Origin of the sequence: Flavobacterium sp. (genome assembly GCF_050696275.1) — a bacterium.
Classification (GTDB): Bacteria; Bacteroidota; Bacteroidia; order Flavobacteriales; family Flavobacteriaceae; genus Flavobacterium.
In genome coordinates this window covers 1-115,343 of sequence record NZ_JBOGUT010000007.1, presented here as the reverse complement: position 1 = coordinate 115,343, position 115,343 = coordinate 1, and the positions used below count along the sequence as shown (strand labels likewise).

Annotated in this window: 94 protein-coding genes and 1 tRNA gene (1 of these 95 running past the window's edge); 37 read left to right on the top strand and 58 right to left on the bottom strand. The window is 35.7% G+C overall.

From position 1 onward, the window contains the following. The 4 genes from ACRDEC_RS05900 to dprA form a co-directional block, all read right to left on the bottom strand. On the bottom strand, nucleotides 1-1,153 hold the 5' portion of the coding sequence (locus ACRDEC_RS05900; protein WP_431497406.1) for a PSP1 domain-containing protein. Its footprint begins 122 nt before the window's first position; only the first 1,153 of its 1,275 coding nucleotides appear in the window; its start codon is at nucleotides 1,151-1,153; the stop codon falls past the left edge of the window. A gap of 194 nt (nucleotides 1,154-1,347) precedes the next feature. After that, nucleotides 1,348-2,733 carry a rhodanese-related sulfurtransferase gene (locus ACRDEC_RS05895; protein WP_431497405.1) on the bottom strand — a complete coding sequence of 462 codons (1,386 nt, stop codon included), beginning with the start codon at nucleotides 2,731-2,733 and terminating at the stop codon, nucleotides 1,348-1,350. Between the two features lie 165 nt (nucleotides 2,734-2,898). Beyond that, nucleotides 2,899-3,195 (bottom strand): hypothetical protein, encoded by a 297-nt coding sequence (locus ACRDEC_RS05890; RefSeq protein WP_431497404.1) that lies wholly within the window; start codon nucleotides 3,193-3,195, stop codon nucleotides 2,899-2,901. 165 nt (nucleotides 3,196-3,360) lie between these two features. Then, nucleotides 3,361-4,461 carry a DNA-processing protein DprA gene (gene dprA / locus ACRDEC_RS05885; RefSeq protein WP_431497403.1) on the bottom strand — a complete coding sequence of 367 codons (1,101 nt, stop codon included), beginning with the start codon at nucleotides 4,459-4,461 and terminating at the stop codon, nucleotides 3,361-3,363. A 106-nt stretch (nucleotides 4,462-4,567) separates the two neighbouring features. On the opposite strand from dprA, the gene ACRDEC_RS05880 reads away from it, so the two are divergent. Together ACRDEC_RS05880 and ACRDEC_RS05875 are read left to right on the top strand one after the other, a co-directional pair. Next, complete coding sequence (locus tag ACRDEC_RS05880) at nucleotides 4,568-5,509, top strand: SPOR domain-containing protein (protein ID WP_431497402.1); 942 nt, start codon at nucleotides 4,568-4,570, stop codon at nucleotides 5,507-5,509. Nucleotides 5,510-5,591: 82 nt separating this feature from the next. After that, nucleotides 5,592-6,101 (top strand): acyl-CoA thioesterase, encoded by a 510-nt coding sequence (locus ACRDEC_RS05875; protein ID WP_431497401.1) that lies wholly within the window; start codon nucleotides 5,592-5,594, stop codon nucleotides 6,099-6,101. Between the two features lie 31 nt (nucleotides 6,102-6,132). On the opposite strand, the gene ACRDEC_RS05870 is transcribed toward ACRDEC_RS05875, so the two are convergent. The 13 genes from ACRDEC_RS05870 to atpB all read right to left on the bottom strand — a co-directional run bounded on the left by ACRDEC_RS05870 (nucleotide 6,133) and on the right by atpB (nucleotide 18,174). Then, nucleotides 6,133-7,344: a murein hydrolase activator EnvC family protein gene (locus ACRDEC_RS05870; RefSeq protein WP_431497400.1), complete on the bottom strand. Its 1,212-nt coding sequence runs from the start codon at nucleotides 7,342-7,344 to the stop codon at nucleotides 6,133-6,135. A 14-nt stretch (nucleotides 7,345-7,358) separates the two neighbouring features. After that, nucleotides 7,359-8,138, bottom strand: a complete 780-nt coding sequence (locus ACRDEC_RS05865) for a DUF4292 domain-containing protein (protein WP_431497399.1) — start codon at nucleotides 8,136-8,138, stop codon at nucleotides 7,359-7,361. 2 nt (nucleotides 8,139-8,140) lie between these two features. Next, nucleotides 8,141-9,478 carry a tetratricopeptide repeat protein gene (locus ACRDEC_RS05860; RefSeq protein WP_431497398.1) on the bottom strand — a complete coding sequence of 446 codons (1,338 nt, stop codon included), beginning with the start codon at nucleotides 9,476-9,478 and terminating at the stop codon, nucleotides 8,141-8,143. A 12-nt stretch (nucleotides 9,479-9,490) separates the two neighbouring features. Continuing rightward, nucleotides 9,491-10,501, bottom strand: a complete 1,011-nt coding sequence (locus ACRDEC_RS05855; protein ID WP_431497397.1) for a sugar phosphate nucleotidyltransferase — start codon at nucleotides 10,499-10,501, stop codon at nucleotides 9,491-9,493. 69 nt (nucleotides 10,502-10,570) lie between these two features. Further along, nucleotides 10,571-11,005: a dUTP diphosphatase gene (gene dut, locus ACRDEC_RS05850; RefSeq protein WP_431497396.1), complete on the bottom strand. Its 435-nt coding sequence runs from the start codon at nucleotides 11,003-11,005 to the stop codon at nucleotides 10,571-10,573. Nucleotides 11,006-11,104: 99 nt separating this feature from the next. Then, nucleotides 11,105-12,553 (bottom strand): lipopolysaccharide biosynthesis protein, encoded by a 1,449-nt coding sequence (locus ACRDEC_RS05845; protein ID WP_431497395.1) that lies wholly within the window; start codon nucleotides 12,551-12,553, stop codon nucleotides 11,105-11,107. Nucleotides 12,554-12,600: 47 nt separating this feature from the next. After that, a complete protein-coding gene (locus ACRDEC_RS05840) occupies nucleotides 12,601-13,005 on the bottom strand; it encodes a GNAT family N-acetyltransferase (protein ID WP_431497412.1) in 405 nt (134 codons plus the stop codon). A 121-nt stretch (nucleotides 13,006-13,126) separates the two neighbouring features. Next, nucleotides 13,127-13,987: an ATP synthase F1 subunit gamma gene (gene atpG, locus ACRDEC_RS05835; RefSeq protein WP_431497394.1), complete on the bottom strand. Its 861-nt coding sequence runs from the start codon at nucleotides 13,985-13,987 to the stop codon at nucleotides 13,127-13,129. A 70-nt stretch (nucleotides 13,988-14,057) separates the two neighbouring features. After that, on the bottom strand, nucleotides 14,058-15,635 hold the full coding sequence (gene atpA / locus ACRDEC_RS05830) for a F0F1 ATP synthase subunit alpha (protein ID WP_431497393.1): 1,578 nt from the start codon (nucleotides 15,633-15,635) through the stop codon (nucleotides 14,058-14,060). 14 nt (nucleotides 15,636-15,649) lie between these two features. Next, nucleotides 15,650-16,183 carry an ATP synthase F1 subunit delta gene (gene atpH, locus ACRDEC_RS05825; RefSeq protein WP_431497392.1) on the bottom strand — a complete coding sequence of 178 codons (534 nt, stop codon included), beginning with the start codon at nucleotides 16,181-16,183 and terminating at the stop codon, nucleotides 15,650-15,652. A 7-nt stretch (nucleotides 16,184-16,190) separates the two neighbouring features. Then, on the bottom strand, nucleotides 16,191-16,691 hold the full coding sequence (locus ACRDEC_RS05820; RefSeq protein WP_431497391.1) for a F0F1 ATP synthase subunit B: 501 nt from the start codon (nucleotides 16,689-16,691) through the stop codon (nucleotides 16,191-16,193). 78 nt (nucleotides 16,692-16,769) lie between these two features. Then, on the bottom strand, nucleotides 16,770-16,967 hold the full coding sequence (gene atpE, locus ACRDEC_RS05815; RefSeq protein WP_103724671.1) for an ATP synthase F0 subunit C: 198 nt from the start codon (nucleotides 16,965-16,967) through the stop codon (nucleotides 16,770-16,772). A gap of 37 nt (nucleotides 16,968-17,004) precedes the next feature. After that, entirely contained in the window at nucleotides 17,005-18,174 is a 1,170-nt protein-coding gene (gene atpB, locus ACRDEC_RS05810; protein WP_431497390.1) for a F0F1 ATP synthase subunit A, read from the bottom strand. A 271-nt stretch (nucleotides 18,175-18,445) separates the two neighbouring features. On the opposite strand from atpB, the gene ACRDEC_RS05805 reads away from it, so the two are divergent. Further along, nucleotides 18,446-19,813 (top strand): T9SS type A sorting domain-containing protein, encoded by a 1,368-nt coding sequence (locus ACRDEC_RS05805; RefSeq protein WP_431497389.1) that lies wholly within the window; start codon nucleotides 18,446-18,448, stop codon nucleotides 19,811-19,813. On the opposite strand, the gene ACRDEC_RS05800 is transcribed toward ACRDEC_RS05805, so the two are convergent. The 4 genes from ACRDEC_RS05800 to ACRDEC_RS05785 are packed head-to-tail and all read right to left on the bottom strand — an operon-like array spanning nucleotide 19,810 to nucleotide 23,417. Next, nucleotides 19,810-20,202, bottom strand: coding sequence for a hypothetical protein (locus ACRDEC_RS05800; RefSeq protein ID WP_431497388.1), 393 nt, complete (start codon nucleotides 20,200-20,202; stop codon nucleotides 19,810-19,812). The two genes, ACRDEC_RS05805 and ACRDEC_RS05800, sit on opposite strands and share 4 nt — an antisense overlap. A 1-nt stretch (nucleotide 20,203) precedes the next feature. Then, nucleotides 20,204-20,434, bottom strand: coding sequence for an AtpZ/AtpI family protein (locus ACRDEC_RS05795; RefSeq protein WP_431497387.1), 231 nt, complete (start codon nucleotides 20,432-20,434; stop codon nucleotides 20,204-20,206). Continuing rightward, a complete protein-coding gene (locus tag ACRDEC_RS05790) occupies nucleotides 20,421-20,810 on the bottom strand; it encodes a bactofilin family protein (protein WP_431497386.1) in 390 nt (129 codons plus the stop codon). The genes ACRDEC_RS05795 and ACRDEC_RS05790 overlap by 14 nt, the downstream gene beginning before the upstream one ends. Before the next feature lie 6 nt (nucleotides 20,811-20,816). Continuing rightward, nucleotides 20,817-23,417: a tetratricopeptide repeat protein gene (locus ACRDEC_RS05785; RefSeq protein ID WP_431497385.1), complete on the bottom strand. Its 2,601-nt coding sequence runs from the start codon at nucleotides 23,415-23,417 to the stop codon at nucleotides 20,817-20,819. 149 nt (nucleotides 23,418-23,566) lie between these two features. On the opposite strand from ACRDEC_RS05785, the gene ACRDEC_RS05780 reads away from it, so the two are divergent. After that, nucleotides 23,567-24,619 (top strand): 2Fe-2S iron-sulfur cluster-binding protein, encoded by a 1,053-nt coding sequence (locus ACRDEC_RS05780; RefSeq protein ID WP_431497384.1) that lies wholly within the window; start codon nucleotides 23,567-23,569, stop codon nucleotides 24,617-24,619. A 14-nt stretch (nucleotides 24,620-24,633) separates the two neighbouring features. On the opposite strand, the gene ACRDEC_RS05775 is transcribed toward ACRDEC_RS05780, so the two are convergent. Both ACRDEC_RS05775 and ACRDEC_RS05770 read right to left on the bottom strand, forming a co-directional pair. Beyond that, a complete protein-coding gene (locus tag ACRDEC_RS05775) occupies nucleotides 24,634-25,668 on the bottom strand; it encodes a glycosyltransferase family 9 protein (protein ID WP_431497383.1) in 1,035 nt (344 codons plus the stop codon). A gap of 13 nt (nucleotides 25,669-25,681) precedes the next feature. After that, the gene (locus tag ACRDEC_RS05770; protein ID WP_431497382.1) at nucleotides 25,682-26,287 is read right to left on the bottom strand and encodes a DUF4254 domain-containing protein; all 606 of its coding nucleotides are present in this window, start codon (nucleotides 26,285-26,287) and stop codon (nucleotides 25,682-25,684) included. 75 nt (nucleotides 26,288-26,362) lie between these two features. Between ACRDEC_RS05770 and upp the strand changes: the two genes are divergently transcribed. After that, nucleotides 26,363-27,016 (top strand): uracil phosphoribosyltransferase, encoded by a 654-nt coding sequence (gene upp / locus ACRDEC_RS05765; protein WP_431497381.1) that lies wholly within the window; start codon nucleotides 26,363-26,365, stop codon nucleotides 27,014-27,016. Here upp and ACRDEC_RS05760 read toward each other — a convergent pair. Continuing rightward, nucleotides 27,011-27,943: a DUF6427 family protein gene (locus ACRDEC_RS05760; RefSeq protein WP_431497380.1), complete on the bottom strand. Its 933-nt coding sequence runs from the start codon at nucleotides 27,941-27,943 to the stop codon at nucleotides 27,011-27,013. The two genes, upp and ACRDEC_RS05760, sit on opposite strands and share 6 nt — an antisense overlap. A gap of 46 nt (nucleotides 27,944-27,989) precedes the next feature. On the opposite strand from ACRDEC_RS05760, the gene ACRDEC_RS05755 reads away from it, so the two are divergent. Beyond that, nucleotides 27,990-28,220, top strand: a complete 231-nt coding sequence (locus ACRDEC_RS05755) for a DUF6341 family protein (RefSeq protein WP_431497379.1) — start codon at nucleotides 27,990-27,992, stop codon at nucleotides 28,218-28,220. Here the strand turns inward: ACRDEC_RS05755 and purD are convergent. Then, entirely contained in the window at nucleotides 28,212-29,486 is a 1,275-nt protein-coding gene (purD, locus tag ACRDEC_RS05750) for a phosphoribosylamine--glycine ligase (RefSeq protein ID WP_431497378.1), read from the bottom strand. The genes ACRDEC_RS05755 and purD overlap by 9 nt on opposite strands. Before the next feature lie 112 nt (nucleotides 29,487-29,598). On the opposite strand from purD, the gene ACRDEC_RS05745 reads away from it, so the two are divergent. Then, nucleotides 29,599-30,921 (top strand): phenylacetate--CoA ligase family protein, encoded by a 1,323-nt coding sequence (locus ACRDEC_RS05745; protein ID WP_431497377.1) that lies wholly within the window; start codon nucleotides 29,599-29,601, stop codon nucleotides 30,919-30,921. Here the strand turns inward: ACRDEC_RS05745 and ACRDEC_RS05740 are convergent. From ACRDEC_RS05740 to ACRDEC_RS05695, 10 genes are read right to left on the bottom strand one after another with little or no spacing between them, the layout of a single operon-like run. Next, the gene (locus tag ACRDEC_RS05740; protein WP_431497376.1) at nucleotides 30,918-31,670 is read right to left on the bottom strand and encodes a glycosyltransferase family 2 protein; all 753 of its coding nucleotides are present in this window, start codon (nucleotides 31,668-31,670) and stop codon (nucleotides 30,918-30,920) included. The genes ACRDEC_RS05745 and ACRDEC_RS05740 overlap by 4 nt on opposite strands. Then, nucleotides 31,670-33,028 (bottom strand): undecaprenyl-phosphate glucose phosphotransferase, encoded by a 1,359-nt coding sequence (locus ACRDEC_RS05735; protein ID WP_431497375.1) that lies wholly within the window; start codon nucleotides 33,026-33,028, stop codon nucleotides 31,670-31,672. Before ACRDEC_RS05735 ends, ACRDEC_RS05740 begins: the two co-directional genes overlap by 1 nt. A gap of 8 nt (nucleotides 33,029-33,036) precedes the next feature. Further along, nucleotides 33,037-34,020: a UDP-glucuronic acid decarboxylase family protein gene (locus tag ACRDEC_RS05730; RefSeq protein ID WP_431497374.1), complete on the bottom strand. Its 984-nt coding sequence runs from the start codon at nucleotides 34,018-34,020 to the stop codon at nucleotides 33,037-33,039. A 3-nt stretch (nucleotides 34,021-34,023) separates the two neighbouring features. Further along, nucleotides 34,024-34,863: a dTDP-4-dehydrorhamnose reductase gene (rfbD, locus tag ACRDEC_RS05725; RefSeq protein ID WP_431497373.1), complete on the bottom strand. Its 840-nt coding sequence runs from the start codon at nucleotides 34,861-34,863 to the stop codon at nucleotides 34,024-34,026. After that, complete coding sequence (gene rfbC, locus ACRDEC_RS05720) at nucleotides 34,857-35,408, bottom strand: dTDP-4-dehydrorhamnose 3,5-epimerase (protein ID WP_431497372.1); 552 nt, start codon at nucleotides 35,406-35,408, stop codon at nucleotides 34,857-34,859. The genes rfbD and rfbC overlap by 7 nt, the downstream gene beginning before the upstream one ends. A 9-nt stretch (nucleotides 35,409-35,417) precedes the next feature. Beyond that, on the bottom strand, nucleotides 35,418-37,103 hold the full coding sequence (locus tag ACRDEC_RS05715) for a DUF6909 family protein (protein ID WP_431497371.1): 1,686 nt from the start codon (nucleotides 37,101-37,103) through the stop codon (nucleotides 35,418-35,420). 42 nt (nucleotides 37,104-37,145) lie between these two features. Further along, nucleotides 37,146-38,033, bottom strand: coding sequence for a carboxypeptidase-like regulatory domain-containing protein (locus ACRDEC_RS05710; protein ID WP_431497370.1), 888 nt, complete (start codon nucleotides 38,031-38,033; stop codon nucleotides 37,146-37,148). Nucleotides 38,034-38,037: 4 nt separating this feature from the next. Beyond that, nucleotides 38,038-39,525, bottom strand: a complete 1,488-nt coding sequence (locus tag ACRDEC_RS05705) for a GH3 family domain-containing protein (protein WP_431497369.1) — start codon at nucleotides 39,523-39,525, stop codon at nucleotides 38,038-38,040. A gap of 6 nt (nucleotides 39,526-39,531) precedes the next feature. Beyond that, the gene (locus tag ACRDEC_RS05700) at nucleotides 39,532-39,882 is read right to left on the bottom strand and encodes an SdpI family protein (RefSeq protein WP_431497368.1); all 351 of its coding nucleotides are present in this window, start codon (nucleotides 39,880-39,882) and stop codon (nucleotides 39,532-39,534) included. A gap of 3 nt (nucleotides 39,883-39,885) precedes the next feature. Next, on the bottom strand, nucleotides 39,886-40,368 hold the full coding sequence (locus ACRDEC_RS05695; protein WP_431497367.1) for a peptidase: 483 nt from the start codon (nucleotides 40,366-40,368) through the stop codon (nucleotides 39,886-39,888). A 148-nt stretch (nucleotides 40,369-40,516) separates the two neighbouring features. Here ACRDEC_RS05695 and tatA point away from each other — a divergent pair, with 148 nt between their 5' ends. Further along, nucleotides 40,517-40,699, top strand: coding sequence for a twin-arginine translocase TatA/TatE family subunit (gene tatA / locus ACRDEC_RS05690; protein WP_431497366.1), 183 nt, complete (start codon nucleotides 40,517-40,519; stop codon nucleotides 40,697-40,699). Between the two features lie 58 nt (nucleotides 40,700-40,757). Here tatA and ACRDEC_RS05685 read toward each other — a convergent pair whose 3' ends face one another. From ACRDEC_RS05685 to rpiB, 3 genes are all read right to left on the bottom strand, one after another. Further along, nucleotides 40,758-42,881: a Tex family protein gene (locus ACRDEC_RS05685; RefSeq protein ID WP_431497365.1), complete on the bottom strand. Its 2,124-nt coding sequence runs from the start codon at nucleotides 42,879-42,881 to the stop codon at nucleotides 40,758-40,760. Between the two features lie 24 nt (nucleotides 42,882-42,905). Then, nucleotides 42,906-43,814, bottom strand: a complete 909-nt coding sequence (locus ACRDEC_RS05680; RefSeq protein ID WP_431497364.1) for a cation diffusion facilitator family transporter — start codon at nucleotides 43,812-43,814, stop codon at nucleotides 42,906-42,908. Between the two features lie 77 nt (nucleotides 43,815-43,891). Continuing rightward, complete coding sequence (gene rpiB / locus ACRDEC_RS05675) at nucleotides 43,892-44,323, bottom strand: ribose 5-phosphate isomerase B (protein WP_431497363.1); 432 nt, start codon at nucleotides 44,321-44,323, stop codon at nucleotides 43,892-43,894. 916 nt (nucleotides 44,324-45,239) lie between these two features. Between rpiB and rnr the strand changes: the two genes are divergently transcribed. Genes rnr through ACRDEC_RS05655 form a run of 4 tightly spaced genes read left to right on the top strand, consistent with a single transcriptional unit; the run spans nucleotide 45,240 to nucleotide 49,528 of the window. Next, nucleotides 45,240-47,420: a ribonuclease R gene (gene rnr, locus ACRDEC_RS05670; RefSeq protein ID WP_431497362.1), complete on the top strand. Its 2,181-nt coding sequence runs from the start codon at nucleotides 45,240-45,242 to the stop codon at nucleotides 47,418-47,420. 15 nt (nucleotides 47,421-47,435) lie between these two features. After that, nucleotides 47,436-48,107, top strand: a complete 672-nt coding sequence (locus ACRDEC_RS05665) for a head GIN domain-containing protein (protein WP_431497361.1) — start codon at nucleotides 47,436-47,438, stop codon at nucleotides 48,105-48,107. A 47-nt stretch (nucleotides 48,108-48,154) separates the two neighbouring features. Beyond that, nucleotides 48,155-48,841, top strand: coding sequence for a LysE family translocator (locus ACRDEC_RS05660; protein WP_431497360.1), 687 nt, complete (start codon nucleotides 48,155-48,157; stop codon nucleotides 48,839-48,841). Between the two features lie 21 nt (nucleotides 48,842-48,862). Beyond that, nucleotides 48,863-49,528, top strand: coding sequence for a hypothetical protein (locus tag ACRDEC_RS05655; protein WP_431497359.1), 666 nt, complete (start codon nucleotides 48,863-48,865; stop codon nucleotides 49,526-49,528). Between the two features lie 484 nt (nucleotides 49,529-50,012). On the opposite strand, the gene ACRDEC_RS05650 is transcribed toward ACRDEC_RS05655, so the two are convergent. Beyond that, a tRNA-Cys gene (locus ACRDEC_RS05650) sits at nucleotides 50,013-50,083 on the bottom strand. Between the two features lie 115 nt (nucleotides 50,084-50,198). Next, nucleotides 50,199-50,558 (bottom strand): dihydroneopterin aldolase, encoded by a 360-nt coding sequence (gene folB / locus ACRDEC_RS05645; protein ID WP_431497358.1) that lies wholly within the window; start codon nucleotides 50,556-50,558, stop codon nucleotides 50,199-50,201. A gap of 139 nt (nucleotides 50,559-50,697) precedes the next feature. Between folB and ACRDEC_RS05640 the strand changes: the two genes are divergently transcribed. Further along, nucleotides 50,698-52,791: a glutamine--tRNA ligase/YqeY domain fusion protein gene (locus ACRDEC_RS05640; protein WP_431497357.1), complete on the top strand. Its 2,094-nt coding sequence runs from the start codon at nucleotides 50,698-50,700 to the stop codon at nucleotides 52,789-52,791. Between the two features lie 469 nt (nucleotides 52,792-53,260). On the opposite strand, the gene ACRDEC_RS05635 is transcribed toward ACRDEC_RS05640, so the two are convergent. Further along, nucleotides 53,261-54,247 carry an SPFH domain-containing protein gene (locus tag ACRDEC_RS05635; protein ID WP_431497356.1) on the bottom strand — a complete coding sequence of 329 codons (987 nt, stop codon included), beginning with the start codon at nucleotides 54,245-54,247 and terminating at the stop codon, nucleotides 53,261-53,263. Nucleotides 54,248-54,356: 109 nt separating this feature from the next. On the opposite strand from ACRDEC_RS05635, the gene ACRDEC_RS05630 reads away from it, so the two are divergent. Both ACRDEC_RS05630 and ACRDEC_RS05625 read left to right on the top strand, forming a co-directional pair. Continuing rightward, on the top strand, nucleotides 54,357-55,010 hold the full coding sequence (locus ACRDEC_RS05630) for an outer membrane beta-barrel protein (RefSeq protein WP_431497355.1): 654 nt from the start codon (nucleotides 54,357-54,359) through the stop codon (nucleotides 55,008-55,010). Between the two features lie 74 nt (nucleotides 55,011-55,084). After that, nucleotides 55,085-55,594, top strand: coding sequence for a hypothetical protein (locus ACRDEC_RS05625; RefSeq protein WP_431497354.1), 510 nt, complete (start codon nucleotides 55,085-55,087; stop codon nucleotides 55,592-55,594). Between the two features lie 241 nt (nucleotides 55,595-55,835). Here the strand turns inward: ACRDEC_RS05625 and gltX are convergent, their stop codons facing one another. Next, a complete protein-coding gene (gene gltX / locus ACRDEC_RS05620) occupies nucleotides 55,836-57,341 on the bottom strand; it encodes a glutamate--tRNA ligase (protein ID WP_431497353.1) in 1,506 nt (501 codons plus the stop codon). 149 nt (nucleotides 57,342-57,490) lie between these two features. Between gltX and ACRDEC_RS05615 the strand changes: the two genes are divergently transcribed. The 6 genes from ACRDEC_RS05615 to ACRDEC_RS05590 all read left to right on the top strand — a co-directional run bounded on the left by ACRDEC_RS05615 (nucleotide 57,491) and on the right by ACRDEC_RS05590 (nucleotide 67,606). Then, complete coding sequence (locus tag ACRDEC_RS05615; protein WP_431497352.1) at nucleotides 57,491-60,811, top strand: DUF4175 family protein; 3,321 nt, start codon at nucleotides 57,491-57,493, stop codon at nucleotides 60,809-60,811. Further along, entirely contained in the window at nucleotides 60,798-61,217 is a 420-nt protein-coding gene (gene ybeY, locus ACRDEC_RS05610) for an rRNA maturation RNase YbeY (RefSeq protein ID WP_431497351.1), read from the top strand. The genes ACRDEC_RS05615 and ybeY overlap by 14 nt, the downstream gene beginning before the upstream one ends. A 144-nt stretch (nucleotides 61,218-61,361) precedes the next feature. Continuing rightward, nucleotides 61,362-63,233, top strand: coding sequence for a tRNA uridine-5-carboxymethylaminomethyl(34) synthesis enzyme MnmG (mnmG, locus tag ACRDEC_RS05605; protein ID WP_431497350.1), 1,872 nt, complete (start codon nucleotides 61,362-61,364; stop codon nucleotides 63,231-63,233). Between the two features lie 142 nt (nucleotides 63,234-63,375). Then, nucleotides 63,376-64,224, top strand: a complete 849-nt coding sequence (locus ACRDEC_RS05600; protein ID WP_431497349.1) for a class I SAM-dependent methyltransferase — start codon at nucleotides 63,376-63,378, stop codon at nucleotides 64,222-64,224. A 263-nt stretch (nucleotides 64,225-64,487) separates the two neighbouring features. Then, nucleotides 64,488-65,063 (top strand): OmpH family outer membrane protein, encoded by a 576-nt coding sequence (locus tag ACRDEC_RS05595; protein WP_431497348.1) that lies wholly within the window; start codon nucleotides 64,488-64,490, stop codon nucleotides 65,061-65,063. A 269-nt stretch (nucleotides 65,064-65,332) separates the two neighbouring features. Further along, the gene (locus ACRDEC_RS05590) at nucleotides 65,333-67,606 is read left to right on the top strand and encodes a helix-turn-helix domain-containing protein (RefSeq protein ID WP_431497347.1); all 2,274 of its coding nucleotides are present in this window, start codon (nucleotides 65,333-65,335) and stop codon (nucleotides 67,604-67,606) included. Here the strand turns inward: ACRDEC_RS05590 and ACRDEC_RS05585 are convergent. Together ACRDEC_RS05585 and ACRDEC_RS05580 are read right to left on the bottom strand one after the other, a co-directional pair. After that, nucleotides 67,603-67,986 (bottom strand): DoxX family protein, encoded by a 384-nt coding sequence (locus ACRDEC_RS05585; protein ID WP_431497346.1) that lies wholly within the window; start codon nucleotides 67,984-67,986, stop codon nucleotides 67,603-67,605. The two genes, ACRDEC_RS05590 and ACRDEC_RS05585, sit on opposite strands and share 4 nt — an antisense overlap. Before the next feature lie 4 nt (nucleotides 67,987-67,990). Beyond that, complete coding sequence (locus ACRDEC_RS05580; RefSeq protein ID WP_431497345.1) at nucleotides 67,991-69,139, bottom strand: ATP-binding protein; 1,149 nt, start codon at nucleotides 69,137-69,139, stop codon at nucleotides 67,991-67,993. 450 nt (nucleotides 69,140-69,589) lie between these two features. On the opposite strand from ACRDEC_RS05580, the gene ACRDEC_RS05575 reads away from it, so the two are divergent. The 9 genes from ACRDEC_RS05575 to ACRDEC_RS05535 all read left to right on the top strand — a co-directional run bounded on the left by ACRDEC_RS05575 (nucleotide 69,590) and on the right by ACRDEC_RS05535 (nucleotide 95,364). After that, on the top strand, nucleotides 69,590-70,030 hold the full coding sequence (locus tag ACRDEC_RS05575; protein ID WP_431497344.1) for a hypothetical protein: 441 nt from the start codon (nucleotides 69,590-69,592) through the stop codon (nucleotides 70,028-70,030). A 71-nt stretch (nucleotides 70,031-70,101) separates the two neighbouring features. Beyond that, entirely contained in the window at nucleotides 70,102-71,391 is a 1,290-nt protein-coding gene (locus tag ACRDEC_RS05570) for a hypothetical protein (protein WP_431497343.1), read from the top strand. A 140-nt stretch (nucleotides 71,392-71,531) separates the two neighbouring features. Further along, complete coding sequence (locus ACRDEC_RS05565) at nucleotides 71,532-72,962, top strand: gliding motility-associated C-terminal domain-containing protein (protein WP_431497342.1); 1,431 nt, start codon at nucleotides 71,532-71,534, stop codon at nucleotides 72,960-72,962. A 1-nt stretch (nucleotide 72,963) separates the two neighbouring features. Then, complete coding sequence (locus ACRDEC_RS05560; protein WP_431497341.1) at nucleotides 72,964-76,230, top strand: PorP/SprF family type IX secretion system membrane protein; 3,267 nt, start codon at nucleotides 72,964-72,966, stop codon at nucleotides 76,228-76,230. Nucleotides 76,231-76,524: 294 nt separating this feature from the next. After that, nucleotides 76,525-90,519: a T9SS type B sorting domain-containing protein gene (locus tag ACRDEC_RS05555; protein ID WP_431497340.1), complete on the top strand. Its 13,995-nt coding sequence runs from the start codon at nucleotides 76,525-76,527 to the stop codon at nucleotides 90,517-90,519. A 15-nt stretch (nucleotides 90,520-90,534) separates the two neighbouring features. Continuing rightward, nucleotides 90,535-91,521 (top strand): PorP/SprF family type IX secretion system membrane protein, encoded by a 987-nt coding sequence (locus tag ACRDEC_RS05550; protein WP_431497339.1) that lies wholly within the window; start codon nucleotides 90,535-90,537, stop codon nucleotides 91,519-91,521. A gap of 31 nt (nucleotides 91,522-91,552) precedes the next feature. Beyond that, on the top strand, nucleotides 91,553-92,740 hold the full coding sequence (locus tag ACRDEC_RS05545; RefSeq protein WP_431497338.1) for a phosphoglycerate kinase: 1,188 nt from the start codon (nucleotides 91,553-91,555) through the stop codon (nucleotides 92,738-92,740). 105 nt (nucleotides 92,741-92,845) lie between these two features. After that, entirely contained in the window at nucleotides 92,846-94,861 is a 2,016-nt protein-coding gene (locus tag ACRDEC_RS05540; protein WP_431497337.1) for a LysM peptidoglycan-binding domain-containing protein, read from the top strand. 56 nt (nucleotides 94,862-94,917) lie between these two features. Then, complete coding sequence (locus tag ACRDEC_RS05535; protein ID WP_431497336.1) at nucleotides 94,918-95,364, top strand: GNAT family N-acetyltransferase; 447 nt, start codon at nucleotides 94,918-94,920, stop codon at nucleotides 95,362-95,364. On the opposite strand, the gene ACRDEC_RS05530 is transcribed toward ACRDEC_RS05535, so the two are convergent. The 5 genes from ACRDEC_RS05530 to ACRDEC_RS05510 form a co-directional block, all read right to left on the bottom strand. Continuing rightward, nucleotides 95,361-96,179: an OmpA family protein gene (locus ACRDEC_RS05530; protein WP_431497335.1), complete on the bottom strand. Its 819-nt coding sequence runs from the start codon at nucleotides 96,177-96,179 to the stop codon at nucleotides 95,361-95,363. The genes ACRDEC_RS05535 and ACRDEC_RS05530 overlap by 4 nt on opposite strands. Further along, nucleotides 96,179-97,816, bottom strand: a complete 1,638-nt coding sequence (locus ACRDEC_RS05525; protein ID WP_431497334.1) for a S41 family peptidase — start codon at nucleotides 97,814-97,816, stop codon at nucleotides 96,179-96,181. The genes ACRDEC_RS05530 and ACRDEC_RS05525 overlap by 1 nt, the downstream gene beginning before the upstream one ends. Before the next feature lie 63 nt (nucleotides 97,817-97,879). Further along, nucleotides 97,880-98,629 carry a monofunctional biosynthetic peptidoglycan transglycosylase gene (gene mtgA, locus ACRDEC_RS05520; RefSeq protein WP_431497333.1) on the bottom strand — a complete coding sequence of 250 codons (750 nt, stop codon included), beginning with the start codon at nucleotides 98,627-98,629 and terminating at the stop codon, nucleotides 97,880-97,882. Continuing rightward, entirely contained in the window at nucleotides 98,629-99,741 is a 1,113-nt protein-coding gene (locus ACRDEC_RS05515; protein WP_431497332.1) for an NAD(P)/FAD-dependent oxidoreductase, read from the bottom strand. Before ACRDEC_RS05515 ends, mtgA begins: the two co-directional genes overlap by 1 nt. Continuing rightward, the gene (locus ACRDEC_RS05510; RefSeq protein ID WP_431497331.1) at nucleotides 99,738-100,883 is read right to left on the bottom strand and encodes a sensor histidine kinase; all 1,146 of its coding nucleotides are present in this window, start codon (nucleotides 100,881-100,883) and stop codon (nucleotides 99,738-99,740) included. Before ACRDEC_RS05510 ends, ACRDEC_RS05515 begins: the two co-directional genes overlap by 4 nt. A 269-nt stretch (nucleotides 100,884-101,152) precedes the next feature. Between ACRDEC_RS05510 and ACRDEC_RS05505 the strand changes: the two genes are divergently transcribed. The 3 genes from ACRDEC_RS05505 to aat all read left to right on the top strand — a co-directional run bounded on the left by ACRDEC_RS05505 (nucleotide 101,153) and on the right by aat (nucleotide 103,139). Next, complete coding sequence (locus ACRDEC_RS05505) at nucleotides 101,153-102,025, top strand: flavin reductase family protein (RefSeq protein ID WP_431497330.1); 873 nt, start codon at nucleotides 101,153-101,155, stop codon at nucleotides 102,023-102,025. Between the two features lie 7 nt (nucleotides 102,026-102,032). After that, nucleotides 102,033-102,404: a DUF3127 domain-containing protein gene (locus ACRDEC_RS05500; protein ID WP_431497329.1), complete on the top strand. Its 372-nt coding sequence runs from the start codon at nucleotides 102,033-102,035 to the stop codon at nucleotides 102,402-102,404. 99 nt (nucleotides 102,405-102,503) lie between these two features. After that, entirely contained in the window at nucleotides 102,504-103,139 is a 636-nt protein-coding gene (gene aat / locus ACRDEC_RS05495; RefSeq protein WP_431497328.1) for a leucyl/phenylalanyl-tRNA--protein transferase, read from the top strand. Here the strand turns inward: aat and ACRDEC_RS05490 are convergent, their stop codons facing one another. Both ACRDEC_RS05490 and ACRDEC_RS05485 read right to left on the bottom strand, forming a co-directional pair. Beyond that, entirely contained in the window at nucleotides 103,140-103,577 is a 438-nt protein-coding gene (locus ACRDEC_RS05490) for a hypothetical protein (RefSeq protein ID WP_431497327.1), read from the bottom strand. 36 nt (nucleotides 103,578-103,613) lie between these two features. After that, entirely contained in the window at nucleotides 103,614-104,168 is a 555-nt protein-coding gene (locus ACRDEC_RS05485; RefSeq protein ID WP_431497326.1) for a DNA-3-methyladenine glycosylase I, read from the bottom strand. A gap of 91 nt (nucleotides 104,169-104,259) precedes the next feature. On the opposite strand from ACRDEC_RS05485, the gene ACRDEC_RS05480 reads away from it, so the two are divergent. Then, nucleotides 104,260-104,898, top strand: a complete 639-nt coding sequence (locus tag ACRDEC_RS05480) for a thioredoxin family protein (protein ID WP_431497325.1) — start codon at nucleotides 104,260-104,262, stop codon at nucleotides 104,896-104,898. Here ACRDEC_RS05480 and truB read toward each other — a convergent pair. The 4 genes from truB to ACRDEC_RS05460 are packed head-to-tail and all read right to left on the bottom strand — an operon-like array spanning nucleotide 104,843 to nucleotide 107,520. Further along, the gene (gene truB / locus ACRDEC_RS05475) at nucleotides 104,843-105,553 is read right to left on the bottom strand and encodes a tRNA pseudouridine(55) synthase TruB (protein ID WP_431497324.1); all 711 of its coding nucleotides are present in this window, start codon (nucleotides 105,551-105,553) and stop codon (nucleotides 104,843-104,845) included. The two genes, ACRDEC_RS05480 and truB, sit on opposite strands and share 56 nt — an antisense overlap. 5 nt (nucleotides 105,554-105,558) lie before the next feature. Continuing rightward, nucleotides 105,559-106,368 carry an undecaprenyl-diphosphate phosphatase gene (locus tag ACRDEC_RS05470; protein ID WP_431497323.1) on the bottom strand — a complete coding sequence of 270 codons (810 nt, stop codon included), beginning with the start codon at nucleotides 106,366-106,368 and terminating at the stop codon, nucleotides 105,559-105,561. Between the two features lie 3 nt (nucleotides 106,369-106,371). Next, nucleotides 106,372-106,608 carry a DUF3098 domain-containing protein gene (locus tag ACRDEC_RS05465; RefSeq protein ID WP_431497322.1) on the bottom strand — a complete coding sequence of 79 codons (237 nt, stop codon included), beginning with the start codon at nucleotides 106,606-106,608 and terminating at the stop codon, nucleotides 106,372-106,374. A gap of 36 nt (nucleotides 106,609-106,644) precedes the next feature. Further along, nucleotides 106,645-107,520 carry a cell division protein FtsX gene (locus tag ACRDEC_RS05460; RefSeq protein WP_431497321.1) on the bottom strand — a complete coding sequence of 292 codons (876 nt, stop codon included), beginning with the start codon at nucleotides 107,518-107,520 and terminating at the stop codon, nucleotides 106,645-106,647. Nucleotides 107,521-107,683: 163 nt separating this feature from the next. On the opposite strand from ACRDEC_RS05460, the gene leuS reads away from it, so the two are divergent. Next, complete coding sequence (gene leuS, locus ACRDEC_RS05455) at nucleotides 107,684-110,512, top strand: leucine--tRNA ligase (RefSeq protein WP_431497320.1); 2,829 nt, start codon at nucleotides 107,684-107,686, stop codon at nucleotides 110,510-110,512. 201 nt (nucleotides 110,513-110,713) lie between these two features. Here the strand turns inward: leuS and ACRDEC_RS05450 are convergent, their stop codons facing one another. Beyond that, nucleotides 110,714-112,468: a hydrogenase maturation protein gene (locus tag ACRDEC_RS05450; RefSeq protein ID WP_431497319.1), complete on the bottom strand. Its 1,755-nt coding sequence runs from the start codon at nucleotides 112,466-112,468 to the stop codon at nucleotides 110,714-110,716. Between the two features lie 412 nt (nucleotides 112,469-112,880). Here ACRDEC_RS05450 and ACRDEC_RS05445 point away from each other — a divergent pair, with 412 nt between their 5' ends. Further along, nucleotides 112,881-113,558 (top strand): zinc metallopeptidase, encoded by a 678-nt coding sequence (locus ACRDEC_RS05445; RefSeq protein WP_431497318.1) that lies wholly within the window; start codon nucleotides 112,881-112,883, stop codon nucleotides 113,556-113,558. A gap of 61 nt (nucleotides 113,559-113,619) precedes the next feature. Here ACRDEC_RS05445 and ACRDEC_RS05440 read toward each other — a convergent pair whose 3' ends face one another. Further along, nucleotides 113,620-113,907 (bottom strand): hypothetical protein, encoded by a 288-nt coding sequence (locus ACRDEC_RS05440; protein WP_431497317.1) that lies wholly within the window; start codon nucleotides 113,905-113,907, stop codon nucleotides 113,620-113,622. Between the two features lie 8 nt (nucleotides 113,908-113,915). Then, nucleotides 113,916-114,386 (bottom strand): Lrp/AsnC family transcriptional regulator, encoded by a 471-nt coding sequence (locus tag ACRDEC_RS05435; protein WP_431497316.1) that lies wholly within the window; start codon nucleotides 114,384-114,386, stop codon nucleotides 113,916-113,918. 157 nt (nucleotides 114,387-114,543) lie between these two features. Between ACRDEC_RS05435 and ACRDEC_RS05430 the strand changes: the two genes are divergently transcribed. Further along, complete coding sequence (locus ACRDEC_RS05430; RefSeq protein WP_431497315.1) at nucleotides 114,544-115,155, top strand: tRNA (guanine-N1)-methyltransferase; 612 nt, start codon at nucleotides 114,544-114,546, stop codon at nucleotides 115,153-115,155. Nucleotides 115,156-115,343 lie beyond the last annotated feature (188 nt).

Below are 115,343 nucleotides of genomic sequence, written 5' to 3'. Positions count from 1 at the left end.
GAACCGGTGCTTGCCCCTGACCTTGCGGACGACGGTTTTTGTTTGGCTTGTTTTTTTTCTTTGGCTGGTCAAAACGGGTTAAACTGTCTTGTCCCATTGCATTTTGGAATGTTTTTTCAACCTCAGGTTTTTCAACTTCAATAGCAAAATCCTCAAGCGAAGCTACTTTCTTCTTTTGTTTATTCTGGTCTATGATTTCCTTGACCTCAGCTACTTTCAAAATATGCCATTGGGCAAAATTTCCAATATAAGCAAACCACATTAGGCCTTTAAAAATATCTATCTTCTGACAAATAGCATCGCCTTTATCAGTCGAAAGTTTGGTTTCCATATCCGGAATGTCCTTCAGCGCGTCCATGTAAGTATCCAACTCGTAGTTCAGACAGCATTTCAGTTTCCCGCATTGTCCGGCTAATTTTTGTGGATTTAAAGACAATTGCTGGTAACGGGCCGCTGAAGTATTTACACTTCTGAAATCTGTCAGCCAGGTAGAACAACACAATTCTCTTCCGCAAGAACCGATTCCTCCCAAACGGGCCGCTTCCTGACGGAAACCTACTTGCTTCATTTCAATTCTGGTACTGAAAGCACTGGCAAATTCCTTGATTAATTGTCTGAAATCGACTCTATCGTTTGCAGTATAATAAAACGTTGCTTTTGATCCGTCCCCTTGAAATTCGATGTCTGAAATTTTCATTTCCAGTTGAAGTCTTATGGCTATTTCACGTGCTCGGACTTTCATAGGATCTTCCTTATCGCGAGCCGTACTCCAGATATCGATGTCTTTTTGAGATGCTTTTCTGTATATTTTAAGAACCTCGCCTTCGTGATTAACCCCTTTTTTCTTCATTTGCACTTTAACCAATTCTCCGGTTAAAGTAACAATTCCAACATCATGTCCTGGAGAAGCTTCAGTAGCTACAATATCACCAATGCTCAGTGTTAGTTTTTCCGGGTTTCGGTAAAATTCTTTTCTTCCATTTTTAAAACGAACTTCAACACAGTCAAAAGGTGCCTGACCGCCCGGTAAACTCATGTTTGAAAGCCAATCGAAAACAGTTAATTTGTTGCAGCTATCGGTGCCGCAAGTCCCATTATTTTTACACCCCTTTGGCGCACCGCCATCGGAAGTTGAACAACTTGTACATGCCATAATTTGAATATATATTGGTCATTCCGAATTCGCATCGGAACTACTTTTAGTAATAACGTTTTGAGTGTAAAGATAGTATTTTTTAGTCGCAATGTTGCAAAGTCGGAAAGTTGTAAGCTTAATTTTATTCTAAAATAAAAAGCCCATTAAATCAAGGACTTAATAGGCTTTTAAAGTGTTTATCTTCCGATTTTTTATTCTGAAATCCTAAATAATTTATCCGATAATCGAACTCTGAACGGCAAACTTAAAGTGACTTTATCTCCTTTGACCGCAACCGAAGCCTGACTGCCATTTACAAACATTTCCTGAATAGTAATTTCCTGGTTTCCTGTTGTAGGTCCTGAAATAATTACTTTATCTCCCGGCTTAAGTTCATGGTTTTGAACCAAAAACTGGCCTACCTGCGATTTTACATAATAATGTTCTGCTTGGGCAATCAGTATTTTTTTGATTTTTATTTTCTGACGGATGGCGGTTGGCTTTCTTTTTTCGGAAACGCTTGTGTTTGGATCGGCTTTCGCCAAAGCAATTCCTGATAGTTCTCCCGAATGCTTGAATTTTAATTTGTCTGATTTTCCTTTTCTGAAAATCATGTTTCCGTTTTTGACGCCACGACGCAATTTAACTTGTTCCACTAAAGGCATATGAATGATTTCCTGACATTCGGAAGAACAGCAGTTATCCATTGCAGATTTACATTCGTCACATTGGATAAATAATAAATGGCACCCTTCATTTTCGCAATTCGTATGGTTATCGCAAGGCTTTCCGCACTGATGGCATTGTGACACAATATCGTCTGTAATTCTTTCGCCAAGGCGATGATCAAAAACGAAATTTTTACCAATAAATTTGCTCTCCAAACCTTCGTCTTTGATTTGTTTGGCATAATTGATAATTCCGCCTTCTAATTGAAAAACCTTTTTAAAACCCTGATGTTTAAAATACGCCGAAGCCTTTTCACAACGGATTCCTCCAGTGCAATACATCACTAGGTTTTTATCGTCTTTATGGTCTTTCAATTGTTCGTTGATGATAGGCAAACTTTCTCTGAAAGTCTCAACGTCGGGAGTAATGGCTCCTTTAAAATGCCCAATTTCACTTTCGTAGTGATTTCTGAAATCGACCACAATCGTATTTGGATCATCCAAAATCTGATTGAATTCCTTCGCCTTTAAGTGCACCCCAATATTAGTAACATCAAACGTTTCATCGTTCAATCCGTCAGCAACAATTTTGTCTCGGACTTTAACCGTTAATTTTAAAAATGAGTGGTCATCGTGTTCCACGGCTACATTCAAACGGATGTCTTTCATGAAATCATAGGCTTCCAACGTTTCTCGGAAAGCTTCAAAGTTTTCAGCCGGTACACTCATTTGGGCGTTTATTCCTTCTTTGGCTACATACGTTCGGCCAAGAGCATCGAGCTTATTCCATTCGATGAATAAATTATCGCGAAATTGTTGTGGGTTTTCAATTTTGGCATACGCATAGAAAGATAAAGTAAGTCTTTGTTTGCCGGCTTGATCAATAAGCTTGGCTCTTTCTTCTGCGCTTAAAGTGTTGTACAGTTGCATGCTATAAACGTTTAAGTGAGAATTATTTATTATAAACTCTAAATGGAAGAATTCGGTGCAAATTTAGAATTATATTTTAAAATATCAAATGCCCAATGGCAGGTCTTACTAATTTAAGAGTGATTCTGCTTTTCAAATCTATTAAATACTCCCAAAGTATCCCATTTAGCTTATCTGTTTCAAAATCTCCCTTTGTGAATGCAGAACATAGGGTTTAAATTTTTCATACCATTCTTTCCAGGCAACAGCACTCATTTCTCGCGCTAAATCTACTTCAAAATCGGCAAGTGTCTTATAGGGTGATTCAAAAATCAAACGATATCCATCTCCTGTAAAATCGGTTAAAATACGTCCTCCTGCCGGTTGTGTCATCAAACCAAGATCTACTGCTTCTTCAACTAGTGCTTTGGCTTCTTTAAATCGGCCAAATTGCAGATAAAATATTTCCCTTACAATATACATGACTTACAATTTAAGTTAAACAAAATTCAGAACAGCAAAGTTACGGATTAATGACTATATTTTATTTAAAACACTGAAAGTCAGCATTTATTTCATTATAATCCAATAGCACCAATTTGAAATTCGTGTTATCTGACATAGCAGATTCGTGTAAATTTATTCCTGTTATATTATTTCAAACATTTTTCCCGGCAAAGGTCTGATAGCGCCCTTCAATTCCATACTCAACAATAACGAAGACAATTTAAATATCGGCAAATCGCAGTGTAACGCAACGAGATCCATTTGTTCTTTTCCGTTTTTTTGAAGGAAATCGAAAACAAGCTGTTCATCTTCTTCCAACGTTACAAATAATTGTTTTTGAATTGGTCTTTCCTTATTTTCTATATCCCAATTGAGCATATAAATCAAATCGCCGGCACCTGTCAGCAAATGGGCTCGCTGACTTTTTATCAAGTCGTTGCATCCTTGGCTGTATTTGTCCGAAGTTCTGCCCGGAACAGCAAAAACATCGCGGTTGTAATCGTTGGCCATGTTGGCGGTAATAAGCGACCCTCCTTTATCAGCGCTTTCAATCACAATTGTTGCTTCAGAAATTCCGGCAACAATTCTGTTCCGTTTAATAAAATTTTCCCTGTCCGGATTGGATGTACTCCAAAAATCAGTCATAAAACCTCCGTTCTGCTCCATTTTGGACATGTATTTTTTATGCATTTTCGGATAAATCTGATTCAGTCCGTGTGCCAAAACACCAATAGTCTGTAAATTATTTTCCATGGCAACCTGATGGGCAGCTATATCTACCCCGTAGGCAAATCCGCTGACAATAACAGGATCGAGGGGTGCTAAATCTGAAATCAGTGTTTTACAGAAATCGATTCCGTAGGACGTGATTTGGCGGGTACCTACAATACTGATAATTCGTTTTTTCTTAAAATCGATATTCCCTGAAGTGAATACTAAAATAGGGCTGTCAATACAATGCTTTAACCGTTCCGGATAATTTTCTTCTTTAAAAAAAGAAATCTGGATATTATTTTCCTGAATAAATTGAAGTTCCTTTTCTGCTTGGACAAAAATGGTTTTGTCTTTCAAGCGCTTTACTAATATCTTACCAATCCCGTCAATAGCAGTCAGTTGATCTTCTTTTGCTTTAAAAATTGCTTCTGCCGAACCGCAATGGGTTAGTAATTTTTTGGCGATAATATCACCAACTCCTTCTACTTTCTGTAAGGCTAATAAATAATGTAACTCGTTTTCTGTCATGTAATTATAATTTTTTGGCGTATATTTATGCAAGTCAAAATCAAATTGTTAATAACATTTGTTGATAAAATTTTGATTGTGTCTTGTATTCTTTAATTTTGTTATTATGAATGTAGCACAGTATATCTCTCAGCTTTTGTATCGTTACCAATGTGTAACAGTTCCTGGTTTCGGGGCTTTTTTAACCGAAACAGTCACTACAAACATACAAGAAAGTAACCATACTTTTTATGCGCCGAAGAAAGAAATTTCTTTCAATTCTTATTTGAAAAACAACGATGGATTGTTGGCAAATCACATTGCTATAGCCGAAAAAATGAGCTATGATTCTGTTGTGAATGCTATTGAAAATGAAATTGTTTCATGGAAAACGCTATTACAGAATAAGGAAAATCTGGTGCTTAAAAACATTGGTGAATTCAGATTAAACAGTGAAAACAATTTAGTTTTCTCTCCTTCAAATCATTTGAATTACTTAACCGATTCTTTCGGTTTCGGTTCGTTTGTTTCTCCAGCTGTAAAACGAGAAGAATTTAAAAAACAAGTTGAAATTCTTGAAGAAAAAATTCCTATTCAATTTACACCTGAAAGAAGAATCAGTGCGAAATCATTCTTAAAATATGCGGCGGTTTTGGTTATGTCTGTAGGAGGTGCCGGTTTTGGTTATGCTACTTATATTTCACAGCAGGAGCAATCTGAAACAATATTGGTTCAGTCTGAAGTACAAAAAGAAGTTGAAAATAAAATTCAGGAAGCAACCTTTTTTATTGATAACCCTATTAATCCGGTGGTTATGAACGTAAAAGAAAACAGTACTTTACCTTTTCATATTGTAGCCGGTGCTTTCAGAAACGAAAGCAATGCAAAACAAATTTTCGACAAATTAAACGAACAAGGATTTAAAGCAAGGCTTTTGGCTAAAAACAAACACGGATTATATCCTGTTTTATACGGAAGTTTCGCCACCTATACCGAAGCACAATATAAAATGACTCAGATACAGCAAACAGTAAATCAGGATGCCTGGTTACTCATCGAAGAGTTGTAAAAATACTTTTTTGCCTTTCAAAATTTGAAAGGCATTTTTTTTAATATCACTTCCAATCCTTATATCTTTGTAAAAAAATCTCATGCAAGCAAAATTTCCTTCAGAATCATTAACTATTTTAACCGATATGGTTTTGCCCGGTGAAACCAACCCTTTAAACAACTTGTTTGGAGGCGAACTATTAGCTCGAATGGATCGCGCCGCTAGTATTGCTGCCAGACGCCATTCCCGTAGAATTACTGTTACGGCATCCGTAAATCACGTGGCTTTTAACAGAGCTATTCCATTGGGAAGTGTGGTTACGGTCGAAGCCAAAGTATCCCGAAGCTTTAAATCTTCAATGGAAATTTATATTGATGTTTGGGTGGAAGACAGGGAATCAGGAACACGAGCAAAAGCAAACGAAGCTATTTATACATTTGTAGCCGTTGATGACACAGGACGTCCCGTTGAAGTACCGGCAATACTGCCACAAACTGATGAAGAAAAGGAACGCTATGATGCTGCCTTACGAAGAAAACAACTAAGTTTAGTTCTTGCAGGTAAAATGAAGCCTGAAGAAGCAACAGAATTAAAAGCTTTATTTATATAAAAAAAGAGTTCGCCGTGGCGAACTCTTTTTTTTACATATTTATAATCCAGGATTGTGGATTTAGCTTTGTTGTATTCTGAAAAATCAGGAATTTTAAAATTGCCTTTCCTGTGAAGTTATTAAAATGGATTTCTCCTAAAACTTCTTTCGTGGATATTTTATCTCCTTTTTTAACGAACACTTTTTCTATATTGGAATAGGTTGTCGTATAATCTCCGTGGCGTATAATAATGGTTGCTGTCCCATTTGATGCCATTTGCACGTCACTTACTTCACCAGTAAATATCGAGCGGGCTTTTGCTCCTCTTTCTGAAGAAATTTCGATACCACTGCTTTCAATAATAATCGATGGTTCTAAAGGGTGTGGCTGCCTTCCGAATTTTTTTGTCAGCAATCCTTTTTCTACAGGCCAAGGCAAACGTCCTCTATTCGATTTAAAATCATTGGCTAATTCTTTTGCTTCAGGTGTAAGGACAAAGGTTGTTGTATTTGTTGTGTTACCCACTTTTTTATTCGCTGCAGCAATTGCTTCTCTAATCAATCGATCAATTTGTCTTTCTATTGCTTTAGATTCTTTTTGCTTTTTCTTAATCTCAGCAATAATCTTGTTTTTGTCTTTTTTTATCAGATTCAAAAGACGCTGTTGCTCTTTCTTTTCTTTTTCAAGTTCTTGTTTTTCCTTTTCACTTTCGGCAATAAGCTTAACTTTTTCCTGTTTTTGAACCTGAAGCTTTGTGTTAAATTGCTCTAATTGAAGCGTTTTTGCCTTTATTTCTTCTCCCTGCATTCTTCGGAAGTTTGAATACTGCTTCATGTATTGTGCTCTTTTGTACGCTTGCAAAAAGTTTTCGGAAGACAATAAAAACATCGCTTTACTTTGCTCCGAACGGCTTTTATATGATTTTACAATCATCTCCGCATAATCTTCTTTAAGCACTTCCATCTCTTTCTTCAGCCGGTTTACACTAACTTGATTAATATACATGCTGTTTCCCAATACTTTGGCTTGCTTTGCTGTTGTATTAATCAATTTTTGCTGCAGATTTATTTTGGCCATTTGCTGGACCACAACTGTTGCTGCTGATTTTTCTTTGCTTTTTTCTTTTTTAAGCTGCTGCTCTTGTTGTCTGATTTCTTCCTGCAGACGAGCTTTTTCGGCTTCTAATTTTCGTTGTCTGTCCTCTTCTTGTCCCCATGAGAGCGAAGTTGACAGTAATAAAAAACATAGGAAATATTTAAACATTCTTGCTATTTTGTCTAATTTATAATAATTTGTTCATAACCACTTGGAACGCTGTAGGGAAAAGATAATTCTTCGTTGAAAGCAGCGTTTTTATATGAAATGGCAATTGATGTTGTTTCGTTATTCTGAATTGCAAAAATAATGAGTTGCATTGGTAAAACACACTCGGAATAGTATTTATAATCGGAATAATTAGCCAGAAGTTTTCTTTCAGGCGATTGTTGTTTTATTTCCTGTCTTTTTAATGAAAATGAATTCGCATCGAAAACAAATGCTTTTGTAAAATTTCCTGTCGAAACTTCCTCTAATTTAGGTGCGTCTTCTTCCGTTACAACATTGTATTTCCCTTTGCTCAAATCATCCATTGCCTGTCCGACAAGCATACTTTGAACTTTGTTGAAATCCAAATCAGTTCCAAGCCAATTACTTAATGTTTTATAATCTCCTTCGAAGAATTTGCCGTTCATTTTTTCGTAATAACGAACCTGAGTTGGTGTAATCATAGCTTTTGCCATAGTAATCCCAAGCATTTTTAGACTAACCAGAATAATTTCATCTTTCTTAATTCGGATATCTGCCGAAAGTCCTAAAGACTGTTTCGGGTCTGTGTAATCTACATCTGCCTTGATATATGCCGTTTTAAAATCTCGTTTTAAGGCATAATGATTCTTTATGATATTAGAAACCGTTTCATTTGAAACTGTCGTTGTAACGGCTTCCGGAGCAATGGCTTTTTGTTTCGCTTTACAGGACAACACTAAAACCAATAATAGAATTGGAAGTATTCTACGCATTTTTATTTTTTACTTTTAAGATTATTGGCTTTTGCCAGATATTCGTTGCTTTTCTTTGAATTGCCCAAAGCTGTGGAAACTTCAGCTAACTGATTTAAAAAATCGATTTCCAATTCTTTGTTTTCTACTACATAATCGAGGCCTGATTCCAAAAGCTCGTTTGCTTTTTTAAAGTTTTTTAACTGGCCCGCTGCTTTTCCGGCGAAAAAATAGTACTCAGGTTGATTTGGGAAAGTGTCTACCAATTCGCTGGCGACCTTTAATATTCCTTCGTAATTATTTGTTTCTTCGTAAGATGCCAATAAAAAAATATTGGTTTCCAGGTCTGTATTGTTGCTTTTAAAGGATTTCTCCAGATTTTTAACAGCCAGATCCCAGCTTTTCTTTTTGTAATAAAATTTTCCAATTTCTTTGTGCACATCAAACTCGGAATCACTTTCAAAATAAGCCGTCACTTTGTTCAGTTGCGGTTCGAATGTTGGGTTTTTTAAAGCAAAAATCAGGAATTCATTATACATCCTGTATTTAATTTTCTTATCAATTTTTGATCCGTTAAATACTTTTTCAATGGATTTTACCGCTTCGTTTCCATTGTTTTCATTGATATGGTATTTAAAAAGGAAAACCTGTGCCCATTCAGATTCCGGAATGTTTTTTTCGAGTTTTTGAGCCACCTGAAACGCTTTGTCTTCCTGATTATTATCAGTATACATATAAATCAGCGAAATGTAATTCTCTTCGTTTTTAGGGGAACGTTCAATGGCTTTCTCCAATTCGGTTTTATTCGAAATATTGCTTTTTGTTTGTGAATTTATCTCGAGCCTGTAATTGTCCCGAAGTTCCGTTTTTCCAACAGTTTCATCCAATTCATTAATTAAAACCAATGCCTTGTCAAACTGTTGTGTATACATATAAAGAGAAGCCAAATCTTCTTTGTATTTTTTGTCAAAAGGAATGATTTTCTCTACGACAAGTAATGCTTCGTTGTAATTTTTTGTTTCATAATACACCTCGTACAAATCGATAAAATACCATTTGTTTTTTGTGTCTAATTGCGCTGCTTTTATATATGTTCTTTCTGCGTTAGCATAATCTTTCTGAAAGAAATAATTCTTACCCAATTCATGATAAATCACTGCGTTTTCCGGTTGCAGATTCAGGCATTTTTCTAATGAGATAATAGCCTTATCATAATTCTCCATGCCTTTTTGCATTAAGGATTCATAATAGGACTCCTGAAAATCATCATTGACCAAAGCTGCTTCTTCAGGTTGGGTTTGTGCCAATAGCGCCGTAGAAATGAAGAACATTCCAACAGCAAAGTTTTTTATTTTTGACACTTTTTTTCTCATTTATTCTAAAACGGAATAATCTCCAATACTAATACTGGTAAAAGCACCATCGAATGTGGCGTGATTCCCGATCATGGCATTGTCTAATTTGGCATTTCTTATGTGTGCGTGTGTTTGCACCAAACTATTCTTAATTGTACTCTCAACAACATGAGTACCTCTTCCCAGAGATACGTTGGGACCAACTACTGCGTTAATTAAAATCACATCATCCGCTATGAAGCAAGGAGGAATTATCGTTGAATTCTCAGATTTTAGATTTGCTGAAACCATATCGTGTCCATCTTGGTGTAAAAATCCTAACATTCTTGAATTGGTTTCAACCGTAACGTTTTTATTTCCGCAATCCATCCACTCATCAACTTTACCAGGCACAAATTTCATGCCTTTTTGTTTCATGTTTTCCAATCCGTCAGTTAATTGGTATTCTCCGCCTTTTACAACATTATTATCTAGCAGGTATTGCAGTTCAGAACGAAGTGCTTCTCCTGATTTAAAATAATAAATTCCGATAATTGCTAAATCGGACACAAACTCCTTTGGTTTTTCTACGAAGTCAACAATTTGGTTGTTTTCGTTTAACTGAACTACACCAAAAGCACTCGGATCTTCCACTTGTTTTACCCAAATCACACTGTCTGCTGTAGTATCTAACGTAAAATCAGCTCTAAAAAGTGTGTCTGCATAGGCAACTACAATTGGTCCGGTCATGCTTTCTTTGGCACACATGATAGCATGTGCGGTTCCCAAAGCTTCATTTTGATAATAAATAGTTCCTTTAGAGCCAAGTTTTTCAGCGATTGCTATTAAATCTTCTTCTACTTTTTTACCAAAATCCTTGTGGATAATAAAGGCAATTTCATCAATTTTCTGATTGATAACGCCTGCAATATCTTCGACCAAACGATGTACGATTGGCTTACCTGCAATAGGGATTAATGGTTTTGGAACTGTTAAGGTATGTGGGCGAAGACGTGAACCGCGTCCGGCCATTGGCACTATTATTTTCATTTGTTTTTTATAATTATAAAGATTGAAAAAGGTAAAATGATCTAATAAGTTATTACCTCTTTTTTACATTTACTTAACTCCGGTACTTCCAAAGCCTCCTTCACCTCGTGAAGTTTCTGAAAGCTCTTGCACTTCCTGCCATTCGGCGCGCTCATGTTTTGCAATAATCAACTGAGCTATACGCTCACCGTTTTCCACTACAAATGCTTCATTGGATAAATTTACTAAAATTACACCAATTTCTCCACGATAATCCGCATCGACTGTTCCCGGAGAATTTAACACCGTAATTCCTTTTTTGAAAGCCAGTCCGCTTCTTGGTCTGACCTGTGCTTCATAACCTATGGGCAATTCTATAAAAAGTCCTGTTTTTACTAATGCTCGCTCCAGTGGTTTTAATGTGATGGGTTCTGAAATATGGGCACGCAAATCCATTCCAGCCGAAGCTATGGTTTCGTAATTAGGTAACTCGTGCTGTGATTTATTGATAATTTTTATTGTCATTTTTATTGTTTTTAGCCCTGGTGGAAGCGGCATCCTTTTTCTGGCTTCTTTAGCCGGGAAAAGATATAGCGGACGACAGGAAATAGCTTCTCAAAAATATTAATTTCGTTTTAAAATTCGCTGGAATGTTTCTTTTTCATTCCGGTAAATGTAGTATCCAAATAAAACAATGGCAAGTATTCCGAAGATATAGCTTTTTCGGAATAACGGTACATAAAAGGAAAGGGCAGAAAGGACAACTGAAATGCCCAAATAGCTTGCAATCCTTTTTACGTCATAGGGGATTGGATATTTTTTTTGCCCGAGATAATACGAAATAAACATCATACTTCCATAAGCAAAAATTGTGGCAATTGCAGAGCCGTAATAACTCATAGTCGGTATAAGAAGGTAATTCAGTACTAAGGTAATAAGGGCGCCGATAATGGAAATATAAGCGCCAATTTTAGTTTTGTCGATTAATTTGTACCAAACGGATAAGTTCGTGTAAATTCCCAAAAAGAAATTAGCCAGAACAATTAACGGAACTACTTTCATGGCTTCCCAATAACTTGGATTTGGCACGAGGAAAATTTTTAATACATCGGCAAAAACAATAACTGACAGGGTGATAAACGAACCGAAAATCACAAAATATTTGGTCACTGTCGCATACGTTTGCTGGGCGTTTTCTTTATCAGCATGGCTGAAGAAAAAAGGTTCAATCCCTAAAGTATAAGCGGTTCTGAAAAGCACCATAAACAATCCTAATTTATAACAGGCTGAATAGGCGCCAATTTCCGATTTGCTGATATGACACCACTCGAGCAGGATTTTATCAAAATGCTCATTGATGGCAAAGGCAATTCCGGCTACCAAAATAGGCAGCGAATAGTGCATCATTCTTTTCCAGAGTGCCTTGTCAAAATGCCAGTTTATTTTGAAATAATTCGGCGAAAGCACTATAAAAGTCAGAAGGCTGGCGATTAGGTTCGAAACGAAAATATAACCTACTTCAAAATGTTCGAAATAGATCGTACTTAACGGATTGTTGCTTCCGATTTTAGGCAAGACCAATAAAAAGAATACATTAAACAACAAATTGATTCCGACATTTGCTATCTTGATGACTGCATAGCGCATAGGCCTTTTTTCAGCACGCATCTTTGAAAACGGAATAATAACTAAAGCATCCAATACTAAAATCCAGATGGTATAAGACACGTATTGTGTTTTGATTCCCAGCCAGCCAGAAATGGTTTCCCGGAACAACAACGAAGCAAACAGGAATCCGATAGAAGTCCAGAAGATGGAAATCGTAGAAGTCGAAATAACATCTTTCTTATTGGTTTCGATATTGTAAAACCTAAAAAAAGCTGTTTCCATTCCGTAAGACAAGATCACATTGAAGAAAACAAGCCAGGCAAAAACAATGGAAACCTCCCCAAATTCTCCTTTAGGCAACACATGAACATATAACGGGTTAAGTAAAAAACTTATCATTCGTGGCAAAACTGTTGCCAAACCATAGATTAGTGTTTGTTTGAAAAGGTTTTTGTATAAACTCAAAATGTTTTTTGGTTTTGTTTCTAAGCAAAAATAAGTATTTCTTTTGCTTATGTTAATCCTTCCTCATTTAAAATTTTCACGAAATGAAACCCTTTTGGCCCAAATCCCTGATTGTAATAAAAACGATGTGCTGCAAAATTTGTTGTAAAGGCATCCAAAACAATGTTTGTGCAACCTATTTCTTCGGCTTTATTGTCGATATAATCTGTGATTATTTTTCCGATTCCTTTAGATCTGTGATCCGGATGCACAATAAAATTATCCAATTCAATATATTTTCCGCACCATAGTTTTGTGGCAGTCCAATATCCTGAAATACCTACACAAGTCTCTTCTTCAAAAACAGCCACTTGCTTGTAATTGTGTGGAATCATTTCCTGAAGATACGATTGGTATTTCTCTAAACTAAGTTTTGGGTATAAATGCTGCATGGTCTCAATTTGAGCCAGCATTTCGTTTAGTGTAGTAAGTTCTCTGATTTCCAATTTATTTGAACTTTAATTATACTATAAAAATATAAAAAAAAGAGCTGGCAAAAATACCAGCTCTTAAATATCATCGAATAAAAAAATATTATCCTTTCAAAGCTTCAGCTCCACCAACAATCTCAAGGATTTCGTTAGTAATTGCTGCTTGACGTGCTTTGTTATACGTTAACTTCAATTGGTTTCTCAACTCTGTCGCGTTATCTGTTGCTTTGTGCATTGCAGTCATACGCGCACCGTGCTCTGAAGCAAATGAATCTCTGATTGATTTGTACAATTGTGTTTTTAATGATTTTGGAATCAATGTTAACACAATTTCTTCTTTTGACGGTTCAAAAATATAATCTCCAGTTGCAACCGGCTTGTCCGATTTTATTGGCGCCAATGGTAAGAATTGCTCTGCTCTGATAATTTGAGTAGCTGCGTTTTTAAATTGGTTGTACACCACTTCAATTCTGTCGTACTCGCCTGAAGTAAACTTTTGGGTTAAATCTTCAGCGATTCCGGCAACATTGTCAAAAGTCAAATTATCAAAGATAGCATTGTGATGTCCTTGAACATTGTGTGTTTTCTTTAGAGAATCATGTCCTTTTTTACCAATTGCAAAAATATCCACTTGAGCTCCCTGAAATCTGTCGGAAATAGTTTTAACTTCTTTAATTACATTTGAATTAAAAGCACCGCACAAACCTCTATTTGAAGTTATGGCAACGATTAATACTTTTTTCACTTCACGTTGTGTAGTGTAATCTCCTCCTACTTCTCCCTCAAGAGTTGCTGAAAGGTTTTGTAATAATTCCGTTAATTTTTCGGCATAAGGTCGCATAGCTGTAATTGCATCCTGTGCTTTTTTCAGCTTTGCAGCAGAAACCATTTTCATTGCCGATGTAATTTGCATCGTTGATGAAACGGAAGTAATTCTATTACGGATTTCCTTTAAATTTGCCATTTGTTATGAGTATTAAGAGGCAAGCATTAAGTACAAAGCATGACACTTTGTACTTAATACGTACTACTTTTTAGTTATATTTTGCAGAAACTTCTTTAGCTACTTTTTCAATAACATCAGTAATGTTATCATCTAATTTACCAGCTTTTAAAGCATCAAGTGTATCTCTGTGCTTGTTGTTCAAGAATTCTAAGAAATCTTTCTCAAATTCTTTTACTTTATTTACAGGAACGTTTCTCAATAAGTTTTTAGAACCTGCATAGATAATAGCTACTTGGTCTTCAACTGTAAAAGGAGAGTTCAAACCTTGTTTCAAGATTTCAACGTTTCTTCTACCTTTTTCGATTACGTTTAAAGTAACAGCATCCAAATCAGAACCAAATTTCGCGAAAGCTTCTAATTCCCGGAATTGTGCTTGGTCTAATTTTAAAGTACCAGATACTTTTTTCATTGATTTGATTTGTGCATTACCTCCAACACGAGATACAGAAATACCTACATTGATTGCAGGACGAACTCCTGAGTTGAACAAGTCAGACTCTAAGAAAATTTGTCCGTCTGTAATCGAAATTACGTTTGTTGGGATGTATGCAGAAACGTCACCTGCTTGTGTTTCGATAATTGGCAACGCTGTTAATGAACCACCACCTTTTACGATAGGACGTAAAGAATCCGGTAAATCATTCATGTTTTTAGCGATATCATCATCAGCAATTACTTTTGCCGCTCTTTCCAATAAACGAGAGTGTAAGTAGAAAACGTCTCCAGGATAAGCCTCACGTCCCGGTGGTCTTCTTAATAAAAGAGACACCTCACGATACGCTACCGCTTGTTTTGATAAATCATCATACACAATTAATGCAGGACGACCTGTATCACGGAAATATTCTCCGATTGCTGCACCAGCGAATGGAGCATATACTTGCATAGGAGCTGGATCAGAAGCATTAGCAGCAACGATAACTGTATAAGCCATTGCTCCTTTTTCTTCTAACGTTTTTGCAATTCCTGCTACCGTTGACGCTTTTTGTCCAATGGCAACATAGATACAAAATACTGGTTTTCCAGCATCATAAAATTCTTTTTGATTCAAAATAGTATCCAAACAAACTGTTGATTTACCAGTCTGACGGTCACCAATAACCAACTCACGTTGTCCACGACCTACCGGGATCATTGCATCTACTGCTTTGATACCTGTTTGTAATGGTTCTGTAACTGGTTGACGGAAAATAACTCCCGGTGCTTTACGCTCTAAAGGCATTTCGTATAAGTCTCCACCAATTGGTCCTTTTCCATCAATTGGAAAACCAAGTGTGTTTACTACACGCCCAACCATTTGCTCTCCAACTTTAAGAGATGCAATACGTTGTGTTCTTTTAGCAGTAGAGCCTTCTCTCAAACCTGTAGATGGTCCTAAAAGTACCACACCCACATTGTCTTCCTCAAGATTCAATACGATACCTTCCATACCGTTATCAAATTCTACTAACTCACCGTATTGAACATTTGAAAGCCCGTAAACACGAGCAATACCATCTCCAACTTGAAGTATCGTTCCTACTTCTTCTAGCGTAGCACCAGATTCAAAACCTGATAATTGCTTTTTTAATATTGCTGATATTTCAGCAGGTTTAATTTCCGCCATAATTATATAAATAACTAATTACTTAATTCTCTTTTTAAAACTTGCAATCTATTTGCAACTGAAGCATTGTATTGCTTGTCACCTATTCTTAAAATAAATCCTCCAATAATTGAAGCATCTACGATGTTTTCTATAGTCACTTTTTTGTTTGAAAACTCTTTGATTTTAGCCAATACTTTAGCTTCCAATTCCGGAGTGATTGCAATAGCTGTAGTCACTTTAGCAACTTCAATACCATTTGCTTCATCAAACAATTTATTGTATTCGATCGCAACAGATTCCAATATTTCGAATCTTTTGTTTTCTAACAATAAATGAAATAACCCTTTTGTTACATTATTTACAGAAGCGAAAACTTCTAATAATGCTCCTTCTTTAACTTCAACTTTAATGGTTGGGTTTTGAATAAATGCATCCAATTCCTGATTTCCTTTAATAGTAGTTGCAATCAAAGTCATGTCCTGGCTCACCTCATTAGCTGCGCTTTTTGAGTTGGCCATGTCTAAAATTGCTTTCGCATAGCGAATTGCTGCTCTTGTACTTGACATGATTGGTTTAGTTTAATTTTACATCACCTAACATTTTCTCAACTAATTTCATTTGAGATTCTTTGTTAGATAATTCATCTTTTAATAATTTTTCTGCAATTTCAAGTGACAATGAAGACACGTGAGATTTCAACTCAGCCATAGCTGCATTTTTTTCACTTTCGATAGAAGCTTTAGCTTGTTCGATCATTCTTAATCCTTGTGTTTGAGCTTCTTCTTTCGCATCAGCAATCATTTTTTCTTTGATTTCTCTAGCATCTTTAAGCAAGGTATCGCGCTCTAAACGTGCTTCCTGCAAAATACGTTCGTTGCTTGCTTGCAGGTTTTGCATTTCTTTCTTTGCATTTTCAGCAGAAAGCAATGCATTTTTGATTCCGTCTTCTCTATCGTTTACGGCATCCAGAATGGGTTTCCAAGCAAATTTTTTCAATAAAAGAATTAGACCAACAAATATTACTATTTGCATGATAAATAATCCTAACGAAAATTGACCTAATAATTGTTCCATTATATATTTACTTTAAATTTTAAATTTAATTAAAACAATTGTTGCAACCAACCGTTGCAACAATTGCTTTTTTAGATATTATTTGCCCATAAAGAATGCAGCAAAACCAATACCTTCAATAAGAGCTGCAGCAATAAGCATAGCAGTTTGGATTTTTCCTGAAGCTTCTGGTTGACGTGCAATAGCGTCCATTGCTGAACCACCAATTTTACCGATACCTAAACCAGCACCAATAACAATTAAACCTGCTCCTACTAAATTTGGAATAGTTCCCATAATGTATATATATTAAAAATTAAACATTCAAAATTAATTAATGATGATTTTCTTCATCATGATGATGCTCTTCATTGGCAGAACCAAAATATAGAGCTGTTAACATTGTAAAAATATAAGCCTGTAAACCGGCTACTAAAATTTCTAAAATTGATAGCACAAATGCTAATACAAACGAAAATCCACTACCAGCAACATTATTAAAAGTATACATCATTGCGATGATACTCATTAAAACAATGTGACCCGCAACCATATTTGCATACAAACGGATTGTTAATGAAAACGGTTTAATTAAAGTTCCTAATAATTCAATTGGGGCTAAAATAATTTTCATCGGCATTGGCACACCTGGCATCCAGAAAATGTGTTTCCAATAATTTTTATTTGCAGAAAAAGTAGTAATTAAATATGTGATTATAGCTAATGCGGCAGTAATTGCAATGTTTCCTGTAACGTTAACTCCAAGCGGCGTTAATCCAAACATGTTTAAAAACCAAATAAAGAAAAACACTGTCAATAAATGACTCATGTATTTTTTGTAATGCTTCTCACCAATATTTGGAATAGCAATTTCATCTCTTATATATAAAACTAATGGTTCGAAAAATCTTCCTGCACCAGTTGCTATTCCGCCATTTTTACCGTATGATTTTCCTAAATTTCTAAAAAGGACAAACATCAACAAACCAACTACCAAAATCATAAAAATATTTTTAGTAATTGAAAAATCTAATGGTTTAACTGTAGATTCAGAACCTGTAGCATCGGTCTTATAAACCATACCATTAACATGACTGATTTTATAAAAATTACCATTGTTTTCAGCAACTTCTTCTCCGTGGTGAAATTTTGAAGAAGAAAAAATCTGCAATCCATTATCCCAAAGAATTACAGGTAATGGAAAACCAACATTTACTTCGTGTCCTGAATCTTTTCCATAAGAAAACAAATGAAAATCATGAGAATCTCTTAAGTGATGTTGAATAAATTCCGCTCTCTCTTCAACATCTATTTCTTCTTTCGTGAGTTTTTCCTCTGTTGCATGAGTTGCCTCAGCTACAGCATGAGTTGTATCAATCACAGCATGAGCTACTTCAGTATGCACTTTAGTAGTGTCTGAAACTGGATTTGCAAAACTAAATAAAGGAAGACAAGCAATAAATGCTGCCATTATAAATCTAAGAGGTCGCGTTGAAATTACCATATATAAAAACTATAATTCTACGTTTGTAAATTTGGTGCAAAGGTACATTTTTTATTAATATTTGAAACCATATAAAATTTTTTTTTCTTGACAGCTTTTTTTTGTGAAAAACAGAATCAATAAAAGTTATTAACAAGCTGGTTTTTTGAAGTTTAAAAAAATTTAAATTCAATCTAAACACAAGGCTTTTCGAAGATTCTTTGTTTAAAAAATTGTTAACAAGTATTTTTTTTATACTTTCGTTAAAATATTTAGGAACAAATTAAACTATATGAGAACAAAACTACTCCTTTTATTTATTCCTTTTTTTACAATAAATCTTACAGCTCAATGTTGGCAGTCCGTTTCTGCGGGTGGCGCACATACCATTGGGATAAGAACTGGCGGTACTTTATGGGCTTGGGGAAGAAACAATGTTGGGCAACTTGGGAATGGAACAGCAATAAATTCAAACCTTCCAATTGAAATAAGTACGAATACAAATTGGCAAAGTGTTTCTGCCGGAAATTCACACAGTATTGCACTAAAAAGCAATGGTACCCTATGGGCTTGGGGGAGAAATTTAGCAGGCCAGCTCGGAAACGGAACAATACTGAACTCGAATTTACCTGTTCAGATAGGAACTGATACGGATTGGCAATCTATAGCTGCGGGTGATGAATATACTTTAGCCCTCAAAACCGATGGTACACTTTGGGCCTGGGGTGAAAACATTTATGGTCAACTAGGTGATGGCACAATAGTGAATAAAGATGTCCCGACAAAAATCGGAACAGATACCAACTGGCAATTTCTCGCTGCAGGATCAACACACTCGTTAGCTATTAAAACTACTGGGGAATTATACGCTTGGGGGCGAAACAATACAGGTCAACTTGGTGATGGTACCACAACAAATACAACGGCTCCGATAAAAATTGGTACTGACATCGATTGGAATGCTGTAAGTGCCGGAAACGGACATAGCGGTGCTTTAAAAGCTAATGGCTCACTGTGGATGTGGGGATTGAACTCAACAGGACAATTAGGAGATGGGACAACCGCTGACAAATCATCTCCAATCAATATTTTATCAATTACTAATTGTACTAATATTGCTAAAGGCACCCAACACAGCCTTGTAAGAAAATCAGATGGTACTTTATGGGCTTGGGGCGGTAACGCTTCAGGACAGTTAGGTGATAATACCAATACTCAAAAAACAAGTCCTATACAGGTTTTTGGAAATTTTACAGACTGGCAATCAGTAACTTCAAAAGTTTCCCATACACTGGCTATTAAAAATGATGGTACTTTATGGGGTTGGGGAGCTAATCTTTACGGGCAGATTGGAGATGGTACGAATGCAGCAAAGAATATTCCTATAGCAGTTAGCTGTCCGGCACTAGACACTGATGAAAACGCGATTGTTGATAAAATCAATATATTTCCAAATCCGGCTACATCAGTGATTACAATTCAATTGACTGAAAATTTAGTTTTTGACAGAATTATTATCGTTGACATCTATGGAAAAACTGTTTTTGACAGAAAAGAAAATACCGCACAAATTAATGTAGAGGCTTTTGCTTCAGGAATGTATATCATTGAAATTTTTTCTGAAGGAAAACGTTTTCAATCGAAATTCATCAAAAACTAATGCTCTTTTTTATTTAATATTACAATTGTAAAAATTGTTTCTAATACTAAGAAAAGCACAAAAAGACCGAAGAAATTCCATTTTTCCAAAGCGTTTTCCTGTGTCATGTTTAGAATTGGCCTTCCTAAAATATAGCAAGCCACCATTTTTACGGACGTTACCAATAAAAAAGTGTTTCCGACAATATCCAGATTCTTCTGTTTTATTTTTAAAAGAAGTATAATTATTGCTATTGAAAATCCGGCAAAAAACAAATACAATTGTTGTAGCGAATATTCGAAATTAATGGTGTTAAAGCCTGAGAGTAAAAATATTATTTTGTGTGCAATATAAAACCCGACAATAACCAAAGCCAGTTGGCTTACTAATTTTAATTCTTCTCTGTTCATTTTAAGAATTTTTCCCTATTTCATTTACCTGACGATACACATTGTACAGTGCAATAAAAACACCAAACATCGTAAGTATTTTGTAGTACTCTATTTTTTCGCTGGGATACTTTTCATCCAGCCATAAACCAATTTTATTGAACACATAAATAATCAATCCCATTTGAATGGGAATATTAATTAATGCTAACCATTTATTGTACGGTTTTTTTTCCTGATTATTGTTCTCCATGGGGTGGCAACAAAGGTTTTGATGCTGTTTTCATGATACATGTTGCGCTGAAGTCTGCTCCCGGCTCTACCGAAAGTTTTTCACAGGTTACTTCTCCATGTATACTCGCTTTTGATTTTACATTCAGGATTTCCTGAACTTCAATTTTGCCATTTACTGTCCCTTCGACATCTACATTTTTACAAAAAATATCTCCCGTAACGCTTCCTGCCGGCCCTATGACCAGTTTGCCTTTTGATGTAAAATTCCCCACTAAATGACCATCCAATCTAAAGTCTGCCTGAGAATCAATATCGCCTTTTAATTTGGTCCCTTCAACAATTCTGTTGGTTTTTCCGAGTAAATCGGTGTAGGATTTTGTGCTTTTTTCAAACATTTCTTTTTATTTAGATTCCAGAAATTGATTGTAATTTTTCTTGACCTGAATGACTGCATAATTCCCACTCGAAATTACACTCGCCGGTGTCACAATTTTGTATTCTTTAGCTTCTTTTAAAGCATCTATTAAATATTGAGAAAATTCCTTTGAAGAAATACCGTGTAAAACAATGAAATTTTCATTCTCTGTATACACATCATAGGAAACAGAAAATTTATCAAATTGCTTTTCAGTAATATACTTATTCAATTTCTCCATTAGTTTTACAGTTTCAGCATCATCCCGTTTTCCTGCTTTGTAAAGAATTTTCCAGTTTTTAGCCAAGCTGTCCTGTTTTAAAGCCATCTTTTCTAATCCTGGTACGCTAATACTAAGAATATCTTCGGCCTGCTTACCTTCCTTGCTGTTAGGATATGTCAAAGCAACATAATTTATCGCTTTTTTATATTCATCAACTCCTCTTAGTTTTCCGATAACGCTTGCTTTAAGCAATTCGTATTTTGGAATCAGATCATCTCCGGCAAATTGTGTCAGGTTTTTTTCAATCGATGCTAAAACGACAACGTATTCCTGATTTGCATATTGCTTGTACAGTCCTTTATAAACCTCATCAGGTGTTTGATCAGCAGCGGTTTCTTCCGAAATGGCCCCGCTTAAAATCTGAGCATATCTGGTATTTGGATAATTTGTAATTATCTGCATTTTTATCGCTTCAGCTTTGGCCTTATCCGATGTCTCATAAAGCTTGTACAAATTGTACATAGACGGCAAAATCAATCTTTCTTCCGGAGTGCTTTTAAGTACTGTCTCGAATTTGTTTACGGCCAGCTTGTTTTCTTTAAATTTCTCCTTGTAAATAACTCCTAACTGATAACTTGCAAAATTTCTTTCCTTTGCCAAACTGTCTATCACTACTTGAGATGTCGGCAGCTGATTTAAATAAAATTCAGGTTTGTATTTTTCTGAAACAACCGAATCTTTTTTGATGTCTGAATCGACCGGCTTTTGATCCTCTTCCTCTTTTATATTATCTGATTGAACAGACCAGCGCCAATTCTCTTTTAGCGCACGTTTTCCCCATCTTTTTTGAAATTCTATCTTTCCGTAAGCAACCGTTGTAGGTGTATAAAAATAAAACGCCCCGCCATCTTTAGGATCATCAGGAGTCATCATTTTTGGTAATTGATTGTTAAGTGCTGCTTTTCCTTTTCCCTGACTGATATCAATATCCTTAATTCCTGCATTCGCTTTTTCGGCTATCTCTTTTTGTTTTTCTTCCAATGCTTTTTTGGCTTCATCTTTTGCTTTTAACTTCGTTATATAGTCGTCAAAAAAAGCTTTTCGGTCACTGTCAGAAAAGGCAACCAATTTTAAAATACTATCGTTATGCTGTACAATGCCTTCGTATCTGATAACATCCACCAGATTTTCACGTTTTTTTACAATGCCGAAATACTCTCGGTCTTTTTTAACCAATTTGGTTAATGTGCTATCATAATATTGTCCTGCTGTAAGGTACTTTGCTTTGTCAAAATATATTGTAGCCAGGTTTTTATACGTTGTCGCCTGCAGGTAAGTGTCTTCAGAAGGTGATCGTAACGATTTATTGTAGAATTTTATAGCTTGCTCTTTTTTATTTAATTTGTCATAAAAAGTTGCCACCTGATAATTTAACACGTCCAGAAATGGTCTGTTTTCGCGGTCTTTTAAAAGTTTGGCGTATTTTTCAAGAAACGCAATAGTGTCTGTTGTAGAATCAACAAGTTGAGCTTGCTTTGCATGGGCACGAATCACATAATGACGTGGTGATTTTCGTTTCATGTCAATAATTTGCTGAAATTCAGCATAAGCACTGTCGTTATAACTTAGCTTTTCATACAATTGCCCAAGGATAAAATGGTATCTCGCTTTTTCTTCCTTGAATTTTGTTGAAAGTAACGCTATCTTAAGCGGTGCGATAGCACTGTCTCTTTGCTCTAAATTAATATACCCTTGAGACAGCGTTGCGTTTGCATCAGCAAAAACCTGTGCGTTTATATCTTTATTCTTGATAAGTCTTTTTAGATTTTTAATGGCCAATGCATCATTTTCTAATCGCAAGTTTGTTTTTTCACGCCATACTTTAGCTTCATAGATTTTATCCGAATCCGAATATTTATATAAAATATAATTGAATGCCTCCAAAGCCGGGATAAATCTCTGATCGTAATAGCGTGATTTCCCCAAGAGTAAATGTGCCTCATCCATTTGCATATTCTTCTCTTTTCCTTCGATATTCATCGAATGCTTTTGGATTGCTTTTGTCGCTTTGGTTTCCGCACGGTCAAAATTTTGATTTTTACCTTTCTGTCCAGGCAGCATGGCTTCTTCAGCTACCTGCATTCTTTCTACAGGCAATATTTCCCAAAAATTATCCTTATATCCGGTTTTTAGTTCGTTTATTCCTGCCTCTAATGACACATCACCATTATATAACGTATTATACTCTGAGTTTAAAGCATGCCAATTTCTGTTTACAAAAGAATTTCTCTTGGTAGAACAAGCCACCAGAAAAAGAATTAAAAGAGAACTCGAAATGTATTTTAATCTATTAATTTTCAACATAGAATGGTTTTATATGTAAACTGCCAAATAGTATTTTTAGTATTATAACTCGTAAAAGTACGTTTCTTTTTGAAATTCCGAAAAATAAAGTATTTTTTAATTTTAAATATGTCGTCATCGTTTGTTAATTTTGCTGAAAAGAATAACATATGTCAACATTCTATAAATTAGCTATAAAAGAAATCCAAAAAGAAACTCCTCAGGCGGTTTCTGTTGTTTTTAATATTCCTGATGAATTTAAAGATTATTACAAATTCACTGCCGGTCAATATGTAAATTTAAAGCTTACCCTGGATGGCGAAGAAATTCGTCGTGCTTATTCCATTTGTTCAGCACCTAACAGTGATGAATTAAGAGTGGCCATTAAAGCTGTAAAATATGGAAATTTTTCGAAATTTGCTAACGAAAAACTAGCTGTCGGAAATGTTATCGAAGTAGGAATTCCAGAAGGAAAATTCACTTTTGAACCTAATCCGGAAAAGCAGAAAAATTATATGGCTTTTGCTGCCGGAAGCGGAATTACACCGGTAATGTCGATTCTGCAATCCGTTTTAAAACAAGAACCGAATAGTTCTTTTGTACTGTGCTTTGGAAACAAATCACCGGAAGAAACTATTTTCCACGATCAGTTACTCCATTTACAGCAACACTATTTAGGCCGTTTTTTTGTACACTTCGTGTATAGCCAATCAAAAGCAGATGACGCTCTTTTTGGCCGAATTGATAAATCTGTAGTTAACTTTGTTTTAAACAATAAACATTCGGAGAAAGAGTTTTCAAAATTCTATTTGTGTGGGCCGGAAGAAATGATTATTACAGTTAGTGACCTCCTCAAAGAAAAAAATGTTGCTGAAAAAGATATTAAATTCGAATTATTTTCTGCTTCAAAAACGGAAAAAACAATAGATACAAGCAAAACGGAACATACTAAAATAACGGTTTTGGTTGATGGTGATGAAGACACTTTCGAAATGTCTTCCAAACAAACGTTGCTTGAAGCTGCACTTAAACAAGGACTGGATGCTCCTTATTCTTGCCAAGGCGGAATATGCAGCAGTTGTTTAGCCCGTGTTAAAAGCGGAACTGCGGAAATGAAGAAAAATTCGATTCTTTCCGATGATGAAATTGCCGAAGGTTTAATTTTAACCTGTCAGGCACATCCGACATCTGCTGAAATTTATGTCGATTATGATGATGTATAGTATAAGAAAAGGAGCTAAATAAGCTCCTTTTTTATTGTATCTATTATCGTTTCGGGCAAGATGCTGCGCATGGCATCGTGGTAGCCTTCAATTTTTTTATTTCCATAAACAGATGTTGGCAGTTTTGGGTATTTTTCTCTATCAGATGTGATGCAGTTTTCCAATGGCTGATCAAAAGGTGAAAATCCGGCATACGGATGCGTGGCTCCCCAAAGAGTGATAACGTTGACCCCTAACATTGCTGCGATATGGGCATTCCCGGAATCCATACTCAACATAATGTCAAGATTTGAGATGACATCCAGTTCCTGCTGAAATTTTAGCTTTCCAGCCATTACCATCACATTTTCGTGATTGTTTTTCAGCTGATTCAGTTGTTGGATTTCTTTCTCTCCTCCTCCAAAAAGCAAAATTTTAAACTTCCCTTGAGAGAGTCCATCAATTACTTTTTGCATCAGGTCTAACGGATAAACTTTACTGTCGTATTGAGCAAAAGGCGCAATTCCTATCCATTTTTCATTTTTATTTCCGGTTGCTGAAATGATTTCTGAACTTAAAGTTGCTTTTTCAGGAAAAACAGGCTGTGAAATAACTATTGAAAATCCTAGCTTTCCGAAGGTTTCACAATGTCTTTCAACCATGGGTTTTAAAGGCTGGAAAATTTTATTTTCGGCTCGGGTTAATGCTTTCTTTCCCGCCCTTCCTTTGTCTGTAAAAGCAGCTTTTTTTCCACTTAAAACAAAAAGATTTCGTACTATTTTAGATCGCAATACATTGTGCAAATCCGCAATGGCGTCAATACCCAACTTCCGCAAATCCGAAAACAGCCGTAATAACCCAATAAATCCTTTGTGTCGTTCCTTTAAATCTACAGCGAAGAAATGCACGTTCGGAATGCCTTCAAAAAAAGGTTTAAAAAAAGGTCTGGAAACAACTGTGATTTTTGTTTCAGGATAGCGCAAAGAAAAAGCTCTCAGCACAGGAACCGTCATTGCGACATCACCCATAGCTGAAAGCCTTATTACTCCAATATGTTCTATTTTTGACATCTAAAAAAGAAGTCTATTTTTTATTTTGATACAACACCGGATTTAAATCGTCGTCGTTGTACATTTTCATTTGCTTGTACACTTTCATGTATTTGTCACCGTTTTCAATATCGGTCAGTAAATCGCTGATAGACGTAAACATATCATTCTTCTGATCTAACAAAACATTTAATTTTTCCTGGCATTTTGCCCTGTGTTCTACTGTTGCTTCTGCACGGTTTGCCTCTTCACTCATGTGGTAGATTTTCAGTGCCAAAATAGACAAACGGTCAATAGCCCAAGCTGGACTTTCCGTATTGATTTTTGCATTTGGTTTTACCTGAACATCCTTATGCTTTTGAAGAAAATAACTATCAATAAACTCTACCATATCCGTACGAACTTGGTTTGAAGCATCAATTTTCCTTTTTAAAACCAATGCAGCTACCGGATCAATTTGCGGATCACGAATAATGTCTTCATAATGCCATTGTACTGTATCTACCCAGTTTTTAGCATATAATAAATATTCTATGGATCCTTTTTCGTAAGGATTCAATGTAGGTTGGTACACATCATCAATAATGTGATAATCAGCAATACTTCTTTCAAAAATGGGAAATGCAAATTCAGCAAACATAGTTTCGTGTATTTTATTTCTACAAAAATAGCGTTTTTTTGTACTTTTAGCCTGAAATTATAAATATTAATTCTAATGCACATCCACTATATTTCAGAACAAAACAGCATTCTGAACCATTTTTTAGCGCAAATCCGCGATGTAAATATCCAAAAAGACAGTATGCGTTTTCGCAAAAACATTGAGCGAATTGGTGAAATTATGGCTTACGAATTGAGTAAAACACTGGAATATAAAGACATTGCAGTACAAACTCCTATTGGTGTAAAACACACTACAACTGTTGCTGATAATGTCGTTTTGTGTTCCATTTTAAGAGCTGGTTTAGCCTTGCATCAAGGTTTTATGAACTTTTTTGACGATGCTGAAAACGGATTCGTTTCGGCCTACCGCCATCATTACAATAATGACGATGCTTTCGATATTCTGGTGGAATATAAGGCTGCTCCCTCTTTTAAAAACAAAAATCTGATTTTAATTGACCCGATGCTGGCGACTGGGCAATCGTTAGTGGCTGTTTTTAATAAGCTGCACACGGAAGAAACGCCGAAAGAAATCCACATTGCGGTGGTTATAGCAGCACCGGAAGGCATTGACTTTCTTGAAAAAAATCTTCCGAAAAACTGTCATTTATGGGTCGCTGCCTTAGATGAAAAACTCAATGAAAAAAACTACATTGTTCCTGGATTGGGAGACGCTGGTGATTTAGCTTATGGCGATAAATTATAGTAACTGAAGAATATAAGTAATAAAACTGGCTATTATAATTATTCCCAAAATGGATTCTTTAATCCAGTATTTGTCTATGGTTTCCAGATAATTAGTCAGCATAATGGATACCGGCACAAAGGTAAAAATAAGATAACTGTTGTCTTTATCCGGAGAAATAAAGAAAATCACCAATCCGATTACGAAAGCAAAAATAATCTTTTTATAGGACGACTGCAGGTTTAATGATTTGTTGGTCAGAATCAGCAGCATCGTCACAAAAGCGACCAAAGCAGTAATAATATAAATAGTTAAAGCAATATTTTGAAAGATGTTTTCTATGTATTTTAAATCAAAGTCGATGGCAATATGATTGATATAATTTCTTATAAACTCCGGGTCAAAAATCAGTGAAAACAAAACAGTAATGATTATAATCGCAAAAAAAGCAATGAACGGGATTATCCAATTTCTGTAATCTCTTGAAACGTGAAAGATAATCGACACAAACACGAGAAGGATAAACAGAATACTCCAGAAATGAAATAAAGCCGCCATAAAAACCCAGAGTGAAGCATCAAAAATTTTCTCTTTCGGGGTAATCAGCGACTGCATGGAGATAAGCCTTCGCAAAGCCAATAAAATAAAGGTATTAGATAAAATAAGAGCGCCATTGGACAAACTTTTCGGAAACAAGATAAAAAAAACGAAAAACAAAAGAAATGTATAACTGTTGTCTTTACTTAATCCGTTTTTCTTAGTAATAAAGTTGGTAATAAATAAAGACCCGATAAGCAAGAACAACAACACCACTTTTTTACCAATTTCTATTGTGCTTATTGTATTATAATTAGACTGAAACTGGTAAAGTGTAAAGCAAATAACCAACAAAGTGGTTATCAAAATATAATTTATTGGTCTAGATTTACTAAAAACGCTTGTTATCATGAGTATATTTTATATTTTTGTCCTGTAAATATAATACATATAAAAGATGAAATCATTTTTTGAAGGAATACAGTGGCTATTTGAGCAAATTCTTTTTGCCTTACACGATGTTTTACGTGCAGAAGAACTTGACAATTGGTGGATTGCAAACGTTATTTCATGGGGCTTTGTAGTTATTTGTTCTTACTATACATGGTATTGGATTAAACAACTTAAACTTCATAAAGACAACGACGACGAATATCAGGATACAACCGCTCACTCTTTTTTAAAGTAAGTCGAAACCGATATCTTTTCTAAAATACATCTTATCAAAATGTAACTTGTTTATGTTTTGGTAAGATTTTTTTATGGCCTCCTGGAAGTCATTCCCATAAGAAGTCACCGCGATTACTCTTCCTCCATTAGAAACAATATTCCCGTTTTCTATTTTTGTCCCTGCGTGAAAAACAAGCGAATCCTGAATGTTTTCCAAACCTGAAATTACTTTTCCTTTTTCGTAATCTTCCGGATATCCGCCAGAAACAACCATAATCGTTGTAGCGCTTCTTTCATCGATTTCTAAGTGAACCTCATCCAGCTTTTGATTGGCTACCGCCTGAAACAATTCAACTAAATCCGATTTTATTCTCGGCATTACCACTTCTGTTTCGGGATCACCCATACGAACATTGTATTCGATGACCATTGGTTCCCCTTTTACATTAATCAATCCTATAAAAACAAAACCTTTGTATTCGATATTATCTTTTTGCAGGCCATCAATCGTAGGTTTTACAATTCTGGTTTCTATTTTTTCCATCAAAACGGCGTCAGCAAAAGGGACAGGAGAAACAGCTCCCATTCCACCGGTGTTTAAACCAGTATCTCCTTCGCCAATACGTTTGTAATCTTTGGCCGTTGGCAGAACTTTGTAGTTCTTCCCATCAGTCAGAACGAAACAACTTAATTCAATTCCGTCCAAAAACTCCTCAATTACTACTTTTGAAGAAGCTTCTCCGAATTTAGCATCAACAAGCATGTTTCTCAATTCCTGTTGTGCTTCGGCTAAATCTTTTAAAATCAGAACTCCTTTTCCAGCAGCCAATCCATCTGCCTTTAAAACGTAAGGTGCATTTAATGTTGTTAAAAATTCGCAACCGGCTTCCACAGTCTCTTTTGTAAAACTTTGGTAACGCGCTGTGGGAATGTTATGTTTTACCAAAAATTCTTTAGCAAATTCTTTACTTCCTTCTAATTGTGCTCCTACTTTTGAAGGTCCGATAACTGGAATATGGCTTATCTCGGAATCATTTTTGAAAAAATCATAGATACCAAGTACCAATGGATCTTCCGGTCCTACCACGATCATATTTACCTGGTTTTGCAACGCAAATGCTTTTACCTCTGCAAAATCAGTGGGATTCACGGAAACGTTTGTTGCAATATCAGCAGTTCCTGCATTTCCAGGAGCTACAAAAAGTGTTGAGCATTGGGAACTTTGAAGCATTTTCCAAGCTAAAGCATGTTCTCTTCCGCCTGAACCAAGTAATAAAATTGTCATTGTGTAGTTGTGTTTGTTTTGTGTTGCAAAAATAGTTCGTTTAAATCTATTAGGGAAATTTTTATAGAGAATGTGCGCTTAGTTTTCTTATTTTTGAATAAATTTCTGTCCCGTGTTCCGAATATTTGATTTATCTTTAAAACTAAATGGCTTCCCAATGAAGGAAGCTCACAGGATTTTTGATGAAATTCTCGCCGTTCCTGAATCAGAATATCAACAGTTTACCGAGTCGAATCGGGAAAAAATTGTGGAGTTTCACCTCAACAATAACCCTTTCTATCAGGAGTTAGTTCGAAAAAGCCCTTTTGAACTGAAACAGCAAAACTGGAACGATTTACCGGTTCTGACAAAAAAAGATTTACAGAAACCCCTGTCAGAAAGACTGTCAAAAGGCTATTCCTCTAAAACTGTTTTTGTAAACAAAACATCAGGTTCCAGCGGTGATCCGTTTATTTTTGCTAAAGACAAAGAAGCGCATGCACTGACCTGGACCTCTATAATTTACCGTTTCGGATGGTACGGAATCGATTTTAACACTTCTTATCAGGCCCGTTTTTACGGAATCCCGTTAAACTTTATCGATTATCAGAAAGAACGGTTGAAGGACTTTTTAGGACAACGATACCGCTTTCCTATTTTTGACTTATCGGATACATTTTTAGAAAAAGTACTCCGCCATTTTAAGACCAAAAAATTTGACTATATCAATGGATATACGAGTTCTATTGTTTTGTTTGCCAAATTTTTACACGCTAAAAACATCGTTTTAAAAGACATTTGTCCGTCGCTGAAGGTTTGTATGGTAACTTCCGAAATGCTTTTTGAGGAAGATAAAATCCTAATGGAAACACAATTCGGCATTCCAGTTGTTAATGAATATGGTGCTTCAGAATTAGATTTAATTGCTTTTCAAGATCCAAATGGTCAATGGCTTGTCAATTCGGAAACGCTGTTTGTCGAAATTTTAGATGAGAATAACCAGCCCGTTCCCAATGGCAAAGAAGGGCGTATTGTAATCACTTCTTTGTATAATAAGGCGCATCCGTTTATCCGATACGACATTGGTGATATTGGAATACTGGACGAAAAAAGCACTTGGAAAAAACCTGTTTTGAAACAGCTTTTAGGCAGAACCAATGATATTGCTGTTTTGCCAAGCGGAAAAAAATCACCTGGACTTACTTTTTATTATGTAACCAAAAGTATTATTGAAGATGACGGAAATGTAAAAGAGTTTATCATCCGACAAACGAAAACCGATACTTTTGAAATTGATTATGTTAGTGAAATCGAGCTAAATTCGGCACAAATAAAGAAAATTCAGGAAGCCATTGATAAATACCTGGAGCCCGGACTCTATTTTACTTATAACAGAAAAGAAATCCTGGAACGAACCTTAAGAGGAAAATTAAAACAATTTCAGTCTTCGCTTTAATTTCGATATTTCATAAATCCGCGATACATCCAGTGCAGCATATAATAAACCGATTGGAAAAAGTTTAGTTTTTCCACTTCACGGTAAAACTGCCATTGGTATTTCAACAAATTGGCTTTATTTCTGGATAATGAATTTTCCCTGATGCGGTAAATGGCTTTCGGTTCCTGAATACCGTATGCAAAGGGAATTTCTTTCAGGTATTTTAGCCACAATCCCATATCCTGTCTTTTGAATATTTCGGGCATGGTTTTTTTTCCCAAAGTCTTTATATCAACAAAAGCGGTTAAACAGCTTATTGAATTTGTTTTTAAAATATCTGTATACGTTACTTTCTTTGGAACAATAAAATCAGAATACACAAACTCCAGGTTTTCATTGGAACGACGGTAGGAAGAAAACACAAAATGTATTCCGGTTTCTTTAATCGAATGGATACTGTTTTCGATAAAATCAGGAAACCAAAGGTCATCAGCATCAAGAAATGTCATATAATCTCCCTGTGCCTTTTCAATTCCTTTGTTTCTGGCTTTTGCAGGCCCTCCGTTTTTATTCATTTGGATCAGATGGATTCGATGATCATCTTCCATAAAATTTTGGATGATTTCGACTGTCTTATCTTTAGAGCAGTCGTCCACGATAATCATTTCCCAATTAGAATAGGTTTGCTTTTGAACAGATTGAATTGTTTCGGCAATATATTTTGCTGAATTAAATGTAGGCGTAATTATAGAAACTGATCCGTTCATTAATAGGCTTTTTCTTGTCCTTTAAAAATATTTATTACTGTTAAGACGATAATTTTTATGTCTAAAAGCAGTGACCAGTTCTCGATATAAAACAAGTCATATTTTATTCTGTGGAACATTTCGTCGTCCGATTCGATTTCACCTCGAAACCCCTTAACCTGTGCCAATCCAGTAATACCAGGTTTTATGTGCAGTCTGAAATTGTATTTTTTTATTTTACTGCGGTACTCATTATTGTGAGCCCATAAATGAGGTCTTGGTCCAACAATAGACATATCACCAATAAAAACATTAAAAAATTGAGGCATTTCATCGAAACTTGTCTTCCTGAGGAAAGTCCCTATTTTAGTGATTCTAGGGTCGTTCTTTGTTACTGATTCTTCCGTTTTATCATTAATGCGCATCGAGCGGAATTTATAACAGTAAAATTCATTTTCGTCTAATCCCGGTCTTCCCTGTTTGAAAAAAATAGGCCCTTTGGATTCTAATTTAATCAGGATTGCTATAATTGGAATTAGCCAGGAAAGGATAAAAAGAATTATAAACAAAGAGAATAATATATCAAACAAACGCTTGACAAACTTGAGCAGCGGTTCGTTCAGCGGTGTTCTTTTTAAAGACAGAATCGGAAAAAACTCATAATAATCAATCTTTAAATTTTTAGCATAAATTTCATTAGCCTCCGGAATAAACTTGATTGTTTTTTTGTGATAATCGGTAAACTCAACCAATTCTTTCAATTGATCGCCCGATAATTCTTCCAATGCACAATAAATATCATCAATCCTGTTTTCCAAAACGAATTTCTGAACTTCAGAAATCCCTCCTTTTATCTCAGCATTAACTGCTTTGTCTGAAAAAAAACCTTTAAAATGGTACCCGTAATCCGGTCTGGTCTGAAATAAATGCTTTAGGTTTTGGGAACTTTCGGTATAACCTATAATAATGGCATTCCGATAATTTCCACCTAAAACAATTCGGTATTTTTTTAAATAATAAAATAATAATCCCTTGAAAAGGGTAATATATATGAACGAAGACACGAAAAAATACAGCAGTAATTTAAAACTTAAAATAATTTCCCTTGTTATAGAGAAAAAAGCCATTACAAGCAACGTAAACAAAAACAGTTGCCGGAATAGCATCGTCATAATTTCAACCGGTTTTGTAAAACGGTATACTTCGTAAAAGTTGGTAAAATAAGCCAATGCGCACCATGACACAATTTGATACATCATGAAATACAGCAAATGGACAGCAAATCCTTTTAGAAAAAAATTGGCTAAAATCAGCAGTAAAACACAATCAATTGTGATGCTTATGGGACGCAAGTATTTTGAATACCTTCCTTTAGTCATTTTAAAAATTAATGAATAAATCCAGAAAAATCCTTGTGTTCTTCTTTTAAAAGTTCTTCTTGAGGCAGCGATTTAAAATACTCATACGTTATTTTCATTCCTTCAGAACGCGAAACTTTGGCTTCCCATCCTAACAATTCCTTTGCTCTGGTAGTGTCTGGCTGACGTTGCAAAGGATCATTTTCCGGTAACGGGTGGTAGACAATCTTTTGATTTGTTCCTGTTAATTTTATAATTTCTTCCGCGAAATCTTTTATAGTAATTTCATCCGGATTACCAATATTTACCGGTTCCGAATAATCTGAATGCAATAACCTGAAGATTCCTTCTACTTGATCGTCTACATAACAAAATGAGCGTGTTTGCATTCCGTTTCCGAAAATAGTCAAATCCTCACCTCGTAATGCCTGACCAATAAAAGCAGGTATTACACGCCCATCATTGAGTCGCATTCTTGGTCCGTATGTATTAAAAATTCTCACAATTCTGGTCTCTAATCCGTGGAAGCGATGGTATGCCATAGTGATGGATTCCTGAAAGCGTTTCGCTTCATCATAAACTCCTCGTGGGCCAATAGTGTTTACATTTCCAAAGTAATCTTCCGTTTGCGGGTGAACCAATGGATCTCCATATACTTCAGAAGTAGATGCGATCAGGATTCTCGCTTTTTTAACTCTTGCCAATCCTAGTAGGTTGTGTGTACCCAATGAACCTACTTTTAATGTCTGAATTGGAATTTTTAAATAATCAATCGGGCTTGCCGGAGAAGCAAAATGCAATATATAATCCAAATGCCCCGGAACATAGACGAATTTTGAAATATCGTGGTGGTAAAATTCAAAATTAGCCAGCTTGAAAAGATGTTCAATGTTTTTTAAATCCCCAGTAATCAGATTGTCCATTCCAATCACATAGTATCCTTCTTTGATAAATCTATCGCACAAATGAGATCCTAAAAATCCCGCAGCTCCTGTTATTAATATTCTTTTCATTCGTTATGTTGTTTGTTGTAAAGCTTCTTGCCAGCTTTTTATTTCTATCTTAAAGTTCTTTTTTATTTTCGATTTGTCCAATACGCTGTATTTGGGTCTTTTCGCCGGTGTTGGAAAAGCTTCCGTTGGAATTGGATTAACTTCAATGTTAATACCGTTTACACGGAAAATTTCTTTAGCAAAGTCATACCAGCTGGCTATTCCTTCGTTGCTGAAATTATAAATACCGTATTCGCTGTTATCACTTTTTACTATCGAAAGCAATGCTTTTGCTAAATCTACAGCGTTTGTAGGTGATCCAATCTGATCGGAAACAATACTTAAAGTATCTCTTTCCGAGGCCAGTCGCAACATGGTTTTCATAAAATTATTTCCAAATAGAGAATAAACCCATGATGTCCTTATTATAAAATAAGCACTGCAATGATCAATAACAGCTTGTTCACCTTCTAATTTTGTTTTGCCATAAACCCCTAACGGATTTGTTTTATCTGCCTCAGAATATGGTTTTTCAGCCGAACCGTCAAAAACAAAATCAGTCGAAATATGAATTAATTTTGCATTGTTGTTTTTACAAGCAACGGCTAAATATTTTGGACCAAAAACATTAATTGCTTCGGCTCTTTCCATTTCCATTTCGGCCTTATCGACAGCTGTATATGCGGCTGTATTAATGCAAAAATCAATTTTATTATGTTCAAAAAAATGATTAATCCGGTCCTGATTTGTAATATCCAAATCTTGTGAAGAAGCAAAAATAAATTGTAAATCAGTATAACTTGGCGCAATATGCTGAATAGATTGTCCCAATTGTCCTGATGCTCCTGTAACTAAGATTACCATACTTTTTTAGCATTTTCTATTGTGGGTAAAATTGCGTCTTTTTCAGAAATAATTAGATCTGCTTCAGAAAACTTCCAATCAATCTTTAAAGTCGGATCGTTATAAATTACGCCTCCTTCCGATTCCTTATTGTAAAAATTATCGCATTTGTAAAAGAAGGCCGCTTTTTCACTTGTAACTAAAAACCCATGCGCAAAACCTCTTGGGATAAATAATTGTTTTTGGTTTTCTCCCGATAAAAGTATCGAAAACGACTGCCCGTAAGTAGGCGATTCCGGTCTCATATCGACGGCTACGTCTAGCACTTCTCCTGCAAGAACACGCACTAATTTAGCCTGTGCATGTTCCTTTGTCTGATAATGCAATCCACGCAAAACTCCTTTGGATGAAAATGACTGATTGTCCTGGACAAAGTGGACTTTTTGACCAACTCCTTTTTCAAAAGTGCTCTCGTTAAAGCTTTCCATAAAAAAACCTCTTTCGTCCTTGAAAATTTTTGGCTCTAACACAAAACAGCCTTTTAAATTCGTTTCAGTAAAATTCATTTCGAATAATTATACGTTGAAAATTTGCTCTAATATTTTTATTGTAATCAGATACGTCGGTTTTACTCCTGTTGTTCCTAAACCACCTGATGCTAATGTGCTTCCTGTCTCTAAAGGATTATCCGAAGCATAGTAAGCATAACGCACTTTTACGTCCTGATTGATGCTCTTTCTGATTCTTGATGCCGATTGTATCGCTTTTTGATAATACGCCCCTTCCATTTCTAATCCGATGGCTTCCCATGTAGATTCGTGGAAGAATTTTAATAATTCTCTGTTTTGAAGAGATGTTCCTAAAACAGTAATCATTGGTCCGGCATAAACAGGAATGTCATTTCCTTCGAACATCGCCGCGGATAATTCATTGTGGAAAGGATAATTATCAGCAGTTCCTTCATTGACATGAGCATTAGGAATCATAATATCTCCTTTTCCTCCTTCAAGAATTCCGGCTTTACCCATGATAGAAACCGATTCCACGTTTAATAATGTTTTAGTCTTATTAACTTTATATGGTTTCAATAATTCATCTATTGTTTCGAAAGCCTGCTCACCAAAAGCATAATCCATTACGATTAAAACCGGAGCTTCTTTGCCAATTTTAGCCTTTGGAAAAGCAGATTTGGCCCAATCAATTTTAGCAGTATCAAAGATCTGAACATCGATATTGGTTCCTGATGTATCCAATAAAGGAATCATCCCGTGATTTAACGCAAAAGCCGAAACTTTATCGCGAAGATCATTGGCTCCTGATTTACTTAACTCTTCATAAATAACAAAGTCAGATTTGTCTTTAAATTTCGTTTTTAAAACATGAGTAGCAAAAATCGAATTCATCACACTGTGCATATTGGCACTTATGATGTGAATCGGTCTTGACAATAAATCGTTTTTCTTTAATATTTCTTTGATGTCATTTGCCCAGATTTCTCCATGGATATGATGTCCTAAACGCTCTCTTAAAATAGGGCTGAAAGTAATGGTTCTCTTGTTGTTTTCGACTACTTCTTCGATAGCTAATTTTCCTAACCAATACACAATATGAAGGAAACGGTCCGGTGCTGAAGCATTCCCGAAATCATCGTAAATATCTTTTACCTCAGCAAAAGTTCTTCCTAAAATATTTGCCGCATGAGAAATCGCAATTTCTCTCTCTATCAGGGTTAGTTTTTTACTTTGCAGTGCTGCTTGTTCCAATTTTTGCCAATCGCGTGAAACAGAACCTTCATCATCAATCAGAACTCTGTCTTTAATTTTATGCGATTCGATAAAAATGAAGGTCAAATGCGTTAAAATGTCATAAATATCAGAGCGTCCGCGGGTAATTTCAACATTCATCTGCTCGTCGTCAATACGATAACAGTTTCTTCTTCTTTTTGGCGGAACTATAGCCTGAAAGTGGGAGTTTGAGTAACCTTCATCTGAAGTTAAGTTAATATAACGGCATTCTTCTATTCCAACAGGTAATCGTTCAATAACGTATAATAACCCGTTTAACTCTACTTTTTCTTCTGCAATAGAGCCGTAAATTTCAGGTCGCAATGCAAGCAATGCTTCTCTTAAAGTTTCTCCTGAAACACCCATTGGTTTATAAAAACCTCTGTTAAATAAATGCCTCATGGTAATGTACAATCGTTCGATAGCTGCCGACGATTCTTGCGCTCTTGAGCGCGAAATGTTTTTAATTTCTTTCATCAATTTTTATTTTCTAACCTGCAAAGGTAAGGTTTTTATTTTTTAGTTGGTGAGGATTAGATTTATTGCCGGTTCGGATATCGTTATTTTCTCCAAAGGAGCTCCAGAATTTTTCTTCGTTTTCTTATTCCATTTCCCACCTGAAAACGTAAATAGAAATTCTCTTTCCACATTATTGTATAAAACAAAAGGGAAATATGTTTTTTGTATTTCTGTTTTGTTTGTGTTTAAATTCGTGGTGGTTTTTTCCAGTTTGTTTCTTTCAATTATCAGCTTTTCAAATCCTACAAAAAGGCCTTTTTTAGGCATTATCAAATTTAATTCCGTGACATTAAAAAAGCTTTTTCTGACTCCTTTTTTTACTGAAACAACATAATCTTTGTCTATAAGCTCTTCTCCCGGAAACCCATTAGAATCAACACTATAAAAGTGAATTTTAATAAGTGCATCGGCTATTTTGCTATCCGTTTGAATAGAAACCTGTTTGATAAATTTTGTTTTTTTATAAGCAGCACTGTAAGGAAAAAATTTGGTGTCAATCCTTGGTCCGTTGTCAAATGCCTGGTAAATTTTATTTTCCGTTTGACCAATTTCAATTTCTCTCGTTTCATGCCTTTGCGGAGCAACGAAAACTTCGTCCAATTGATAGGCTACGGGTTTTAAATTAACTTTCATGTTCTCCAAAGCTCTGACCGTCTTTTTTTCAAAGCCTAATACCGAAAAAATTAAATTTTTATTTTTATCTGTTGGAGTAATGGTAAATTCTCCATTTTCTTCCGAAGTTGTTCCAATATTTTCATTGGCCACCCATATATTTACGTACGGAATTGGTTTTCCTGAAAGACTGTCTTTTACAGTTCCTTTTATTTGGGCTGCAGCCGAAAAACCTGCTAAAAACAACAGCACTGCAACTCTTTTTGCTATCTTCATTTTCTTATTCTCTTTTGAGTAGATCGACAATTTTTCTGTCGTTGGAAAGTCGCGGTAGTTTGTTTTGACCACCTAATTTTCCAATGTATTTCATATAATCCTGAAATCCGTTTTTAACAACTTTTGAAATAACCACCGTCCGTAAAACATGACCAACAATTAAATCGTCGTAATAGACATTTTGTTTGCGCATGGCGTTGTCAATATCCAGCGCAAAAGCTTCTTTGTTTTCAGGTTCGTTTTCAAATTCGATGCACCATTCGTGATAGGGCAATCCATCTGTTGGATTAATTTGTGGTGCCACGGTAAACTCATTGATCCTCACAGAGGTTCCTTCCATTGCTTCCTGCAACGCAGTCTCAACTTCTTTACCGATAACATGTTCGCCAAAAGCAGAAATATAATGTTTGATTCGTCCTGATACGATAATTTTATAGGGTTTTAGACTTGTAAACTGAACGGTATCACCAATATTATAAGCCCAAAGTCCTGCATTGGTAGAAATAATCAAAACATAATTGATGTCTAATGCTACTTCTCCAATTGTATGCCTTTTAGGGTTTTCGGTAAAAAATTCATCCGCTTTGATAAACTCGTAGAAGATTCCGGAATTCAATAGCAACAACATCCCTTTTTCTTTTTGGGAATCCTGATAGGCAAAAAACCCTTCAGAGGCAGGAAATAATTCTATTGAATCTACTTTTCTTCCAATCAGATTTTCAAATTTGGCGCGATACGGTTCATAATTTACACCTCCATAAATGAATAAATTAAAGTTTTTGAAAATTTCCCCAACGGGTTTTCTCCCTTTTTCATTCAGTTTTTCAAAATACATTTGAACCCAGGAAGGAATTCCTGAAATAACCGACATATTTTCATTAAATGTTTCTTCTACAATTGCATTCACTTTGGTTTCCCAATCTTCGATACAATTGGTTTCCCAAGAAGGCATTCGGTTTTTTTGTAAATATTTCGGAACAAAATGTGCTACAATTCCGGAAAGACGACCTAATTTGATTCCGTTTTTTTCCTCCAGAATCGGGCTTCCTTGCAGAAAAATCATTTTTCCGTCAACAAAATCGGCTTTACCTGTTTCATAAATGTAACCCAAGATGGCGTTTCGGGCTGCTTCAATATGAAAAGGCATGGATTCTTTAGTCAGTGGAATGTATTTGGCACCGGAAGTTGTTCCTGATGTTTTGGCAAAATACAGCGGTTTTCCCTTCCAGAGAATATCTGCTGCGCCTTTTACCACTTTGTCAACATACGGCTTCAATTCTTCGTAATCCCGAACAGGTACGTTTTTAGTGAACTCTTCAACGGATCTGATTTGCTGGAAATGGTGGTCTTTTCCAAACTGAGTATCTTTCGCTTGACGGATTAATTCCTGAAAAACTTTTTGTTGAGTTTCAATGGGATTTTGAACCCATTTTTGAGTTTTCTGATGAATTCTGACAGCAAACTGTTTGGCAAAAAATGCTTTTAAAGACATTTTGAATTAGGTGTTTGGAAATTTATTTTTGAGTGCATTTTCAGTAGAAATCAAAAGTACAAGGACAGATAGCAAAGCCAATACAATCCCGGCTATTAAATTTGCCTGATCGTTAAAGTCTACTATAAAACCTGTTAAGGAAAGTAGTCCGAGGATTAAACCTATTTGTATTAATTTAACCGATGAAAATTTTTGGGCAAAGTCCCATTTCTCTTTAGAAGACATAGATGCTGATGTTCTGTAGCCGTAAAATTGGTTAATATTCTTTGGTGGAAAATAATATTGGATTAATCCTGCAATGGTAAAAATCATTCCACATAAAAATGGCATTGGAACTATTTGATTTAACCATTCCATACTTTATTTCTTTTTGTTATTCTTAGCCTCTTCTTCTACTTGTTTTCTTAATTCCAATTCTTCTTTTGAAGCTTCAAAATTATATTCGGACGGATCCACGAACTCAGAAGCCATGATTGAATCTTTGTTGACTTTGGCATATTCCAAATCACCTGTAAGCACTTTTCTGACGGACTGAATATAAGCATCGTTCTTTTTTAAAGCAAATTCGAGAGAATCGGATTTTAATCCCAAAACAATTGCGTCCTGCTTTAATTTTGTAGAAGCATATCCTGGAATATATTCCCGAAGCGGTGTAAAAGCAATGATATAACTTGTAACCGAAATCAGTAAAATAGCTCCTATTGTGGCCGCAATAAAAACATTAACAATGTTGAGTTTGAAAGAAAAAATTTCTTCAAAAGTTTCCTCATTTAAAATAACCAGTCTGTTTTTTGTGGTAATTTTATTTAGAAATGCTTTGCGTTTTAATCTTTTTTCTGACATAAGTAATAAACTATCTCACAAATATAAGAATTAGAAAGGCTTGTTAGTTTGATACTAATAATAAATCGTTAAAAAATAATGGTTTCTTAAATTCTTTGGTATATTTGCTTAATATTTTAAAAACTTGCGTCAGCAAAATTTATAAGTTATGGGAAGATTAGGAACTACAGAGATTATTGTTATACTGGTTATTGTTTTATTGCTTTTTGGAGGTAAAAAAATTCCGGAATTGATGAAAGGTTTAGGAAGCGGAATCAAAGAATTTAAAGATGCTGCAAAAGGTGAAGATAAGCCTGCTGATTCAAAAAAAGAAGAAGAAAACAAACAATAGTTTCCTGAATAAGAAAATAAAACCCCGAATATCTATTTGATTTTCGGGGTCTTTTATTTTATAAAATCATCGACAGTTGAATTCTTTTTCTGGCTTCGTCCACTTCGGTTACTTTTACCTGAACGTGTTGGTGAAGTTTGACAACCTCATTTACATCAGAAACAAATCCTTCTTTAAGTTGGGAGATGTGAACAAGACCGCTTTCTTTTAACCCTATGTCCACAAAACAACCGAAATTGGTAATGTTATTGACGATCCCCGGTAATACCATTCCGGTTCTTAAATCCTTCATGGTTTTTACATTCGGGTCAAATTCGAAAACTTTAGCCGCTTTTCTTGGATCTAATCCCGGCTTTTCCAATTCCTTCAAAATGTCTTTTAATCCTAAAATCCCAACATCATTCGTGATATAGTTTTCTGGTTTTACCAAAGCAATTTTTTCTTTGTTCGCAATCAGTTCATTCACTTTTATACCGATGTCTTTTGCCATTTTTTCCACAATTCCATACGCTTCCGGATGAACTGCTGAATTATCCAGTGGATTTTTTGCCTCACGGATTCTGATAAATGCAGCTGCCTGCTGGTATGCTTTTTCGCCTAATCTCGGTACTTTTTTTAACTGTTTTCTGTCTTCAAACGGCCCGTTTTCACTTCGGAAAGCGACGATGTTTTCAGCCATTTTTTCTCCAATTCCGGAAACATAACTCAATAACGATTTACTCGCCGTATTAATGTTAATCCCAACGGAATTCACGCAACGGATAACCGTATTATCCAATTCCTCTTTTAATTTGGCTTGATCTACATCGTGTTGGTATTGTCCGACGCCAATAGATTTCGGGTCTATTTTTACCAATTCGGCTAACGGATCTGACAATCGTCTTCCGATAGAAACCGAACCACGAACTGTTACGTCGTAATTGGGAAATTCTTCTCTGGCAATTTTTGAAGCAGAATAAACTGATGCTCCTGCTTCAGAAACCACAAAAACCTGAACCGGTTTGTCGAAAGCTATTTTTTTGATAAAAAATTCCGTTTCACGGGAAGCCGTTCCGTTACCGATAGAAATGGCTTCCACATTATAAGCGTTTACCATAGATCTGATTTTTTTCATCGCCATTGCAGTGTCGTTTTGCGGTGCGTGCGGGAAAATGGTTTCATTGTATAATAAATCGCCTTTTTCGTCCAGACATACCACTTTGCAACCGGTTCTGAATCCAGGGTCAATAGCCAGAATTCTTTTTTCACCCAGCGGAGAAGCTAAAAGCAACTGGCTCAAGTTACCAGCAAAAACCTGAATCGAGTTTACATCAGCCTTTTCTTTAGCTTCTTGCAGTGTTTCGTTGGAAATTGCAGGTTCAAGCAAACGCTTATAACTGTCTTTTATGGCTAATTGAAGATGTTCCGTTGTGTCATTTTTGGATTTGATGACGTTATCTTCAATAAAACTGATGATTTCTTCTTTTTCAACATCAACAGAAAGTTTGATAAATCCTTCTTTTTCTGCCCGAAGCATGGCCAATAATCTGTGTGATGGTGCTTTGCCTAATGGTTCAGACCAATCAAAATATTGTGAAAATTTTTGCGCCGCTTCGTCCTCTTTTTTGGTTTTAACCACTTTAGTAACAACAACTGCTTTACGCTGAAATACTCTTCTTAGGTTTTTCCTGATGTAAATGTTTTCGTTAATCCATTCGGCAATAATATCGCGAGCACCTTGTAAAGCATCGTCTTCATTAACAACCTTATCGTTCAGGTATTTCGAAGCCAAAAATTCGATATCATCATTTCGCTGACTCATGATTATTTTTGCCAGCGGTTCCAATCCGTTTTCACGAGCGACATCTGCCTTAGTTTTTTTCTTCTTTTTATAGGGTAAATAGAAATCTTCCAATTCCTGCAAATCGTAACTGTTTTTGATTTTTTGTTCCAATTCAGAGGTCAGGGCATTTTGTTCTTCAATTGATTTTAAAATGCTTTCTTTCCGCTTGACAATTTCGTCAAACTGCTTTTTTGATTTAGCGATTTGTTCAATCTGAACCTCATCAAGGTTTCCTGTTTTATCTTTTCGGTAACGCGAAATAAAAGGAATAGTACAGTCTTCTGACAATAATTGAAGGGTCGCCTCAATATTTTTGGAAGCTGTTGGCACAAACTTCAGGATGTATTCGATACTTGTCATTAAATGGTAATTTGATTTTTGGGGTTAATCCTGAACAATAAAGTCTTTTGGGTCTTCTTTTTTAAATTCAGGTTGAATGTTGATATGGTTGATGTGGAATTTTTCAAATAAAACCAATTCTATTTCGTTAAGTAAACTATTGAATTCACTCATTTTAATATCTTCCAAACAATCTAAATGGGCCTCCAGATGTAATTCTTCGTCGTTCAGATGCCAAACATGAATGTGGTGGAGTTTGTTTACTCCCGAAATTTTATGCACTTCACGTACAATTTCTTTAATGTCAATATGATCCGGTGTAAAGAGCATTAACATTTTCGTGGATTTTTTCAATAAATCGATTCCAACAACAATTAAATAAACTGCGATCAGTATAGTCATAACGCTGTCTACCCAAAACCATCCGAAAAATTTCATTAGCAATCCGCCAATTAAAACCGCTACTGAAGCCATCATGTCTGTCAGCAAATGCAAATAAGCTGACTTCATATTAATATTGTGATCTGCGTCTTTTTTGAGTAATAAAACCGAAAAACCATTTACTGCAATTCCTAAAAGTGCCAGCCAGATTACCAATCCCGATTCTATAGCATGTGGGTAGAAAAAACGCTCTATAGCACCGTAAATTAAAAACAGAGCCACAATAATTAAAGTAGAAGCATTAACAAATGCTGCAATTAAATCTGCCCGCTTATAACCGAAAGTCTGATCTAAAGATGCTTTTTTCCTTGATAGTTTATGTGCCACAAGACTGAAAACCAATGAAAGCACATCTGAAAAATTATGCAAAGCATCCGAAATCAAAGCCAAGCTCCCGGAAATAATTCCACCTACAACCTGAGCTGCAGTTATGGCTAGATTCAGTAAAATGGAATAGATTAAATTTTTCCCTTTTACCTCATGTTTATGAATGTGTACGTGGTTATCGCTCATCGTCTTTTGAAAAAAACAATTTGGGAGTTTAAAAAATAACGAAGCTATCTTTAATCCTTAAAACTGTCAGGTTAAATTTATTGGCAGGCAATTTTATTCACTCTGGTTGCATGTCTTCCACCTTCAAAATCAGTAGTAAGAAAAGTATCAACCATTTCAACAGCTTGTTTTATATTTGTATATCTCGCCGGAATACTTATAATGTTGGCATCATTGTGCTGACGGGCCAAAGCAGCGATTTCGTTTATCCAGCAAATCGCAGCTCGCACTCCTTGGTGTTTATTTGCAGTAATAGCAATGCCGTTTCCTGAACCACAAATAACGATTCCAAAATCTGCTTTTTTAGTTTCAACATCTATGGCGACTGCATGGCCAAAATCAGGATAATCAACACTTTCAAAAGTATCGGTTCCATGATTGATAATTGTATGTCCCTTACTTTCCAAGTGTTCTACAATTGCTTTTTTATATTCCGGCCCTGCGTGGTCGTTTCCTATTGAGATTGTCATAAGTGTGTTGTTAGTTATTTTCTACAAAAATAAGTAATATCCACTTTTAACCATCGGAACTTTCCAATAATTTACTTTAAAAAAAAGTAAAATAATAGCTTTTTTAAAACTCTTTTTTTTAATGATGAAAACGGAAATACTTTGGATTATGACTGAGTCTTTCAAAAAACAAAAAAATAATATGAGTTCCTTTTTATTGTTCTAATCATTAAAATCCAATAAAACCTCAAGAATAAACAAAAATATTCTAAAGCATTGATTAGCAGATTCGATAGAATTTACAATAAGTATAAATTACTGGAAATCAATGCGGTTTTTGTATCAAAATTGTTAATTTATTGCAATGTTAACATTAAATCATAACTCGCTGATAATCAGTTAATATTAAATTAACATTAAATGTTAACAACTTTGGATAGAAAATTAGAACTATTTCTTGGCTGTATCGATTAAAATCGTAATCCAAAATTGGATTTTAAAATCCTAACAAAGTTTGATGAATTTTTAGATTATTTATCAGCTTAAAAAAGAAGGGTTGTTAACAAGATCAGGTTTTAAACTTATCTACAGAAATTGTATTTTTCTAATTATTAACAGTTGTTGATAGCTTTTTAAAACCGCTTTAAAATGAACCCTTTAAACTCTTAATGTTATGTTAATAAATCAATATAAAAATGTATAACTAAAGAATTGCAACCAATATTAAAAAGTTATTGCCATTATTAACACCCCATCATAACCACCAAAAATTTAAAATTTATAAAATTCTTTTTTTGTTGTTTTTAGTTACTGTTGAAAACTTTCATTTTTTGAAAAAAAATTTATTTTCTAAAAGTTATATTTTATTTAAAACTTAACACTGTTTACAGAATAGTGAATTCTATTTTGTAATTTTCAGGAATATTAGAAAATGACTATGAGTAAAAAACCAAAAAAGTTTGGTTCCAAACCAAAAGACTTCTCTTCAAAGATTTTAAAAATACTTTCTCAAAACGCAAACAGAGCTTTTAATTATAAACAAATTGCTGCTATTTTAGATGTTGATGACACCAAAAGTAGAAACGAAATCATAAGGGATTTAAAATTATTGGAATCCAAAAAACAAATTATCGAATCAGAACCTGGCAAGTATTTAGTAAAAGCCATGAGTCAGGATTATTACGAAGGAACAATTGATATGACTTCGCGTAAAACAGCTTATTTTATTTCACCAGATTTTGAAGAAGATGTTTTTATTCCAACCAATAATTTAAATCATGCTTTGGATAATGACAAAGTAAAAGTCTATGTGTATAACCGAAGAAAAGGAAAACGACCGGAAGCTGAAGTTATCGAAGTTATCGAAAGAGCAAAAACAGAATTTGTCGGCGTAATCGATATTCAAAAGAATTTTGCTTTTGTTTCTACGGCCAATGCTAAAATGTATACTGATATTTTTATTCCAAAAGATAAAATAGGAGATGCAGAACAAGGAGATGTTGTTATCGCAAAAATTGAAGACTGGCCTAAAAAAGCAGATTCTCCTTTTGGAACAATTCTTAAAGTTTTAGGGAAACCTGGAGAACATGATACTGAAATTCATGCAATTCTTGCCGAATATGGATTACCGTATGATTTCCCTGTTGATGTTGAAGTGTATGCCCAAAAACTGGATACTTCCATTCAAGAAAGTGAAATAGCCAATCGTAGGGATATGCGTGACACGCTGACTTATACAATAGATCCGAAAGATGCTAAAGATTTTGATGATGCTTTATCCTTTAAAAAGCTGGAAAACGGAAATTATGAAATTGGAATTCATATCGCGGACGTTTCTTATTATTTACAAGAAGGGACTATTTTAGATGATGAAGCTTACCAGCGTGGAACCTCGGTTTATTTAGTTGATCGTGTGGTTCCTATGTTACCTGAAGTATTAAGTAATTTTGCCTGTTCACTCAGACCAAATGAAGAAAAATATACATTCTCTGCTATTTTCGAAATCAATGAAAAAACACAGATAATCAATCAATGGTTTGGAAGAACTGTAATTTACTCAGATCAGCGATTTGCTTATGAAGAAGCACAGCATATTATTGAAACAAAATCAAATACGATTCCTGCTGAAATTTCCCTGACAGGAAAAGAATACATTGTTAAAGATGAGTTAGTGGAAGCAACCTTAAAATTGGATGAATTAGCTAAAATTCTAAGAAGAAATAGAATGAATAATGGTGCTATTTCTTTTGATAAAGTGGAAGTGAAATTTAACTTGAATGAAAATGCAGAACCAATTGGCGTGTATTTCAAACAAAGCAAAGATGCCAATCATTTAATTGAAGAATTCATGCTTTTGGCCAATAAAAAAGTAGCTGAATACATTGGAAAACAAAAGAAAACCTTTGTTTATCGAATACACGATGAACCTAATGAAGATAAGCTGATTGCTATGCAAACGGTGATTTCTAAATTTGGTTACAAAATCGATTTTAGAAACAAAGGAGATATTTCTAAATCATTGAATATTTTACTGGAAGATGTTCAGGGGAAAAAAGAGCAAAACCTGATTGATACTTTAGCCATCAGAACGATGAGTAAAGCAGCCTATTCTACTGATAATATTGGTCATTACGGATTAGCATTTGATTATTATTCTCATTTTACTTCCCCTATTCGTCGTTACCCTGACGTAATGGTTCACAGGTTATTGCAGTATTATTTAGATGGTGGAAAATCTGTCGATCAGGAAGTTTATGAAGAAAAATGTGCTCATTCGTCCAGTATGGAAAATTTAGCTACGAATGCAGAAAGAGATTCTATCAAATACATGCAGGTAAAATACATGCAGGATCATCAGGATCAAGAATTTTTAGGCGTAATTTCAGGAGTGACAGAATGGGGAATCTATGTAGAAATTATCGAAAACAAATGTGAAGGAATGGTTCGCATCCGAGAAATAAAAGACGATTATTATACTTTTGATGAAAAGCAATATGCTTTGGTTGGCGAAATTTCGAAAAGTCTATTGCAATTGGGAGATGAAGTTTACGTTAAAGTTAAAAATGCCGATTTGGTAAAAAAACAATTGGATTTTCATTTTTTAAGAAGAAAAGAATAATTTAAAATTCCTACTATGAAAAAACTATTTATCATTCCGTTTTTGGTTGTAACCAATATACTTTCAGCACAAACCACCAAAAAATTAGGTGACTTTGATAAAGTGACCGCTTTCGATAAAATTTCGGTTCAGCTGATTGCTTCCACTGAAAATAAAATTGAAATTACCGGAAAGTTGTCAGAGGAAGTTGAAACTGTAAATGCAAACGGCGAATTGAAAATCAGAATGCCTTTAGGTAAATTGCTAAAAGGCGAAGATATCGTAGCTAAAGTTTATTTTACAAAAGTAGAAGCACTGGAAGCTAATGAAGGATCTTATATTTCATGTGAAACTCCTTTGGAAGCCATTAATTTTAATTTGATTGCTAAAGAAGGATCACAGATAAAAACCATTATTAAAGCCAAGAAAATTGTAGTAAAATCTTCTAATGGCGCAGTTGTAAAACTGACTGGTGAAACACAAAATCTAGAGGTTATAATTAATTCCGGAGGTATTTTGGAAGCGAAGGAATGTAAAACTTCACAAGCTGCAGTGTCAGTTAATGCCGGTGGAAGTGCAGATGTAACAGCTACAGATTTAGTCGATGCAAAAGTACGTGCCGGCGGAACCATTACCATTTATGGAAATCCGAAACAAGTGAATCAAAAGACAATCCTAGGAGGAAACATCATTATGAGCAAAAGATAGTTTATTTTAAATTAAATTTTAACTTGCAAGTTTTCTAAACAAACTCTATGATACAATACATTTTAAGCAACGGAATCCCATTAGGAATATTTTTAAGTTTCATGATTGGACCTGTTTTTTTTGTACTCTTAGAAACCAGTATTACCAAAGGCTTCAGAGCTGCTTTTTTCTTTGATCTTGGAGTTGTTTTAGCCGATGTTTTCTTTATTGGTATTGCCTATTTAGGAAGTTACCGTTTAATTCAGAGTTTAAAAGATGATCCGGCTCTATTTATTTTTGGAGGCATCATTATGCTTACTTATGGCCTTATTTCGTTTTTTAAGCTGCGTAAGGCAAGAAAAAACATCGATGAGGATGCTGAAGTGGTTGAATTGATAAAAAAGGATTATTTCAGCTTATTTATCAAAGGATTTTTATTGAATTTTATCAATATTGGAGTACTTGGATTTTGGCTGTTGATTATCATCACTTTTGTTCCAAAATTACAAATGGAAGTATCCAATGTCGTTTGGTTTTTTACCACTGTAATACTTTCCTATCTTGTTACTGATGTTGGAAAAATACTTTTGGCAAAACAATTAAGAAACAAACTGACTCCTATAAACATTATTAAAATAAAGAAAATAAGCAGTATCTTATTAGTGATTTTCGGGATTGTTTTATTAGTTCAAGGTTGGTTTCCAAGCGATAAACAATTCGTAAAAGATACTATTCAGAAAATAGAAAGTAAGTAGCTTTTTAAAATCTTATTTAATATGAAAAGAAGCTATTATTGTTTATTCTTCTTTCTGCTTCATTTTTCATTATTAGCACAGGATGACTCCATTATTTCTCCAAAACAAAAGCTTTCTGTAGTTTCAGCTGAAAGAATGAATATTGTTTACAGAGGTGTCTCGAATCCAATAAATATTGCAGTTTCTAATGCTAAATCTTTCACAGCAACTGGCGATGGATTACTATTTAAGAATGGAAAGTATACATTAAAACCAGGTATTGGTTCGGAAGTAAAAATCAGTTTAGATATACTTTTAAACGATAATTCTAAAATTATTGAAGAACATGTTTTTAAGATTAAGGGATTGCCTGCTTTAATTGGTTTAATACAAGGCAATAACTGTTTAGATTGTTTAGTTGGAATGCCTAAGAAAGATTTCAAAAATGCTAAAATTTCTACTAAGATGGAAAATTTTATGTTTGTTGAGTCAGATTCTGAATTTTTTGAGGTTAAAAGTTTCGATGTGAAATTTTTAGAAGGAAAAATAATATCTGTAGAAGGAAATAGAATTAGCAACGAAGTATTTAGTGAAATTTCAAAATTAAAAAAAGGAGATATATTTGAAATTGCTATTACTGATTACGGGTTTTATACACATGCCTTAAAAAGAAAGGTTTATCCAATAAGAATAATAATTTCCGATTAATTATTTTAATATAAATTAATTATAAACCTCTCAGATCGAGAGGTTTTTTATTTCCCAGTGTTTTATGAGTAAAATTGAAAAAATAACTGTATTTTTTATGTTATATTTTTAAAGCTTTTAATAAATAACCGAATACTTCTAATAAATAACTATATTTTTTAAGTTTAATTTTCAATATTTTAAAATAATAAGTCTATTTTTTAATTACTACTTGTAATGTTTTGAAAAAATAACTGAATAAATTGAAAGTTAATTGCAATTAATACCTTAAAAAGACACTTTCGTATTTCGTTCTTTAAGCATTATCTAATTCGAACCGGAGGCATTCTTTATCTTATTTTTTTTAAAAATAAAACATAAAAAAAAGACACTTTCGTATTTCGTCCTTTAAGCATTATCTAATTCGAACCGGAGGCATTCTTTATCTTATTTTTTTTAAAAATAAAACATAAAAAAAAGAGACACTTTCGTATCTCTTTCCTTGAGGCATCGTCCGGATTCGAACCGGAGTAGGAGCTTTTGCAGAGCCCAGCCTAGCCGCTCGGCCACGACGCCCTTTATTTACTGGATTGCAAATATAAGAAAAAAGTTAAAAGCCAAAAGCCAAAAGCCAAAAACTTTGAACAAATTTATTTACTATCCCTTTATTTAATTAGATATTGGCTTAAAATTAATTTCTATATTCTTCCATTTCAATCGTAACTGCTTCAACATCACCTCCTATTGGCGGATTTAATTTTGAAACGGCTACCAGAATTCTTGATACTGCCGGTATTTCCTTAAAAATTCTTTCCATAATCCGTTGTGCAACACGCTCTAATAATTCCGAACGAATAGCCATTTCTTCTACCACAATTCTATTCAAAAGGACATAATCAACGGTATCTGCCAAGTGATCACTTTGTGCGGATTTACGTAAATCCGTTTTAATTTCTAAATCAACAGTATAATCGGAACCTATTTTTCCTTCTTCAATCAGACAGCCGTGAAATGAAAAGGTTCGGATATTTTTAAGTTTTATTGTCCCCATTTTAAGTATATTCGATGATTTGGTTATTCGTTTATCCGATAAAATTACAACTTTTTCTGAAAGAACCAACAAATAACAAAATCAACAAATGACCAAATAACCAACATTTTTGATAACTTTGTTCTTTCAATTTAAGAATATGTCAACTAAAGAAAAATCACTGAATTTTATAGAGCAAATCATTGAAGAAGATTTAAAAAATGGTTTGTCTCAAGCTAAATTACGCTTTCGTTTTCCGCCTGAACCTAACGGTTATTTACACGTTGGGCATGCCAGTGCAATTTGTTTAAATTTTGGTTTAGGTATTGATTATCAATCACCTGTGAACCTTCGTTTTGACGATACCAATCCGGCAAAAGAAGAGCAGGAATATGTCGATGCGATTAAAAGAGATGTAGAATGGTTGGGTTACAAATGGGCCGAAGAGCGTTATGCATCAGATTATTTTCAAGAGTTATTCGATTGGACCATTGAATTGATTAAAAAAGGAAAAGCTTATGTAGACAGCCAGACTTCGGAAGAAATGGCTTTGCAAAAGGGAACTCCAACACAACCCGGTGTTGACAGTCCATTCAGAAATCGTTCTGTAGAAGAAAATTTAGATCTTTTTTTACGAATGAAAAATGGTGAATTTGAAAAAGGAGCACATATTTTAAGGGCTAAAATTGATATGGCTTCTACTAATATGCTTATGAGAGATCCGATTATGTATCGGATTTTACATGAATATCACCACAGAACTGCTGATAAATGGTGTATTTATCCTATGTATGATTGGGCTCATGGAGAAAGTGATTATTTAGAGCAGATTTCACATTCTTTTTGCACATTAGAATTTTTGCCTCACAGAGAATTATACGATTGGTTTTTAGACCAAATTTATGATAGCAATAAAGTACGTCCAAAGCAAAGAGAATTTGCCAGAAGAAACTTATCGCACACTGTTGTATCTAAGCGAAAATTACTGCAATTAGTTGAAGAGAAGTTAGTTACAAGTTGGGATGATCCGCGGATGTCAACTATTTCCGGTATGAGAAGGCGTGGGTATACTCCTACTGCCATTCGTAATTTTGCTGAAACTATTGGTATTGCCAAAAGAGAAAATTTGATTGATGTTTCTTTATTGGAATTTTGTGTTCGTGAAGATCTGAATAAAATTGCTCCAAGAGTAATGGCTGTTCTTGATCCTGTTAAGTTAGTGATTACCAATTATCCTGATGGAAATGAAGAGTGGCTTGACGCAGAAAACAACCCTGAAGAGGAAGTAATGACGTTCAGAAAAGTGCCATTTTCTAAAGAAATTTACATCGAAAGAGATGATTTTCTTGGTTTTAATGAAGATTTCGTTGGAAAAGAAGTTCGTTTAAAAAACGCCTACATTATTAAATTTGAAAGTATTGTTAAAGACGCTAATGGTACTATTACTGAAATCATAACTTCTTATGATACTGATAGTAAGAGTGGTAGTGGTTCTGAAGCTAGTAACCGTAAAGTTTCCAAAACAATTCATTGGGTTTCATTAATTCATGCCGTTAAAGCAGAAATCAGATTGTATGATCGTCTATTTTTAGAAGAATCTCCGGATACACATAAGGATAAAAATTTCTTGGAATTTGTTAATCCGAATTCTTTGAAAACTGTTATTGGAGTTGTTGAAAACAGCTTAAAAGAAGCTAATGAAGGTGATAAATTCCAGTTTCAACGTACTGGATATTTCTGTGTTGACAGAGATTCAACCGCTGATAAATTAGTTTTCAACAAGACCGTTGATTTAAAAGTAACAGTAAAAAATAACGATAAAAAGGAAGAGAATTTACTTAATTCAATTCCAAAAAATATTAATAGTTTCTTTAAAACCAATGATTTAGAAAAAAGACAAGAATTTGAAGTGACGTTTAAAAGTACTATTTCAATTATTGAAAATACAGATTTGTTACTTAATTCTTTTAATAAAAGTCTTAGCAATATTAATGACAAAAACTCGCTGCTTTTTGCTAATCTAATTATTGAACATTCAAACAGTTTGGATGTCGAAACTATTGAAATTGACAAGTTGCAAAAATTATTTAATTTTTCAGGTGCGAGCCAGTCAAATATTGTCAGATCTGAAATGGTAAAAGCATTCGGAAGTAAAAAATATCTTTTGGATCATTTTAGAGAAAAACTTTCTGATTTGAAAGAAAATGAAAACGATGAAATGGTTTTAAACAGTTTTGAACTTTTAAAAATGTAAAACAGTTATCATAGAAATTTTATATAATAAACCCACTTTTAAGTGGGTTTATTTATTATTGATTTTATCGATAGATTTTCTAAAAACTATAATTTGTAATAATTAAAAGTGACCTTCATATTTTAATTTTAATTTATTTAAAAAACCAGCTAAGGTGTTTTGTTGTTTATGTAATAAAATTGCAGTAAATCGCTTTATTTCAATTTTGCCTTTATTTCTTCTTAAATATAATTTTTTTTTATTGATTTTAAAAAACAATCAGTTTTAATTATTAAAACTGACCTTCATATTTTTATTTTAAAGGATTTAAAAATTAGACCAAGGTGTTTTATTGTTTCATGTGGCAAAATTCCAATAAAACGCTTTATTTTGCTTTTTCGTTTTTTTCAGCATAAAATTGAGATAAATTGATTCAGCTCAAAAAAAAAGAGTCTCATTTCTGAAACTCTTTTTTTAAAGTAATTATTTTTTAAACTTCGGGAGTTGGATTTGATGTGTCCGAAGGATTATAATCTGTTGAAGTATGATCTTGATTTTTCTTTACTCGTTTAGGTTGATTTTTCATTTGTTCCCCAATCATATTTGATGCAGTAAAACTGGTTACCAAATTATTCAGCATATCTCCAGCTGCTTGTGGTGAATTTGGTAATAAAATTAAGTTCGAATTAGTATCGGCACCAATCGCTTGTAATGTATCATAATGTTGAGTGATGACAATTAAGGCAGAAGCTTCTTGTGAATTGATACCTACTTCATTCAATACCGCAACACTTTCTACCAAACCTTTAGCAATTTCACGTCTTTGATCGGCAATACCCTGACCTTGTAATTTTTTACTTTCAGCTTCAGCTTTTGCCTTGGCAACAATTCTAATTCGTTGTGCTTCAGATTCAAACATCGCTGCTGTTTTCTCTCTTTCTGCAGCATTGATACGGTTCATCGCATTTTTTACTTGAATATCCGGATCAATATCAGTTACTAATGTATTGATAATATCGTATCCATAAGCCATCATTGCTTCGTTTAATTCGCGTTTTACTGCTATAGCAATATCGTCCTTACGGACAAAAACATCATCTAAAATTAATTTCGGCACTTCGGCACGAACCACATCAAACACATAAGCAGTAATCTGGTCGTGTGGATATTCTAATTTATAGAAAGCTTCATACACATGCTCCTGGATAACTTTGAATTGTACAGAAACTTTCATTTTTATGAACACATTGTCTTTTGTTTGTGTTTCAATAAGAACATCTAATTGTTGGATCTTCAAGTTTACTCGGCCTGCAATTCTGTCAATAACAGGAATTTTAAGTTGTAAACCGGAGTTTCGAATGCTTAAGAATTTTCCAAAACGCTCAATAACTACCGCTGTTTGCTGTTTTACGGTAAAAAAAGAAGCCATTAGAAGAAAAAAGCCTACAAAAAGTAAGGCAAGTACTGGAATTCCCATAGTTTTAGTTTTTAAGTTATTTGTTTAATGATAGTTATACGTTGGTTTGTAGCAAAAGTTACATGGGTTTCAATTATTAATTTTTACTTTTGTTTAAAATTTATGATTTATGAAAAGGATATTTCTTTTTAGTTTGATGATTATTTCTATAGCTGTACAGGCACAGCATGGTTACAGAGATGGCAATCGAATAGGTATTTCTGGTGGAATAACACAAACCTCTTTAATTACTTCTAACTTTAGTACGAAACCGGAAATAGGTTGGATTGGTGGATTTTCGGTCCGCGGGAATTATTATAATAACTTCAGTATGATTTTCGGAATGCAGTTTTCAGAAAGTAATTTCTCTGTTGGAACCACTACCCTTTCGGCTCAGAATAAAGAGGTTAATTATAAATTTTTGGCTGCTCAGATAAGGTTATTGTTAAGTTATAATATTGTCGAAGATCATTTTTCCTTTGAACTTGGCCCAGTTCTCCAAGTAAATGATAAGCTAAAATTTAATTCCAATGACAAGGAAAATAGGATTGCAGGAACAGCATTACTAACTAATGATATTATTGATGTCACTAAGATTAACGGTAATTTTTATGCCGGTATTTCAGCAGGTTCCAAAAGAGTCAAAGCAGTAGTATCTTACCAGTATGGGTTGAATAATTTTCTGAATAATTTGAATAAAAGCGAAGAATTTAAGTTGAAGAACAACGGTGATTTCAAAGGGCATTTAGGAATACTGAGCGGACAGTTGTTGCTTAATTTATAAATTAAGAAAAGACGCCATTATAATCGCGCAAATGACCTACATTTGCGCGATTTATTTTTAACCTAAAATTATATATGAAAACGATTAGATTTTTAACTTTTACAACATTCATTTTTTTACTATCAATTTGTTTTAGTTCTTGCTTTATTGGAAGAAATGTAGTAAAAAAAAGAGCAAGAGTAGCATATACAGAAGAAAATAATGCTATTCCACCAGAATTCGGAAAAAAAGAAACGGTATTGCTATGTGTATTAAAAGGGAGAAATAGCTATGATAAATATTTAAGAAAAGCAGTAATTGAAAATTATAAAGGGGAGTATTTATTTATAACTCCTTATGATTTAATAGGAGAAAAGTATCCTAGAGAAAAGTATAGATATTATTTTGATTATAATATGGGAAAAACTTCTACTGTATTCTATCAGAATAGTGGTTTAAGTTCATCGATAACTTATAAAGCTTTTTTTGTTCGTGATAGGCTAACGAATGAATCGTTTGAGAATGGTGCTTCATTTAGTTATTTTAGAGAGGCTATGATAGTTTATATGCAAAACCTCGAATTTAAAAGATTATCAATTCAATAATTTAAGGCCTCAAAATATTTGAGGCTTTTTTATTTCATGTTAAAATTGATCCTTTTCTTTCGAAGCTATTTTCAATCCAAACAGTTAATTTGACTATTTGTTTAAACTGGAAAAGGTTTGTATTTTTTTGTTTTGACTGGAATATGCAGGACATAATAACATGGCTATTTTAGGGTTTTTCAACAATCCGGTTTATGTAAGTTGTATATAAAAAACCCTGCATTTGCAGGGTTTTCTTTTTCTATAAAGTTTGAATTGCTTTTTCAATTCGTTTAATGGTTTCTTCTTTCCCAATCATTTCAACAATGTCAAAAAGATGTGGTCCCATCATTTTCCCGACTAAACTTAACCGGAAGGGCTGCATTACTTTCCCTATTCCTATTTCATTTTTCGTAAGCCAGTCTTTTACCTCGGTTTCAATATTTGCAGATGTAAAATCAGTGGTATTTTCCAGGACTGAAATCAATTGTTTCATTAAATCAGGAGTTTCTTCTTTCCAGTTTTTTGATGCTTTTTCATCATATGTTACTGGAGCTTCAAAGAAATAATCAGACAAATCCCAAAGTTCATTAACAAAATGCGCTCTTTCTTTTACTGAAGTAACCACTTTTGTTACATATGCTAAATCGGTTTCTATTCCCTTTGATTGAACAATTGGCAAAAATAATGTTGATAAACTGGCATCGTCTTTCTTTACAAGATATTGATGATTAAACCACTTGTTTTTTTCAGGATCAAATTTAGCCCCTGCTTTGTTGACTCTGTTTAAATCGAATTTTTGAATTAATTCTTCTAACGAAAACAGCTCTTGTTCTGTTCCGTCATTCCATCCTAATAAGGCTAAAAAGTTGATTACTGCTTCTGGGAAAAATCCATTTTCTCTATAACCGGAAGAAATACCTTCTTCGGTTTTCCATTCCAAAGGAAATACTGGAAAGCCCATTTTGTCTCCATCTCTTTTGGATAATTTTCCATTTCCGATTGGTTTCAAAATCAAAGGTAAATGGGCAAACTCTGGAGCTTCCCATCCGAAAGCTTTATACAGTAAGACGTGTAATGGCATTGAAGGAAGCCATTCTTCACCACGAATTACATGTGATGTTTCCATCAAATGATCATCTACAATGTTGGCTAAATGGTAGGTTGGCATTCCGTCACTTTTAAATAGTACTTTATCGTCTAGTAAACTGGTTTCAAATTTTATATCGCCACGGATGATATCTTTCAGATGTAACGTTTCATCAACTGGAGTTTTAAAACGAATAACATATTCTTCTCCGTTTGCGATTCTTTTTTCTGTTTCTTCTTTCGAAATTACCAGAGAAGTGTCTAATTTTTCCCTGTTATGATGATTATAGATAAAAGTTTTCCCTTGTTCTTCATGCTCTTTTCGATGTGCATCCAGCGCTTCTGAAGTATCAAAAGCATAGTACGCCCAACTGGAATCTATTAACTGGTCAGCATATTGTCTGTACAATGGTTTTCTTTCGCTTTGGCGGTACGGACCAAATTTTTCATTCTTTCCTACAGTTTCATCAGGAGCAATTCCCAACCATTCCAGCGCTTCCATAATATAGGCTTCAGCACCAGGAACAAAACGGTTCTGATCAGTATCTTCTACTCGCAAAAAGAAAACACCATTGTTTTTTTTGGCAAATAAATAATTAAATAAAGCGGTACGTACTCCGCCAATATGTAAAGGTCCTGTAGGACTTGGTGCAAAACGCACGCGAACTTGCTTTGACATTTTATATAAAATTTGATTGCAAAGATACGGTTTCAATGCGTCAATTTAAAAATTTGAAAATGAGATTTATCCATTGGCTTTTTTTTAGCATTTAAGCAATTTAAAAATTTGTACTTTTATAGGTTATTAAGACAAGAAACTATATTACTGTGGAAAACTCAAAAATTATATTTCAAAAGCTCGAAGGATTTATCAGGAAATTTTACACCAATGAATTGTTGCGGGGGACTATTTTCTTTGTTGGATTGGGACTAATTTATCTTTTGGCCACCAGTTTCATTGAGTATTTTCTTTGGTTAAAACCGGTTGGCAGAACATTCTTGTTTTGGTTATTTATCTGTGTTGAAGTTTTTTTACTTATCCGATTTATAGCTTTTCCTGTTTTTAAACTTTTTAAAGTTCAAAAAGGAATTGATTTTAACGACGCTTCACGAATCATTGGCAGTCATTTTTCTGAAGTAAGTGACAAGCTAACTAATTTTCTTCAGCTTTCTAAAGATGATAATCATTCCGAATTGTTGCTGGCATCGATAGAACAAAAGGCTAATTCTTTGCAGCCAATTCCATTTACGAACGCCATTGATTTTAAGAAGAATAAAAAGTTTTTACCGTTAGCAATTATTCCATTGTTAGTTTTCTTGTTTTTAATACTTTCAGGTCGTGAGCAATTTATTACTGAAAGCATGAATCGTGTAGTGCATTACAAAGAACAATTTTTACCTCCTGCTCCATTTAGTTTTGTTGTAACTAATAATTTGCAAACGGAGCAAAATAAAGATTTTGTTTTGAAGGTTAAAACGATTGGTTCAGTTGTGCCTGAAAAAGCCATGATTTTTATTGATGACGAAAGCTATTTTATGGAGAATAACAAACAAGGTGAATTTCAATTTGTATTTGAGAAACCACTGCAGAATGTAGATTTTCATATCGAAGCAAATGAGATTTCTTCTGAAGATTACACGCTGAATGTTGTCACCGTTCCTGCCATTTCCAATTTTATAATGACACTCAATTTCCCAAATTATCTGAATAAGAAATCGGAATTGATTAAAGGAACCGGTAATGCTATTGTACCGGAAGGGACACAAATAACATGGAAAATCAGTACGATTGCTACTTCTGGAATTAGTTTGATTCACGATAAAGCCTCTTTTTCTTTTCAGAACTCTGGAAATGAGTTTAAATTGACGAAGAATATACTTCAAAACACAGATTATCAAATATTTACTTCAAATAAATCGGTTAAAAACTATGAAAAACTGAACTATTCAATTAATATTATCAAAGATCAGTATCCAACCATCAAAGCTACAACTGCACCGGACTCTTTAAAGGTTGGTAAAAATTATATTTTAGGACAGATTTCAGATGATTACGGATTTTCAAAATTACAGATTGTCTATTTTCCTAAGGACAAACCGGAAGATGCGAAACGCGAAACTATAGCTGTTAAGCAGGATGTCTTTGGTCAATTTGTTTTTTCATTTCCAAGCAACTTACCTATTGTAGTGGGAGTGCCTTACGATTACTATTTTGAGGTATTTGATAACGATGCACCGCATAATTTCAAAAGTTCTAAATCTTCTGTTTTCTCTCATCGTGAATCTACACTTGAAGAGAAGCAGGAAGAGAATTTGCAACAGCAGAATAATAACATCAATAGCTTGCAGAAATCTCTTAATGCGCAGGACAAACAAATGTCTGAATTGGAAAAACTGAAAAATAATAACAAAGAAAAAAGCAGTTTAGATTATAAAGAGCAACAAAAAATAAACGATTTCATAAAAAGGCAGAAGCAACAAGAAGATTTAATGAAAGAGTTTTCAGAAAAAATCAAAGACAATTTAGAGCAATTTAAGTCCAATGAAAAAGATCCTGAAAAGGAATTATTAAAAGAACGTCTTGAAAAAGCGGATAAGGAATTAGAAAAAAATCAAAAGCTTTTGGATGAACTTAAAGAATTAAACGAGAAGTTGAATCAGGAAGAGTTGTTTGATAAGATTGAAAAATTCCAGCAAAAGAGTAAAAATCAAACTAAGAATTTGGAGCAGTTAGTTGAGTTAACTAAGCGTTATTATGTAGAGAAAAAAGCTGAACAGATTGCAGATAAATTAGAGAAACTTTCTGAAAAACAAGATGCGCTTGCTGATGATAAAAAGGAGAATTCTACTGAAAAGCAAAACGAAATCAATAAAGAATTCGATAAGATTCAAGAAGAATTAAAGGAATTGGACAAGGAAAACAAAGAGTTAAAATCGCCAATGGACATTCCTCAAGACAAAGAAAAGCAAGAAAGCATTGATAAAGATATGCAAAATGCTTCTGATGAATTAAAGAAAAATCAAAAAGAGAAAGCCTCTCCTAAACAGAAAAGTGCAGCAAAAAAAATGATGCAGATGAGTCAGTCGATGCAATCTGAAATGGAAGGTGGCGAACAGGAACAAATGGAAGAAGACGTTAAAATGCTTCGTCAGATTTTAGATAATCTACTTGAATTTTCATTTTCTCAGGAAGGATTGATTAAGAATTTCAAGTCGATGTCAAGTGTGTCATCTGCTTCGTTTACGAAATATCTTAAGACGCAACAAGATTTAAAAACCCAATTCAAACATGTTGATGATAGTTTGTTTGCCATGTCATTGCGTAACCCAAAAATCAGCGAGCAAGTTACTTCTGAGATTGGAAAAGTATATTACAACATTGACAAAAGCATTGAGAACTTTACAGAAAATCAGTTAGGGCGCGGAACAGCTAGTCAGCAATTTTCATTAACAAGTGCTAATAATTTGGCTAACTTATTAAGTGATATTCTCAACGGAATGCAAATGTCGCTTGCTGGAATGGCTGGCGGAAAACCAAAACCAGGACAAGGACAAGGGATGCAATTGCCGGATATCATTAAGAAGCAAGAAGGGTTAGCCAAGAAAATGGGTGAAGGAAAACCTAAACAAGGTAATGATGGCAAGCAGGGAGAGAAAGGTGAGAAAGGTGATAAACCGGGTGATAAAAAAGGAAGTAAACCTGGTTCAGGCGGAGAAGGAAGTGATGGTGAAGGAGACGCAAAACAAGTGTTGGATATTTTAAAAGAACAGCAACAATTGCGTGATGCATTGGAAAAAGAATTGCAAAAAAACGGTCTTGGCGGTTCAGGACAAAATGCTTTGAACCAAATGAAACAGATCGAAAAGCAACTTATCAATAAAGGTTTCACTAACGATGTGATTCAAAAAGCATTGAATTTAAAATATGAATTACTCAAACTAGAGAAGGCGATGCAAGAGCAAAATCAAGATACGAAGCGACAATCGAATACAAACAAAACGCAGTTTAATAACAGCGCTTCTCCTCTACCGCAGAAATTACAAGATTATTTAAATAGCATTGAAATTTTAAACAGACAAACACTACCTTTGCGCTCCAATTTTAACCGCAAGGTTCAAGAATATTTTAGAGAAAATGATAAGCTTTAATTATGAATTAGATTTCGAAATCCCAAACGAAGAATTGTATTTCGATTGGATTTCAAATGTTATTAAGTCCGAAAATAAGTCAGAAGGAGAAATTAATTATATTTTTTGTGATGATGAGTATTTGGTTGAAATGAATCAACAGTATTTAAATCATGACACTTTAACTGATATTATTAGCTTTGATTATTCTATTGGCAACGAAATTAACGGCGATATTTATATTTCCATTGAAAGAGTAAAAGACAATGCGGTTGATTTTAATGTTGATTTTAGTGAAGAATTGAAGCGAGTTCTTATTCATGGTGTGCTGCATTATTGTGGATATAAAGACAAAAGCGAAGCCGATGAGTTGTTGATGAGAAGTAAAGAAGATGAAAAAATCAAATTGTTTCACGTGAAACAATAGGTTTTAATTTATTGTTTTTTGATTGTTTCACGTGGAACAGTTTTAAATACAATAAAAGAAAAGGATGAAGTTCCACGTGGAACAATTAGAATATAGGTTTGGATTTCCGTGTAACCGGATCTAAATATTAAACTCCAAGTTAAAATGTTTTTAGAAAAATACGATGTAATTGTGGTTGGTGCCGGACATGCCGGATGCGAGGCTGCCGCTGCCGCTGCAAACTTAGGCTGTAAAACTTTGTTGGTTACAATGAGCCTTCAGAATATTGCACAAATGTCCTGCAATCCTGCTATGGGTGGAATTGCAAAAGGACAGATTGTTCGAGAGATTGATGCTATTGGTGGTTATTCAGGAATTGTTTCTGATAAAACAGCCATTCAATTTAAGATGTTGAACAAGTCCAAGGGACCTGCAATGTGGTCGCCAAGGGTGCAAAGTGACCGCATGCGCTTTTCTGAAGAATGGAGATTAATGTTGGAGCAAACTCCAAATCTTGATTTTTACCAGGAAATGGTTTCCGGTGTTATTGTAGAAAATAATAAAATCATCGGAATTAAAACGGCACTAGGTCTAACCATTTATTCAAATTCCGTTGTGTTGACAAATGGTACCTTCCTAAACGGATTGATCCACATTGGTGACAAACAGTTTGGAGGAGGACGTGCTGGCGAAAGTGCTTCTTTCGGAATCACGGAAGATTTGATTAAAGTTGGTTTTGAATCTGGAAGAATGAAAACCGGAACGCCTCCACGTGTTGATGGACGTTCTTTAGATTATACAAAAATGAGAGTTGAAGGCGGCGATGTTAATCCTTCCAAATTCTCTTATTCCGATATGACAAAACCATTAACGATTCAAAGGGATTGTCATATGACTTATACGTCTCCTTTGGTTCATGATTTATTGCGTGAAGGTTTTGAACGTTCGCCAATGTTTAATGGAAGAATTAAAAGTTTAGGGCCAAGATATTGCCCTTCTATCGAAGATAAAATTAATCGTTTTGCGGATAAAGACAGACATCAGTTATTTGTGGAACCTGAAGGGTGGAACACCGTTGAAGTTTATGTAAACGGATTTTCAACTTCGCTACCGGAAGACATTCAGTTTAAAGCTTTGCGATCTGTTGAAGGATTTGAGAACGTTAAATTTTTCAGAGCAGGTTACGCCATTGAATACGATTATTTCCCTCCTACCCAATTGAAACATACTTTGGAAACCAAGTTAGTTGACGGATTGTATTTCGCTGGGCAAATTAATGGAACCACAGGTTATGAAGAGGCAGCTTCTCAAGGTTTGATTGCCGGAATTAATGCCGCTTTGAAAGTTAAAGAGCAAGACCCTTTTATTCTAAAACGTGATGAAGCTTATATTGGCGTTCTTATTGATGACCTTATTACAAAAGGAACCGATGAACCGTATCGAATGTTTACATCACGAGCCGAATACAGAACTTTACTTCGCCAGGACAATGCTGATTTCAGACTGACTCCAAAATCTTTCGAAATAGGGTTAGCTTCTGAAGCAAGAATGCGACGCATGGAAGAAAAATTTTCTAAATCTGAAGCGATGGTAGATTTTATCAAAGAGACAAGTGTCACTGCTGCGGAAGCAAATCCGGTTTTAGTCGCCAAAGAAACTTCTGAGGTTACACAATCCGATAAAATGTTTAAAATATTTTCACGCCCACAAATCGATATGCAGGATATGATGCAATTTGATAAAGTAAGGGAATATGTTGCTGAACATGATTTAGATCAGGAAATTTTGGAACAAACCGAAATTCAGGTTAAATATTCAGGCTATATCGAGAAAGAAAGAAATAACGCTGAAAAATTGCACCGTTTAGAAGACATGCATATTCCTGAGAATTTTGATTACGATAAATTAAAATCTTTGTCTTATGAAGCCCGAGAGAAACTTAAAAAAATTCGACCGGTAACAATTTCACAAGCTTCAAGAATCAGTGGCGTTTCACCAAATGATATTTCAGTATTATTGGTTTTTATGGGAAGATAATAATTGCAAAGTACAGGAAGGAGAAATAGGATACTATACCTACTCTACTTTCCTGTTTTTAAATTTCAAATGTTCCACGTGAAACGAATATTTGAAATTTTAGGAACAAAGAAAATTTATATTTTATATTTTATTTCAATACATGGATTTTTTAAATCAATCTGTTTTTATCAAGGTCAAAGATAATTCCGTTTCAAAAGAAAATTTCGAATTGCTTATCGATGAAAACTTACAATTATTAAAAACGCATCCGCAACCTTCGCTGGATGTTTTGCCTAAATATTACGAAAGTGATGATTACATTTCTCACACAGACGGCAAGCGCTCTTTGTTCGAAAAAATGTACCATTTCATAAAATCCTATTCTTTAAAAAAGAAAGTTTCTCTGATTAATTCTTTTCATCCCGAAAAAGGAACATTATTGGACATTGGCGCGGGCACTGGAGATTTTTTGGCTACTGCCAAAGGCAATGGCTGGCAAACAACGGGGTTAGAACCAAGCGAAAAAGCTAGAAATACAGCCATTTCTAAAGGAGTTTCCTTTCAAAACTCAATTGAAAACATTGAAAACCAATCATTTGATGTCATAACAATGTGGCATGTATTGGAACATGTGCCGGATATTGAACAGCAAATCAAAGAATTGAAGCGATTATTGAAGCCAAACGGAACAATAATTATCGCTGTTCCAAATTTTAAATCGTATGACGCAAATTATTACGGAGAATTTTGGGCGGCTTATGATGTGCCAAGACATTTGTGGCATTTTTCAAAAATTTCCATTCAAAAATTATTTGCCAGCGAAAATATGAAACTCATAAAAATCCTTCCGATGATTTTTGACAGTTTTTACGTTTCACTTTTATCGGAAAAATACAAAAACGGAAAAATGAATTTTTTTAAAGCTTTCTGGATCGGATTTGTGTCTAATCTCAAAGCAAAGCGTACATTGGAGTATTCATCGCATATTTACGTGTTAAAAAACCAGTAAAACGCATTTTAAGCGCGTTTTAAAGAGTTTCTCAAAACAAAGCAGGTATTTTTATGTCGAAAAAAGGAAAGTGCTTCAAAAACACTTAAAATAAGCCAGTTTCAATAGCGAAAAACTATAAAAACCGAATTCGAATAATAATTTCTTATGATTGTTTTTTTGCCCAAATTTCAAAAAAAGAACAATTCAAAATGCTATATAATTCAACATTCCAAAAAATTACTACTTTTACCAAAATTTCAAAAAATTAATTAAAATATAAAATGAAAAAAATTGTATTAATTGCTGCATTGGCATTTTCAATGATTGCCTGTGATAAAACTCCAAGTGCTAAAGAATTCAAAACAGCGTATATCGATACAGCAAAATTAATGGAGGATTATGATGAAGCTAAAGAATTGAACGAAAAATTTAAAACGAAAGGCGAAGTCATGGATCGTGAACTTGAAGTTACTGCCAAAAACCTAAAAGCAGAAATGAATAGTTTTCAACAAAACGCTATGGCAAAAGGTCAGGCTTGGGCTCAGCAAAAAGGTACTGAATTGCAACAAAGACAGCAACAATTGCAGTATACTCAACAAGGAATGTTGCAAGAATTACAGCAAGAAAGCGGGAAAGAAACAGACAGTTTAGTGAAGAAAGTAAAACAATTCATTAAAGACTACGGAAAAGAAAAAGGATACGATTATATCTATGGAACAGGCGATGCAGCCACTGTTTTGTATGCAAAAGACGCTTATGATATTACTGGTGAAATGGTCAAAGTTCTAAATGAAAAATTCGCCGGAAAAGTTAAAACAGAAGAGAAAACGGAAGACAAGAAGGAAGAAAAAAAATAATCTCCTCAAGCAATAAGTAAAAACCTTCATCGATTGTGATGGAGGTTTTTTTTTGGAGCTGATTCCCGCTTTTTGCAGTATCTTTTCCCTTCGCCAGCACTTATTTAAAAAACGACGGCACATTCTGCAAAGGCTTCCGGAAAAAGGATACTTGCTGCAATCGGGGCTAGAACCTGTAATTCTTAGTTAATATATCGAAAATCTGAACGCTCTTTTATCTGTTTTCATTTGAAAAAAATCGATATTTTAGCCGAATATTTACAAGCCAAATGGAAAACCTATCTCAAGACGCCAAGTACACACTACAGTTCATCAATCAAACCCAACGGAATATATTTCTGACAGGTAAAGCCGGCACGGGAAAAACGACACTTTTACGGGAAATTATCAGCACCACGCACAAAAATGTTGTGGTGGTTGCTCCTACTGGAATAGCCGCTTTGAATGCTGGCGGTGTCACTATACACTCTATGTTTCAACTGCCATTTGCAGGGTTTATTCCGGATAACAGCGCACCGCAATTTTCAGATTCGGTTAGATTTGAAACCAAACAGACTTTGGCCAGACATTTCAAAATGAGCGGCTTAAAAAAGGCAGTCATCCGAAATATGGAACTTCTGATCATTGACGAAGTCAGTATGCTTCGTGCGGATTTGCTCGATGCTATTGATTTTATGCTGCAATCGGTTCGTAAAAAGAGAAGTCCTTTTGGCGGCGTTCAGGTATTATTCATCGGCGATTTGATGCAATTGCCACCGGTAATCAAGGATGAAGAATGGAAAACATTGCGCAATTATTACAACGGAAAGTTCTTTTTCCATTCACACGTAATTCAGTTAAATCCACCGCTATACATTGAACTTTCGAAGATTTTCCGTCAAACGGATGATGTTTTTATATCGGTTTTAAATCATTTGAGAAACAACCGGATTTCTCAGGAAGATCTTAGGGTTTTAAATCAGTATGTAAAACCGAGTTTTGACTTTCAAACCAACAAAGGTTATATCACACTGACCACGCACAACGCCAAAGCGGATGCTATGAATGCGAAAGCACTGGAAGAACTGGAAGGAAAAAGGATGAAGTTCAAACCTGAAATTACGGGTGATTTTCCGGAAAAAATTTACCCTGTTGAAGAGCATTTAGAACTCAAGCCTGGTGCGCAGATTATGTTTGTGAAGAATGATTTATCTGCCGAGAAAAGCTTTTTTAATGGTAAAATGGGCTTCGTCAAGTCCCTTTCTGATGAAGAAATCCTGGTTCATTTCCCTGATGAAAATAAAACGATTGAAGTTGAAAAATACGAATGGGAGAACATACGTTATTTCGTAAATCCTGATACCAAAGAAATTGAGGAAGAAGTTTTAGGCACCTTCGTCCATTACCCTATCAAACTGGCTTGGGCCATTACCGTCCACAAAAGCCAAGGACTGACTTTTGACAAAGCTGCGCTTGATGTTTCGCAGGTTTTTCTTCCAGGGCAAGCCTATGTGGCTTTATCGCGTTTGCGTTCGTTAGAAGGGCTTATTTTGCTTTCCCCACTACAAATGAATGGTATTTCAAACGATTTAGATGTAATGGATTATGCCGAAAATAAAGCCAACGAAGAAATTCTTGCCAGTTCACTGCAATTAGAAACAAGAAAATTTCTGCTGGAATTCTTAAAAGAGTCTTTCGATTGGAATGATTTGGCTCAGGAATGGAGAAATCATCAATTCAGTTACAGTGAAAAATCAGATAATTCGGAGAAATCAAAGCATTTTATCTGGGCAAAAAAACAAACCGGAATTATTTGGGAAATGCAGGATCCTGCCAGAAAATTTTTCAATCAGCTAAATAAACTTTTTTCGAGTGAATCTGTTGATTATCAATTTATTGAAGAAAGAGTTAATGCCGCCTATTCTTATTTTTTCCACCAAATGGATCAATTGGTTTATGAAATTTTGTGGAAGCTAGAAGAAGTAAAACGAATTAAAAAAGTAAAAGCATTTTATGATGAATTAACTGTTTTGGAAGAACTGCAGGTGAAAGCTGTTTTAAGATTGATGAAGGCCAAGTTGTTGGTAAAAACAATCGTTTCACAGGAAACAATTTGCAAAGAAAACCTGACTTCAAGTGAAATTAAAAGTTATAAAACCAATAAGTTAGAAAAAATACGCCAGGAATTCAAAAAGCAAAACAGTACACTGATTGATGAGGGCGATACTGTCGAACGCTATTCGAAGAAGGACAAAGCTGCAAAAGCACCTAAAAAAGCTACTGTTCAGGAAACGTATGAGTTATGGATGGAAAAAAACACGATCAAAGAAATTGCCGCCATCCGAAAACTTACACCGCAAACTATCGGCGGCCATATTGCAAAACTGATTGAAGCCGGCTCAATTCGGATTACGGAAGTCTTACCCGAAGATAAAATCCTTGCATTAACTGATGTTTTCAAAGATTACCACGAAGAAACGCTAAATCCTCTAAAAGAAAAATACGGTGATAAATTTACCTGGGATGAATTGAAAATGTTCAGAGCAAGTCTGAATACTGTTTAACTCAGCCAATATACTGCTAAAACTGCAGGGATGAAATAAATTGCTATCGTTCTGGCACCGTCATAATCTTTAGCAATTCGTTGTCCAAAAAGCAGCATTAATAAGGCAATACAAGAAACCGAAGCGCCATATTTCCCAAAAACCGTTCCTCCGCTTATTGAAATTTCAACAACGCCAGCAAGACATAAAATTCCTGCGATAATCTCTAAAACCAGCAACGTTTTTAGGGCCGGAGCAACTTTACCAGCCAGAAAAGTGCCTGAGAAATGCTCTGTTAACCAGGATAAATTTCCGTTGTAATCAGTATACTTATCGTAACCTGACTGTAAAAAAGTAATGGCTAAAAAAATCAAGATAAAAACGGCGGCTAGGTTTTCCATAAGCTTATTTTTTATGAATTAAACGGGTTAATTTTATTGATAAATCGGTTAAAATAATTTTAGCATTTCCATTGCGTTCAATATGATAAATAGCATCGGAAAGCTCATTAAAGATATCATTTATATTGTTTCCGTTGACAAAAGGCGCGAATTTTTCAAAACTAAAATTGGCGACAGACGGTTCGATATAAACTAATTTTTCTGTTTGATAATTTAAAAGCAGTGCCTGACGGAACATTTCAACACAAAAATGAAGGAATTTTTTTTGCGTTTCCCGGCCTAAACCGGCAATTTGTTCGCTCCAGTTAATCAAATCCTGTATTGCAGCGGCATTTCCTTTGGCCCTAAAAGCAGCACGAACCCATGTGACAAACCATTCTTCAAAAGGCAAATCATCATTTACTTCGTTACAAAATTGCAAAGCTTTATTATAATTCCCTTGTGATTTTCGGGCAATTTTCTGCGCTCTTTTCGGTTCAATATTTTGACTGTTTACAAGCGATTCGGCGATAGCATTTTCGCTTAAGCCCGAAAAATGAAGTACTTGACAGCGTGAACGTATTGTTTGTATGATGTCCTCTTCACTTTCGGTAATGAGGATAAACAGTGTTTTATCTGTCGGTTCTTCAAGCAGTTTTAATAATTTATTTGACGCGGCGATATTGATTTTATCGGCCATCCAAATGATCATAATTTTATAACCGCCTTCGTAAGCTTTGAGTGAAAGTGCCTTAACAATTTCCTGAGCATCTTCTACCCTAATCTCACCTTGTTTGTTTTGAACGCCTAACATACCGTACCAATCGAACAAACTTCCGTATGGTTTTTCGGTTAGGAATTGACGCCAATCAGGTAAAAAATCAAAGCTTTTTGGCTTCGATTTTACATCTTCAGTGGTTACAGTTGGGTAAATGAAGTGCAAATCCGGATGGGAAAAATGTTCAAATTTTAAGTTACAAGAGTCATTTCCGCCTGAGTTTTCAACACCGGTATTGTGGCACAAAACATATTGTGCATAAGCAATAGCCATAGGCAAAACCCCTGATCCTTCGGGACCTACAAATAATTGGGCATGTGGAATCCTCCCTAATGAAGCACTTTGAGTCAAGTGATTTTTTAAGTGTTCGTGGCCTACTATTTCGTTAAATCGCATATGCAAATATAGCTGAATGCTTTAATTTTATCAAAAAACCAAACTTTTTTACGATGTTGCTAAAAAATTGTATTAAAATTCCTAAAAAACGCAAAAACTAACGAGTTTAAATAAAAAACTACAATTAATTCAATAAAAACAGCTAATTATTAGGAAGTTATGAAATATTAATAATACATTTGCGCCCGATTAAGGGAAAAAATAATCGACAAAATGCACATTTATAATTTTTTTTTCATATTTTTAACAAAGTAAAATTTTTTGGCACGCTTTTCGCATGTTAGTTTAAAAAATACAAATGCATTTATTTTTTTGTTACAACATTTAAGTTTTATTTACAAGTGATTTTAAAAAAAATTACAAAAAAGTTATTAAAAACTTGTAAATTCAATTTAAAGGTATATTTTTGAACTATTAGAATTTTATTAATTGAAAATTAAACGAATTACCATGAAGAAAATTATCTTTTTAAGTCTATTTCTGATTTTTGCTGCAGGACATGATGTAGAGGCACAAAGTAAAAACAAACCTAAGAGCATAATAAGTACGGGCGCTTCAATGAGAAAATATCATGAAAAAAGTGAGCTAGAGACTATGCAAAAAGGCGCATTGCTAGATTTATATATTGAAAGAATTAAAGTACTTATTAACACTTTACCATACATCGCATTGACTACAAAACCAGGTATTACCATGCAAGATGTGGGTATTCCTGATAACTCTGAGAACAACAAAGCGTTGGATTCTCAAAGAGAAAACACAACAAATTTCCTTAACGCTACTGTTGAATTCCAAAGAACGATGATGCCATATTCCGATAAAGGAAACTTGATTTCATCTATATTGTACTACGAATCAATGTTAAAAGAATTAAACCAGCTTAATGAATAAGCAAAAAGTATTAATCTAAAATATTGTTATTTTGAAATAATTTTAGTTATTAACGTTCTAAATCTACCCCCATGAGAAACTTACTAAAAATTAAATGCTTGGCCCTGTTTGTGGTTTTTTCCGCAAGTGCTCAACAAGAAAAAGGAATTATTGGTGCTAGCAACTGGCTAAACAACTGGACAGAGTTTAAACCGGCAAAAACTGAATACAATGAGACAAATCAGATTTTGTATGGCAAAATAACTACGAACACAACCCTGTACAAAAAGAATACTTATCTTTTGCAAGGGCCGGTTTATGTAACTAATAATGCGATACTTACGATTGAACCAGGAACAGTTATTAAAGGTGACTTTGAAACAAGCGGTGCTTTGGTTATTACTAAAGGAGCTCAGCTTGTGGCAAACGGAACTGAAACAGATCCAATTGTTTTCACATCTAACAGACCATCTAAAAAAGAAGGAGATTGGGGAGGTATTGTTATTTTAGGTGATGGGCCAATCAATAAATTTGGTGGAGCTTCATCTTTAAATTACGAATTAGATCCTAGTCAAACTATTTACGGAGGGGCTAATCCACAAAGTAACTCAGGAGTAATCCGTTTTTTAAGAGTTGAATTTGCGGGTAAAAAAATCAAAGGGTACAAAGATTACAATGCTATTTCTTTAGCAGGTGTAGGAAATAAAACAGTTATTGAAAACGTAATGTGCAGTTTCGCAGCTGGAAATGCTTTCGAAATATTAGGCGGTGATTTAGGTGTAAAAAACTTAGTTACTTTACGCTCTAAAGGAGATGACATCAAAATTACTCAAGGAGCGCAATGCAGAATTGACAATTCACTGACTGTGAGACATTCTTATTATTCTTCTTCTTCAAGAGCAAGATGTATGAATGTTTCGTCTTATGACAAAAAAGAAGAGGCTGACTTTTCAAAAAATCTAACCAATGTTGTCGCTACAAACTGTACTCTTGTTAACAATACAACAGATTTAGGTGCTGACTTAGCAAGCGGATTGGTTAAAGAATGTATATTTGTTGCTGATAATACTTCATTCAGTTTAAAAAAGAGTGTAATTTCAGGGTTTAGCCCAGCAGTTATTCTTGACGATGAAATTAAACTTGACGGTGGAGGATTAAAGAAAATCAAATTTGAAGAAATGTATTTTAATAATTGTAAAGGAAACATTTTTGTTGAAAACACAACAAATAATGAGGATCTTGAAGATTATTATGGAAATAGTTCATTCTTCAACTTATACGAACACACACCTAATGCTGAAATGTTTATTGATAGCAATAAAGCAACTGGAACTCCAGATTTCAGAGTTAAAATAGGTAAAATCACTGCTTCAACAAAATAATAGCGCAAAGAAACTTTTTAGATCCATTAAGAGCTAAGCTTTTAATGGATTTACTGGGTTTTGCTTAATTTTAAGTGGTTTGATGCTTTGTAATTCGATTAGATTTTCTGTTTTAAGTAATAAATATAAATTGAGTGATTATGGAGGTTAAAATTAGAACGGTCATAAATAAATGTATTTTTTCGTTAGTTTTATTAGTCTTTTTTCCACAGACAAAAATATTTTCACAAATAGGCACACCTACCTATGCCTTTACTCAAATTTGTGCAAGTACAACCTTTAACTCATATACTGTAAATTTTACTTTTACAGGGAGTAATACTTTCGTTTTAGAAATGTCTGACGCAAACGGATCTTTTGTTAGTTTAACACCTATAACGATTCTTTCTTCGCAATTAGCAACCAGTCCGGGGAACTTTGTTTTTAAAGTACCAACAACAACGGCAGGTGCAGGTTATAAATTAAGAGTCAGAGGTACTTCTCCGGCAATTACAGGTTCAAGCACATCAGCATTCTCTGCTTATTTTCAGGCGTTTGACAAACCTTTCTACATAAATAATAAAATACAAACAGTAAGTATCTGTTCAGGAGGAAGTTTCACATTATCAATAGATAGTCCAACACCTTCTGATCCTTCACCAATTGTATTTCCTAGTCTTAAATACAAATGGTACAAAGGAACTACAGTAATTCCCGGTGAAATTGGAACTTCAATAAGTATATCAACTTCAGGTGCTTATCACGTTGAAATTGATTATGGCACATGTTCTACTCCAAGTTCTGTTACAAAATCGCAAGAGGTTACGGTAAATATTGTCGCTGCAGGTTCAAGTTTTACAATTACATCCAGCGGAGGTACAACAATTTGCCCTTCATCGCCAACAACTTTGAGCACAGCTCCTGGTTATTCTTACCAATGGTTTAAAGATAATGTGCTGATTGCAGGCGCCACATCAAACAGTTATATAACAGGCCAAGCAGGTGCTTATCATGTATTGGTTGGACAAGGCAGTTGCTCTTCGACTTCAAATACAATAACGTTAAGCACAACTAGTTTTAATGCTTCGATAGATGTTTTGGAATTACCTCAGGAGAATATAATGCTGGTTGGCGAAACAAAAACGGTAACAGTTATAACAAATGCCTCTAATCCGACATTCCAATGGTATTCTGGATCTACTCCAATTCCAGGAGAAACAAACAGTTCATTCAGTACTTCAACTGCGGGAACTTATAAAGTAGCAGTTACACAAACAACAGGTTGCACACTTACTAAAGAACTCTTTTTTAAATTTAAAGAAGGGGTAAATGCAGTTAACATTCCAAACGTAATAAGTCCAAATGCAGATGGTATTAATGATCTTTGGATTATACCACAAGAATACATTTCTGCTAACACAGAAGTATTGTTAATCAATGCATTAGGAGAAATTGCACTAAAAACAAAAAATTATCAAAATAATTGGCCAGAAAGTGCGTTAGAGTTCAAGTCTGTTAATCCGGTATACTATTATATCATAACAAAAGAGGGCGGTGAAGTTAAAAAAGGGTCTATAACAATTGTTAAGTAGTATGAAAAAAGGATTACTAAGTATTTTATTATTATGTTGTTTTATTGATAGGAACTATGCACAAACAGATGGCGTAGTTTCATTTGATGTACCTGCAAAAAATTCTTTAAAGTTTAATAAATTCTTAATAAATCCAACGTTTAGTTTTGTTAGAGAAGATGAATCATTCATCAACCTTCATAATAAAACGCAATGGTCTGAATTTGAAAATGCTCCTAAAGCCTATTTTGTAAGTTATTCCGGAAAATTCCGAGAGGACAATGGTATTGCTTTTGGTATTTTTAAAAGGAATTACGGTATTTTGACTTCTTTCGGAGCAGTCGGTAATTTTGCCCGGAATATCGCCATGTCAAACGATAATAACTTTACCTTCGGATTAAATCTTGCGTATCTGAACAGTGGCCTAAACACAGGAGATATCATTACAAATGATCTTACTGATCCTTCACTTCAAAACATTCCTAAAAACTCTCTTGTAACCATCAATCCGGGAATCAATTACAGTACTGCTGTTATGGATTTCGGATTATCTGCAAATAATATCTTCACTTACAATTTTAGCGATTCGGGATTAGTCTCAGAAGATCCTGCAAAAAGTGTCGCCGGTCATATCATGTACACGGGTTATATGTATAACTCAGGTTTTTTTGAAAACGCTAAATTTTCGACAATGATTAAAGGTGAAATGGCAAAAGACAAAACCATTCTCTCCGGATCAGTATTGTTTAATGCTCCTAGAGGAGGCTGGGTTCAGGCTGGTTATAACAGCCTTTATGGCGTTTCAGGAGGATTAGGACTTATTATTGCAAAAAAAATATCAATAGGATATACTGTTGAAAAGGGAATGGGGAATTTCTCAAATTTTGGAATTTCTCATGAAATTGTCCTTGCTTATAAAATAAAAGGCTATGGTGACTATGAAGATTACAAACCAATCGTAAAAGCAAGTAAAAAAACAAATCCTGGAGCAGCGGAGAAAAAAGTTGCCATAAAGAAAAAAACACCTGCTGAACTTAAAAAAGAGCGTGATGAACAATTAGCGCTTAAAGCAGAACAGGAAAGAGCTAGATTAGAGGAAGAACGTCTTCGTAAAGAAAAAGATTTGGCAGATGCAAGAGCTAAAGCAGAGGCAGATGCAAGAGCTAAAGCTGAAGCGGAAAAACTATTAGCTATCCAAGGAAGAGAAGCAGCTGAAGCCAGAGCAAAAGCAGAAGCAGAAGCAAGAATAAAAGCAGAACAAGATAAAGCCAAAGCTATTGCTGAAGCCGAGCGTTTGCGCAGGGAAAAAGAAGCGGCTGATGCCAAAGCAAAATTAGATGCAGCGGCCAAAGCCAAAGCCGATAAGTTAAAAGCGGATGCAGATGCCAAAGCACAAGCGGAAGCAGAACGTCTGCGACTCATAAAAGAAGCGGCTGACGCGAGAGCAAAAGTAGCCGCAGATGCGAAAGCCAAAGCTGATGCAGATGCCAAAGCTAAAGCGGATGCAGAAGCAGAACGTTTACGTCTTGCAAAAGAAGCTGCAGACGCAAAAACTAAGTCTGATGCTGATGCGAAAGCCAAAGCTGATGCAGAACGTTTACGCTTAGCGAAAGAAGCGGCTGACGCGAGAGCAAAAGTAGCCGCAGATGCGAAAGCCAAAGCTGATGCAGATGCCAAAGCTAAAGCGGACGCCGAAGCAGAACGTTTACGTCTTGCAAAAGAAGCTGCAGACGCAAAAACCAAGTCTGATGCTGATGCGAAAGTCAAAGCTGATGCAGAACGTTTACGCTTAGCGAAAGAAGCAGCAGATGCGAAAGCAAAAGCAGACGCTGATGCCAAAGTGAAAGCCGATGCTGACGCAAAAGCTAAAGCTGACGCCGAAGCAGAACGTTTACGTCTTGCAAAAGAAGCTGCAGACGCAAAAACCAAGTCTGATGCTGATGCGAAAGCCAAAGCTGATGCAGAACGTTTACGCTTAGCGAAAGAAGCAGCAGATGCGAAAGCAAAAGCCGACGCTGATGCAAAAGCTAAAGCTGACGCCGAAGCAGAACGTTTACGTCTTGCGAAAGAAGCAGCAGATGCGAAAGTCAAAGCCGACGCAGAAGCTAAATCACAAGCTGATGCTGAAAAAGCACGTTTAGCGAAAGAAGCAGCAGATGCGAAAGCCAAAGCTGATGCTGATGCAAAAGCTAAAGCTGACGCCGAAGCAGAACGTTTACGTCTTGCGAAAGAAGCAGCAGATGCGAAAGTCAAAGCCGACGCAGAAGCTAAATCACAAGCTGATGCTGAAAAAGCACGTTTAGCAAAAGAAGCAGCAGATGCGAAAGCGAAAGCTGATGCAGAAGCCAAAGCCAAGGCGGATGCTGAAGCAGAGAAATTACGTCTGGAAGCGGAAGCCAAAGCGAAACTGGACGCTAATAAAACCGCAGAAGATAAACAATTAGACTACTTAAGCCAAGTAATTGATGATTCCAAGAAAAACCAAAGCGAATCATTGGCTAGACTTGACTCTATCGCTAAATCTAAAGAAAATGAGCTTTTAGAATTAAGAAGAGTGAATGATTTGTCTGAGCAGGGAATTGTTTCTGAGGTTAAAGAGTACCAAAGTACATCAGCAGCAAACAGAGCACTTGAGGTATTAAAAGCTGAAATTGAAGAAAACAATAAAAACACTAATAATTTTATTAGCGAGTACGAAAAACTTTATAAAGAAAGAATTATAAAAGTACCGAATAAGAATGATATAGTTAATCAGAATTACCTTAAAACAATCAACCAGTTAAAAGCTGAAAAAATCGCTACTGATAAGAGAAATGCAGATTTATTAGCAAAACTGGAAAGAATTAAAACGGAAACGGATATAGAGAAAAAACGTAGAATCAAACAGGCTAAATTTGATAATAATCAAACTAAATACCTAAAAGACAGAGAAACGTTAAAACAAATTAAATTAGCAACGACTCCAAACAGTAAGGTTTATAAACCGGAAGATTTTGATTTTGGTGAGGAAGATTTGTCTAATATGCAGATTGTTAAAAACATCGAAAACATCGATAAAGGATTCTATCTGGTTGTTGCAGCGCATAAAGACGAAGTAAAACGTGATGCTTTCATTAAAAAAGCAATAGAATCCGGACAAACGAATATTGATTTCTTTTATAATGTGAGTACAAGTACTTATTATATTTATTATCAAAAATTCAGTGATATCCAAGATGCCACAAGAGCTAACGAATTAAAAGGAAATAAGCCATACAACGGAAAAATGGTAATTGTGAAGGTAGAATAACATTAAAAACGATTAACATTTTTTTAGAGAGAAAAAAAATCCTAAAAAAATGTTAATTGAAATAAAAATATAAATAACTTTAGTCCCCATTAAAAAATCAAAGCCAATGAAAAAGGTTTAAGTTTTATACGGTTTAAAGAATTAAAAAATATAACAGAGCCGAAGTAAATTCAAACCTGTTGTTTGACGGATAATTATTATTGAAAAAATGGAAAAATTGCCCCAATCAATTACTACTAAATTCAATTTCACAAGCATTTTCAGGAATGGAGATTGTTTAAATATGCTACTACTATGAGAAAAATTACGTTCATTAAAAAGGCCTTAGTTGCTGTAATGTTTTTATCAAGCATTATCTCATACTCTCAAAATCACAAGGCGTTTACTCCTCGATTTGACCAAGATGTCAGAGGGGATATGTTGCTTATAGGGAACAATATTTTAAATAGAGATACAGCTACTAAGGATCCTAACGATCCGTATAGTGGAAATGATATTTCCGGAGCGGAGTATAATTCATCATTTACTATGAATTATATCGATATTGATTCTGATCCGGCAACTTTTAACTCAAGTAGTGCAAACTTAGTAAGTCCTAGACCTGCAGGACCCAATCAGAATTGCTACAAAATTATTTATGCGGGTCTTTATTGGGGAGCCATTCTTCAGTCATCGACACGAACGGATATTAATAAAGTAAAGTTTAAATTGCCTACCGGCGGATATAATGATATTACCGGTCAGATAGTTTATGATTCGGACACTACACCTTTTTCGAGTGATGCAGCTAAACCGTACGCCTGTTATGCTGACGTTACAAGTCTAATAGCGCCATTAGCAAATCCGGTGGGTACTTATACTGTTGCTAATGTAACATCAAGTCAAGGGTTGTTAGGAGGAATTGGTCTATGTGCAGGATGGAGTTTGATAATTGTCTACGAAGATCCAACACTTACCAGTAAATCAATTATTACGTATGATGGATTTAGTGCTATTGGGGGTACTACTACACTTGATATAGCAATTAATAATTTCAGAACGATTCCGTCAGGACTGGTAAAAGCAAAATTTGCAATGAGCTCCCTGGAAGGAGACGAGGCTATTACAGGAGATTACTTAAGAATAAATGGATTCAATCAATCTACTGCAGAACGCCCAACAAATAATTTTTTCAACAGTACAATTACTGATACCGGTGGATATTTTACAAACAGGACTCCCAACAGTAGCAATACCCTTGGGTTTGATGCAGGAATTTATAGTGTAAACAACCCCCCCTCGATCCCATTCCCCGGCGGACAGGTAATACCCAATAATGCTATCTCGGCCAATATTACGTTAGGTACAAACGGAGATGCTTATTTTTATTATTTTACTGCTTTTGCGGTAGATATTATTGCTCCTGAGATTTTACTGACCAAAGATGTACAAGATGCTATTGGAACTCCAATCGGAGGGACTCCGGTAAATTTAGGACAGCAATTAAATTATATAATCGGTTTTGAAAATGTTGGAAACGACCCGGCAACATCTTTTACCATAAAAGACGTTCTGCCTCTTAATATAACATTTAACTATCCTGCCGATTTAGATATGTCGCAAGCTCCGGCTGGAACGACACATACCTATGATCCAATTACGAGAACGCTGGTATTTACCATACCAAATGATGCGCCACCAGCAGTAGATCATCAGCATTATCAGATAAAAATTAAAGTGCAGGTGGTAACCACTTGTCTGGAATTGGCGGATGCCTGTTCAAATCTTATCAAGAATCAGGCATTTGCTACTTATACAGGAACGGACAATACAAATGTATTTTCTGATGAAGGTAGTATAGCTGATTTTGGAGTTTGTGGTCTTGGGACACCTGGGTCTACAAACTTTCTTGTTGGTTTAGAAGATTGTAGCTTTGTAAGAAGCGAAGTATTGTGCGGTACAAACATAACTTTAACTGCTGCAAACGGATATCAATCTTATACTTGGACTGGACCCGGACCAATTACCCCGGTTGCAGGAACAAATAATCAATCAGTAGTAATAACACAACCGGGAACATATGTTGTTCATACTACGATTGCCAATTGTTTACCAATTACAGAGACAATAAATGTGATCACTTATGGTGCAGCGGTAACAAACCCCGTTCTTCCTTATGCTGATCAAATTGTTATTTGTCCTAATGATGGAAAAGAATTGCCAAACCTATTTTTATGTGGTGTAGGTGATTCACAATTAATCCAGACAAATATTGCCGATGCGATTTCAATTTCATGGGAACAGTTAAATACAGCTAGCTGTGCAGCTGTTGTCAATCCAAACTGTGCTAATGAAAATACAGCATGTACATGGACTCAGGTTGGAACAGGATCTAATTATACTGTAACAACAGCGGGCCAATACAGAATCGTGATTAATTTTCAGGGAGGTTGTCAGCGTATTTTCTACTTTAATGTTTACCAAAATCTATTAAATCCGACAGTTGTTCCTAGAGATATTATTTGTACGACTCAAGGACAGATTACTGTTAATAATGTTCCTGCAGGATACGAATATAGCTTAAGCCCGACCGGCCCATGGCAGGCATCAAATATATTTACTATTGCTACTGCAGGGGTTTATACGGTTTACATTAGACAGATTGGTGTTGTTGGAGGATGTGTTTTTACAGTACCGAACATTCCAATACGTGCAAGAAATTATACAGTAACTTTTACGGTAACGCAACCTTTGTGTTTTGGTGAAAGAGGAAGCATAAATTTAGTTGCAAATGATGGAAATCCTCAGTATACTTTTACTATATCTCAAGGGGCCACAGTGATAAACAGTGTTGGACCTATTGCAGCAAGTAATTATACTTTCCCAAATCTTAATCCTGGAAACTATACCTATACGGTAACAACTCAGGACGGATGTATTGGAACAGGTAATTTTACAATCAATAACCCTCCGGTGTTAACCGTTACTGCTGCTTTAACAAAGCCATTAACCTGTACCGATGGTGAGATAACAATTTATCCGGTTGGCGGAACTGCTCCTTATCTGTTCTTTATAAACAGTACAACGGTCTTTCAGGCAACGCCTCAATATACTGTTTCAACACCAGGTGTTTATAATATCCAAGTTGTTGATGCTAATAACTGTACTGCCAATACTTCTATTACTGTTGCAAATAATCCTCCACCGGTATTTACAGTAAATCAGACTAATATTTTATGTTACGGAAGTACAACTGGAGCCATTAATTTTAATGTTACCAATCCAAATGGTTATACTCTTGGATATAGTATTACAGGTGGCGCACCGTTTACAACCAATCCAAATTTCACGAACCTAGCTGCAGGAACATACACAGCAGTAGTACAATACACTCTTTCCGGACAAACCTGTGTTACAAATCCACAAACTATTACTATCACTGAGCCAACAACTGCCTTGACTGCTTCAGGCGGAGTAGCAGCTGTAGCATGTGCATCTAATGGAGGGAACGGGATTGTTAGGATTACAAATGTTCAGGGAGGAACACCATTCCCTGGACCAAACCCTTACCAATATAACTTTGGTGCTGGTTACCAAAATTCTAACCAGGCAAATCTACCTCCTGGAACCTATACTATCTATGTAAGAGATGCGAATATGTGCGTATTCGCGATGACAGTGACTTTAGATCCTATTCCGGCAGATCCAACAATTTCAGTTGGCGCTCCAACATTTAATTGTAACGGAACAGCAACCAGTACGGTAACAGTAAATAATGGTACAAGCAGTTATACTTATACGTATTCCATCAATCCACCATTAGTTCCAGCACACGATCCGACATCGAACGTGTTTACTAATGTACCTTGCGGAAATTCAGTAGTTACAGTAAATTACACTTTAGTTTCACCACCAACATTCAGCAACTTATTGTTTGAAGATTTTGGAAATGGAAACGATACTACTTCTCCGGGTATTAACCCTGCTTATTGTTTTGAAAGACAAATCAACAATGCTGCTACTTGGTGTAAAACCGGACCGGCGATTGAGGATGGAGATTATAGTGTGACTAAAAAGATATTATTCCCTTATGGCGCTTGGTATCCATTCCTGGATCATACGACAAATGGAGCGAATCCAAATGCAAGATTCTTAGCTATTAATATTGGAGGAGTTGCAGGCGTTGGCGGAATTTTATATAGCAAGCCAATTGTTGACATTATTCCAAATCAAGATATTAAAGTTTCTCTTTGGGCGGCTAATTTATTGAAGATAGACCCTTCTAATACACAAAGCCCTCCAAATTTGACAATTCAATTGGTAAAAAATTTAGGATTGCCAACGCAAACAATTATTGCCACGACTAACACTGGAGATATTCCTAAATCGAATGCATGGATAAATTATAATTTGACCCTGAATCCGGGAGCCAATACTAATTTAAGTTTTGTAATAAGATCGAACATTGCGGTTACAAGTGGTAACGATGTAGTGATTGACGATATTAATGTTTTCCAATTGCCAGTAGCTTGTTTATCAACTAGAAACTTCCCAATAAACATTCCTTGCAATCAAGCTTTTACAGCTCAAGTGACAGGGCATAAAGACGTGAGCTGTGCAGGATTGAATGACGCAACAATTACAATTGCTGCTCAAAATTTCAATGCTGTAAATGGATTCCAGGCTTCTATGAATAATGGAGCAACTTGGAATACTTATTTTACATCTCCAGTAACAATTCCTGTTCCGGTAGGTTATCCAGGTTTTGTCTTAGTACGATTTGATGCTACTCCAACGAATTCTGCATGTAGTTTTAACTTGCCACAGGCAATTATCACACCAACTGCGATGAGCGCTTCAGCAACAGCTACAACAGTAACTTGTTTGACTAATGCTACTATTACGGCTTCAGCAACTGGTGGAACTCCGGCATATCAATATCAATTGACAAATTCTGGGGGAACAGTTATCGTAGCATATCAGGCAAGTCCGATATTTAATAACATTGCACCAGGAAACTATATTGTTGTCGTGAGAGATGTTAACTTATGTATTTCCAGCACAACAACCATTTCGATAGTGGCACCAACAAGACCTACCCTAACATTATCAGGAACATCTGATTTTTGTTATGATACTACCAATGGAGCAACTTTAGTGGTTACTGCAGCAGGTGGTGTGGGACCATATCAATATTCAATCAATGGAGGCCCTAATCAGCCAAGTAATACATTTGCCAATTTAATACCGGGAACGTATACTATTGTCGTTACCGATGCTTATGGATGTACGAATGCAGCGGCCTTTACACAAACGATTAATCCTCAACTTACTTTAGGTACAGTTTTAACCAAGGATTTGGATTGTACTGCTTCACCAAATGCGGTAATAACAGGAACAATCGGAGGAGGATATCCAGGTTATACTTATCAGGTTAATGTAAATGGAAGTGGATTTGGAGCAACCATTGCTGTTGTAGGATCTACGTTTACTTACTCAGCAGCAGCGGGAACATATCAATTCCAGGTAACAGATACCAGAGGATGTATAGTTCAGGCTGGAGCGGTTACTATTAACCCTCTTTCTTTGCCTACAGCAACTACAACAATAACGAATGTTACATGTAATGGACTAAGCAACGGAAGTGTTATAATTACACCAAGTTTAGGAACAGCGCCATATGTTATTAGTTTTAACGGAAGTCCATTTACTGCAACAACAACTTATAGCGGTTTACCGGCTGGTTCATATCCTTTCCAAGTTAGAGATAGCAAAAGTTGTATATTTAGTGGAAATGTAGTTATTACGCAACCTACTCCAATCACTGGTACAGCTACATTAACGACACAATATACATGTACTACAAGTGGAGTTATTACAGTTGGAAGCGTTTCAGGAGGAACGCCGGGTTATACTTACAGTATCAATGGTGTAACATTTGTGGCAGGTAATACATTTACCATCATAGCGCCTGGAACTTATACTATTACGATCAAAGATGCAAACGGATGTACATTTGTTTGTGCTCCTGTAACGGTTGCTCCTTTAAACCCACCAACAGATTTGAGTTTTGTTGGTACAGCTTTAAGCTGTCCTGCCAATACGTCGAATGTAACGTTGACCGTAACAGGATCAAACCCTGCTTATACTTATCAGATTACAGCTCCTGCAGGTTCAGTAACTGGTCCACAGGCTTCTAATGTGTTTAATAATTTAGCCCCTGGGACTTATACTTTCTTAGTTAGAGATTCTAAAAACTGTACCTATCAGGAGAATTATACAATAAATCCACTACCAGCTTTAAGCGTTACCGGAAGTGTAATTGCTAATGTTCGTTGTTTTGGAACTTCTACCGGATCTATTCGATTTGTAGTGTCTGGATCAACAGGATTTACTTATACAATAAATGGTGGTCCATCATTAGCAGGAGCATCACCAATCAATTTAACAAATCAACCGGCAGGTAGTTATACAATTGTTGTTACTAATACAGCAACTAATTGTACCGCTACAGCTACGGTAACAATATTAGGACCTGCAACAGCATTGGCAGCTCCTGTGACTACAAGTCCTATTACGTGTACTACAAACGGTCAGGCTGTTGTTAATGCGACAGGCGGTTGGGGAGGTTACACTTATGTAATTGCACCATCAGCAGGTGTAACACAATCAGGAAATACGTTTTCTAATTTAGTTGCGGGGAATTATACTATCACAACTACAGATTCAGGCGGATGTTCTGTTGCTACACCATTTACTATGGTAAGCCCTACTCCTCCTACAGCTTCGATTAATTTAGTTGCTTCTGATTTCTGTTATGATGGTACCAATGGTGCTACCTTAGTTGTAAGTGCTTCTGGAGGTGTTGCTCCGTATACTTATAACATTAATGGAGGTGCTTTCCAGGCAAGTAATTCATTCGGTCCGTTAACTCCTGGAAATTATACTATTATTGTGAGAGATTCCTTCGGATGTACGGTTACTTTACCGGTTCAGACGATCAACGCACAACTTACTTTAAATACTGTTTTAACCAAAGACTTAGACTGTACTGCTTCACCAAATGCGGTGATTACAGGAACTATTGCCGGAGGTTACCCTGGTTATACTTATCAGGTGAATATCAACGGAGGTGGATTTGGAGCAGCGGTTGCTGTTGTTGGATCTACGTTTACTTACTCAGCAGCAGTAGCGGGAACATATCAATTCCAGGTAACAGATACCAGAGGTTGTATAGTTCAAGCTGGAGCGGTTACTATTAACCCTCTTTCTTTACCACAAATTACTTCAGTTACTCAAACCCAACAAATATTATGTTTCGGTGAGAGCACGGCAGCAATTAATATTGTTATAAATACAGCCGTTGGAACAGCACCGTATGTTATTAATGTATTTAATAACACGACTTCAACAAATTATGGTACACAAACATCCGGATTACCAGCAGGTAATTATACAATAACAATTACAGATGCTAAATCGTGTACTGATACTGAAGTAATAGTTATCGGTCAACCAAATCAAATTGCTTTCAACGCTGTTGTTAATCCGATTACCTGTGCAGCAGGAGGAACAGCTCCTGGATCTATTTGTGTCGATACACTTACAGGAGGAACAGGACCATTTACTTATACATTAACAGATTTAACAGGAGGTAGCCCAGCACAAGTGTTTGTTACAGCATTACCGGTTAATCACTGTTTTATTGGTTTAGACTTTGGTCTTTATGATTTAAGTGTGGTTGATGCGAATGGATGTACATTGGTTAAATCAAACCTTGTACTTTCTTCTCCACCTAATGATTTGACATTTGTTATATCTCCTTCAATTGTTTCATGTGCATTGGGAGGTCAAGCGGTTGTTACTGTTGTGCCAGCTATAGCAGGAGGACCTTATGTGTTTGGAATTTTAACTTCTCCAATCCCACCATATGCAGCGATATTCCAAGCCGCGGATGCAGGCTTCCCTTTACAGTCTACATTTACAGGTTTGACACCTGGTGCGGTGTATACTTTTGTGGTTCAGGATACAACTACAGGATGTTATTATTTTGAACAATCAACCGTGCCAATTCCAACGAATTCAACATTAACCAATAGTATTACTACGGTTAATAATGTAACATGTATTGGTAGTGCAGATGGTTCGGTTTCATTTACGTTCAATAATTATAATTCAACAACGACATCGGTATCTTATATTATTACCAATGCGTCAAATAATTTACCAACAGGTATTTCAGGAACTACACCTATCGTACCTCCTGGAGTTGTAGCGCCACAAACGGTTTCTAATTTAGGACCATTGGCCCCTGGAACGTATACAATTCAACTTACGGAAAACGGAGGTACAACAGCAGGTTGCGGAATTACATCTGCTAGTTTTACAATTACTGAATCAGCTACGATGTTAACATTAACAGCTTCAGCGACTAAAAATGACAATTGTAATGTAAATGCTGGTCAGATTACAGCTGTAGCTAGCGGTGGAACGGCTCCATATACTTATCAATTCTTAGCATCAGGTAGCCCTGCACCTACAGCTGCATCAGCTGGATGGATTGCATCTAGTACTTTCAATGCAGAATCAGGAACCTATGATGTGTATGTAAAAGATGCGAATGGCTGTATTAAAACAGTTACTGTTGTTATAGGATTAGATCCAACTCCAGTTATTGCTGCAGTTGTTGATGATGCGTGTGTGGCTGAAGGAAGCTTTGAGATCAATGTGACCTTGATTACACCAGGAGTTGGGCCATATACGGTTAGTGTTGATGGTGGAGCTTACGTTGCACAGACTTTCCTTTATACAATTTCAGGGTTGTCATCAGGACCACATACAGTTCAGGTTAAAGATTTTAATGGTTGTGGAAATTTAGTAAATGTTACTATTTTGGCGCCAATGACCGTATCTGCGGCATTTACGACGCAACCAACTTGTTTAAACAGTGACGGAACAATCACCGTAACTGCTACAGGAGGTTCTGGAAATTATGCTTATACTTTATTAACAAGTGCTTCAGTGGTAATTACAGGCCCACAAGCAAGTAATATTTTTGCAGGTCAGCCAGCAGGAAATTACATCATTAGAGTTAGAGATACTACTACAGGATGTATTACTGAAATTCTATTCAGCCTTGTTGCGCCAACTGCCGTTACATTTACTACTGTAACACAACCAGTAAGCTGTTTAGGTGATTCTAATGGAACAATAACTGTTAATTTATCGGCTGGAAATAACAATCCATCTTATACATATCAAATTACTGCACCAGCTGGTTTTGCCACTGGGCCTCAATCTTCTAATGTATTTACAGGATTGCCAGCAGGGATGTATACTATTGTTGTAACTTCTGGAAGAGGATGTACAATGACAGATAACAATGTTATCATTACGACACCTACAGCAGTATTTGCTTCAGGTAATGCATCGCCATTTACTTGTGCAGGAGATAATTCAGTGAATGTTTCTGTTATTACAGTAAACGGTGCAGGAGGAACTCCGACGTACACTTACAGTATTGATGGTGTGAATTACCTTACTTCAAATACTTTCAATGTAACAGATACAGGAGCGGTTCAAAACATAACAGTATATGTTCAGGATGCTAATGGCTGTATTGATACCGAAGTAGTGGTTGTAAACCCATTACCGGCATTTGTTTCAGCAACAGTTGTTAAGGATATACCGATTACTTGTATTAATCCGGAACAGGTTCATATCGACGTTGTGGGAGGATCAGGTACTTTTACCTTCCAGCAATTGCCTGCCGGTGCTCCTCAAGTTTCTAACGTATTTATTTTATCAGCACCAGGAACTTATTTCTTCCAGGTAAATGATACAACAACTGGATGTTATATAGCAACAGTTGCATATACAGTTGCACCATTCAATACCATTGATGTGGTTGCAACAACTACAACAGCAGTTAGCTGTTTTGGTAGCAGTGATGGAGCGATTAGCGTTAACGTTACAGGTTATGCTGGTTCATATTCTTATATTGTTTACGATAGTGCTAGTAATCCTGTTCTTTCAGGTGTTGGAAATACAGCAGTAAATCCACTTGCAATTGCAGGTTTAGCCGCTGGAGATTACACAGTTGAAGTGACTGAAACGCAATTAGGAAGTTCTTTATGTGTTAAAACATCTAATGTGGTAAGTGTTAGTTCTCCAAGTACAGTGGCATTGGCTATTGTTTCAAACATCAATGCAAACTGTAATACAGGAGCTCAGGTTTCTGTAATAGGTTCAGGAGGAACACCTGCATATACTTATGCTTTTGTTCAGGATGGAGCATTACCTGTTCTGACGGATTATACAGCTTCAAATTCTGCTGTATTAAATCCAGGAACTAATACACAATGGGACGTATATGTTAAAGATGCAAATGGATGTTTCACCTTTATTGATGTGACAATTGCAACTGACCCAATGCCAACGATAACACTTCCGCCTTTTGCAGCAGATCAATGTACTTCTGCAGGAACTAGTTTCACTTTTACAGCTACAGGCACTGGAATTGCACCATTAACGTATTCTATTGGTGGAGTGTTCCAATCAAGTCCAATATTTGTTGTGAGTGCTTCTGGAACTTACACAGTAACTATTAAAGATGGTAATGGATGTACTGCTACTGCGCCGAGTATCGTGATTTACCAATCATTAGGAATTACTCCGGCAATCACGGCTCTGACAAGTTGTGCTAATAACGACGGACAAATTACAGTTGCAACTAACGGAGGTTCAGGAAACTATTCTTATGCTATCAACCCTAATGTAGGAACGTTGCTGGGAAATGTATTTAGTAATCTTCCTTCAGCAACATATACTATTACAGTTACGGATGTTACGACAAATTGTACCAAAGATGTAACTGTAACTCTTGATGCAGCTACACCGGTAACATTTAGCACTAGTACAACGCCAGTTACTTGTTTTGGTGGAAGTGACGGAACAATTACTGCAACTTTATTAGCAGGAAATAATAATCCGACATATACTTACCAAATTAGCGGACCTGTAAATGTTGGAGCTCAGTCATCGAATGTTTTCTCTGGATTGCCTACAGGATCTTACACTGTTCAGGTCAATTCTGGAAGAGGATGTTCTGCAACAGCCATTGTAAATGTTATCCAGCCAGCAGTTGTGTCTGTTCCAGCTGCTACTGTTACACAGTTCGGTTGTTCTTCCGGAACTAATGCCACTAATTTTGCAACTATTACAGTTTCAGGAGTTACAGGCGGTTCAGGAACATACACTAACTATGAATTTATTTTAGGTGGTGCAACAGTTCAATCCGGAGCTAGTAACGTTTACACGGTTACTAACTTAACAGGAGGTACTTATACCATCAATGTATATGATAATAATGGATGCGTTGGATCTACAACTGCGGTTATCAATCCTTTCGTTTCTATTTCTAACCCAACCGTTAATGTAACAAGCCCAATTACTTGTACTTCACCAGAAGATATTACGGTAAGTGTTACAACAACAGGAGGAACAGCAGTATTGAGTTATACCATTAACTCGATACCAGCAGGATTTACACAAACAAATAGCACAGGAGTATTTACTGGTTTACCTATCGGAGATTATTCGATTACAGTTACTAATACTACTACAAATTGTAGTGTAGAAACGATTCATTATGTATTTGATCCAAATACGTTTGGATTGACGGTAGCACCGATTACTAGTGTAACATGTGTTGGCGGTAATGAAGGAAGTGTTACTTTAACTATTGTCGATAACGATTTGACTCCAACTGACGATGCAGGGCCATTTAGTTATACTGTTACGAACAATACTACCTCTACTAGTATCACTGGAAATAGTGCGACAGCTGGACCAACATTGATAAGCGGATTGACTGCTGGCGTTTATACGGCAACACTAATATTGACAAACAATCCTCAATGTCCGGTTACGAACAATTTTACCATTGACGAACCTTCAGCGGCCTTGGCCTTGGCATTAACAAATACACCTATCACGTGTATCGCAGGAAATAATGATGGAAGTATCACAGCGTTAGGAAGCAACGGTTGGGGTGGACCATATGAGTACCAATTAGTTGGACCGGTAAATGTGGCTTATTCAACGGTTAATGTATTCAACAATTTGACACCAGGTAATTATGTTGTTAATGTTAGAGATGTTAAAGGATGTGTGGTATCAGGAAATGTAGTATTGTCAATTCCGGCACCAATTGGCGTAGTAGTAGCGGCAGGAGCAACTCCAATTGCATGTTTTGGTGATTACACTGGCTCAATTACAATTTCTTATCCTACTGGAGGTCAGGGAAGTAATTATACTTACCTTTTGAATACTACCAACCCACCAACTACTTCAGGACCTAATATTATTCCTGTTGGAGGATTAACGATTAACGGATTAGGAGCAGGAACATACAGTGTAACTATTAATGATGGTTTCAATTGTAGTTTTACTTCAGCTAATGTGGTAATTAACCAACCGGTGATCGTAGGAGCTACATTATCTGTCTCTGCAACTCCTACATGTACTGGAGATACTGTTTTAACTCTAACAGCTTCTGGAGGAACTGCTCCTTACACTTATAGTGCGGATAATGTTACGTATAGTGTTGCAACATTCAATCCGTCAGTGAACATTAATTTACCAGCAGGCACGACGGGTGTATATCATTATTATGTTAAAGATGCAAACGGATGTTTAAGCGCTATTTCTAACGATGTTCAAATCGATCCGTTAACACCGCTAAATATTACACTTGTTACTGAAACGGATATCCTTTGCGGAGGTAGTAATACAGGATCTATTTCAGTTACAGCTCAAGGAGGATTAGGTAATTATATCTTTACTTTACTTGATGGTGCTGGAAATCCTGTAGCGGGTGCAACGCAAGTAACACCTGGTAATTTCATAAATCTGCCAGCAGGTAACTATTTAATCAGAGTGAACAGTGGAGATTGTGTTTTCACAACTCCTGCAGTAATAAGCATTACTGAGCCAACTCCATTAAGCGTAACACCAACATCAATACCGGTGAAATGTAATGGAGGAAACGACGGAGGAGTTAACTTGGTTATAGCTGGAGGAACAGGTACAATCCAATATGCAATTTCACCTAATTTGGATCAATTTATTACGATTGCTAACCCTTATGCTGTAGGTGGATTTAATATTCCAAATCTAACAGCAGGTAGTTATACTGTGATTGTTCAGGATCAAAACGGATGTTTCATTCAGTTTAATAACGTTGGTATTATTCAACCTCCTATCTTAACCTCAGCAATAACAGCTCATATTGATGAAGATTGTGCTGAAGACAATAACGGTTCACTTACAGTTAGTAATATAGGTGGTGGAACACCTCCATATACGATTTCTTATAACGTTATATATCCTGGCACTACGACGCCAGTTGCAGGACCAGTAATTGCATTGGCTTCAGGAGTAACCGCGCACACATTTACTGACTTAAACGGAGGAGTTTATACAACTGTGATTACCGATGCTAATGGTTGTAAATCAGACCAGCAACAAGTAATTGGCAGTGGTGTTTTATATGATCCACATGCTGAAGTTACTTTCCCTTGTGTTGATAACGCACCAGCAGTGAACGTTGTAGTATACAACTTGAGTAATCCACCATCAAATGCATTTAATCCTTTATCAGATTTTATGTTCTCACTTGATGTAAATGATGTAAATGTAGCTCAAGCAAGTAATGTATTTACTTCTGCTGCAAACCCAAGCTTGTTGACACCTGGTAACCATATTATTTATGTTTTCCATCCAACAGGTTGTGATAAAGCAACACAGCAGTTTACAATTACTGCTTCTGATGTTGATCCGTTAACGTTAGTATTGTCTCAAGGAGGACTTAATGAGATAGTTGCAACAGCAACTGGTGGTTCTGGAGGATATACGTATACATTTAATGGCTTCAACAATGGAACTGATAATACTTTCGTATATGAATCAACAGGAAATTATACCGTTACCGTTACTGACAACAGTGGTTGTAGTGTGACTTTAACACAACCGTTCGAATTCATTCCAATTTTCATTCCAAACGTATTTACTCCTAACGGAAACGGTGGAAATGATGTTTGGGGACCTACAAATACTTCAAACTACAAAAACCTGACGACTGACATTTATGACAGATACGGAAGAAAAGTAGCAGAATTGAAAGAAGGCTACTTCTGGGATGGTAAATATGAAGGTAAAGAATTGCCTTCAGGAGATTACTGGTATGTTGTTAAGGTTGATGGTAACAATGATAAAGAGTATGTGGGTCATTTCACATTGTATAGATAATTTAATTTAAAGAGTATGATTTCTTCCCCAAATAGAATAGTGAATAACGGTAAAATCCTTATTGCGGTACTTTTGTTATCGTTTACGAAGAATTTTGCACAAGAGTTAAATGTTCCTGTTGCGACCCAGTACTTAGCAGACAACCCGTTTGTTATATCACCTACTTTTGCAGGTATTGGCGATAACTTCAGAATTAGAGCCAATGGTTTTGCGCAATGGATTGGGATTAAGGATTCGCCAAGAAATCAAGCGTTATACGCTGATTTCAGGATTGCGGACCAATCTGGTGTCGGACTTTCATTTTACAATGATAAAAATGGATTTACAAGACAAACAGGAGCTAAATTATCTTTTGCACACCATATTATTTTAGATTATTATTCCAGGCAATATTTGTCTTTTGGTATCTCTTTTAATATAAACAATTTTAAAATCGATACGGAAAACTTCAATATTGTTGATCCAAGTATTACAAATGATCGATTCACGTCAAATAATAACTTTGACGTGGGTCTTTTATACCGAAGAAAAGCATTTTTCTTTAGTATCAATGCCAGTAATATCTTAAACAAGGACACAAAGAAGTTTTATATGGCGGAACCTAATCTGCTTAGAAACTACCAAATCTTTACCGGATATACGTACAAGAGTAATCGTGACAGCCGCGTAGAGATCGAACCGTCAGCGTATTTTCAGTTTTTCCAGAGTGACGGACGTTCCAGTACCGACTTAAATGCAAAAATAAGATACTATGATAATCAGAGAACAGGATATTTCTGGATGGGAGCTACTTACCGTTTCTTAAATGACCAGCCTTTGAAACCTCTTACTTTAGGGCCAATGGTTGGAATTAAAAAAGGAGGATTTTATGTAGGGTACTCTTACCAGTTAACGCTTAATGAAATCGCAAATTACAATTCAGGGACTCACATGGTTACTATCGGTCTTGACTTCTTACAGAAAGCAAGTAACTGTCCTTGTACCCAAAAAGAAGTAGATTAAAACATTTTCAGTATAATAGATATAAGCCAAAATGAAAACAATATTTGATTTTAATTTCAACCGCAAAACCGCTTTAATCAGGGTAGATTTTAACGTACCGTTAGACGATCAGTTCAATGTAACTGACGCTACTCGTATTGAAGCTGCAAAACCAACGATTGCCAAAATCCTTAAAGACGGTGGCAATGTGATTTTAATGTCTCATTTGGGAAGACCAAAAGGTGTTCAGGATGAATTTTCATTGCGTCATATTGTAGCTAAGTGTTCGGAAGTTTTAGGAGTTCCGGTTCAATTTGCTTCAGATTGTATAGGTGATATTGCTGAGAATGCTGCCAAAAACCTTACTTCAGGTCAAGTACTGTTGTTGGAAAACCTTCGTTTTTACAAAGAAGAAGAAGCTGGTGACGTCGATTTTGCAAAGAAACTGGCTGGTTTAGGAGATATTTATGTGAATGATGCCTTTGGAACAGCTCATAGAGCGCATGCGTCGACTACAATTATTGCTCAGTTTTTCCCTGAGAATAAATGTTTTGGTGCTTTGTTGGCCAAAGAAATCGAAAGTTTGAATAAAGTTCTTACGAATAGTGAAAAACCGGTCACAGCGGTTCTTGGCGGAAGTAAAGTTTCTTCAAAAATTACTGTTATTGAGAATATTTTGGATAAAGTCGATCACATGATTATTGGTGGTGGAATGACTTTCACTTTCATAAAAGCATTAGGCGGTACGATCGGAAATTCTATTTGTGAAGATGATAAATTGGAATTGGCTCTTGATATTCTGCGTTTAGCCAAAGAAAAGAACGTACAAATTCACTTGCCGGTTGATATTATAGCGGCCAATGCATTTTCTAACGATGCTGAAACCCAAATCATCGATGTTAAAGCTATTCCTGACGGTTGGCAAGGTCTTGATGTAGGTCCAAAATCGTTAGAATTAATTAAGAAAGTTATTTTAGAGTCTAAGACTATTCTTTGGAATGGTCCATTAGGTGTTTTTGAGATGTCAAATTTTGCTAACGGAACTATCGAATTGGGTAACTTTATAGCCGAAGCTACTCAAAATGGTGCTTTTTCACTTGTTGGTGGCGGTGATAGTGTCGCTGCTGTAAAACAGTTCGGTTTCGAACCAAAAATGAGTTATGTTTCCACTGGTGGCGGGGCAATGCTGGAGATGTTGGAAGGAAGAATTTTACCTGGTATAGCAGCGGTAATAAGTTAAAAATCAAAATTTTAACAATTTTTTTTGTTTTTTTACGTTATTACCTTTTATGTTTGCAAAAAATTTCAACTAGTTGAATTTTAATCAGTTACAAAAAAAATATATATGATAAAAAAGTTTTTTGCCCTAAACCTACTCCTACTTTTACCTACTTTTACGTCATTTGCACAGGATAGCTTTCAAGCAGATGCTACTGTAAAACCGACAGTAAAGCTATCATTTCTTGATTCATTAAAATCAACTTATGTGGTTGATGAAATGACTTCTTGTGTTGACAGCCTGGCGCTAAAAGAATTGACAAATCAGGAGGTTTTTGACGAGCTTTATGCAGATGTCAAAAATATTGATCTTGATAAAACAGTTGATTATGAATTGCCAACGGATCTTTTCAAAGAAAGATTGCGTTTAATGGACGAAAAATCTCCTTTTAACATCGAATACAATGTAGGTTTAGAAAATCTGGTGAAATCCTTTTTGAAAAACCGTAAGCGTGCCATGGAAAGGCTAATGGGTATTTCCCAATACTATTTCCCCATGTTTGAAGAAGCGATGGCTAAATACAATGTGCCGTTGGAAATCAAATACTTGGCTTTGGTCGAATCTGCATTAAATCCTAAAGCGGTTTCAAGAGTTGGCGCAACAGGTTTATGGCAATTCATGTATGAAACCGGAAAACAATATAAATTAAATATCAATTCGTATGTTGACGAACGCAGTGATGTGCTTAAAGCATCTGATGCAGCAGCAAGATACATGACGAATATGTATAAGATTTTTGGCGATTGGGAACTAGTTCTGGCTTCGTATAATTCAGGAGCAGGTAATGTAGCCAAAGCCATTCGTCGTTCTGGCGGACAGCAAAATTATTGGAACATCAAAAAGAACTTGCCTCGTGAAACACAAGGCTATGTTCCGGCGTTTTACGCCTATATGTATATTTTCGAATACCATAAAGAGCACGGAATCGTTCCTGAAAAAGCAATTCTAAATCATTTCACTACCGATACGATAGCCATTAAAAAAACAATGTCGTTCAAGCAAATTTCGGATTTATTGAATATTTCGCCTGAACAATTAGAGTTTTTGAATCCTTCGTACAAAATGAAAGTGGTTCCTTATGTAACAAATCAGACGCATTTTTTACGTTTGCCAAAAGATAAAGTAGCTGTTTTTACTTCAAACGAAGACAAAATGTATGCTTACATTAATTACGAAGAAAGCAGAAGAGAAAGACCATATTCTGCTAAATCCAGAGTAAAAATCAGCAGAGATACTACTTCTGCTAACAATTCAGGAGAAGATTTAGCCGAAGCAAATACTGTAATGAAAAGAGTTTCCAAAACGAAATTCCATACGGTGCGACGCGGTGATAATCTAAGTGATATTGCTGAAAAATATGATGTAGCTCTTTCCGATTTAAAAAAGTGGAATAAATTAAGAGGGAATAATGTTCAGGCAGGAAAGAAACTTAAAATAATGACTTCAGAAAGAATTGCTGTAGTTCAAAAAGTAAAAAAACAACCGGTTAACACTGAAATTGCTAAAGTTGAGAAATCTGAGCCAAGCAATGAAAAAACGACCACCAATACGGAGTATGTTGTTAAAAACGGTGATAATCTGATTAAAATCGCGAAAGAGAACAAGTTGTATGTTGTCGATTTAAAAAAATGGAACAACCTAAAAGGGAATAGTGTCAAATTAGGGGATAAGTTAAGATTAACGGCCCCGGAAGAAACGGTTCAAAATGAAACGGTTGCTTCATCTGAAGAGAAAAGTACCAACCAAACTATTTTCTACAAAGTTAAAAACGGTGATAACCTGTCTTTAATTGCAGACAACAATAACGTGTCAGTTAGCGATTTAAAACAATGGAATAACTTGTCTGGCACTAAAGTTAGAGTTGGCCAGAAGTTGAAAATTCAAAAAATGACTGAAGCTGTTGCGGATGTTTCAAAAAAGAAAAATAAATTCCAAGAACAAAAATCTTACATTGTTCAAAAAGGAGATTCGTTATATAGCATTTCGCAAATGCACCACGTAACTGTGGCAGACATCAAAAAGCTGAACGGCATCAATGATGAAAACATCCAGCCGGGAATGGAATTAAAAATTAAAGGATAATAAAAAAGGGAATCATTTGATTTCCTTTTTTATTACTTTTGTTTAAACGTTTCATTATGTCGCCAGAATTCAAAATAAAGCCTTTTAAAGCACTTTCAGGTCAAGAAGTATATGATGTACTAAAACTACGTGAAGAAGTCTTTATTGTAGAGCAAATTTGTATTTATCAGGATATTGACGGTAAAGATCAAAAAGCATTACATGTTTTAGCTTATCACAACAATGAATTGGCAGCTTATTGCCGATTGTTTGATGCTGGATATTATTTTGACCAGGCTTCCATCGGAAGAGTAATAGTTGCTTCTAAATTCCGCGAAAACAAATGGGGGCATGATTTGATGCGTGAGGCAATTAAAGGGGTTCAGGATCACTTTGGGAAAAGTCAAATAACAATTTCGGCACAATTGTATTTGAAGAAATTTTATGAAAGTCACGGTTTCGTGGCTACTTCAGAAACCTATCTGGAAGATGATATTCCTCACATTCAAATGAAGCGTGGCTAAATCGCTGTAATTACCAATTCTACTCTTCGGTCGTATTCGGGCTCTTTTCCTAAAGGCTGGCTGTTTCCGTATCCTTTAAAAGTCATGCGGGTTTTGTCTATTTTCTTGGTAACAAAAAACTTGTAAACGGATTGTGCACGATTGGTAGAGAGCTGTCTTTTTTTAGTATCCCGGTCTATTGCTTCCTTTTGATATGGCGGCGTGCAGCAAACATGTCCTTGTATTTCGAAGCGTAAATTTTTATACTTAAGAAGTGCTTTGGACATCTTCTCTAAATCATTTTTTGCCTTAATATTTATTTTACTGCTGCCTTTTTCAAAAAGTACATCGGCTAAAAAAATCCGGTCCCCAATCACGTGTTTTTTCTGGATTTCATTATACAGACCAGGAATCACTATTTTAGGCAATGGCTTCATATTGACCACTACATCGACTCTGCGGTTTTTAGAACGGACTTCGGGCAGATTCTCAAGAATATCATCGTCAATCAGCACACGCCCTTTACCTTCAATGGTGACAATGATTTTACTTTTAATACCGCTTCCCACTAATTTGTTTTTAATGGTATTGGCGCGGTTATTAGAGAGTTTGAAATTGTAAGCATCTTTTCCTCTGTCATCGCAATAGCCAAAAATCTGTATGGATTCTACCCGTGTGGAATCGACGGTTTTAATGAAATTGACGACAGCATTTCCCTGTTTTTCATCAAGATGGTATTTGTCAAATTCAAAGTAAATGGAATTGACCACCTCTTCTTGTGCCGAAGCGAAAGAAAAAACAAAAAACAGCAATAAAACTGTCAAAGAATGCCTCATTATTTTTTGAGTATTTTGTTGTATTCGCCTGTGTTAGATAACAATTGAGATGCTTTTTTTATTTCCGAATTATTTTTGGTATAAAACAAGTATAATCCTTCTTTATATTGAAAACGCTTGATGACTTCATCACGTAATAAGTTCAGGATTTCGGTTTTATTTTTGTCCATTTCCACTTCTTCAGCTTTTTGCAGGGAAGCTAAAAGGTTATCGTATTGAACTTTTATTGAAGCATCTATTTTTTCTTTTTTAGCTTGTTCCATAGTTTCCTTCAATGCCAATTCTGTTTTGGTGTCGAAAGAAAAATTCTGTGTTTTTAAGAATGCTTTAAATGCAGTAAAATCAGCTTCTCCCAATACAGGTACTTTTTCACCAAGTGTTGGGTTTTTGTAATAATAATTGGTTGCGAAATTAAAAATGGCGTCGTTTTTATCCAATGCATCAATGATACTGGTCGTTTTTGTTTCTTCTAATTCTACATCCGGTTGGATTCCGCCACCATCGTAAACAGTTCTTCCTTTTCGGGTTTTAAAAGCATTGTAATTTTTAGATTCTGTACGGATTGCTTTTCCATTAGCATCTTTTTTAGAATAATCCAAAGCTTGAATACATCTTCCGGAAGGGGTATAATATCTCGAAATAGTTACTTTAAGCTGTGTTCCGTAAGACAAATCAATTGGGCGTTGTACTAATCCTTTGCCGAAACTTCTGCTGCCAATAATCACTGCTCTGTCTAAATCTTGTAATGCGCCAGCGACAATTTCACTTGCTGAAGCACTTTTTCCGTCTACAATAATAGCCAAAGGGATTTCAGTATCTATAGGGTTTTTGGTTGTTTTGTATGTAGTGTTATGTTTAGCAATATGAGATTTTGTAGTTACTATAATCTCGTTATTTGCTACAAAAAGATTACAGATATTGACAGCTTCGCCTAATAATCCGCCTGGATTTCCTCTTAAATCCAAAATGATTTGCGTTGCACCTTGCTCTTTTAGTTTTTCCAAAGCCTGTTTGGTTTCGGTGGATGCTTTTGCATTAAATTGTGATAAAACAATATAACCGGTTTTGTCATCTATTTTTCCGAAATAGGGAACGGCTTTCAAATCGACTTCATCCAAAACAAGCTGTGTGGTTTTTAATTCACCCTGACGTTTGAATTTGATATCGATTTTAGCATTTTTACTTCCTTTTAAAAGCTGAGAGGCATCTTCTTTGAAGTCTACCAGATTCACATCGCCAATCTGAATGATTTCATCTCCGGCTTTGAGTCCGGCTTTGTCTGCAGGGTAGTTTTTGTACGCTTCACGCACAATTAGTTTTCCTTCTTTTCTGCTGATCATAGCGCCAATACCGGTATATTCTCCAGTATTGTTTATTTTAAATTTCGCGACATCCTGTTCGTTAAAGTACACGGTATACGGATCTAAATCAGCCAGCATACTTTTGATTGATTTATCCATTAATTCCGCCGGATTCGTTTCGTCGACATAATTCATGTTGACGGTTTTGAACAAGGTGGTAAAAATCTCTATCTGTTTGGCTATTTCAAAAAAATCTTCTTTAAAACTTACACCTACAAATAAAAATGAGCTGGCTAAAACGGGAAGTATATATTTCTTTTGGATGAAACGTCTCATGATTTTCCTGATTAAGAATGACTACTAAATTACTCAGTAATTTACTAATTGTGTGTTAATTTTTTAATATTCTAATTTCCCTACCTGACGCATGACACGAAGGGTTTTGCTTTTTCTTCTTTCCACATAGGCAGAAGAGTTTGTTGCTTTGTACTTTCTGGGATTCGGCAAAATAGCTGCAATTGAAGCTGCTTCATATTTGGTTAGGTTTTTAGCGCTTTTATGAAACCAATATTTCGATGCGGCTTCGGCACCATATACGCCATCTCCCATTTCGATACTGTTCAGGTACACTTCCATAATGCGTTCTTTGCCCCAAATTAACTCAATTAGTACTGTAAAATAGGCTTCAAGCCCTTTTCGCAGATAACTTCTTCCTTGCCATAAGAAAACATTTTTTGCGGTTTGTTGCGAAATGGTGCTTCCTCCTTTGAGTTTTTTTCCTTTTTGATTGCTGCTGAATGCTTTTTGCATGGCGCCAAAATCGAAACCATTGTGCTTTAGAAAGTAACCGTCTTCACTGGCTACAACTGCTTTTTGCAAATTCATTGAAATATCTTCCAAAGGAACCCAATTATGACTGCAAACCATATCTTTTCCGCCTGAATTGTGTTCCAAAGCTCGAACAGCCATCAGCGGAGTAAAAGGTACCGGAACAAATTTGAAAAGAATGACAAAAAAGAGAGAAAGACCAAAAAACCAAAGCATGGCCTTGAGGACAAAACGCTTTAGTTTGCTTATAAAACTTTTGTTTTCTTTTTTAGGTGCCGATTTAGCTGCCGGCTTTGCTTTCGTTGTTTTCTTAGTTGCCATTATATTAAATCTGCTAATTCTTGTCCTACTAAACTTCCAATTGCCACACCCATCCCGCCTAATCTTACACCACAATAAACATGTTCCGATAATTGTTCGACGATAGGTTTTTTATGAGAGCCCAATCCCATAATGCCACTCCATCTGTGAGCAATTGTATATTCCTGTTGTGGTAAAATTACTGTTGAAAGTAGTTCTTCCAGTTTGTTTTGAATGAGTTCCGTTTCACCAAATTCAGCGGTGGCCTCGCCTTCAAAATCTAAATTCCTGCCTCCTCCAAAAAGTATCCTGTCGCCAATATTCCTGAAATAATAATAGCCTTTGTCCAAATGGAAAGTACCGCGGATGTCCAGATTTGGTATCGGTTCGGTAATTAAAACCTGTGCCCTGGCTGGTTTTACAGCATTGTTTGTCAGTTTTCCTGCAAATCCGTTTGTGGCAAACAGCAGTTTTTTAGAAATAAAGCCATAATTATTTACTGAAATTGCAACACCATTTGGAGTATCTGAAAAATCGGTTACATTTTGATTGTTTAAAATCAGAATACCTTTGGCATAGGCTTCTTTCAATAGCGCCTGCATCATATTTCCTGTATCAATCTGAGCTTCAAAAGGATTGAAAATAGTATATTCCTGAATATTTTTGAAACCAAAACGGTCTACATTTTTCTCAAAAACATCGGTTCTGAACAGGGGTTTTAAAATATCGTTGATGAAAGGTAGTTTCTGCAAGCATTCGCTATAGGTACTTTCATCGTCTTTCAAAAATAATTCGTATCCGCCGTAAGGTTTGAAATCGATGGACTGATCTCCTAGATTTTTACGTAGTAACTGTAAACCCTGCCAGCGTTTTTGTATGAGCTGGATAATATCTTCTTCCGAATGAGATTTTAAATCATCGATAATTTCAGATAAACTCCCAAAACAGGCAAAACCGGCATTTTTAGTGCTGGCACCTTCGGGCAACATACCTTTTTCAAGGATTAGGATTTTACTTTCAGGAAAACGTTCGCGTAGGCGCAAAGCTGTGTGAAGGCCTACAATTCCGCTTCCTACAATGGTATAATCTACATCTGTAAACCAATTTTTGAGTTCCCAGTAACTTAAATTCATCTTTTGAAAGTTATTTGAATGGTCGTTCCTTTATTAATTTCCGAGTGCAAGACTCTTATTCGCCCTTTGTGGTATTCTTCCACAATTCTTTTGGTTAACGAAAGACCCAGTCCCCAACCTCTTTTTTTGGTTGTAAACCCAGGTTCAAAGATAGTTTTAAATTGGTTTTTAGGTATTCCTTTACCGTTATCGGTGATGTTTATTTTAGCAATTCTTCCATCATCCTCAATGGTTATGGTAATAGTTCCTCTTCCACGCATGGCATCAATGGCATTTTTAATCAGATTTTCAACAGCCCAGCCATGCAGTGTCGGGTTTATTAAAACCGGAATTTCATGTTTGGGCGCTTTAAAAGAAAAAACTACTTGTTTGGAAAAACGGGACTGTAAATATTCGTAAGCGTCCTGTGTTTCGGTGATTAAGTCCCTTCTTTCGAGATTCGGTTCGGAACCAATTTTAGAAAAACGGTCTGTAATGTGCTGAAGCCGCTGAATATCCTTTTCTATTTCAGTAACAGTAGTCTCATCGACATTATCCGCTTTCATGATTTCGACCCAGCCAATAAGCGAAGAAAGCGGTGTGCCAATCTGATGTGCCGTTTCTTTTGCCATTCCTGCCCAAAGTTTGTTTTGGGTACCCATTTTTGTGGATTTGTAGTAATTGTAAACCAAAGCGCCAAAAAGGAAAATAATCATGACGAGCGCAATAGGATAGTACTTTAATTTACTGAGCAGCGGCGAATTCGCATAATACAAATAGCGGATATTTCCTTTGTCAATTTCAAACTCAATTCTGTTGTTCGACTTTTTAAAACTTTGCAGCAGGTTTCTAAATTTGGTTGAATCCTTTATAACTTCCTCATCAATATTGTTGCTGCCTAAAACAGTATCGTTCTGGTCAGTCAGAATAATAGGGATGGTGGTATTGTTTGAGATGATCTGTAGCGGGAGATCGACATCGGCATTGTCCCCAGCGGTATGCAATGATTTTTGGGCAGTCGCCCAGACTTCCATTTTAATCCGCTCCTCGTTTTTAAAAATCTGGAAAAAGATATAGGTATTCCATAAAATCACAACAATGATTAGGAATGAAATCGACATGAGTACCCATCGGGTAATGTTTCTTTTGGTAGAAAATTGCATAAGTTTTCTTGAGTGGATAAATATACTAAAAAGACATCAGATGCTTTTACATACTAACTCAAAAAATAAGGTTTCCTTATTGTCTGTTCAAAATAAAATTTAAGAGGATAGCTAAATAGAAGAAAAAGAAGGAGTTGTGCTTGAAATTAGCATTTAAAGACAGGTATTTCCAAAAGAAATGGCACGGATTGATTCGGTGGAAAAAAATTAATCAAGGTGTTCAATTTAAAAACCATTGGATTTCTTATTTTTGTTCAAAATAAAAAATCATGTTAAGCATTTCTCCAAAAGAAATTCCAACGACGCAAATGCAGGCTTATTTGCAGGGCGCCATTGGACCAAGACCGATTGCTTTTGCAAGTACCATTGATGGAAACGGAAAACCCAATTTATCGCCTTTCAGTTTTTTTAATGTGTTTAGTGCCAATCCGCCAATCTTGATTTTTTCTCCAGCGAGAAGAGTGCGCGGCAATACAACAAAGCACACGCTTGAAAATGCCAAAATTACCCACGAAGTGGTTATTAACGTGGTTAATTATGCAATTGTACAGCAGGCTTCTTTGTCAAGTACCGAATATGCTGAAGGAGTAAATGAGTTTGTTAAAGCAGGATTGACACCAATTCCTTCCCACGTGGTAAAACCGTACCGTGTGGCCGAATCTCCAGTTCAGTTTGAATGTAAAGTAAACGAGATTATTGAATTGGGCCAGGAAGGAGGAGCTGGAAACTTAATTATTTGTGAAGTAGTTAAGATTCATATTGATGAGTCTATTTTGGATGAAAGCGGAACAATTGATCAGCACAAAATCGATTTGGTTGCGAGAATGGGCGGAAACTGGTATTCACGTGCTAACCAAGGATTGTTTGAAGTCCCAAAACCGCTGACAACACTTGGAATTGGAGTAGACAGTATTCCAGAATTCATTAAGAAAAGCGATGTTTTTGACGGAAATGATTTAGGCATGCTGGGAAATATTGAAGCATTGCCAAGTGACGAAGAAATTGCTATATTTGTCCAGGAAAATTTTGCTGTAAAAGGCGTTTTGAGTTCAGATGACGAGCAAAAGGTACATTTGAAAGCAAAAGAATATTTAAATAATCAAGACGTACTTTCGGCATGGAAAGTATTGTTGGCTAAATAAAAAGAAGATGGAAGTTACAGGAAGAATTAAGGTGGTTAACCCTACACAGGACGTTAGTGCATCATTCAAGAAAAGAGAAGTGGTGATCACTACAGATGAGCAATATCCACAACACATTATGATTGAATTCACTCAGGCTAAAGTAGATGATTTGAACAGCTACCAAGCAGGAGAGCAAGTGAAAGTTTCTATTAATTTAAGAGGTCGCGAATGGGTGAATCCTCAGGGAGAAACTAAATATTTCAATTCTATCCAAGGATGGAGAATAGAGAGAGTGCAAGCGCAATCTGCAGCACCTTCTCCAGCAATGCCGGCGGCAGAAGCTTTCGAACCGGCAACAAATTTTAAAGAAGAAGAACACGACGATTTGCCTTTCTAAAAAGGTAAAAACAAAAAATAAAAGTCAGAAGTAATCTTTATTTCTGACTTTTTTATTACAATTAATTTACTATTTCCAGCTACACAAATTTCCGAATCGATGTATTTTTTAACCGATGAATTAGTTTTTCCTCCAGTACACGAGTCCTCACCCGAAGGGCTGTTAGCTGTTGGCGGTGATTTGTCTGTAGAAAGAATAGTATTGGCTTATGAAAACGGTATTTTTCCATGGTTTGAAGATGGTGACCCAATTTTGTGGTGGTCACCTGTGGAACGGATGGTACTGTTTCCCGAGGAATTCAAAGTTTCTCACAGCATGCGGAATGTGATTAATAAAGGTGTTTTTAAAGTAACCTTCAATACTGTTTTTAGGGAAGTGATGCTCAATTGCCAAACCGTAAAGCGAGAAGGACAATACGGAACCTGGATTTCTGACGAAATGATTGAAACGTATTGTAAACTTCACGAATTGGGCAAAGCCGTATCAGTTGAAGTTTGGCAGGACAATGTATTGGTCGGCGGATTATATGGCGTCGATATGAATCCGATTTTTTGTGGGGAAAGTATGTTTTCCAAAGTAAGCAATGCTTCCAAAATGGCTTTTATTGCCTTGGTGAACCATTTGAAAACCAATAATTACAAACTTTTAGATTGTCAGATATACAACGATCACCTGGATAGTTTGGGCTGTAGAGAAATCCCTCGGGAGGATTTTTTACGAATGCTGAAAGGATAATTATTGATACATTTCAGGGGTAACGATGTATTTGCAAACGAACTTTTTGGTTTTGTCTCTATAAAAATAATTGAAAGTTGTTTTGTTGTCCCGCATGTTTTTCATTTCCGGATTGGTTTGTATGTTTTCCAATACTTTTGGAAAGACATATTTTTTTACAGTATCCAAATTGACATCTGCTTTATAAAGATCCACTAAAGTGAAATTATACTGAAGGGTTTTATTGGGAAGCGCAACGACATTATCCAGACGGGTATATTCATCTATAGTCATCGGGCACGATTTATTGATTTGATTGGCACCCTCAACCAGATACTTATCAAAAGAAGGCTTTGAAGAAAAATACTGGACGGCAAAATAGGCTACAAAAAAGCATGTCACAATTACAATAGCAAGGATTATTTTCTTTTGGGTTGTTGGTGAAGAGGTTGAATTCATTTTTAATGAGGTTTGCTGTAAAGATAGTAAAAGGATTTATTGTCTCGTCCAGCAATCCTGAATATGGTCGTTTATCATTCCGGTAGCCTGCATGTGGGCATACACTACGGTTGAACCTACGAATTTGAACCCGCGCTTTTTCAAATCTTTGCTTAAAGCATCTGAAATACCAGTTGTTGCCTGTACCTCTTTAAGGTTTTTTGGGTTGTTGTCAATCGGTTTTCCGTCAACAAATCCCCAAATGTATTTAGAGAAGGTGCCAAATTCCTTTTGGACTTCTAAAAAAGCAATCGCGTTGGTGACCGCAGCTTTAATTTTTAATCCATTGCGGATAATTCCTTCGTTTTGCTTCAATTCTTCCATTTTTCCTTCGGAATATTGAGCGATTTTATGGTAATCGAACTGATCAAAAGCATTTTTGAAATTTTCTCTTTTGGCTAAAACAGTATACCAGCTCAATCCTGCCTGGAAAGTCTCTAAAGTCAGGAACTCGAAAATCTTCTGGTCTTCGTATACGGGAACGCCCCATTCCTCATCATGGTATTTCCGGTATAAGTCGTCTTTTTCGCACCAGGCACATCTGATTTTCATTTTTTTGAGTATTGATTTGCAGTCAAATTTAAGTAAGAATTTTAAAAAGAACATAGATTAAAATGTAATTTTGTGTTTTAATATGAGTGAGATGAAAACGACTACAACTATAACCGGTAGTTTTTTAGAAAGCATTACCTATACAGAATACAGGAAAAAAGTAACCAAATTGCTTATACACGGAAAATCCTCAGGGAATGAGCAATCAGAGGAGTTATTAAAATACAGCAAGCTGAATGAAACGAGAATGAATCGGCTTGATAAGACAATTCATGTTGGTAAATCAAATGAACAGGCATTAAATGCACTTCATAATAATTATTATTGGCTGGTTTTAGCCGAAGGCTGGTGTGGAGATGCAGCGCAATTACTGCCCGTTTTTAATAAATTAGCCAATGCAACTCATAAGATTAAGCTTAAGATCTTGTTCCGTGACGAAAACGAAGCCCTGATGAACCTGTTTTTAACCAACGGTAGCAGATCTATCCCAAAATTAATAGTGATCGAAAAAGAAACAATGCAAATAAAAGGAACCTGGGGACCAAGACCTGAAGGAGCCACAAATCTCATTAAGAGCTACAAACAGCAATATGGAGTAGTGGATGAAACCGCTAAAACCGAATTGCAATTATGGTATTTGCATGATAAAGGATTAAGCACGCAAAAAGAATTGATTACTTTGATGCAGCATTTGGAGCAATTGAGTCCTCAAACAAAGCAGCATCTATAGTATTCTTAACATCGTATTCCCCAATCTTAGTTCGACGCAATGCGGTTAAATGTGCTCCGGAACTCAACGCTAAACCAAAATCAAATGCTAAAGAACGAATGTAAGTCCCTTTGCTGCAAACAACCCTAAAATCAATCTCAGGCAGTTCGATTCGGGTGATTTCAAATTCGTAAATAGTTGTTTTTCTTGAAGCTATTTCTACTTCTTCACCAGCACGCGCGTGTTCGTACAAACGTTTTCCGTCTTTTTTAATAGCAGAAAATACAGGCGGTTTCTGGTCTATCTCACCCAAAAATTGCCCAACAGTTTCATGAATCAATTCCGGGGTAATATGCTCGGTTGGGAAAACAGCATCGATTTCAGTTTCCAGATCGTAAGAAGGTGTAGTAGAACCTACATTAATCGTTCCGGTATATTCCTTAGCTTGTCCTTGAATTTCGGAAATAATCTTAGTAAATTTCCCTGTACACACAATCAATAAACCGGTAGCCAAAGGATCTAAAGTCCCCGCATGGCCGATTTTAAATTTTTTAGGAAGACCGAGTTTGTTTATCAGTGCGTATTTCAATTTGTTTACTGCTTGAAACGAACTCCATTTTAAGGGTTTATCAATGAGTAAAATTTGTCCGTTTAAGTAATCTTCAGGAGTAAGCAAAGTATTTATTTTAAGTAAATGAAGTAAATCAGCAGAAAAGAACCTACAATAATCCGATACCATCCCCAAGGTCTGAAACCGTATTGTTTGATGATTCCGATGAAAAATTTTATAGCTAAAACTGCAACAATAAAAGCAACAACATTCCCAATAAAGAACATTTTGATGTTTTCATTCGATTTCAAAATCAGTTCATAGCCTTTCAGTTGTGAAGCTTCGTAGGTTTTTAAAAACACAGAATAGCACGTTACCGCAAGCATTGTTGGTACTGCCAAAAAGAAGGAGAACTCTGCCGCCGCCTGTCTGGACAATCCCTGTTGCATGCCGCCAATGATAGAAGCTGCTGAGCGGCTGGTTCCCGGCATCATGGCCAGGCATTGCCAAAAACCTATTGTCACTGCTTTCTTTAGAGTGATATCTTCTTCTTTTACAATCGTTGGATTTTGAAAAAACCGATCAATAAACAACAACACGATGCCACCAAGAATTAAAACAATCGCAATTGGGATAGGGTTTCCAAGAACAGCTTCAATTTTGTCGTCAAACAATTTTCCTAAAATCAAAGCAGGAATTACTGCACAGGCCAATTTGATGAAAAAGCTGATTTTGGTGAAATTGAAAAACTTCTTCCAATACAAAAAAACCACAGCCAAAATAGCTCCAAATTGAATGGAAACCTGAAATAATTTAACAAAATCATCGTTTTGGATTCCAAAATAAGAGCTGGCGAAAATCATGTGACCTGTTGAAGAAACAGGTAAATATTCGGTTAAACCTTCAATTATCGCAATGATAATAGCTTGAAGAATATCCATGTATTATTTTTTAGGATTTTTCAAAATGGAATAAATCGTAACTCCGAAACCAATCAAAACCACAGTAGGAGCTAATCGAATTCTTCTGAAATTAAAAATCTCGTCGTTAAAAACGTTAGGATTATCGCTTCCGCCGCCTGACATCAGGATAAACCCGACAGCAATGACAGCAATACCTATCAAAAGGATTTTATAATTTACTGCTTCAAAAAGAAATCCTTGTTGGTCTTTATTTTCCATTTGTATGTTTTTTTGTTACCCAGGATGTTGGGGAAATTAGTAAAGATCGTCTGTTCTTAAATTTAAAAAGCGTTGTGTAGCAAAATAGGTACTTAACCAGGTAATCAAGACCCCTGCGCCAAAAACACCTGCTAAAATAGCCGTAATAGTAAGTTTATCATTTAAAATCCCTAAAGTAGGATAGGAAGAATCCACATAAAATAACACGCCCAATAAAGAAATCACAGCTAATCCGGCTCCAATCATGCCTAGTCTCACACTTCTCCAGATAAAAGGTTTTCTGATAAAGGCTTTGGTAGCTCCCACCATTTGCATCGTTTTAATGATAAAACGGTTGGCATAAATAGACAAACGCATCGAGCTGTTGATTAGCAATACGGCGATCACAGCAAGGAATCCGCTAATAACCAGAATCCAGAAGCTGACTTCTTTAATGTTGTCGTTAACCAGGCTGACCATTTTTTTATCGTAACCCACGTCAACAATCATTGGGTTTTCGCGTAATTTTCTTTCAATTTTTGCCACACTGTCCGCTACCACATAATTTGCTCTTAAGTGGATGTCGTAAGAATTAAAAAGAGGGTTGGTGCCTAAAAACTGCATAAAATCTTCTCCAATATCAGCACTATGTGTTTTGGCTGCTTCTTCTTTGGAAACGTATTTATAGCTTTTAGCATATTTTGCCATTTTCAGTTCTTCGGCAAACTTGGTCATTGTCGAGTCCTGGGCTTCGTTTTTAAAGAAAACCGTCATCGCAATTCCCTCTTTAAAATCGTCAGCCAATTTTTTGGAATTTACAATAAAAAGACCCAATATCCCCAGTAAAAATAATACCAGAAATACACTCACCACCACCGAAAAATAAGACGTAATTAGTCTGCGTTTTTGAAACTTATCAAAAGAAGAACTCATAGGAACAAAATTATTGGGTAAAAATAACAAAGAATTTCTTTATTTAAAGTTAATAACGTCCAAAGTTTCCTGTTTCTTATAATAAATGTAAATTTGCCGCTTATTATTTATTGTGATAAAGTCTTGTAGCTTTGTCACTTTGCAATTTTGAACCATTAAGATAATGAAGTACAATCCAAACGAAATCGAAAAAAACTGGCGAAAATATTGGGCAGAGAACCAAACTTTTGCAGCCGAAGACAATGCAACAAAACCCAAATACTATGTTTTGGATATGTTTCCGTATCCTTCAGGAGCCGGTTTACATGTGGGGCATCCATTGGGATACATTGCTTCCGATATTGTAGCGCGTTACAAAAGACATCAGGGTTTTAATGTCCTGCATCCGCAAGGATACGATTCTTTCGGTTTGCCAGCGGAACAATATGCGATTCAAACTGGACAGCATCCCGAAAAAACGACAAAAGAAAATATTGCCCGTTACCGCGAGCAATTGGACAAAATAGGTTTTTCATTCGATTGGAATCGCGAAGTACGTACTTCAAACGCCGATTATTACAAACATACACAGTGGATTTTTATCCAATTGTTCAATTCCTGGTACAATAAAACATCTGATAAAGCAGAAGATATTACTTCTTTGGTTTCTATTTTCGCTACGGAAGGAAATGCCAATGTCAACGCGGTCTGCGATGATAACATTGTTCCTTTTTCAGCATCGGAATGGAATTCCTTTACTTCAGAACAACAACAGAAAATACTTTTGCAATACCGTTTGACTTATTTGGCCGAAACCGAAGTCAACTGGTGTCCTGCTTTAGGAACTGTTTTAGCAAATGATGAAATCGTAAATGGTGTTTCAGAACGAGGAGGTCATCCGGTAATCCGTAAAAAGATGACACAGTGGAGCATGCGAATTTCTGCTTATGCGGAACGTTTGCTTCAGGGTCTGGAAACTATCGACTGGAGCGAAAGTATTAAAGAATCGCAACGCAATTGGATCGGAAAATCGGTTGGAGCTTCTGTGACTTTCAACCTGAAAGAGCATAACGAAACCATCGAAGTTTTCACCACACGTCCTGATACGATTTTCGGAGTAACCTTTATGACGTTGGCGCCGGAACACGATTTGGTGGCTAAAATCACTACTTCGGAACAAAAACAAGCAGTAGAGAATTACATCGAAGCCACCGCTAAACGTTCGGAAAGAGAGCGTATGGCAGATGTTAAAACGATTTCAGGAGTATTCACCGGTGCGTATGCCGAACATCCGTTTACCAAAGAACCTATTCCGGTTTGGATTGGTGATTACGTTTTAGCAGGATACGGGACGGGTGCTGTAATGGCGGTGCCTTGCGGTGATGAAAGAGATTATGCCTTTGCTAATTTTTTCAAAGGGCAAAAAGGCATGCAGGACATCAAAAATATATTTGAAGGGGTTGATATTTCTGAAAAAGCTTTTGACGATAAAAACACGACTATTATAGCCAATTCCGATTTTCTGAATGGTTTGAATTACAAAGAAGCGACTAAAAAAATCATTACCGAACTGGAAGCCATCAGACAAGGGAAAGGCAAAACGAATTACCGTTTGCGCGATGCAGTTTTCTCCCGACAAAGGTATTGGGGCGAACCGTTTCCGGTATATTACGTAAACGGCATGCCGCAAATGATTGAGGCGAAACATTTGCCAATCGTTCTTCCTGAGGTAGAGAAATATTTGCCAACCGAAGATGGGCAGCCGCCTTTAGGCAACGCCACGAATTGGGCTTGGGATACCGGAAAAAACAATGTGGTCAGCAACGATCTCATCGATAATGTGACGGTGTTTTCTTTGGAATTGAATACGATGCCGGGCTGGGCGGGTAGTTCCTGGTATTGGATGCGTTATATGGATGCACACAACACCACCGAATTTGCTTCAGCCGATGCCTTAAAATACTGGGAAAATGTCGATTTATACATTGGAGGAAGCGAGCACGCGACAGGCCATTTATTATATTCTCGTTTTTGGAACAAATTCCTGAAAGACAGAGGCTATGCGCCAACGGAAGAGCCGTTTAAAAAACTGATTAATCAGGGAATGATTTTGGGGATGAGTGCCATTGTGTATAGAGTTTCGGGAACTAAAAAATATGTTTCTAAAAATCTTAAATCAGAATATGAGGTCGAAGAAATTAGGGTTGATGTGAATTTTGTCAACGCTTCAGATGAAATAGATTTAGATAAATTAAAAAACTGGATTCCCGAGTTTAAAGAAGCAGAATTTATTTTAGAGAATGGCAAATACGTTGTTGGACGTGAGGTAGAAAAAATGTCTAAAAGATGGTACAACGTTGTCAACCCAGACGATATCTGTAACGAATACGGTGCCGATACCCTGCGTTTGTATGAAATGTTTCTCGGGCCATTAGAACAAGCCAAACCTTGGAATACGGCCGGAATTACCGGAGTTTTCGGATTTCTTAAAAAATTATGGCGTTTGTATTTTGATGATAATGGTTTGATTGTGACGAACAACGAACCGTCAAAAGACAGCTTGAAAACAGTACACAAAACCATTAAAAAAGTAGCAGAGGATATCGAGAATTTTTCTTTTAATACCTCTGTTTCTCAGTTCATGATTTGTGTTAATGAGCTTTCTGCACAAAACTGCCACGAAAGAGCGATTCTGGAACCATTGGCTATTATTCTTTCGCCGTACGCCCCTCATATCGCTGAAGAATTATGGCAGCAATTGGGTCACGGAGAATCCATTTCAAAAGTACCTTTCCCTGTTTTCGATGCGCAGCATTTAGTGGAAAGCGATAAGGAATACCCGGTTTCGTTCAACGGAAAAACACGTTTTACGATTAATCTTCCATTAAACCTGACTCCGGCGCAAATTGAGGAAATCGTGATGAAAGACGAAAGAACCATTACACAATTGAATGGCAACGCACCTAAAAAAGTGATTATCGTGCCTGGAAAGATTATCAATTTAGTGGGATAAAAATAAATTCCAAAAAACAAAAGGCAAATTCCAAATAAGTTTCAAATCTCAAATTACAGCAATTGTCATTTGAGATTTGTTATTTAGTGCTTTCCCGCTCGTGAATACGCTCTTGATTATGAAAATAAAATAATTTAGATTGCGTTCACAAGCAGGATTATTAAATCTTATTTGCTTCGCAGAGATTGTTATATAAATCCATTAGGAAGCTTTAATAACTTCCTTAGGCTCTTTTGGGTAAGTATATTTTTTCACTAACTCTTCAGGGACAAGCTCCATGCTGCTTACTTTATGAACAAAGAAATAACGCGCAAAGTGATAGGCCCTATCCTCTCCATAGAAGTTCTCAAACATCTTAGCCAATTCCTCTTGACGATAAAAATGCAATGGTTTTATATCTTCATCAATCTTTCTTTTGTGCTTTTTAGCGGCCAGTATTTTTTGATAATCATAATCAGAGGAAAGCGCGATTTTTTCTGCCTCTTGTCTTATTCTTTCACAAAAATCAGCCCCATCTTCACCAAAATAATTGTCAATTAATCCGATGGCTATCGCTTCCTGGGTAGAAATCGGCATGCATTCATCCATAAGTTGTGTTGCTTTTGCTTTTCCTATTCTTTGAGGCAGAAGATATGTCCAATACTCCGAACCGTATAATCCACCCATTTTTTTATAGTGAGGATTCAAGATGATGCCCTTTCTTGCGAAGACTTTATCCGCAGCCAAAGCCATAATAACGCCTCCAGCTCCCGCATTGCCTTGCATTGCGGAAATAATGACTTTTGAGGTGGCATTAATCACTTCCTTTACAAAATCATTAATAGCATTTATATTTTTCCAGGATTCATTTGCAGGACTTTCAGCATGTTCAATTGTATTTAGATGAATGCCATTTGACCAAATGTTGTTTCCGCCCATTAAAACAAGCACTTTTGTTGTTGATCTGTTTACGGCCTCATTAAAAGCATCCAGTAATCGATAACATTGATGGGTGCTCATGGCTCCATTATAGAAATCAAAATGCAGATAGCCAACCTTATTTTTCTCTGTATAGCTTATTTCCCTGAAAGTAGCTTTTCCATCATTATCATTATTAAGGGTTAAAGGAGCAGAGACCGGAACATTGTCAAGTAAAAAAGGGCTAAGCGCCATTGCTGCTTCAATTTTATACGAAGCATTTTTAGGCTTTAGATGCGTGAGCCAGACGGCGCCATCGCCAGTAGCTATACAAATGGCATTGTGACGCTGAGCAATAATCTTTCCGGGTGTGTGACCTTTATGTACTTCCTCCAGATGAGCGCCATACACATAATACGCTTCGTTTTCAATTATAGTCAGGACGCCGGGACTGCTATCGGCGGCTTTTATTTTTCTTATTATGTTTTCAGAATCATCATTCCAATCAAATGCTCTGTCTTCTTGTTTGATGACATCGTGAAGTTTTCCTTTGATTTCAACATTGCTATAATCCAGAGGGGTTGGCTTGAAATTTTTAGTTTCGAATTTTTTAACTGCTTCAAGTATACATTCAATGGCTGCCTGAGTAACCTCATGACGATAAATATTACTTTTTGTAATTGTTGATAAGTTCCTGATTTTAAATGAACGGTACGCCCAAATATCGCCTCCATCCATTTCTTCGTTGGCTTGCAATAATGTTACTCCCCATTCCTTTTCATTGTTCATAATGGCCCAATCCAGCGAATACGCGCCTCGGTCGCCTCTAATGCCAGGATGGACAATTAAACAAATATGATTTTTCCAGAGGACTTCCGGGATAGCCTTTTTAAGAAAGGGCGCAATGATGAGCTGCGGCTGAAAATTTTGAACCGCTGCAATAATGGATTCCTCATTGATAAGTTGATGAATATGGATTTCATGACCTAAAAGCTTAAGCTCTGCAAAGGCTCTCTGACACAATCCATTAAATGAACTTACAGCAAAAAATATTTTCATCTTTCACGGTGAAATTTAGAGTTTGTGTGAAGATAGGTTTTATTGTTCAATAATAAAAAAAAATTGTAAGAAAAAAGCTCTTTTTATACAAAATAATACTTGTTTAAACAAAGGGGAATGTTTATGGTTTTCAGTAACTTGTCTGGAAAGTCTTGTGAGATGTCCGATGGAGGCAGACCGATTATAATGTCATTAAGCTAGGATTCGTCAGTTTGTCCCGACGTTTCGGGAATCCAGACAAAGAAGAAAACATGTTTTAAGCAATAGATTAAAAAGAAGGGGTATTGTCTTTTTATAATGAGAAGCAATGCAAGGATGGCGGAAAAAATGCCAATCTGTCATTTTTAAAAAATGGCGCATAAATTGATGGATATTTTATAACTTTAAACTGTCAAATTTTAAAACAAAGAATATGGGAATGAGTTATTTGGTGCTGGCTGGGGCAATTATGCTGGCAAGCTGGTTAGTGAGTTCAAGACTAAAAAGCAAATTTGAACATTATTCCAAATTGCAATTGCAAAACGGAATGTCCGGAAGGGAAATCGCCGAAAAAATGTTGGCCGATAACGGCATTCGTGACGTTCAGGTAATTTCAACACCAGGACAATTAACAGATCATTACAATCCAGTAAATAAAACGGTCAATTTAAGCGAAGCCGTATACAACCAACGGAATGCAGCAGCAGCAGTGGCAGCACATGAATGTGGTCACGCGGTACAGCATGCAGTTGGTTACGAATGGTTGAATATGCGTTCTAAATTGGTGCCGGTTGTTAATGTGGCATCTACCTACATGCAATGGATTTTGTTAGCAGGTATCCTTACCATAAGAGTATTTCCGGGCCTATTGCTGGTAGGAATCGTGATTTTTGCGGCAACTACGCTATTTTCTATTATTACACTTCCGGTAGAATATGATGCAAGTAATCGTGCTTTGGCTTGGCTGGAAAATAAGCATATGCTGAATCAGGCGGAACAGGCTGGGGCCAAAGATGCACTTAAATGGGCGGCAAGAACGTATGTAGTGGCTGCTTTGGGGTCCATCGCGACACTATTGTATTATGTTTCGATTTATATGAACCGAAGGTAAGTTTACAACTTAAAAATAATGAATCCGTTTCGAAAGAGGCGGATTTTTTTTAACCCTATATTCATCCGAATACATCGAATCTTAAATAAAGAACGGTAATTACCCATATAAAAATATGGATCCAAAGGCATTTTAAGTATGATTCGTCCGTATTGAAGTATTTGTACGCCTGAATAATAAAATAGAGTACTGAAATTGGAATTAGCAGTACAAAGAGGAAAAAATCTAAACCGGGCCCATGTACGCTACTGCTTCCAGGTATGATGTCTCCAATAAAATAAACCATTGTGAAAGCAAAAGTGTAATACAATAGCAGTAAAGTTTCCTTTTTTGAGAAGTATTTTGTCATGAGATTTGTTATAATTGTATCTGTCTTTCGATCTGCTGGTCTAATGAAATAAAGGTTTCTGTTCTCGAAACACCTTCAATGACCTGAATTTTAGTATTCAGCAAGTTCATCAGGTGTTCATTGTCACGACAAATGATTTTTATCAGAATTGACCAGTTTCCTGTGGTGTAATGACATTCTAAAACTTCTGGAATTTTTTTCAATTCCCGAACTGCTTCCGGATTCCCCGCTGCTTTATCTAAATAAATTCCTACAAAAGCCATGGTGCTGTATCCTAAAACTTTGTTGTTAACAATAAATTTTGACCCCGAAATTACCTTGGCATCTTCCAGCTTTCGCAATCGTTGATGTATTGCTGCGCCTGAGATTCCGATCTTATTTGCAATTTGAAGAATCGGTTTTCGAGCATCTTCCATCAGATAACGTAAAATTTCTTTATCGATGCCGTCAATTTCAATTTGTAACTGATTTATTTTCATTTAGAAATAATTTGAAAGATAAATATACAATTTTCTTTCAAACTTAAACAATAACTGCAAATTAATAGGAAAAAACATAAATTTTGATTATACAATAAATTCATTAGCTTAGCGTTTCATTATCAACCTACTATGTTTAACTCTCAAATCGTTACAAATGAAAATCAATGCAATTCGAAGATTGCAGACAGCCCTGTTTCTGCTGTTTGCTGTTGCTTCTTTCGCACAGGAAGCTTCGTTTAACCAAAACACTATCAGAAGTCAGTTCGACTATATTCTCGACAAATCAGAAAATTATAGGGATCTGAAAATAGTTAAAACCAAATGGCTTGTCAGTCTAAAAGAAAACATGGCCAGTTCCTATGCCACTGTTCAGAGCCAACTGTTTGATTCCAGAAATACTGTCAATCAGCAAAAAGCGGAAATAGTACAGTTACAGGCGAAACTGAAAGAAAGCAATGCCTCTCTTTCAGCGTATACAAACGTTGGTCCTACCGTTACTTTTCTGGGCATTCGGTTTAATCAACATGTTTTTGCCACGATTTTCACTATTATTTTTTTAGGATCTCTACTGTCTTTTGTCTTTTTTTCCATCCGATTCAAAAAAGCGAATGCGATTACACAACATTCCAAAAGTATTTTATCGGAACTGGAGGATGAATACCAGGAGTACAAGAGAAGAGCAATTGAACGCGAACAAAAAGTAAGCCGTCAATTACAGGACGAAATCAATAAGCAAAAGCAGTTTGACCAAATGAAAGTTTCTTAAAATAAAAAAGCCCTGTCTCTCAGTGCACTGCCCCCAAAAAGTTAGACACTATTTGGGGGTGTTTTTATGGAAAGAAAAGTCAAGTATAATTTTGCATTAAAGCTTGAATGTGTAAAATTAGTTGTTGAACAACATCATTCATGCGAAGTTGTTTCAAAACAGAAAGGCATTCATGAAACGATTATTCG

Excerpts from the sequence above, each read along its gene's own strand:
- ACRDEC_RS05575 (WP_431497344.1), top strand. The coding sequence starts at position 69,590 with ATGAAGAAAATTATCTTTTTAAGTCTATTTCTGATTTTTGCTGCAGGA.
- ACRDEC_RS05880 (WP_431497402.1), top strand. The coding sequence starts at position 4,568 with ATGAATGTAGCACAGTATATCTCTCAGCTTTTGTATCGTTACCAATGT.
- ACRDEC_RS05700 (WP_431497368.1), bottom strand. The coding sequence starts at position 39,882 with ATGGAATGGTTAAATCAAATAGTTCCAATGCCATTTTTATGTGGAATG.
- ACRDEC_RS05435 (WP_431497316.1), bottom strand. The coding sequence starts at position 114,386 with ATGAAAATAAATCAGTTACAAATTGAAATTGACGGCATCGATAAAGAA.
- ACRDEC_RS05585 (WP_431497346.1), bottom strand. The coding sequence starts at position 67,986 with ATGGAAAACCTAGCCGCCGTTTTTATCTTGATTTTTTTAGCCATTACT.
- ACRDEC_RS05820 (WP_431497391.1), bottom strand. The coding sequence starts at position 16,691 with ATGGAACAATTATTAGGTCAATTTTCGTTAGGATTATTTATCATGCAA.
- ACRDEC_RS05430 (WP_431497315.1), top strand. The coding sequence starts at position 114,544 with ATGAAAATCAATGCAATTCGAAGATTGCAGACAGCCCTGTTTCTGCTG.
- ACRDEC_RS05635 (WP_431497356.1), bottom strand. The coding sequence starts at position 54,247 with ATGGGAATTCCAGTACTTGCCTTACTTTTTGTAGGCTTTTTTCTTCTA.
- ACRDEC_RS05565 (WP_431497342.1), top strand. The coding sequence starts at position 71,532 with ATGGAGGTTAAAATTAGAACGGTCATAAATAAATGTATTTTTTCGTTA.
- ACRDEC_RS05710 (WP_431497370.1), bottom strand. The coding sequence starts at position 38,033 with ATGAAGATAGCAAAAAGAGTTGCAGTGCTGTTGTTTTTAGCAGGTTTT.
- dut (WP_431497396.1), bottom strand. The coding sequence starts at position 11,005 with ATGACAATAAAAATTATCAATAAATCACAGCACGAGTTACCTAATTAC.
- ACRDEC_RS05440 (WP_431497317.1), bottom strand. The coding sequence starts at position 113,907 with ATGACAAAATACTTCTCAAAAAAGGAAACTTTACTGCTATTGTATTAC.
- ACRDEC_RS05685 (WP_431497365.1), bottom strand. The coding sequence starts at position 42,881 with ATGACAAGTATCGAATACATCCTGAAGTTTGTGCCAACAGCTTCCAAA.
- ACRDEC_RS05445 (WP_431497318.1), top strand. The coding sequence starts at position 112,881 with ATGGGAATGAGTTATTTGGTGCTGGCTGGGGCAATTATGCTGGCAAGC.
- ACRDEC_RS05715 (WP_431497371.1), bottom strand. The coding sequence starts at position 37,103 with ATGAAAGAAATTAAAAACATTTCGCGCTCAAGAGCGCAAGAATCGTCG.
- atpE (WP_103724671.1), bottom strand. The coding sequence starts at position 16,967 with ATGGGAACTATTCCAAATTTAGTAGGAGCAGGTTTAATTGTTATTGGT.
- folB (WP_431497358.1), bottom strand. The coding sequence starts at position 50,558 with ATGGGGACAATAAAACTTAAAAATATCCGAACCTTTTCATTTCACGGC.
- ACRDEC_RS05450 (WP_431497319.1), bottom strand. The coding sequence starts at position 112,468 with ATGAAAATATTTTTTGCTGTAAGTTCATTTAATGGATTGTGTCAGAGA.
- purD (WP_431497378.1), bottom strand. The coding sequence starts at position 29,486 with ATGACAATTTTATTACTTGGTTCAGGCGGAAGAGAACATGCTTTAGCT.
- ACRDEC_RS05680 (WP_431497364.1), bottom strand. The coding sequence starts at position 43,814 with ATGAGCGATAACCACGTACACATTCATAAACATGAGGTAAAAGGGAAA.
- ACRDEC_RS05695 (WP_431497367.1), bottom strand. The coding sequence starts at position 40,368 with ATGTCAGAAAAAAGATTAAAACGCAAAGCATTTCTAAATAAAATTACC.
- ACRDEC_RS05800 (WP_431497388.1), bottom strand. The coding sequence starts at position 20,202 with ATGAACAGAGAAGAATTAAAATTAGTAAGCCAACTGGCTTTGGTTATT.
- ACRDEC_RS05505 (WP_431497330.1), top strand. The coding sequence starts at position 101,153 with ATGTTAAGCATTTCTCCAAAAGAAATTCCAACGACGCAAATGCAGGCT.
- ACRDEC_RS05525 (WP_431497334.1), bottom strand. The coding sequence starts at position 97,816 with ATGAGACGTTTCATCCAAAAGAAATATATACTTCCCGTTTTAGCCAGC.
- ACRDEC_RS05855 (WP_431497397.1), bottom strand. The coding sequence starts at position 10,501 with ATGAAAATAATAGTGCCAATGGCCGGACGCGGTTCACGTCTTCGCCCA.
- upp (WP_431497381.1), top strand. The coding sequence starts at position 26,363 with ATGCACATCCACTATATTTCAGAACAAAACAGCATTCTGAACCATTTT.
- ACRDEC_RS05660 (WP_431497360.1), top strand. The coding sequence starts at position 48,155 with ATGATACAATACATTTTAAGCAACGGAATCCCATTAGGAATATTTTTA.
- atpH (WP_431497392.1), bottom strand. The coding sequence starts at position 16,183 with ATGTCAAGTACAAGAGCAGCAATTCGCTATGCGAAAGCAATTTTAGAC.
- ACRDEC_RS05625 (WP_431497354.1), top strand. The coding sequence starts at position 55,085 with ATGAAAACGATTAGATTTTTAACTTTTACAACATTCATTTTTTTACTA.
- ACRDEC_RS05540 (WP_431497337.1), top strand. The coding sequence starts at position 92,846 with ATGATAAAAAAGTTTTTTGCCCTAAACCTACTCCTACTTTTACCTACT.
- ACRDEC_RS05780 (WP_431497384.1), top strand. The coding sequence starts at position 23,567 with ATGTCAACATTCTATAAATTAGCTATAAAAGAAATCCAAAAAGAAACT.
- gltX (WP_431497353.1), bottom strand. The coding sequence starts at position 57,341 with ATGTCAAAGCAAGTTCGCGTGCGTTTTGCACCAAGTCCTACAGGACCT.
- tatA (WP_431497366.1), top strand. The coding sequence starts at position 40,517 with ATGGGAAGATTAGGAACTACAGAGATTATTGTTATACTGGTTATTGTT.
- mtgA (WP_431497333.1), bottom strand. The coding sequence starts at position 98,629 with ATGGCAACTAAGAAAACAACGAAAGCAAAGCCGGCAGCTAAATCGGCA.
- rfbD (WP_431497373.1), bottom strand. The coding sequence starts at position 34,863 with ATGGTAATCTTAGTTACAGGAGCATCAGGACAATTGGGACAATCTATT.
- dprA (WP_431497403.1), bottom strand. The coding sequence starts at position 4,461 with ATGACAGAAAACGAGTTACATTATTTATTAGCCTTACAGAAAGTAGAA.
- ACRDEC_RS05555 (WP_431497340.1), top strand. The coding sequence starts at position 76,525 with ATGAGAAAAATTACGTTCATTAAAAAGGCCTTAGTTGCTGTAATGTTT.
- ACRDEC_RS05560 (WP_431497341.1), top strand. The coding sequence starts at position 72,964 with ATGAAAAAAGGATTACTAAGTATTTTATTATTATGTTGTTTTATTGAT.
- ACRDEC_RS05770 (WP_431497382.1), bottom strand. The coding sequence starts at position 26,287 with ATGTTTGCTGAATTTGCATTTCCCATTTTTGAAAGAAGTATTGCTGAT.
- ACRDEC_RS05865 (WP_431497399.1), bottom strand. The coding sequence starts at position 8,138 with ATGCGTAGAATACTTCCAATTCTATTATTGGTTTTAGTGTTGTCCTGT.
- mnmG (WP_431497350.1), top strand. The coding sequence starts at position 61,362 with ATGTTTTTAGAAAAATACGATGTAATTGTGGTTGGTGCCGGACATGCC.
- ACRDEC_RS05760 (WP_431497380.1), bottom strand. The coding sequence starts at position 27,943 with ATGATAACAAGCGTTTTTAGTAAATCTAGACCAATAAATTATATTTTG.
- ACRDEC_RS05590 (WP_431497347.1), top strand. The coding sequence starts at position 65,333 with ATGGAAAACCTATCTCAAGACGCCAAGTACACACTACAGTTCATCAAT.
- ACRDEC_RS05785 (WP_431497385.1), bottom strand. The coding sequence starts at position 23,417 with ATGTTGAAAATTAATAGATTAAAATACATTTCGAGTTCTCTTTTAATT.
- ACRDEC_RS05600 (WP_431497349.1), top strand. The coding sequence starts at position 63,376 with ATGGATTTTTTAAATCAATCTGTTTTTATCAAGGTCAAAGATAATTCC.
- ACRDEC_RS05805 (WP_431497389.1), top strand. The coding sequence starts at position 18,446 with ATGAGAACAAAACTACTCCTTTTATTTATTCCTTTTTTTACAATAAAT.
- ACRDEC_RS05890 (WP_431497404.1), bottom strand. The coding sequence starts at position 3,195 with ATGTATATTGTAAGGGAAATATTTTATCTGCAATTTGGCCGATTTAAA.
- ACRDEC_RS05490 (WP_431497327.1), bottom strand. The coding sequence starts at position 103,577 with ATGAATTCAACCTCTTCACCAACAACCCAAAAGAAAATAATCCTTGCT.
- ACRDEC_RS05870 (WP_431497400.1), bottom strand. The coding sequence starts at position 7,344 with ATGTTTAAATATTTCCTATGTTTTTTATTACTGTCAACTTCGCTCTCA.
- ACRDEC_RS05515 (WP_431497332.1), bottom strand. The coding sequence starts at position 99,741 with ATGAATTTAAGTTACTGGGAACTCAAAAATTGGTTTACAGATGTAGAT.
- rnr (WP_431497362.1), top strand. The coding sequence starts at position 45,240 with ATGAGTAAAAAACCAAAAAAGTTTGGTTCCAAACCAAAAGACTTCTCT.
- ACRDEC_RS05705 (WP_431497369.1), bottom strand. The coding sequence starts at position 39,525 with ATGTCTTTAAAAGCATTTTTTGCCAAACAGTTTGCTGTCAGAATTCAT.
- ACRDEC_RS05465 (WP_431497322.1), bottom strand. The coding sequence starts at position 106,608 with ATGGAAAATAAAGACCAACAAGGATTTCTTTTTGAAGCAGTAAATTAT.
- ACRDEC_RS05655 (WP_431497359.1), top strand. The coding sequence starts at position 48,863 with ATGAAAAGAAGCTATTATTGTTTATTCTTCTTTCTGCTTCATTTTTCA.
- aat (WP_431497328.1), top strand. The coding sequence starts at position 102,504 with ATGTATTTTTTAACCGATGAATTAGTTTTTCCTCCAGTACACGAGTCC.
- ACRDEC_RS05895 (WP_431497405.1), bottom strand. The coding sequence starts at position 2,733 with ATGCAACTGTACAACACTTTAAGCGCAGAAGAAAGAGCCAAGCTTATT.
- ACRDEC_RS05530 (WP_431497335.1), bottom strand. The coding sequence starts at position 96,179 with ATGAGGCATTCTTTGACAGTTTTATTGCTGTTTTTTGTTTTTTCTTTC.
- ACRDEC_RS05480 (WP_431497325.1), top strand. The coding sequence starts at position 104,260 with ATGAAAACGACTACAACTATAACCGGTAGTTTTTTAGAAAGCATTACC.
- ACRDEC_RS05740 (WP_431497376.1), bottom strand. The coding sequence starts at position 31,670 with ATGAACGGATCAGTTTCTATAATTACGCCTACATTTAATTCAGCAAAA.
- ACRDEC_RS05580 (WP_431497345.1), bottom strand. The coding sequence starts at position 69,139 with ATGCGATTTAACGAAATAGTAGGCCACGAACACTTAAAAAATCACTTG.
- ACRDEC_RS05500 (WP_431497329.1), top strand. The coding sequence starts at position 102,033 with ATGGAAGTTACAGGAAGAATTAAGGTGGTTAACCCTACACAGGACGTT.
- ACRDEC_RS05730 (WP_431497374.1), bottom strand. The coding sequence starts at position 34,020 with ATGAAAAGAATATTAATAACAGGAGCTGCGGGATTTTTAGGATCTCAT.
- rfbC (WP_431497372.1), bottom strand. The coding sequence starts at position 35,408 with ATGAATTTTACTGAAACGAATTTAAAAGGCTGTTTTGTGTTAGAGCCA.
- ACRDEC_RS05535 (WP_431497336.1), top strand. The coding sequence starts at position 94,918 with ATGTCGCCAGAATTCAAAATAAAGCCTTTTAAAGCACTTTCAGGTCAA.
- ACRDEC_RS05755 (WP_431497379.1), top strand. The coding sequence starts at position 27,990 with ATGAAATCATTTTTTGAAGGAATACAGTGGCTATTTGAGCAAATTCTT.
- atpB (WP_431497390.1), bottom strand. The coding sequence starts at position 18,174 with ATGGTAATTTCAACGCGACCTCTTAGATTTATAATGGCAGCATTTATT.
- ybeY (WP_431497351.1), top strand. The coding sequence starts at position 60,798 with ATGATAAGCTTTAATTATGAATTAGATTTCGAAATCCCAAACGAAGAA.
- ACRDEC_RS05640 (WP_431497357.1), top strand. The coding sequence starts at position 50,698 with ATGTCAACTAAAGAAAAATCACTGAATTTTATAGAGCAAATCATTGAA.
- ACRDEC_RS05570 (WP_431497343.1), top strand. The coding sequence starts at position 70,102 with ATGAGAAACTTACTAAAAATTAAATGCTTGGCCCTGTTTGTGGTTTTT.
- ACRDEC_RS05595 (WP_431497348.1), top strand. The coding sequence starts at position 64,488 with ATGAAAAAAATTGTATTAATTGCTGCATTGGCATTTTCAATGATTGCC.
- ACRDEC_RS05735 (WP_431497375.1), bottom strand. The coding sequence starts at position 33,028 with ATGACTAAAGGAAGGTATTCAAAATACTTGCGTCCCATAAGCATCACA.
- ACRDEC_RS05545 (WP_431497338.1), top strand. The coding sequence starts at position 91,553 with ATGAAAACAATATTTGATTTTAATTTCAACCGCAAAACCGCTTTAATC.
- ACRDEC_RS05840 (WP_431497412.1), bottom strand. The coding sequence starts at position 13,005 with ATGCTGGCTCAAATTGAGACCATGCAGCATTTATACCCAAAACTTAGT.
- leuS (WP_431497320.1), top strand. The coding sequence starts at position 107,684 with ATGAAGTACAATCCAAACGAAATCGAAAAAAACTGGCGAAAATATTGG.
- ACRDEC_RS05795 (WP_431497387.1), bottom strand. The coding sequence starts at position 20,434 with ATGGAGAACAATAATCAGGAAAAAAAACCGTACAATAAATGGTTAGCA.
- ACRDEC_RS05665 (WP_431497361.1), top strand. The coding sequence starts at position 47,436 with ATGAAAAAACTATTTATCATTCCGTTTTTGGTTGTAACCAATATACTT.
- atpG (WP_431497394.1), bottom strand. The coding sequence starts at position 13,987 with ATGGCAAATTTAAAGGAAATCCGTAATAGAATTACTTCCGTTTCATCA.
- ACRDEC_RS05470 (WP_431497323.1), bottom strand. The coding sequence starts at position 106,368 with ATGGATATTCTTCAAGCTATTATCATTGCGATAATTGAAGGTTTAACC.
- ACRDEC_RS05460 (WP_431497321.1), bottom strand. The coding sequence starts at position 107,520 with ATGAGTTCTTCTTTTGATAAGTTTCAAAAACGCAGACTAATTACGTCT.
- ACRDEC_RS05485 (WP_431497326.1), bottom strand. The coding sequence starts at position 104,168 with ATGAAAATCAGATGTGCCTGGTGCGAAAAAGACGACTTATACCGGAAA.
- ACRDEC_RS05550 (WP_431497339.1), top strand. The coding sequence starts at position 90,535 with ATGATTTCTTCCCCAAATAGAATAGTGAATAACGGTAAAATCCTTATT.
- ACRDEC_RS05790 (WP_431497386.1), bottom strand. The coding sequence starts at position 20,810 with ATGTTTGAAAAAAGCACAAAATCCTACACCGATTTACTCGGAAAAACC.
- ACRDEC_RS05775 (WP_431497383.1), bottom strand. The coding sequence starts at position 25,668 with ATGTCAAAAATAGAACATATTGGAGTAATAAGGCTTTCAGCTATGGGT.
- ACRDEC_RS05875 (WP_431497401.1), top strand. The coding sequence starts at position 5,592 with ATGCAAGCAAAATTTCCTTCAGAATCATTAACTATTTTAACCGATATG.
- atpA (WP_431497393.1), bottom strand. The coding sequence starts at position 15,635 with ATGGCGGAAATTAAACCTGCTGAAATATCAGCAATATTAAAAAAGCAA.
- ACRDEC_RS05510 (WP_431497331.1), bottom strand. The coding sequence starts at position 100,883 with ATGCAATTTTCTACCAAAAGAAACATTACCCGATGGGTACTCATGTCG.
- ACRDEC_RS05630 (WP_431497355.1), top strand. The coding sequence starts at position 54,357 with ATGAAAAGGATATTTCTTTTTAGTTTGATGATTATTTCTATAGCTGTA.
- rpiB (WP_431497363.1), bottom strand. The coding sequence starts at position 44,323 with ATGACAATCTCAATAGGAAACGACCACGCAGGGCCGGAATATAAAAAA.